General features: G+C 56.0%; 95 protein-coding genes, 1 pseudogene and 1 riboswitch (1 of these 97 cut by a window edge). Of the genes and pseudogenes, 62 read left to right on the top strand and 34 right to left on the bottom strand.

The window, feature by feature from the left end; all coding sequences use genetic code 11:
• Positions 1-1,161: the 3' portion of a phosphogluconate dehydratase gene (edd, locus tag INF61_RS07325; protein ID WP_017384346.1), read on the top strand. It extends 651 nt beyond the left edge of the window; the window shows 1,161 of its 1,812 coding nt (coding positions 652-1,812); its start codon lies beyond the left edge, outside the window; its stop codon occupies positions 1,159-1,161.
• A 39-nt stretch (positions 1,162-1,200) separates the two neighbouring features.
• Positions 1,201-1,842: a bifunctional 4-hydroxy-2-oxoglutarate aldolase/2-dehydro-3-deoxy-phosphogluconate aldolase gene (gene kdgA / locus INF61_RS07330; RefSeq protein WP_193547653.1), complete on the top strand. Its 642-nt coding sequence runs from the start codon at positions 1,201-1,203 to the stop codon at positions 1,840-1,842.
• A 74-nt stretch (positions 1,843-1,916) separates the two neighbouring features.
• Here kdgA and purT read toward each other — a convergent pair whose 3' ends face one another.
• Positions 1,917-3,095 (bottom strand): formate-dependent phosphoribosylglycinamide formyltransferase, encoded by a 1,179-nt coding sequence (purT, locus tag INF61_RS07335; protein WP_033486804.1) that lies wholly within the window; start codon positions 3,093-3,095, stop codon positions 1,917-1,919.
• Between the two features lie 171 nt (positions 3,096-3,266).
• Between purT and INF61_RS07340 the strand changes: the two genes are divergently transcribed.
• Together INF61_RS07340 and ptrB are read left to right on the top strand one after the other, a co-directional pair.
• Complete coding sequence (locus INF61_RS07340) at positions 3,267-3,917, top strand: tellurite resistance TerB family protein (protein WP_015570286.1); 651 nt, start codon at positions 3,267-3,269, stop codon at positions 3,915-3,917.
• 75 nt (positions 3,918-3,992) lie between these two features.
• Positions 3,993-6,068, top strand: a complete 2,076-nt coding sequence (gene ptrB, locus INF61_RS07345; protein ID WP_017693247.1) for an oligopeptidase B — start codon at positions 3,993-3,995, stop codon at positions 6,066-6,068.
• Here the strand turns inward: ptrB and exoX are convergent.
• The 3 genes from exoX to INF61_RS07360 form a co-directional block, all read right to left on the bottom strand.
• Positions 6,050-6,712: an exodeoxyribonuclease X gene (exoX, locus tag INF61_RS07350; RefSeq protein WP_015570288.1), complete on the bottom strand. Its 663-nt coding sequence runs from the start codon at positions 6,710-6,712 to the stop codon at positions 6,050-6,052. The two genes, ptrB and exoX, sit on opposite strands and share 19 nt — an antisense overlap.
• A 24-nt stretch (positions 6,713-6,736) precedes the next feature.
• Positions 6,737-7,387 carry a carbon-nitrogen hydrolase family protein gene (locus INF61_RS07355; RefSeq protein ID WP_003859783.1) on the bottom strand — a complete coding sequence of 217 codons (651 nt, stop codon included), beginning with the start codon at positions 7,385-7,387 and terminating at the stop codon, positions 6,737-6,739.
• 111 nt (positions 7,388-7,498) lie between these two features.
• Positions 7,499-7,729 (bottom strand): DNA polymerase III subunit theta, encoded by a 231-nt coding sequence (locus tag INF61_RS07360; protein ID WP_047727163.1) that lies wholly within the window; start codon positions 7,727-7,729, stop codon positions 7,499-7,501.
• A 137-nt stretch (positions 7,730-7,866) separates the two neighbouring features.
• Between INF61_RS07360 and yobA the strand changes: the two genes are divergently transcribed.
• From yobA to INF61_RS07375, 3 genes are read left to right on the top strand one after another with little or no spacing between them, the layout of a single operon-like run.
• A complete protein-coding gene (yobA, locus tag INF61_RS07365) occupies positions 7,867-8,238 on the top strand; it encodes a CopC domain-containing protein YobA (RefSeq protein ID WP_017384342.1) in 372 nt (123 codons plus the stop codon).
• Position 8,239: 1 nt separating this feature from the next.
• Positions 8,240-9,109, top strand: coding sequence for a copper homeostasis membrane protein CopD (copD, locus tag INF61_RS07370; protein WP_017693249.1), 870 nt, complete (start codon positions 8,240-8,242; stop codon positions 9,107-9,109).
• A 16-nt stretch (positions 9,110-9,125) separates the two neighbouring features.
• Positions 9,126-9,464, top strand: coding sequence for a YebY family protein (locus INF61_RS07375; RefSeq protein WP_003859787.1), 339 nt, complete (start codon positions 9,126-9,128; stop codon positions 9,462-9,464).
• A gap of 126 nt (positions 9,465-9,590) precedes the next feature.
• Here the strand turns inward: INF61_RS07375 and INF61_RS07380 are convergent, their stop codons facing one another.
• Both INF61_RS07380 and INF61_RS07385 read right to left on the bottom strand, forming a co-directional pair.
• The gene (locus INF61_RS07380) at positions 9,591-9,788 is read right to left on the bottom strand and encodes a hypothetical protein (RefSeq protein ID WP_126804890.1); all 198 of its coding nucleotides are present in this window, start codon (positions 9,786-9,788) and stop codon (positions 9,591-9,593) included.
• 45 nt (positions 9,789-9,833) lie between these two features.
• A complete protein-coding gene (locus INF61_RS07385; protein ID WP_193547654.1) occupies positions 9,834-10,814 on the bottom strand; it encodes a VirK/YbjX family protein in 981 nt (326 codons plus the stop codon).
• 167 nt (positions 10,815-10,981) lie between these two features.
• Between INF61_RS07385 and pphA the strand changes: the two genes are divergently transcribed.
• On the top strand, positions 10,982-11,626 hold the full coding sequence (gene pphA / locus INF61_RS07390) for a protein-serine/threonine phosphatase (RefSeq protein ID WP_193547655.1): 645 nt from the start codon (positions 10,982-10,984) through the stop codon (positions 11,624-11,626).
• Between the two features lie 34 nt (positions 11,627-11,660).
• Here the strand turns inward: pphA and INF61_RS07395 are convergent, their stop codons facing one another.
• From INF61_RS07395 to yebS, 4 genes are all read right to left on the bottom strand, one after another.
• A complete protein-coding gene (locus INF61_RS07395) occupies positions 11,661-11,900 on the bottom strand; it encodes a YebV family protein (RefSeq protein WP_003859885.1) in 240 nt (79 codons plus the stop codon).
• Between the two features lie 106 nt (positions 11,901-12,006).
• Positions 12,007-13,470, bottom strand: coding sequence for a 16S rRNA (cytosine(1407)-C(5))-methyltransferase RsmF (rsmF, locus tag INF61_RS07400; RefSeq protein ID WP_023314333.1), 1,464 nt, complete (start codon positions 13,468-13,470; stop codon positions 12,007-12,009).
• 56 nt (positions 13,471-13,526) lie between these two features.
• On the bottom strand, positions 13,527-16,160 hold the full coding sequence (locus tag INF61_RS07405) for a PqiB family protein (RefSeq protein WP_017693254.1): 2,634 nt from the start codon (positions 16,158-16,160) through the stop codon (positions 13,527-13,529).
• Complete coding sequence (gene yebS, locus INF61_RS07410; RefSeq protein WP_047740716.1) at positions 16,129-17,412, bottom strand: membrane integrity lipid transport subunit YebS; 1,284 nt, start codon at positions 17,410-17,412, stop codon at positions 16,129-16,131. Before yebS ends, INF61_RS07405 begins: the two co-directional genes overlap by 32 nt.
• 132 nt (positions 17,413-17,544) lie before the next feature.
• Here yebS and INF61_RS07415 point away from each other — a divergent pair, with 132 nt between their 5' ends.
• The 4 genes from INF61_RS07415 to htpX all read left to right on the top strand — a co-directional run bounded on the left by INF61_RS07415 (position 17,545) and on the right by htpX (position 21,968).
• Complete coding sequence (locus INF61_RS07415) at positions 17,545-18,042, top strand: GAF domain-containing protein (RefSeq protein WP_006811006.1); 498 nt, start codon at positions 17,545-17,547, stop codon at positions 18,040-18,042.
• 96 nt (positions 18,043-18,138) lie between these two features.
• Entirely contained in the window at positions 18,139-18,825 is a 687-nt protein-coding gene (gene proQ, locus INF61_RS07420) for an RNA chaperone ProQ (RefSeq protein WP_003859895.1), read from the top strand.
• Positions 18,826-18,844: 19 nt separating this feature from the next.
• A complete protein-coding gene (prc, locus tag INF61_RS07425; RefSeq protein ID WP_015570296.1) occupies positions 18,845-20,893 on the top strand; it encodes a carboxy terminal-processing peptidase in 2,049 nt (682 codons plus the stop codon).
• A 193-nt stretch (positions 20,894-21,086) separates the two neighbouring features.
• Positions 21,087-21,968, top strand: a complete 882-nt coding sequence (gene htpX / locus INF61_RS07430) for a protease HtpX (protein ID WP_045348666.1) — start codon at positions 21,087-21,089, stop codon at positions 21,966-21,968.
• A 51-nt stretch (positions 21,969-22,019) separates the two neighbouring features.
• Here the strand turns inward: htpX and INF61_RS07435 are convergent, their stop codons facing one another.
• Complete coding sequence (locus tag INF61_RS07435) at positions 22,020-23,393, bottom strand: MFS transporter (protein WP_032648592.1); 1,374 nt, start codon at positions 23,391-23,393, stop codon at positions 22,020-22,022.
• A gap of 178 nt (positions 23,394-23,571) precedes the next feature.
• Between INF61_RS07435 and kdgR the strand changes: the two genes are divergently transcribed.
• Positions 23,572-24,363 carry a DNA-binding transcriptional regulator KdgR gene (kdgR, locus tag INF61_RS07440; RefSeq protein ID WP_015570299.1) on the top strand — a complete coding sequence of 264 codons (792 nt, stop codon included), beginning with the start codon at positions 23,572-23,574 and terminating at the stop codon, positions 24,361-24,363.
• 63 nt (positions 24,364-24,426) lie between these two features.
• Here kdgR and INF61_RS07445 read toward each other — a convergent pair whose 3' ends face one another.
• Positions 24,427-24,666, bottom strand: coding sequence for a YobH family protein (locus tag INF61_RS07445; protein ID WP_077579974.1), 240 nt, complete (start codon positions 24,664-24,666; stop codon positions 24,427-24,429).
• Between the two features lie 160 nt (positions 24,667-24,826).
• On the opposite strand from INF61_RS07445, the gene mgrB reads away from it, so the two are divergent.
• The 6 genes and pseudogenes from mgrB (at position 24,827) to rlmA (ending at position 29,185) form a co-directional block, all read left to right on the top strand.
• The gene (gene mgrB / locus INF61_RS07450) at positions 24,827-24,970 is read left to right on the top strand and encodes a PhoP/PhoQ regulator MgrB (RefSeq protein WP_003859906.1); all 144 of its coding nucleotides are present in this window, start codon (positions 24,827-24,829) and stop codon (positions 24,968-24,970) included.
• Between the two features lie 74 nt (positions 24,971-25,044).
• A complete protein-coding gene (locus INF61_RS07455) occupies positions 25,045-25,332 on the top strand; it encodes a YebO family protein (RefSeq protein WP_058688644.1) in 288 nt (95 codons plus the stop codon).
• A gap of 669 nt (positions 25,333-26,001) precedes the next feature.
• A pseudogene (locus INF61_RS07460) lies at positions 26,002-26,146 on the top strand (DUF2627 domain-containing protein).
• A 12-nt stretch (positions 26,147-26,158) separates the two neighbouring features.
• Positions 26,159-26,368 (top strand): transcription antiterminator/RNA stability regulator CspE, encoded by a 210-nt coding sequence (gene cspE / locus INF61_RS07465; RefSeq protein ID WP_001062678.1) that lies wholly within the window; start codon positions 26,159-26,161, stop codon positions 26,366-26,368.
• Positions 26,369-26,584: 216 nt separating this feature from the next.
• Positions 26,585-28,330: a peptidoglycan glycosyltransferase FtsI gene (ftsI, locus tag INF61_RS07470; RefSeq protein ID WP_063138280.1), complete on the top strand. Its 1,746-nt coding sequence runs from the start codon at positions 26,585-26,587 to the stop codon at positions 28,328-28,330.
• 39 nt (positions 28,331-28,369) lie between these two features.
• Complete coding sequence (gene rlmA, locus INF61_RS07475; protein ID WP_032653960.1) at positions 28,370-29,185, top strand: 23S rRNA (guanine(745)-N(1))-methyltransferase; 816 nt, start codon at positions 28,370-28,372, stop codon at positions 29,183-29,185.
• On the opposite strand, the gene mntP is transcribed toward rlmA, so the two are convergent.
• The 5 genes from mntP to manX form a co-directional block, all read right to left on the bottom strand.
• The gene (gene mntP, locus INF61_RS07480) at positions 29,182-29,748 is read right to left on the bottom strand and encodes a manganese efflux pump MntP (RefSeq protein ID WP_003859911.1); all 567 of its coding nucleotides are present in this window, start codon (positions 29,746-29,748) and stop codon (positions 29,182-29,184) included. The two genes, rlmA and mntP, sit on opposite strands and share 4 nt — an antisense overlap.
• 1 nt (position 29,749) lies before the next feature.
• Positions 29,750-29,949, bottom strand: a riboswitch (yybP-ykoY riboswitch).
• A gap of 198 nt (positions 29,950-30,147) precedes the next feature.
• Positions 30,148-30,606: a DUF986 family protein gene (locus INF61_RS07485; protein WP_015570303.1), complete on the bottom strand. Its 459-nt coding sequence runs from the start codon at positions 30,604-30,606 to the stop codon at positions 30,148-30,150.
• A gap of 54 nt (positions 30,607-30,660) precedes the next feature.
• Positions 30,661-31,512 carry a PTS mannose transporter subunit IID gene (locus tag INF61_RS07490; protein WP_006810994.1) on the bottom strand — a complete coding sequence of 284 codons (852 nt, stop codon included), beginning with the start codon at positions 31,510-31,512 and terminating at the stop codon, positions 30,661-30,663.
• Positions 31,513-31,524: 12 nt separating this feature from the next.
• Positions 31,525-32,325, bottom strand: coding sequence for a PTS mannose transporter subunit IIC (gene manY, locus INF61_RS07495; protein WP_003859914.1), 801 nt, complete (start codon positions 32,323-32,325; stop codon positions 31,525-31,527).
• 47 nt (positions 32,326-32,372) lie between these two features.
• Positions 32,373-33,335 (bottom strand): PTS mannose transporter subunit IIAB, encoded by a 963-nt coding sequence (gene manX / locus INF61_RS07500; RefSeq protein ID WP_017384327.1) that lies wholly within the window; start codon positions 33,333-33,335, stop codon positions 32,373-32,375.
• 462 nt (positions 33,336-33,797) lie between these two features.
• On the opposite strand from manX, the gene yoaE reads away from it, so the two are divergent.
• Positions 33,798-35,357, top strand: a complete 1,560-nt coding sequence (yoaE, locus tag INF61_RS07505; RefSeq protein ID WP_006810992.1) for a CNNM family cation transport protein YoaE — start codon at positions 33,798-33,800, stop codon at positions 35,355-35,357.
• A gap of 6 nt (positions 35,358-35,363) precedes the next feature.
• On the opposite strand, the gene INF61_RS07510 is transcribed toward yoaE, so the two are convergent.
• From INF61_RS07510 to pabB, 4 genes are all read right to left on the bottom strand, one after another.
• Positions 35,364-36,962 carry a cyclic diguanylate phosphodiesterase gene (locus tag INF61_RS07510; protein ID WP_193547657.1) on the bottom strand — a complete coding sequence of 533 codons (1,599 nt, stop codon included), beginning with the start codon at positions 36,960-36,962 and terminating at the stop codon, positions 35,364-35,366.
• A gap of 129 nt (positions 36,963-37,091) precedes the next feature.
• Positions 37,092-38,456 carry an L-serine ammonia-lyase gene (sdaA, locus tag INF61_RS07515; protein WP_003859920.1) on the bottom strand — a complete coding sequence of 455 codons (1,365 nt, stop codon included), beginning with the start codon at positions 38,454-38,456 and terminating at the stop codon, positions 37,092-37,094.
• A gap of 184 nt (positions 38,457-38,640) precedes the next feature.
• The gene (locus INF61_RS07520) at positions 38,641-39,219 is read right to left on the bottom strand and encodes a CoA pyrophosphatase (protein WP_017384324.1); all 579 of its coding nucleotides are present in this window, start codon (positions 39,217-39,219) and stop codon (positions 38,641-38,643) included.
• Entirely contained in the window at positions 39,216-40,550 is a 1,335-nt protein-coding gene (gene pabB / locus INF61_RS07525) for an aminodeoxychorismate synthase component 1 (RefSeq protein ID WP_017384323.1), read from the bottom strand. Before pabB ends, INF61_RS07520 begins: the two co-directional genes overlap by 4 nt.
• Positions 40,551-40,611: 61 nt before the next feature.
• Between pabB and INF61_RS07530 the strand changes: the two genes are divergently transcribed.
• Positions 40,612-40,794: a YoaH family protein gene (locus INF61_RS07530; protein WP_003859925.1), complete on the top strand. Its 183-nt coding sequence runs from the start codon at positions 40,612-40,614 to the stop codon at positions 40,792-40,794.
• A gap of 5 nt (positions 40,795-40,799) precedes the next feature.
• Here the strand turns inward: INF61_RS07530 and INF61_RS07535 are convergent, their stop codons facing one another.
• Positions 40,800-41,144: a RidA family protein gene (locus INF61_RS07535; RefSeq protein ID WP_193547658.1), complete on the bottom strand. Its 345-nt coding sequence runs from the start codon at positions 41,142-41,144 to the stop codon at positions 40,800-40,802.
• Between the two features lie 132 nt (positions 41,145-41,276).
• Here INF61_RS07535 and INF61_RS07540 point away from each other — a divergent pair, with 132 nt between their 5' ends.
• From INF61_RS07540 to rnd, 5 genes are all read left to right on the top strand, one after another.
• Positions 41,277-43,187: an ATP-dependent DNA helicase gene (locus tag INF61_RS07540; RefSeq protein WP_193547659.1), complete on the top strand. Its 1,911-nt coding sequence runs from the start codon at positions 41,277-41,279 to the stop codon at positions 43,185-43,187.
• A 66-nt stretch (positions 43,188-43,253) separates the two neighbouring features.
• On the top strand, positions 43,254-43,949 hold the full coding sequence (tsaB, locus tag INF61_RS07545; protein WP_193547660.1) for a tRNA (adenosine(37)-N6)-threonylcarbamoyltransferase complex dimerization subunit type 1 TsaB: 696 nt from the start codon (positions 43,254-43,256) through the stop codon (positions 43,947-43,949).
• A gap of 37 nt (positions 43,950-43,986) precedes the next feature.
• On the top strand, positions 43,987-44,568 hold the full coding sequence (locus tag INF61_RS07550) for a Slp family lipoprotein (protein ID WP_023303883.1): 582 nt from the start codon (positions 43,987-43,989) through the stop codon (positions 44,566-44,568).
• A 203-nt stretch (positions 44,569-44,771) separates the two neighbouring features.
• Positions 44,772-46,457, top strand: coding sequence for a long-chain-fatty-acid--CoA ligase FadD (gene fadD, locus INF61_RS07555; RefSeq protein ID WP_017693264.1), 1,686 nt, complete (start codon positions 44,772-44,774; stop codon positions 46,455-46,457).
• Positions 46,458-46,540: 83 nt separating this feature from the next.
• Entirely contained in the window at positions 46,541-47,656 is a 1,116-nt protein-coding gene (gene rnd / locus INF61_RS07560) for a ribonuclease D (RefSeq protein WP_122959317.1), read from the top strand.
• 86 nt (positions 47,657-47,742) lie between these two features.
• Here the strand turns inward: rnd and minE are convergent, their stop codons facing one another.
• From minE to minC, 3 genes are read right to left on the bottom strand one after another with little or no spacing between them, the layout of a single operon-like run.
• Positions 47,743-48,009 (bottom strand): cell division topological specificity factor MinE, encoded by a 267-nt coding sequence (gene minE, locus INF61_RS07565; RefSeq protein ID WP_003859937.1) that lies wholly within the window; start codon positions 48,007-48,009, stop codon positions 47,743-47,745.
• Positions 48,010-48,012: 3 nt separating this feature from the next.
• Positions 48,013-48,825, bottom strand: coding sequence for a septum site-determining protein MinD (gene minD / locus INF61_RS07570; RefSeq protein ID WP_003859938.1), 813 nt, complete (start codon positions 48,823-48,825; stop codon positions 48,013-48,015).
• A gap of 22 nt (positions 48,826-48,847) precedes the next feature.
• A complete protein-coding gene (minC, locus tag INF61_RS07575; RefSeq protein ID WP_015570311.1) occupies positions 48,848-49,555 on the bottom strand; it encodes a septum site-determining protein MinC in 708 nt (235 codons plus the stop codon).
• A 123-nt stretch (positions 49,556-49,678) separates the two neighbouring features.
• Between minC and INF61_RS07580 the strand changes: the two genes are divergently transcribed.
• The 3 genes from INF61_RS07580 (at position 49,679) to INF61_RS07590 (ending at position 51,195) form a co-directional block, all read left to right on the top strand.
• Positions 49,679-49,954, top strand: a complete 276-nt coding sequence (locus tag INF61_RS07580; RefSeq protein ID WP_015570312.1) for a YcgL domain-containing protein — start codon at positions 49,679-49,681, stop codon at positions 49,952-49,954.
• A 47-nt stretch (positions 49,955-50,001) separates the two neighbouring features.
• Complete coding sequence (locus tag INF61_RS07585; protein WP_160176929.1) at positions 50,002-50,661, top strand: fumarylacetoacetate hydrolase family protein; 660 nt, start codon at positions 50,002-50,004, stop codon at positions 50,659-50,661.
• Between the two features lie 93 nt (positions 50,662-50,754).
• Positions 50,755-51,195: a YcgN family cysteine cluster protein gene (locus INF61_RS07590; protein ID WP_015570314.1), complete on the top strand. Its 441-nt coding sequence runs from the start codon at positions 50,755-50,757 to the stop codon at positions 51,193-51,195.
• A gap of 99 nt (positions 51,196-51,294) precedes the next feature.
• On the opposite strand, the gene dsbB is transcribed toward INF61_RS07590, so the two are convergent.
• Positions 51,295-51,825: a disulfide bond formation protein DsbB gene (gene dsbB / locus INF61_RS07595; RefSeq protein WP_017693268.1), complete on the bottom strand. Its 531-nt coding sequence runs from the start codon at positions 51,823-51,825 to the stop codon at positions 51,295-51,297.
• A 46-nt stretch (positions 51,826-51,871) separates the two neighbouring features.
• Positions 51,872-53,410, bottom strand: a complete 1,539-nt coding sequence (gene nhaB / locus INF61_RS07600) for a Na(+)/H(+) antiporter NhaB (RefSeq protein WP_017693269.1) — start codon at positions 53,408-53,410, stop codon at positions 51,872-51,874.
• Positions 53,411-53,611: 201 nt separating this feature from the next.
• On the opposite strand from nhaB, the gene fadR reads away from it, so the two are divergent.
• Entirely contained in the window at positions 53,612-54,331 is a 720-nt protein-coding gene (fadR, locus tag INF61_RS07605) for a fatty acid metabolism transcriptional regulator FadR (protein WP_015570315.1), read from the top strand.
• A 106-nt stretch (positions 54,332-54,437) separates the two neighbouring features.
• Here fadR and INF61_RS07610 read toward each other — a convergent pair whose 3' ends face one another.
• Complete coding sequence (locus INF61_RS07610) at positions 54,438-55,970, bottom strand: SpoVR family protein (protein WP_017384314.1); 1,533 nt, start codon at positions 55,968-55,970, stop codon at positions 54,438-54,440.
• 321 nt (positions 55,971-56,291) lie between these two features.
• Here INF61_RS07610 and INF61_RS07615 point away from each other — a divergent pair, with 321 nt between their 5' ends.
• On the top strand, positions 56,292-57,590 hold the full coding sequence (locus tag INF61_RS07615; protein WP_086524557.1) for a D-amino acid dehydrogenase: 1,299 nt from the start codon (positions 56,292-56,294) through the stop codon (positions 57,588-57,590).
• 9 nt (positions 57,591-57,599) lie between these two features.
• A complete protein-coding gene (gene dadX, locus INF61_RS07620; RefSeq protein ID WP_023296789.1) occupies positions 57,600-58,670 on the top strand; it encodes a catabolic alanine racemase DadX in 1,071 nt (356 codons plus the stop codon).
• A gap of 96 nt (positions 58,671-58,766) precedes the next feature.
• On the opposite strand, the gene INF61_RS07625 is transcribed toward dadX, so the two are convergent.
• Together INF61_RS07625 and ldcA are read right to left on the bottom strand one after the other, a co-directional pair.
• A complete protein-coding gene (locus INF61_RS07625) occupies positions 58,767-60,500 on the bottom strand; it encodes a potassium/proton antiporter (RefSeq protein WP_017384312.1) in 1,734 nt (577 codons plus the stop codon).
• Positions 60,501-60,597: 97 nt separating this feature from the next.
• Complete coding sequence (ldcA, locus tag INF61_RS07630) at positions 60,598-61,512, bottom strand: muramoyltetrapeptide carboxypeptidase (RefSeq protein WP_086524556.1); 915 nt, start codon at positions 61,510-61,512, stop codon at positions 60,598-60,600.
• A 107-nt stretch (positions 61,513-61,619) separates the two neighbouring features.
• Between ldcA and emtA the strand changes: the two genes are divergently transcribed.
• Positions 61,620-62,231, top strand: a complete 612-nt coding sequence (gene emtA / locus INF61_RS07635; RefSeq protein WP_017384310.1) for a membrane-bound lytic murein transglycosylase EmtA — start codon at positions 61,620-61,622, stop codon at positions 62,229-62,231.
• A gap of 37 nt (positions 62,232-62,268) precedes the next feature.
• Here emtA and INF61_RS07640 read toward each other — a convergent pair whose 3' ends face one another.
• On the bottom strand, positions 62,269-63,000 hold the full coding sequence (locus INF61_RS07640; protein ID WP_017384309.1) for a flagellar brake protein: 732 nt from the start codon (positions 62,998-63,000) through the stop codon (positions 62,269-62,271).
• Positions 63,001-63,160: 160 nt separating this feature from the next.
• On the opposite strand from INF61_RS07640, the gene INF61_RS07645 reads away from it, so the two are divergent.
• Positions 63,161-65,263, top strand: a complete 2,103-nt coding sequence (locus INF61_RS07645; RefSeq protein ID WP_193547661.1) for a TonB-dependent siderophore receptor — start codon at positions 63,161-63,163, stop codon at positions 65,261-65,263.
• Between the two features lie 90 nt (positions 65,264-65,353).
• Here INF61_RS07645 and INF61_RS07650 read toward each other — a convergent pair whose 3' ends face one another.
• Positions 65,354-67,036, bottom strand: coding sequence for an alpha,alpha-trehalase (locus tag INF61_RS07650; protein ID WP_032619545.1), 1,683 nt, complete (start codon positions 67,034-67,036; stop codon positions 65,354-65,356).
• A gap of 438 nt (positions 67,037-67,474) precedes the next feature.
• On the opposite strand from INF61_RS07650, the gene INF61_RS07655 reads away from it, so the two are divergent.
• Positions 67,475-68,812: a carbohydrate porin gene (locus tag INF61_RS07655; protein ID WP_017384306.1), complete on the top strand. Its 1,338-nt coding sequence runs from the start codon at positions 67,475-67,477 to the stop codon at positions 68,810-68,812.
• An 87-nt stretch (positions 68,813-68,899) separates the two neighbouring features.
• Here INF61_RS07655 and gap read toward each other — a convergent pair whose 3' ends face one another.
• Both gap and INF61_RS07665 read right to left on the bottom strand, forming a co-directional pair.
• Positions 68,900-69,910, bottom strand: a complete 1,011-nt coding sequence (gap, locus tag INF61_RS07660; protein ID WP_015570325.1) for a type I glyceraldehyde-3-phosphate dehydrogenase — start codon at positions 69,908-69,910, stop codon at positions 68,900-68,902.
• A gap of 78 nt (positions 69,911-69,988) precedes the next feature.
• Positions 69,989-70,969, bottom strand: coding sequence for a GlxA family transcriptional regulator (locus tag INF61_RS07665; RefSeq protein ID WP_023303874.1), 981 nt, complete (start codon positions 70,967-70,969; stop codon positions 69,989-69,991).
• An 848-nt stretch (positions 70,970-71,817) separates the two neighbouring features.
• Here INF61_RS07665 and INF61_RS07670 point away from each other — a divergent pair.
• The 27 genes from INF61_RS07670 to INF61_RS07800 form a co-directional block, all read left to right on the top strand.
• On the top strand, positions 71,818-72,312 hold the full coding sequence (locus INF61_RS07670; RefSeq protein WP_006810964.1) for a hypothetical protein: 495 nt from the start codon (positions 71,818-71,820) through the stop codon (positions 72,310-72,312).
• 23 nt (positions 72,313-72,335) lie between these two features.
• Positions 72,336-72,839, top strand: coding sequence for a type VI secretion system lipoprotein TssJ (gene tssJ, locus INF61_RS07675; RefSeq protein WP_022648418.1), 504 nt, complete (start codon positions 72,336-72,338; stop codon positions 72,837-72,839).
• Positions 72,840-72,867: 28 nt separating this feature from the next.
• Positions 72,868-74,211, top strand: a complete 1,344-nt coding sequence (gene tssK / locus INF61_RS07680) for a type VI secretion system baseplate subunit TssK (RefSeq protein ID WP_048219899.1) — start codon at positions 72,868-72,870, stop codon at positions 74,209-74,211.
• Positions 74,212-74,228: 17 nt separating this feature from the next.
• Positions 74,229-75,467, top strand: a complete 1,239-nt coding sequence (locus INF61_RS07685; RefSeq protein WP_003859963.1) for a DotU family type VI secretion system protein — start codon at positions 74,229-74,231, stop codon at positions 75,465-75,467.
• A 2-nt stretch (positions 75,468-75,469) separates the two neighbouring features.
• Entirely contained in the window at positions 75,470-79,090 is a 3,621-nt protein-coding gene (gene tssM / locus INF61_RS07690; RefSeq protein ID WP_193547662.1) for a type VI secretion system membrane subunit TssM, read from the top strand.
• Between the two features lie 16 nt (positions 79,091-79,106).
• Complete coding sequence (gene tagF, locus INF61_RS07695) at positions 79,107-79,823, top strand: type VI secretion system-associated protein TagF (RefSeq protein ID WP_015570330.1); 717 nt, start codon at positions 79,107-79,109, stop codon at positions 79,821-79,823.
• Positions 79,824-79,834: 11 nt separating this feature from the next.
• Complete coding sequence (tssA, locus tag INF61_RS07700; RefSeq protein ID WP_015570331.1) at positions 79,835-80,851, top strand: type VI secretion system protein TssA; 1,017 nt, start codon at positions 79,835-79,837, stop codon at positions 80,849-80,851.
• A gap of 75 nt (positions 80,852-80,926) precedes the next feature.
• The gene (gene tssB, locus INF61_RS07705; RefSeq protein WP_008502644.1) at positions 80,927-81,451 is read left to right on the top strand and encodes a type VI secretion system contractile sheath small subunit; all 525 of its coding nucleotides are present in this window, start codon (positions 80,927-80,929) and stop codon (positions 81,449-81,451) included.
• 3 nt (positions 81,452-81,454) lie between these two features.
• Positions 81,455-82,954, top strand: a complete 1,500-nt coding sequence (tssC, locus tag INF61_RS07710; protein ID WP_006810956.1) for a type VI secretion system contractile sheath large subunit — start codon at positions 81,455-81,457, stop codon at positions 82,952-82,954.
• A gap of 79 nt (positions 82,955-83,033) precedes the next feature.
• Positions 83,034-83,459 (top strand): Rap1a/Tai family immunity protein, encoded by a 426-nt coding sequence (locus INF61_RS07715; RefSeq protein ID WP_193547663.1) that lies wholly within the window; start codon positions 83,034-83,036, stop codon positions 83,457-83,459.
• A gap of 3 nt (positions 83,460-83,462) precedes the next feature.
• A complete protein-coding gene (locus INF61_RS07720) occupies positions 83,463-83,957 on the top strand; it encodes a T6SS effector amidase Tae4 family protein (RefSeq protein ID WP_022648411.1) in 495 nt (164 codons plus the stop codon).
• Entirely contained in the window at positions 83,942-84,391 is a 450-nt protein-coding gene (locus INF61_RS07725) for a T6SS amidase immunity protein Tai4 family protein (protein WP_022651413.1), read from the top strand. The genes INF61_RS07720 and INF61_RS07725 overlap by 16 nt, the downstream gene beginning before the upstream one ends.
• A gap of 180 nt (positions 84,392-84,571) precedes the next feature.
• On the top strand, positions 84,572-85,054 hold the full coding sequence (locus INF61_RS07730; RefSeq protein WP_014884229.1) for a type VI secretion system tube protein Hcp: 483 nt from the start codon (positions 84,572-84,574) through the stop codon (positions 85,052-85,054).
• A 76-nt stretch (positions 85,055-85,130) separates the two neighbouring features.
• Complete coding sequence (locus INF61_RS07735; protein ID WP_193547664.1) at positions 85,131-86,120, top strand: hypothetical protein; 990 nt, start codon at positions 85,131-85,133, stop codon at positions 86,118-86,120.
• The gene (locus INF61_RS07740; RefSeq protein ID WP_047051733.1) at positions 86,114-86,530 is read left to right on the top strand and encodes a hypothetical protein; all 417 of its coding nucleotides are present in this window, start codon (positions 86,114-86,116) and stop codon (positions 86,528-86,530) included. The genes INF61_RS07735 and INF61_RS07740 overlap by 7 nt, the downstream gene beginning before the upstream one ends.
• Positions 86,531-86,620: 90 nt before the next feature.
• Positions 86,621-88,396 (top strand): type VI secretion system-associated FHA domain protein TagH, encoded by a 1,776-nt coding sequence (gene tagH / locus INF61_RS07745; RefSeq protein WP_193547665.1) that lies wholly within the window; start codon positions 86,621-86,623, stop codon positions 88,394-88,396.
• Positions 88,393-89,190: a PP2C family serine/threonine-protein phosphatase gene (locus INF61_RS07750; RefSeq protein ID WP_003859969.1), complete on the top strand. Its 798-nt coding sequence runs from the start codon at positions 88,393-88,395 to the stop codon at positions 89,188-89,190. The genes tagH and INF61_RS07750 overlap by 4 nt, the downstream gene beginning before the upstream one ends.
• A 16-nt stretch (positions 89,191-89,206) precedes the next feature.
• Entirely contained in the window at positions 89,207-90,193 is a 987-nt protein-coding gene (locus tag INF61_RS07755; RefSeq protein WP_193547666.1) for a hypothetical protein, read from the top strand.
• 9 nt (positions 90,194-90,202) lie between these two features.
• Complete coding sequence (locus INF61_RS07760) at positions 90,203-91,021, top strand: type VI secretion system accessory protein TagJ (RefSeq protein WP_193547667.1); 819 nt, start codon at positions 90,203-90,205, stop codon at positions 91,019-91,021.
• The gene (gene tssE / locus INF61_RS07765; protein ID WP_015570336.1) at positions 91,014-91,577 is read left to right on the top strand and encodes a type VI secretion system baseplate subunit TssE; all 564 of its coding nucleotides are present in this window, start codon (positions 91,014-91,016) and stop codon (positions 91,575-91,577) included. The genes INF61_RS07760 and tssE overlap by 8 nt, the downstream gene beginning before the upstream one ends.
• Before the next feature lie 2 nt (positions 91,578-91,579).
• Positions 91,580-93,451: a type VI secretion system baseplate subunit TssF gene (gene tssF, locus INF61_RS07770; RefSeq protein WP_100134745.1), complete on the top strand. Its 1,872-nt coding sequence runs from the start codon at positions 91,580-91,582 to the stop codon at positions 93,449-93,451.
• Positions 93,448-94,491, top strand: coding sequence for a type VI secretion system baseplate subunit TssG (tssG, locus tag INF61_RS07775; RefSeq protein WP_193547668.1), 1,044 nt, complete (start codon positions 93,448-93,450; stop codon positions 94,489-94,491). Before tssF ends, tssG begins: the two co-directional genes overlap by 4 nt.
• Positions 94,492-94,529: 38 nt before the next feature.
• Positions 94,530-97,145 carry a type VI secretion system ATPase TssH gene (gene tssH / locus INF61_RS07780; protein ID WP_193547669.1) on the top strand — a complete coding sequence of 872 codons (2,616 nt, stop codon included), beginning with the start codon at positions 94,530-94,532 and terminating at the stop codon, positions 97,143-97,145.
• 24 nt (positions 97,146-97,169) lie between these two features.
• Entirely contained in the window at positions 97,170-98,603 is a 1,434-nt protein-coding gene (locus tag INF61_RS07785) for a serine/threonine-protein kinase (RefSeq protein WP_023296772.1), read from the top strand.
• A gap of 25 nt (positions 98,604-98,628) precedes the next feature.
• Positions 98,629-100,095, top strand: coding sequence for a hypothetical protein (locus INF61_RS07790; RefSeq protein ID WP_017384289.1), 1,467 nt, complete (start codon positions 98,629-98,631; stop codon positions 100,093-100,095).
• 11 nt (positions 100,096-100,106) lie between these two features.
• Positions 100,107-100,853: an ankyrin repeat domain-containing protein gene (locus INF61_RS07795; protein ID WP_032667010.1), complete on the top strand. Its 747-nt coding sequence runs from the start codon at positions 100,107-100,109 to the stop codon at positions 100,851-100,853.
• Between the two features lie 197 nt (positions 100,854-101,050).
• On the top strand, positions 101,051-101,328 hold a 278-nt coding region (locus INF61_RS07800), incomplete at its 3' end, for a contractile injection system protein, VgrG/Pvc8 family (protein WP_227413464.1).

A 101,328-nucleotide genomic window follows, 5' to 3' on the forward strand; every position in this document is an offset into this window, starting at 1 on the left:
CCGGGCACCTGTACGTTCTACGGTACGGCCAACACCAACCAGATGGTCGTGGAGTTTATGGGTATGCAGCTGCCGGGCTCGTCGTTCATCCAGCCGGATGCGCCACTGCGTAAAGCGCTGACCGAAGCCGCAGCCCGTCAGGTGACGCGCCTGACCGGTAACGGCAACGAGTGGATGCCAATGGGCAAAATGGTGGATGAAAAAGTCATCGTAAACGGGATTGTCGCCCTGTTGGCGACCGGCGGTTCAACCAACCATACCATGCACCTTGTCGCGATGGCGCGCGCGGCGGGCATTCTGATCAACTGGGATGACTTCTCCGATATCTCCTCCGTGGTACCGCTGATGGCGCGTCTGTACCCGAACGGTCCGGCGGACATCAACCACTTCCAGGCCGCGGGCGGCGTGCCGGTGCTGATGCGCGAGCTGCTGAAAGGCGGCCTGCTGCATGAGGATGTCAACACGGTGGCGGGCTTTGGCCTGCATCGCTATACCCTTGAACCCTGGCTGAACAACGGTGAGCTGGACTGGCGCGAAGGGGCGAGCGACTCGCTCGATCCTCAGGTTATCGCAACCTTCGAACAGCCGTTCTCTCCTCACGGCGGCACCAAAGTGCTGAGCGGTAACCTTGGACGTGCCGTGATGAAAACCTCTGCCGTGCCGGAAGAGAATCAGGTTATTGAAGCCCCGGCGGTGGTGTTTGAAAGCCAGCACGACGTTTTACCTGCCTTTGACGCGGGTCTGCTTGATAAAGACTGTGTGGTCGTGGTGCGTCATCAGGGACCAAAAGCGAACGGGATGCCAGAATTACATAAACTTATGCCGCCGCTTGGTGTATTATTGGACCGCCGTTTCAAAATCGCACTGGTAACCGATGGACGCCTTTCAGGGGCATCCGGTAAAGTGCCTTCAGCGATTCATGTCACCCCGGAAGCCTACGACGGCGGCCTGCTGGCGAAAGTGCGTGATGGTGACATGATCCGCGTTAACGGTCAGACAGGCGAGTTAACCCTGTTGGTGGATGAAGCAGAGCTGGCGGCGCGTCAGCCACATATTCCTGACCTGAGCGCGTCACGCGTGGGTACCGGACGCGAAATGTTTGGTGCGTTGCGTGAGAAACTCTCCGGTGCGGAGCAGGGCGCAACCTGTATTACGTTTTAAGACGACTTGATTTTAACGATCTGGCGAGAGAAAACTCTGATGAAAAACTGGAAAACAAGTGCAGAAGCAATCCTGACCACTGGCCCTGTCGTGCCGGTTATTGTGGTAAACAAACTGGAGCACGCTGTCCCAATGGCGAAGGCGCTGGTTGCGGGTGGCGTTCGCGTTCTGGAAGTGACCCTGCGTACCGCCTGTGCGATGGATGCGATCCGTGCTATCGCCAAAGAAGTGCCGGAAGCGATCATTGGTGCCGGTACGGTTCTGAATGCGCAGCAGCTGGCGGAAGTGACCGAAGCGGGCGCACAGTTTGCCATCAGCCCGGGGCTGACTGAGCCGCTACTGAAAGCCGCAACCGAAGGTTCTATTCCGCTGATCCCGGGTATCAGCACCGTTTCTGAACTGATGCTGGGCATGGACTACGGCTTGAAAGAGTTGAAATTCTTCCCGGCTGAAGCGAACGGCGGCACCAAAGCGTTGCAGGCCATTGCGGGCCCATTCTCCCAGGTGCGTTTCTGCCCAACGGGCGGCATCTCTCCGGCCAACTACCGTGACTATCTGGCGCTGAAAAGCGTGCTGTGCATCGGCGGCTCCTGGCTGGTTCCGGCGGATGCGCTGGAAGCAGGCGACTGGGATCGCATCACTAAACTGGCTCGCGAAGCGGTAGAAGGCGCGAAACAGTAAGTTTGTTTGCCGGGTGTCGGCTGCGCCTAACCCGGCCAGCCAGACAGTTAAAACGGGCCTTTCGGCCCGTTTTTTTATCCTGCTACGCTGACGTTCGCAGCCGCTCTTTTTGCTCTCGCGACGGCTTCGTCCACATTTTCCCCGGTCGCTAATGCCACGCCCAGACGACGGCTTCCGTCGATCTCCGGTTTGCCGAACAGCCGGACCTGCAAGCCTGCGCCAACCGCACCTTCGACGTTATCAAAGGTGACATTCTGGCTGGTCAGCTGCGGCAGGATCACCGCCGAGGCTGCCGGGCCGTACTGACGGATGCCGCCAACCGGCAGGCCGAGGAAAGCGCGTACGTGCAGCGCGAACTCGGAGAGATCCTGTGAAATCAGCGTAACCATCCCGGTATCGTGCGGACGAGGGGAGACTTCGCTGAAGATCACCTCGTCGCCGCAAACAAACAATTCCACGCCGAACAGGCCGTAGCCGTCCAGCGCCAGCACCGTCTTGCGGGCGATCTCCTGTGCGCGTGCCAGCGCCAGCGCGCTCATCTGCTGCGGCTGCCAGGATTCGCGATAATCGCCGTCTTCCTGGCGATGACCAATCGGGTCGCAGAAATAAACGCCATCCACGGCGCTGACGGTGAGCAGGGTAATTTCAAAATCAAACTTCACCACGCCTTCCACGATGACGCGCCCGGCCCCGGCTCGGCCGCCCTGCTGGGCATAGTCCCAGGCGTTGTCCAGCGTGCTGCTGTCGCGGATAAAGCTCTGCCCTTTGCCGGAGGAGCTCATTACCGGCTTAATGATGCACGGGTAGCCAATCTCCTCTACGGCCTGGAGAAACGCAGCTTTATCCCCGGCAAAACGGTAGCTGGAGGTCGGGAGCTGTAATTCTTCTGCCGCCAGGCGACGAATGCCTTCCCGGTTCATGGTCAGTTTTGCCGCAGTGGCGCAGGGCACCACGCGCTGGCCTTCCTGTTCAAGGGCAATCAACATCTCAGTGGCAATGGCCTCAATTTCAGGTACCACGAAATCCGGTTTTTCGTCGGCAATTAACCCCCGCAGCGCATTACCGTCAAGCATATCGATGACGTGCGAGCGATGCGCGACGTGCATGGCGGGCGCATTCGCGTAACGGTCCACCGCAATTACTTCCACACCTAAACGCTGGCATTCAATGGCCACTTCTTTACCCAGTTCACCCGATCCCAACAGCATGACGCGCGTCGCGGCGGGACGCAGCGCGGTTCCTAAACGAGTCATAAAAATCCCCCTGAAAAAGATGCGGGCAGTATAAACGAAAACGTTTGCGTCTGTCTTGTATGGGGATAACCGGACAGCAGGGAAATTTGCGCTTCTTTAGCACTGACAGACATTTCCTGACACCCGCTCGCTTAGGCTGTGAAGGTTACGCACTGTTACGTGAGGAAAAATATGTCAGGCTGGATGAATCAACTGCAATCCCTGTTGGGACAAAAAGGCTCGTCGTCCGGCGAGCAGGGTCTGAGCAAGCTGCTGGTGCCGGGTGCGCTCGGCGGGCTGGCCGGTTTGCTGGTTGCCAATAAATCATCGCGGAAACTGCTTACCAAATACGGTACCGGCGCGCTGCTGGCGGGCGGAGGGGCTATTGCAGGCTCCGTCTTATGGAACAAATACAAAGACAAGGTGCGCAGCGCGCATCAGGATGAACCGCAATACGGGAAGCAGGTATCGCCGTTAGATTTACGCACCGAGCGGTTGATCCTCGCCCTGGTCTTTGCGGCCAAGAGCGACGGGCATATTGATGCCAGTGAACGTGCCGCAATTGAACAGCAGATGCGGGAAGCGGGCGTTGAGGAACAGGGCAGGGCGCTGGTGGCGCAGGCCATCGAACAGCCGCTTGATCCGCAGCGTCTGGCGCAAAGCGTGAAAAACGAAGAAGAGGCGCTGGAACTCTATTTTCTGAGCTGTGCCGCCATCGATATCGATCACTTTATGGAGCGCAGCTACCTGAACGCCTTGGGCGATGCGCTGAAGATCCCACAGGACGTTCGTGAGGGAATTGAGCAGGATATTCAGCAGCAGAAGCAGACCCTCGTGGGCTAGAAGGCCATGTTTCGCTTGCATCATACGCGTGTTTTGCCAACCTTATAGGATGTAAAACGAAAAAGTAAGAATGCCATGCCTCCAAAAGCCCGACGTACTCCTTATGCGATCACCACGCATGGCGATACGCGTATCGATAACTACTACTGGCTGCGGGACGATTCTCGTTCCCGGCCAGAGGTGCTGGACTATCTGCACGAGGAAAACGACTATGGCCGCCAGGTCATGGCCAGCCAGCAGGCGCTTCAGGATCAACTTCTGAAGGAAATGGTGCAGCGTATCCCCCAGCGTGATGTCTCTGCCCCGTGGTGCAAAAACGGTTATCGCTATCGCCATATTTATGAGCCGGGAAACGAATATCCCATCTACCAGCGCCAGTCTGTGCTGAGCGCCGAGTGGGATGAATGGGAGATCCTGCTGGATGCCAACAAACGTGCTGCCCACAGTGAGTTTTATACGCTGGGCGGCATGTCCATTTCCCCCGATAACGCCATTATGGCGCTGGCTGAGGATTACCTCTCCCGCCGCCAGTACGGTTTGCGTTTCCGCAATCTTGAAACGGGAAACTGGTATCCCGAAATGCTGGATAATGTCTCCCCCGATTTCGTCTGGGGTAACGATTCAGAAACGGTTTACTACGTTAAAAAGCATGTCTCAACGCTGCTGCCTTATCAGGTCTGGCGTCATACGGTGGGGACCGATTCCGCCGACGATGAACTGGTGTATGAGGAAAAAGATGAGACGTTCTATGTCAGCCTGCACAAAACGTCGTCTCGCCACTACGTGATCATTTTCCTCTCCAGCGCCACCACCTCAGAAGTGCTGCTGCTGGATGCAGAGCTGCCGGATGCGCAGCCTCTGTGCTTCCTGCCGCGCCGTAAAGATCATGAGTACAGCCTGGATCACTTCCAGCACAGCTTTTACCTGCGTTCGAACCGCGAGGGCAAAAACTTTGGCCTTTATAAAACCAAAGTGCGCGATGAACGCAAATGGGAAGTGTTAATTCCCGCGCGCGATCAGGTGATGCTGGAGGGGTTCACCCTGTTTACCGACTGGCTGGTGGTGGAAGAGCGTCAGCGCGGACTGACCAGTATCCGCCAAATCAACCGCAAAACCCGCGAAGTGGTGGGCATTGCGTTCGATGACCCGGCTTACGTAACGTGGATCGGCTTTAACCCGGAACCGGAATCGTCCCGCCTGCGGTACGGCTATTCGTCGATGACCACCCCGGATACGTTGTTTGAACTGGATATGGACACCGGGCAGCGTCAGGTGATTAAACAGGCTGAGGTCCGGGGTTTTGAGTCGGAAAATTATCGCAGTGAGCACCTGTGGGTGACCGCACGCGACGGCGTTGAAGTCCCAGTGTCGCTCGTCTATCACAAGGCGCACTTCAACAAAGGTAAAAACCCCATCCTCGTCTATGGCTATGGCTCCTATGGATCCAGCATGGACGCCGATTTCAGCAGCAGCAGGCTGAGCCTGCTCGACCGCGGTTTTGTTTATGCGATTGCCCATATTCGCGGCGGCGGCGAGCTGGGTCAGCACTGGTATGAAGACGGAAAATTTCTCAAAAAGAAAAATACCTTTAATGACTACCTTGATGTTTGCGATGCGCTGATCGCGCAGGGTTATGGCGATCCGCAGCTCTGCTTTGGCATGGGAGGCAGCGCCGGGGGCATGCTAATGGGCGCCGTGATCAACCAGCGGCCTGAACTGTTTAAAGGGGTTATCGCCCAGGTGCCGTTTGTGGACGTGGTGACGACCATGCTGGATGAGTCCATTCCACTGACCACCGGGGAGTTTGAGGAGTGGGGGAACCCGCAGGATGAAACCTATTATCGCTACATGAAAGAGTACAGCCCGTACGATAACGTCGAGGCGAAAGCCTATCCGCATATGCTGGTGACCACCGGCCTGCACGATTCTCAGGTACAGTACTGGGAGCCCGCGAAATGGGTGGCGAAGTTGCGTGAGCTGAAAACTGACGATAATTTGCTGCTGCTGTGTACCGATATGGACTCGGGGCACGGAGGGAAATCAGGGCGATTTAAATCCTATGAGGGGGTGGCGCTGGAGTACGCCTTTTTGATTGGCCTGGCGCAGGATACGCTGCCAGGCCGGGCGGGGACTCAGGCTTCGCCTAAATAATGCTTCAGCGTCAGGCGCAGTTCCGGGCTCATTCTGTCGAGGTTGTTGTACAGCCAGCGCAGATAGCCCGGATCTTTGTCCGCCACTTCCGATACTGGCTTCCCGCGATATTTTCCGAACGTAAAGGTGGTCAGTAGCGCGGGGCGCCCGGTAATGGTCGCCATATCGTCTGGCGTCCAGCCGGAAGTATTCATGATATCAATCAGGAGCGCTGCGGTGATGTAGCAGTCGTAAAGAGCGCGGTGATGATGCAGCCCTTCCGGCGTCCGCACGCTGAGTTTACGCGACTTATACAGCGCCATATTGCTGTATTTGATCCCCGGCCACAGACGGCGCGCCAGCTTCATAGTGCAAATCCATTCGCCGGGCATCTCCGGCAGCACGCGGCGGTCAAAGCTGGCGTTATGGGCCACATACCACTGGCTACCGTGGTAAAGAGGGATGATCTCTTCAATCCACGGCTTATCCGCCACCATCGATTCCGTAATACGATGTATCGCCATCGCCTGCGCACTGATGGGACGATCCGGGCGCACCAGATGGCTCATGGGGTTGACTATCTTTCCGTCAATCACGTCGACAGAAGCGACTTCCACAATTCCACCCTGCAAATCACAGGTTTCGGTATCGATAACGCGCAGCATTGATCGCTCCTGATCCAAAAATGCCTAGCCTAATGGAATGATATCGCCTTGCCAACCCTGTTGGCCTAAAGAACCGGTTAGCAGCAGTTCTCCCTTATCGGCACGTACGATCAGCTGACCTTTTTCATCCCATAACGCGCTACCGCCGCGCGCGTTCGCCATTAATACCGCGATGGCGTACTTGTGCGCGAAGCGTTGTAACGAACCGATGGATTGCCGCCAGCGATGCTCGCCCACGGCCAGGCTGCTGGTGAACAGCGTTGCCTCCGGGTCCAGTTCCGGGGCGTCAGCCTGGTTATCCACGATGGTTAACCGTTTATCGCCAGGAATAACACCCGCACCGTTGCCCTGCGGATAACGCCGAATGGTCGACAGGTTAGGGGTGAAAAGCGCGAGTCCTTTCTGGCGCTGGCCGTGTTGCTGGAGCGTAATACCAGCAATCACCGTGATGAAACGTGACTGGGCGGCGTGAAGGAGGGGGGCAAGCTGCAAATCGTCAGGGGGTGGGGGTAAGGATGTTCCGCCTGGGCCGGTAAGCGAAAGCTCCGGAAAGACGATCAAATCGCACCCATGCCATGCAGCCTCGGCAATAAAGTGCAGGTGATGTTTTACGTGCTCATCAACACAGTTGTGCCGCGGGGCATACTGAGCCGCGGCAATATTCCATCGTGACATCGTGACTTCCTTATACACTAAGTCGCTGGGATTTTAAGATTACACCTAAATTTATCAGGGGTTTCTTATCCTGCCACATAACGCGTAAGGAAGTGTAACGAGACGTTAAGCTTATTTAACTTTAGGTTCGTACGGCAGGCGCGAGAGATTGACGGAGGCGAGGCGATGCGCAATGAGACGTTCGCGAAACCAGTCGCGCAGATGCGCGGGTTGTTCACGCTCTATCACTTCAGCCACGACGGGCATGTTGTAACGCTCTTTGAATGCGACCCCCGCGGCGGCGAGATCGACATTCACTTTGTCCATCTCGTCCTGAGGAAGGGCGGCCAGATTAACGTTCATTTCCTTCTCCTTTTTCTGCGGCGGCAACGTTACCGCGATTGTTCAACGATGACAAGGGAGCAAAGGATGTTCCTCGACTCGTTAATTATACAGAGTTATTCTTTAGCATTCAGGCATAACGAAAAGGAATGATTGTGATGCATTTTACCCCTTCCCGTGTCGCGTGCGCGCTGGCATTTCTGCTCTCTTCAGCCATCACGCCCTCAGTTCTGGCCCATGCGCATCTTAAGCAGCAATCCCCGCAGGAAAATACCGTTGCGGTGGCACCAGAGGTCATTACCCTGAACTTCTCGGAAGGCATTGAGCCTGCCTTCAGCGGCGTGGTGGTGACGGACGCACAGCAGCACAAGATCCAGACCGGCGCGGTGAAGCGTGACGAGAAGGATAACGCAAAGCTGATTGTTCCTCTTGAGAAACCGTTGACGTCCGGCACCTACACGGTGGACTGGCATGTGGTCTCCGTGGATGGCCACAAAACCAAAGGCAGCTATCACTTTAGCGTGAAATAGCATGCTGACCCTGAGCTACGTCGCGTTACGCTTTATCCATTTTGCTGCGCTGATGCTGCTTTTCGGCAACGCGCTTTACAGCGTCTGGTTTGCGCCGTCTTCGTTGCAGCGCCTCATGACCCGGCGTTTCCAGCGGCAGCAGAAACTCGCGGCCTTAATCAGCCTGATAGCGGCTCTGCTGATGTTTGGCCTGCAAAGTGGGTTGATGGGCAACGGCTGGGGCGATGTCATTCGTCCGGCGGTCTGGCGCAGCGTGCTGGGAACGCAATTTGGCGGCGTCTGGTTGTGGCAAATGGTGCTGGCCGCTGTGACGGCGGGCGCCGCATGGCTTACCCCGCAAAAAGGCTCACGGCTGTTACTGCTCGCGATGGGGCAGCTGGTGCTGCTGGCGGGCGTGGGACATGCCGCGATGAACGGTGGCGCACCGGGAGCGTTGCATCGTCTCAACCATGCGCTTCACCTGCTCTGCGCCGCGACCTGGGTGGGTGGTTTACTGCCGCTGCTGTTTTGTATGCGTCTGGCGAAAGGCCGCTGGCAGCCAGCCGCTATCTTTACCATGATGCGCTTCTCCCGCGTGGGGCATTACGCCGTGGCAGGCGTGCTGCTGACCGGGATAATCAATACGCTCTTTATTGTTGGCATAAACGTGCCGTGGCAGGCGCCTTATGTCCAGCTGTTGTTGTTCAAATGTGCGCTGGTCATGATGATGGTGGCAATTGCCCTGGCGAATCGGTATTTTCTTGTGCCACGCTTTCGCCCGGAGGCCGGGCGGGAACAACAGATTTTTATCAGGATGACACAGGCAGAGGTGGTGCTGGGCGCGCTGGTACTGGCCGCCGTCAGCCTGTTCGCGACCTGGGAACCCTTCTGACAAGGTTAAATAACATATGAAAAAGACACTGCTTTCTCTTTTACTTCTCACCTGTGCCAGCAGTGCGTTAGCCGCGCCGCAGGTCATCACTGTCAGCCGGTTTGAAGTGGGTAAGGACAACTGGGCATTTAATCGTGAAGAAGTCATGCTTACCTGCCGTCCCGGTAACGCGCTGTATGTCATCAATCCCAGTACGCTCGTGCAGTATCCGTTAAATGACGTGGCGGAGCAGCAGGTTGCCAGCGGGAAAAGTAACGGACAGCCTGTCAGCGTGATCCAGGTAGATGACCCGGCAAACCCCGGGCAGAAGAAGAGTCTGGCACCGTTTATTGAGCGCGCTGAAAAGCTCTGCTAGCCGTCAGGTTTCCAGTAAAAAAAAAACCGCAGGTGCTTGTAAAAGCTCTGCGGTTTTTCACATTTAGTGATGTTCTGACGCTTTTTTTCAGACCACTTTTACTGTGGACTGGAAAACCTGACGTCGTCATCTATTCTTAAAGGGCAAGGCGATTGAGCCTGCATTAATGCCAACTTTTAGCGCACGGCTCTCTCCCAAGAGCCATTTCCCTGGACCGAATACAGGAATCGTATTCGGTCTCTTTTTATCTGCTTGAAAATAAACGATAAAATCCGGTTTTCGTCTCGGCAGAAAGTTCACTTCCTGTGCACCTGCTTCAAACATACCACAACCCGGCAGGCGTAAGTCCAGTCCTTTTTGGCTGTTTTGTTAAATTTTTGTTTGTATTTTGCCTGAGACGACTGCGGGATCAATGCGCGCATGTACGAAAGCCGCAATATCATCAAGTAACGCAAAGCGGCGACGGTATTCGGCGCGTTTTTTGCTGGCAATCTCCTCCAGTGCTTTACGCTCCATCTGGAGCGGCAACTGCCAGCAGAAGGGGGAGAGTTTCTTTCCGTTCAGGCCTTCCCAGAACTCGTCGTAGCTGGCGTGAAAATGACGGCCTTTGCTCAGACGGTAGCGCAGCGCGCGGAAAACATGGCCTTCATCGCTGACGGCAAAAATCGCGCTAATGTTCGAGCGTGAGGCAAGCTGGAAGATCACCTCCATCAGCACGCGTTTCGGGAAAAGCCCATGGCAGGCACGGGTAGCCTGCTTAATCACCTCCCGTGAAACATGACGACGTGGACCCTGAAGGCCGCCGATCACCAGCACCGTACGGCCGTTACTGCGTGCGACACAGAACGTCAGGCTGGCAAGCAGCGTATTGTCATTGTCGTGCAGCCAAAGCGTGCTTTCGCCTTCGCGTTCGGCCTTACCTGCGGACGAGGCGTGGACGGTATAGATTTCGCCGTTTTTTGCCTCGAACCGGACAACTGGCGCCTCTTGCGGGCTGGTCAGCGCGTGGGCGAGGGCGATGTTTTTCAGACTATCAATCCACTGATAGTGGCTGATGATAGCATCGGCCCGATCGTTTGAGTTCAGGCCGCGCATCAGATACTGGCGGTGAGTTTTGCTCGGCAAGGTAATTTGAGAGGTGAGCAGCCTGTCGAAATCATCGCGCCCGGACAGGGCCTCCAGCATGCGATGGGTGGAGGACCAGAATAAAAGCGAGCGTAGAAGAAACTTTAACCGGTAATCACGTTTGTGCCAGATTGGGCCGGGAACGCGTTTTCCTCTCACCAGTTCAGAAATAATATTTGTGCGATGCGGATAAAAAACATCGTTTTGCAGGTGTATGTTTGACACGTGAAAATCCCTCTTTTTATTCCGCTCTATTTTAAAGGCCAGGGAATAAGGGATTAATAGCGCAGCGATCTTTATTTCCGGCTGGTTTATGGTTTGTTTGGATTGGCAAAATCCAACGCCAGCTCATGACATTTTCTGTGGCAGCTATACTTCTTACAGGAGGCGTTATGTATCAGAAAATAGAGGGAGAACACTGGCGTCATGTCTGGGTTGTCAGCGATATACATGGTTGCTATCAGTGGCTTATGGATGAGCTGAAACGACGGCATTTTAATCCTGATACGGATCTGCTGATCTCGGTGGGGGATATTATCGATCGCGGGCCTGACAGCGTAAAATGTTTACAGCTGATGCAGGAAAACTGGTTTTATGCGGTACGCGGTAATCACGAGCAAATGGCGTTAGATGCGCTTGAAAATAATGATTTTAGTCTCTGGTCGATAAATGGCGGTAACTGGTTTACCTGGCTTAAGGACGCTCAACAAAAACAGGCGAAGGGTTTACTCGATGCGTGTCGGGACTTACCGCACATTATTGAAATAACCTGCAAAAACGGTCTGAACGTGATTGCTCATGCGGATTATCCCTCCGCTGAATATGGCTGGCATAAGCCGGTGGATGTCCAGCGCGTGCTGTGGGATCGCGACCGGTTAATGGGCTTTATGGTGGGCAAAGGGCAGGGCATTAGCGGCGCGGATCACTTCTGGTTTGGACATACGCCTGTGGACAAACGCTACGATTTTAACAATCTGCACTACATTGATACGGGGGCAGTATTCGGGGGCTTTCTGACGCTGGCGCAGCTTCAGTAATAAATAACCCGCCTTCGGGCGGGTTCTCTTTGGGTCAGGCAAGACGCAAGACCCAGGCATCGGTTTTACTGTCGTAATGCTCACGGTACAGAACGGAATGTTCCCCATCTAGGATTGCCGGGACGCTGGTATCTGCATCCCAGGCGTCCAGCTGCATGCACAAATCCGGATCGGATTTGCAGGGAATACTTAACGTTCGTTCGCCTTGTGATTCGCCGCGCAATTCAGCGTCGTCGATTTCAAAAGCGCCAATGCGTACGCTGGTTTTCGTCATAATGCTCTCCGGTTTGTTGCCCAAAATCTGGTATGACCAGTGCAGTCACCCATTTTTGATCCTAGACAAGGAGAGCGAAATCGCCAGTAAAAAAATGCGCTTTTTTTCAGGCGCTGCGGTTGTTACCGGTAAACAGGCGGCCATCGCGTACCAGTTCGCGCGGATAGCTGTTTTTCAGCCGCGAGCCGACTTTTTTCGCCAGCCCCAGCGGATAGCCCTGATACGTCACGATGACTTCATCCTGTGACGGGCCGTCTTCCGGGTAAACGTCACGACCGCGATACCACTCTTCCGCTTCCTGATGCGTCAGGGCAAAGGTGTTCTCACTGCCGGCCAGCGCAATGACCGCTTCGTGCTGCCAGCGATAGCCTTTGTTGTGGATCTCCGCTAGGCGAATACCGAGGCGGGAGAAACGCACCTTACCAATCAGCGGTTCGATGTTGACCGGGAACAGCCACAGCTCTTTGTCACGCATCCAGAGGCGCAGGCTCTCATCCCAGTGCAGGCCGACTTTGCTCGCAGCCGCTTGCGCCTGTGCCGCCTCACGGCCTTTGACCGGCGCGAACGGGAAGTTGCCGACCTTAAACTTAGGGGCAGGCAAGGGATCGACGGCGCGGGTTTTACGCAGACGGGCAACAAAGAAGCCTTCGCAATCGTAAATCTGCGGGAAGACATGCAGGAAGCCTTCAGGCGTGGCCGCATGACTGGCCGAGTCGAAGAGGGTGTCCAGCGGCAGAAACTCGACGGCATCCACATAGCGTTGCTTGAGCCACAGGCAGACGTCCTCGTTTTCATCGCGATTCAGCGTGCAGGTAGAGTAAACCAGCGTCCCGCCTGGGCGCAGGGCATGAAACGCGCTGTCGATCAGTTCGCGCTGCGTGGCGGCGATCTCCAGGTTGCTTTCAACGGACCAGTTTTTTAACGCATCAGGATCTTTACGCACCACGCCTTCGCCGGAGCAGGGCGCGTCGAGCAGGATGGCATCAAAGGCTTCCGGCAGGGCAGCGCCAAACACGCGACCATCGAAGTGCGTTAACGCGACGTTGTGGATCCCGCAGCGGCTGATATTGGCATGCAGGACTTTAACGCGGCTGGCGGAAAATTCGTTGGCGAGGATCGCGCCGCGGTTGTTCATCCGGGCGGCAATCTGCGTGGTTTTAGAGCCCGGCGCCGCCGCGACATCCATAACCCGCTCAGGCTGGTTCCCGTCGGCAAACAGCGCAGCAACCGGCAGCATGGAGCTGGCTTCCTGAATATAAAACAGCCCGCTCAGGTGCTCGGCGGTGCTGCCGAGCGGCAGGCTCTCCTCGTCATCCCGTTCGATCCAGAAACCCTCTTCACACCACGGCACTGGCGTTAATTGCCAGCCGTAGGGGGAGACGAGATCCAGAAACGCCCCGACGCTGATTTTCAGCGTATTGACGCGAATACTCCGGCGCAAAGGGCGCTGGCATGCGGCGACGAAATCGTCGAAAGAGAGATGAGCTGGAAGCGCCTCGCGCATCTGTGCGAGGAATTGTTCGGGAAGAAATACGGAGTTTTGAGCCACGGGCACACCACAGGGAAACATTCAGGTGCGCAGTGTAACATAAAGGCTCCGGCGCGTTGACACCGGAGCCTGCGAGATTAACGCGGCAGCGCCGTTCCCCATTCGCGCCACTCTTTCGGTTCACTTTCCAGCAGCAGGAAGTGTTTACCTGCCTGCGCCTTAGGCGCCAGAGGCGTGCCAGGCGGCGTCGCGAAGGCAATGCCGCCGCGAATGAACTGATTAAAGGTCCCCGTTTTGACCACGCCACCGGTCAGGCCGAAGTCCAGCGAGTAGCCTGAAGCGAGCCAGAACACCGAGTTGTTGCGCACCAGATGCTGATAACGCTGGCTGATGCGCAGGCCGACCATCACGCGATCGGACAGATTACCCAGCGTCAGGCTTGTTACTGTCCCTACTTCAATGCCGCGGAACAGGACCGGCGTACCGATGCCCAGCGAACCGGCTTCCGGCACTTCAACCACAATGCTCAGACCGTCCAGATAACGGGAGTCGGTGATGGTGGCCTCCTGCAACTCAAATTCACGACGTGCGTTGCCGCGACCCGGTTCAACGTTAATGTACGGCTGAAGTATGGTATCGAGATGCTCAACCCCTGCGGCAGAAATTTGCGGCGTAACTACTGAGAAACGCGAGCCTGCCCGGGCGAACGTCTGCACATATTCCGGATAAAGCACGGCGGTCGCCTGCACTTCATTGCGTGCGGTGATCAGCGTCAGCTTCTGGACCTGCCCGATATCAATGCCGAGATAGCGGATGGGCATGCCTTCTGCCAGTTTACCGGCATCAAAGGTGTGCAGAGTAATCTGGCCCCCGACCGCGCGCGCCGCGGTTTCGGACGGGAAGAGGATCCGCTTGTCACCTTTACGCATGTTGCCGCCGGCGCCGCTCAGGTTATCGAAGCTGATCGCACCGCGCAGGGCACGGGAGAGAGGCGATGCCTGTACGGTCAGCCCGCTGCCGTTGAGCTGCACTTTCGCGCCACCCTCAGCCCAGAACACGCTGTTTGGCGTGAGCAGCTTGCGGTACTCCGGCTTGATATGCAGTTCGATATCAAACGCGTCCGCACGAGGACGAACGGTGATCACTTCCCCCACCTCAAACTTACGGTAAAGCACGACGGAGCCTGCCTGGACATCCGGCAGCGTTTCAGCGCTTAAGGTCAGCGTGGTGGTTGGCAGGTCGCCGAGGCTGTTTTCAATGGCTTTGTCCAGATTGGCGAACAGCGGATAGCTTTCGCGCAGCGCACCTTTGCTGCCCGGCAGAATGCGGATCCCGCCGTTAACCCACTCACTGGCGCTGGCGCCGAGGAACTCAACCCCGTCCAGACCCACCTTCACGTCGACCCGACTGTTAACCACAAATTTACTGTCGCCGTGGACCAGGTTGCCGTACTGCGGATCGATGGCGGCGGAGAAGGAGACCCCTTTTTCCGACAGCTTACGTTCGAGGACCTGGCCCACCTGCACACCGTGCAGGATCAGCGGTTGCCCGGCTTCAATACCGTAGCTTTCCGGTGCATTCAGCGTAACCGTCAACACGCCCGGTTTTTGCAGCAGGGCTTTATCCGCCGGTGCGATAACAAAGTTTTTGTTCGGCGCACCTTCGCCGGGGATCAGCTCAAAGGTGCTTCCCGTCAGTAGAGAACTGATGCTGGCGTCGCTGAGGGAGAGCTTCGGATTACGCAGTTCAATGCGCGTTTTTTCCCGCAGGAGATCCACCACGCTCGGATCCACCGTCATTTCGCCGGTAACGGAACCGCCCGCATTGAGGGTTAATTTTGTCAGTTGCCCGACCTCTAAACCCTGGTACATCAGCGGGGTCGAACCGGCTTTCAGGCCTTTGGCATCCGGCAGGGTCAGCTTGACGATGACACCGCGCTGGCTGTGCGCCAGGTCGGCGTACAGGCCAAAGGTATCTTCTGCGGCGGCAGGGCTGGAGTTAGCAGGTGAGTCGAAGGCGATAGCGCCATTCACCAGCGCCGCCAGGCTCTCAAGCTTCACTTTCGCACCGCTTAAGCTCAGGTCGGCATCGACGCCTGAGACGTTCCAGAAGCGGCTGCCTTTTTTTACCAGGTTGGTAAAACGGCGCTCGATGAGTACATCAATAGTCACGCCATCTTTGTTCGGGTTAATGGCGTAGTCGTAAACGCGGCCTACCGGAATTTTGCGGAAATAGACCAGAGAACCACTGTTCAGCGAGCCCAAATCCGGCGCGCGGAGATGGATCATCAAATCGCCGTTATTCAGCCGATATTTCGGCTGGGTATCCAGCGCAACAAAGTGATCCTGTGGCTCACCTTTGCCGGGCATCATGCCGATATAGTTACCGCCCACAAGCGCATCCAGCCCGGAAACGCCGGCCAGGGAGGCTTTAGGCGTGACCAGCCAGAACTGCGTTTCGGCGCGCAGGGCATCCTGCATATCAGACTTAATGCTCGCCCGGACCTGGATTTTGTTCAGCCCTTTGCCGAGAGAAATATCCTGCACGGTACCCACTTCCACCCCCTGGAAGCGAACGGGGGTACGTCCGGCGACAATGCCGTCCGCAGACTGGAAATCAATCGTGATGGTACTTCCGCGATCTTCATAGCTCGTCCAGATAAGCCAGCCTGCGATCATCAGCGCGATGACAGGCAGCAACCAGAATGGCGAAATGCGGCGTTTTGTTTTAATTCTCGCTTCAGTCGGCGAAGCGGGCGTTTCCTGACTCATGTGCGTCCCAAAGTAAGCGGCTGTCCAGCCATTCCACTGCAAGAATAGTCAATATCACCGCAGAGCCGAAATAAAAAGCTGCGGGTCCCATGGTAAAAGCAAGTAACTGATCGCGATTGATGAGCGACATCATCAGCGAAATCACGAACAGATCCAACATCGACCAGCGACCAATCCAGGTCACAAATCGCAGAAGCAGGATGCGGGTGCGTAGTCCTTGTTCGCATTTAAAGTGAATGCTGATAAGCAGCGTAAACATCACCACCACTTTGGTAAAGGGCACCAGAATACTGGCGATGAAAACAATGGCGGCGACCCCCACGTTACTGTGCGCCAGAGAGATAATCCCCGAAAGGATAGTATCTTCCTGACGGGCGCCGTTCACATAAATTACGGAGATCGGCAGCATGTTGGCCGGGAACAAAAATACCAGGGAGGCGATTAGCGCCGCCCAGCACTTTTGCAGGCTGTTGTTGCGTCGCAATCTTAACGGAATGTGGCAGCGTGGGCACCTCCCGCGTTTATCCGGAAAACCGGTGTAATGGCAGCCCAGGCAGACGCGCAGGTTTTCATCAGGCCGGGTCGCGGGGCGCTGCGGGTAAAATCGCTCCCAAAGCTGTTCAACATTGAGATGAATCAGGGTCAAAATACTCAGCAGGACCAGTGAAAAAAACGCGAAAAGTCCAATGCCGGGTTGTAAAAACGCATAATCCTGCACCTTGATGGAGGCCACGCCAATGCCTACCAGATAGATGTCCAGCATCACCCACTCCTTGAGCTTTTCCAGCATGAGCAGGACAGGGCGCAGGTTCATCCCCAGAATGTTGCCAAACCACAGGTAGGCAATTGCCGCGACCAGCACCAACGGCGCGCCGACGACGCAGAACAGCACCATGGCGGCCGTAAGCGGATCGCCCTGGCGCGTCATCTGCCAGATCCCCTGCAACACGTTAGCGTCAATACGCACGCCAAGCAGGTAGAGCTTTAACAGCGGCTCGGTCCAGGCGAAGGGCATCAGCAGTAGCATGGTGACCGCCATTGCCGCCAGACGCGTCAATGACCAGTCCCGGCCATCGCGGATTTTGGCATCGCAGCATGGACAAAAAGCACTTTGGTGCGATTTCATCTTCGGCAACATAAAAAGCGTATCGCACTGGGGACAACGCTGATAATGTGCACGGGGCAGAGCCTGGCTTACCGTACGGACAACGATCTTTCGTGTCGGCGTAATTTGGGGTGTTTTTAGGGCCATCAGTCGCACACAGATTAGTATTGTTGAAAGTTATAATAACTCATGAACGGATTCATCTTGAGCATGAGCGCATTTAATGCTTATTTTAATAGGCTATGCGGTAACTATGTAAGATAACTAAGTGATTGAATAATGAACAAAACAGAATTCTACGCGGATCTGAATCGCGATTTTAAGGCATTAATGGCAGGGGAAACCAGCTTCTTAGCCACTCTGGCAAATACCAGTGCGTTACTGTTCGAACGCCTTTCTGACGTGAACTGGGCGGGCTTTTATCTGCTGGAAGGTGACACGCTGGTGCTGGGGCCTTTCCAGGGTAAACTCGCCTGCGTACGCATCCCGGTAGGTCGTGGCGTGTGCGGTACCGCAGTGGCGACCCGTCAGGTTCAGCGTGTCGAAGATGTTCATGCGTTTGACGGCCACATTGCCTGCGATGCCAGCAGCAATTCTGAAATCGTACTGCCGCTGGTGGTTAAAAATCAGATTATTGGCGTTCTGGATATCGACAGCACGGTCTTCAGCCGCTTTACTGCCGAGGATGAGCAGGGGCTGCGCGCGCTGGCCGCAAACCTGGAAAATGTTCTGGCAGAGACCGATTATCATAAATTCTTTGCGAGCGTCGCAGGATAATCAACGGATAACGTAGCATTTACTGATAGCGTCATTATAATGTCGCCTGTTCATGCCTGCGCTTGTTGGCAACGTCCGTTGTAATCAGGAAATTTCATGGAAAATCAACCTAAGTTGAATAGCAGTAAAGAAGTTATCGCATTTCTGGCCGAGCGTTTCCCGCAGTGCTTCAGCGCTGAAGGTGAAGCGCGTCCTCTGAAAGTCGGTATCTTTCAGGATCTGGTCGCGCGCGTTGAGGGGGAGATGAACCTCAGCAAAACGCAGCTTCGTTCTGCCTTGCGCCTTTATACCTCGAGCTGGCGTTACCTGTACGGTATCAAGCCGGGTGCGACCCGTGTCGACCTTGACGGCAACCCGTGCGGTGAGCTGGACGAGCAGCACGTAGAGCATGCGCGTAAGCAGCTTGAAGAAGCCAAAGCTCGCGTGCAGGCACAGCGTGCGGAACAGCAGGCGAAAAAACGCGAAGCCGCAGCGGCAAACGGTCAGGAAGACGCCCCTCGTCGCGAGCGTAAACCGCGCCCGGCACCGCGTCGTACTGAAAATAACGATCGCAAACCGCGTGCTGACAAACCCGCAGCTAAAGCCCCACGTGCGCCGCGTGAAGAGCCGCGTCACACCCCTGTTTCTGACATCAATGCGCTGAGCGTAGGTCAGTCTCTGAAGGTGAAAGCGGGTAACAACGCGATGGACGCCACCGTACTGGAAATCACCAAAGATGGCGTTCGTGTACAGCTGACTTCTGGTATGTCAATGATTGTACGCGCAGAACACTTGTTGTTCTGAAACGGAGGCCGAGCCTGGCATGAACACTTTTTTTAAGCTCACCGCGCTGGCTGGCCTGTTTGCTATAACAGGCCACGCTTTCGCTGTGGACGATATTACGCGTGTTGATCAAATTCCGGTGCTCAAGGAAGAGACTCAGCACGCGACGGTGAGTGAGCGCGTGACGTCGCGCTTTACTCGTTCGCACTATCGTCAGTTCGATCTCGATCAGGCCTTTTCGGCCAAAATCTTTGACCGTTATCTGAACTTGCTGGATTACAGCCATAACGTACTGCTGGCCAGCGATGTCGAACAGTTCGCTAAACGCAAATCCGAAGTGGGTGATGAGCTGCGCTCCGGTAAGCTCGATCTGTTCTACGATCTGTACAACTTATCGCAAAAGCGCCGTTTTGAGCGTTATCAATACGCGCTGAAAGTGCTGGAACGTCCGATGGACTTCACCGGCAACGACACCTTTAATCTGGACCGCAGCAAAGCGCCATGGCCGAAAGACGAGGCTGAACTGAATGCGCTGTGGGACGGAAAAGTCAAATATGACGAACTGAGCCTCAAGCTTACAGGCAAAGACGAGAAAGAGATCCGTGAGACGTTAAATCGTCGATACAAATTCGCTATTCGTCGTCTGGCGCAGACCAACAGTGAAGATGTTTTCTCGCTGGCGATGACCGCGTTTGCGCATGAAATTGATCCGCACACTAATTATCTCTCTCCACGTAACACCGAACAGTTCAATACCGAAATGAGCCTGTCTCTGGAAGGTATCGGTGCTGTGCTTCAGATGGACGATGACTACACCGTAATCAACTCCATGGTGGCCGGTGGCCCTGCGTCGAAAAGCAAAGCGATCAGCGTAGGCGACCGTATTGTCGGTGTGGGTCAAACCGGAAAGAGCATGGTGGACGTGATTGGCTGGCGTCTTGATGATGTTGTTGCGCTGATCAAAGGGCCGAAGGGCAGCAAAGTCCGCCTGGAGATCCTGCCAGCCGGTAAGGGGACTAAAACCCGTATCGTTACTCTCACCCGTGAGCGTATCCGTCTGGAAGATCGCGCGGTGAAAATGTCGGTGAAAACCGTGGGTAAAGAGAAGGTTGGCGTTCTGGATATCCCAGGTTTCTACGTCGGCCTGACCGATGATGTGAAAGTGCAGCTCCAGAAGCTTGAAAAGCAGAATGTCAGCAGCGTGATCATTGACCTGCGCAGCAACGGCGGCGGGGCATTGACCGAGGCCGTCTCGCTTTCCGGGCTGTTTATCCCGTCTGGCCCGGTGGTACAGGTGCGCGATAACAACGGTAAAGTGCGTGAAGATGCCGATACCGATGGTGTGGTCTACTATAAGGGTCCGCTGGTGGTGCTTGTCGATCGCTTCAGCGCCTCTGCATCGGAAATCTTCGCTGCTGCCATGCAGGATTACGGCCGAGCATTAATCGTCGGCGAACCGACGTTTGGCAAGGGCACCGTTCAGCAGTACCGCTCTCTGAACCGTATTTACGACCAGATGCTGCGCCCTGAATGGCCAGCGCTGGGCTCAGTACAGTACACCATTCAGAAGTTTTACCGCGTAAACGGCGGCAGTACGCAGCGCAAAGGCGTGACGCCGGATATCATGATGCCGACAGGTACCGAAGAGACGGAAACGGGCGAGAAGTTTGAAGATAACGCGCTGCCGTGGGATAGCATTGATGCCGCGACATTCGTGAAATCGGGTGATATGAAACAGTTCGGACCGGAACTGCTGAAAAATCACAACGATCGCATCGGGAAGGATCCGGAATTCCAGTACATCATGAAGGACATCGCGCGTTTCAACGCTTTGAAAGCGAAACGGAACATTGTGTCTCTGAACTACGCCCAGCGTGAGAAAGAGAACAATGAAGATGACGCGACACGTCTGGCGCGTATCAACGATCGCTTCAAACGTGAAGGCAAGCCTCTGCTCAAAAAACTGGACGATCTGCCTAAGGATTACCAGGAGCCCGATCCGTATCTGGACGAGACGGTGCATATCGCGCTTGATCTCGCGAAGCTGGAAAAAGAGAAACCCGCTCTGCAACCTGCTCCGACAAAATAATCCCCCAACAGGCACAAGAAATTGTGCCTGTTTCTTTATGTACCTCCTCCTTCCGTCAGGCGGATTTCCAATTGTGTAAAGTTGTGTCTTTCTGGTGACTTACGCCGTCTGGATGCTTGAAAATAGCCGTAATACCCATACGATGTGGGTAATCGCATAGTGCGTTTTGTTAAACTGAGGTTAAAAGAATATTATGATGCGAATCGCGCTCTTCCTGCTCACCAACCTGGCGGTGATGGTGGTATTCGGGCTGGTGCTAAGCCTGACGGGAATTCAGTCGAGCAGCGTTCAGGGTCTGTTGATTATGGCGCTGCTGTTTGGTTTCGGTGGCTCTTTCATTTCACTGCTGATGTCGAAGTGGATGGCATTGAAATCTGTGGGCGGTGAAGTTATTGAGCAACCGCGTAACGATATGGAGCAGTGGCTGATGAGCACGGTTGCTCAGCAGTCAAGGCAGGCGGGCATTGCCATGCCGCAGGTAGCCATCTACCACGCGCCGGATATTAACGCGTTTGCTACCGGTGCGCGTCGTGACGCGTCCCTGGTGGCCGTCAGTACCGGCCTGCTGCAAAACATGAGCCGTGACGAAGCGGAAGCGGTTATTGCTCACGAGATCAGCCATATCGCCAATGGCGATATGGTCACCATGACCCTGATCCAGGGTGTGGTGAACACCTTCGTTATCTTTATTTCTCGTATTCTGGCACAGATTGCTGCCGGGTTTATGGGTGGCAACCGTGATGAGGGTGAAGAGAGCAACGGCAACCCGCTGATCTATTTTGCTGTTTCAATGGTGCTGGAGCTGGTGTTCGGTATCCTGGCAAGCATCATTACCATGTGGTTCTCCCGTCATCGTGAGTTCCACGCGGATGCCGGTTCCGCGAAACTGGTGGGTCGTGAAAAGATGATTGCTGCGCTGCAACGTCTTAAAACCAGCTACGAGCCGCAGGAAGCAAACAGCATGATGGCCTTCTGCATCAACGGCAAATCAAAGTCGCTGAGCGAGCTGTTTATGTCTCACCCGCCGCTGGATAAACGTATTGAAGCGCTGCGTAGCGGCGAATACCTGAAGTAACGTAATCGGGTTGAAAAGAACCGGGCTGGAGCCATTCTCCGCCCGGTTTTTTTATGCCTGCGCCTTTGGCTGGGTGACGCGAAGGCCGCTAATGACAGCCGCGAGGGTCGCCAGGGTCCCTGCGGTAATCAGCGCAACCTGTGTCGCATTCTGCCCGGCAAGGTTAAACATCAACGCCACCAGTGCGGCCCCGGTGCTTTGCCCTAACAGTCTTGCCGTGCCCAGCATCCCGCTGGCGCCACCGCTGCGATGACGTGGGGCAGAGGTGATAATCGTGTGGTTATTAGGGGACTGGAACAGACCAAAACCGGCCCCGCACAGGATCATGCGCCAGATAATATCCAGATCCCCCGGCGAGGCGGGCAGGAGCGCCAGCGAAAACAGTCCCACCGCCATGACAACCAGCCCAATCGCCCCCAGAAGCCCAGCATGGACGCGCTCAATAAGGTAACCGGCCAGCGGGGCCATCACCATGGTTGCCAGCGGCCAGGGCGTGAGCAGCAAGCCTGTCTCCACTTCTGAACGGCCAATCACGCTCTGCAAAAAGAACGGCAGCGCAACCAGCGCCAGCATCTGGGCGCAGAACGAGCAAATGGAGGTACAAATAGATAGCGAAAACAGCGGAATACGTAGCAAATCCACCGGAAGTAGCGGCACGGGCAGCGCCAGCTGACGTCGTACAAAGAAAAAGCCGATGATAAGCATGGCAACGATTTCTGCGGCAATGAGCGACAGAGACTGTCCCTGCGCAAATCCGCTCAGCGCGGTAATCAGCAGGCCAAAAGTCAGCGCGTTCATCACGGCGCTGGGCAGATCGAAACGTGGCATGGTACTTTTCGGACCATTTTCCGGAAGATAGCGCAGGGCGAAGAAGATCGCCACAATGCCCAGCGGCACGTTAATGGCAAACAGCCACTGCCACGAGGCAACGGACAGGATGGCGGCGGCAATCGTTGGGCCGGCGGCGGACGACACGGCCACAATAAAGGAGTTAATGCCCATGCCGCGCCCCAGGTGGCGTTGAGGATAAATAAGCCGTATCAGGGCCGTGTTCACGCTCATTAGCGCCGCGCCGCCAAAGCCCTGCGCGATACGCGCCAGCGTAAGGGTGTGCAGTGAATCTGAAAGGGCACAGAAGAGCGAGGTGAGGGTAAACACCACCAGCCCGCACTGGTAAACCCGGCGATAACCAAACATATCGCCCAGGAAAGAGAGTGACAGAAGGGAAATCACAATCGCTATCTGGTACGCGTTCACAATCCAGATGGAGCTTGCCGGCGAAGCATTAAGGTCTTTGGCAATCGTAGGAAGAGCCACGTTGGCAATCGCACCGTCAAGGACAGCCATCGAAATACCGATGACAATAGTGGCAATTGCCCCGTACCGCTGCGGTAAGGGCAGGCCATCAGAAACGTTTTTTTGCATGGGAAAAGAATGGCTCAACGTGAAATTATTTTCAGAGTAACTATTTTAGCATCGTTATTTCGGTTTTATGTCGCAGATTTGTAACGAAGTAAACCCAGATAGATTGCAGCACGCATCACACGAATTTATAATAAAAACCGGTTCTGATTTTTATAAAACACTCTCCATGAGGTGATAAATGGCAATCGCAGATTTGGATAAGCAGCCAGATTCTGTTTCTTCCGTGCTGAAGGTGTTTGGCATCTTGCAGGCGCTCGGAGAAGAGCGTGAAATTGGTATTACAGAGTTGTCGCAGCGTGTGATGATGTCGAAAAGCACCGTTTATCGCTTTTTGCAGACGATGAAATCATTGGGTTATGTCGCGCAGGAAGGAGAATCAGAAAAATATTCTCTGACCCTGAAACTGTTTGAACTGGGCGCCCGTGCCTTGCAGAACGTGGATCTGATCCGCAGCGCTGACATTCAGATGCGTGAACTTTCACGACTGACGAAAGAGACAATTCACCTCGGTGCGCTGGATGAAGACAGCATTGTTTACATCCACAAAATTGACTCCATGTACAACCTGCGCATGTATTCACGCATTGGTCGTCGTAACCCGCTGTACAGCACCGCAATTGGTAAAGTACTGCTGGCCTGGCGCGATCGCGAAGAGGTGAAGCAAATCCTTGACGGGGTGGAGTACAAACGCAGCACCGACCGCACGATTACCAGTACGGAAGAACTGCTGAGCGTGCTGGATAAAGTGCGTGAGCAGGGTTACGGGGAAGATAACGAAGAGCAGGAAGAGGGGCTGCGTTGCATCGGTGTGCCGGTGTTTGACCGCTTCGGCGTTGTCATTGCGGGCCTGAGCATTTCGTTCCCAACGCTGCGTTTCTCTGAAGAGCGTCTTCATGAATATGTGGCGATTCTGCATACCGCAGCGCGCAAAATTTCAGAGCAGATGGGCTATAACGATTATCCGTTCTGATCGACGCCACCAATAAAAACGCCGCACTTTTGCGGCGTTTCTGTAAGCGAAGTTCAGCGCTGATTAACCGTTATCAACCACAACAGATGATTTACGCAGCACAGGACAGTTGGTTAACCCGATGATCCCGCTGTCGGAATGGATGTACTGAGCCGTGCTTATCCCCTGGGCGGTAAGATATTTACACTGGATACCCAGACCCGCGGCATTTTCTTTGCTCCCCATTAATACGCCGTACCCACTTAATAACAGGCCGATCCAGACAATGGCCAGTACAATTACTGTACGAATAAATAAACGCATCGTTGCCTCTTTTTTCTTTGTTGTCATAGAGTAAGCGTAACGGCTTTACGCAGTGAAACAAGTGCACGATTCCGAAAAGCGTCTGTTGAAGGTACAGTTAGCCCCTGTTTAAGATAACCGTGATAACCTGGCTGTATCAGGTCATAAGACGGAGTGTGGAGTGAAAAAAATACGCTGGGTAATTCTGATTATAGTGTTGATAGCATGCGTGGTGCTGTGGACGCAGACTATCAATGTGATGTGCGATCAGGATGTACAGTTCTTTAGCGGCATTTGTTCAATCAATAAGTTTATCCCCTGGTAGAGACCATTTTTACGCTGAGTGATGTCCTTACGCGGCGGCAGTGGTAAAATGGCGGTTTTTACTGAGGTGGTGAAATGGGTGAGTTACTGAATTCGGGGCTGCTGAGCATTGCATCCCTGGTAATGTCTTTGTTGGTGCTGGTCGTTGGGCTGGTGCTGTGGTTTTTCGTTAACCGCGCCAGCTCCCGCACAAACGAGCAGATTGAGCTGCTGGAAGCATTGCTCGATCAGCAGAAACGGCAGACTGCGCTGCTGCGTCGTTTGTGCGAAGCCAACGAGCCGGAGGAGAAAGCGTTACCGAAGGACGCTGTTGCTCAACAACAAGACGAGGAAGACTTCATTCGCCTGGTAGCTGAACGATAGTCTGCCCGGAGCGGGGAGGTGGCCTGACGTACGGCGTAAATCCCCTCCCTTATCAAATGCATCCCACAACTTCCCGACATTTAATTAAGCAGCAGTTAACTCATGTTTTAGCACACTGAAAACTGGCGAATATTTATCCTTATTTAACAAATTCAGTTTCGTTGAATAAATAGTGTGCTTTATCTTTCCTGAAGTGTTTTATTTTTATCGAAACGTTTTGCTTGCCTTGTTTTGAGGCAGAGTCATAAAAATTTCATTATTTTGGTGCAGAATAACACTTATTAAATGGTGGTTTTTAATACAGTTAGCAAAATGTAATTAACATCGTATATTCCCTGACACATGTTGGTGCGTTGCAATGTTTTCAGCATAACTTTTCACAAAATGTTCTAACTCAGTCATTCCTTTAAAGAAATTCTGGGATTGGGATGGACGCTTTGAAATGATTGAGCTATGTTTAAAAAGTCTTTGATTACAGGGCGCGTCAACGCACCCTGCGGGCAGTGAGGTCAGGTGGCGCTTCATTTGACAATTCGCATAACTGTGCAGATTGTTATGGAGTAACGTCTGAATTTGTGCGGCGGATCGAGACACGTTTAAAAATGGCTTGCCATATTAAACGTTGTGTGTGATAACACGTTTTGGGTCAAACGAGGTACAGTTCTGTTTATGTGTGGCATTTTCAGTAAAGAAGTCCTGAGTAAACACGTTGTCGTTGAATACCGCTTCTCTGCCGAACCTTATATTAGTGCCTCAAGCAGAAATGTCTCAGTTTTATCTATGTCAAAGCCCGCGGGCTAAGAAAACACTCTAAGGAATTTTGCAAATGGCAAAGATTAAAGGTCAAGTTAAGTGGTTCAACGAGTCTAAAGGTTTTGGTTTCATTACTCCTGCTGACGGCAGCAAAGACGTGTTCGTACACTTCTCTGCAATCCAGGGTAACGGCTTCAAAACTCTGGCTGAAGGCCAGAACGTTGAGTTCGAAATTCAGGATGGCCAGAAAGGCCCAGCTGCGGTTAACGTAACTGCTATCTGATCGAATCACTGCTGACTGAAGCGCTCAGCGCTTCGATCTCAGACATAAGCCTCGTCGATGCGGGGCTTTTTTATTCGCTTATTTTTCAAAATATTACGTAATCCTCCTCTGTTATTATCTTGTTGCAAACCCGCGAGATTATTAGCATTGTTTTCCCGCCTTATTATCCGCTTTTCCCGTTAAATCAGGGCGTTGATTAACAGCCCTGGGGTTAAGGTGAAAAAAAAGACAATAACCACCACCGGAAATTTTACTCCGGCACGTTTTGCACTTCTGTGTCTCGCCATCTTTTGTAGCCTTGCGTTTCTGCTGGGCCGCGTAGCGTGGCTACAAATTATCAAACCGGATAATCTGGTGAAGCAGGAGGATATGCGCTCCCTGCGCGAAGTGGCGATAGACGCCCCGCGTGGGATGATTGTTGACCGTGAAGGGCGACCCCTTGCGGTGAGCGTACCCGTCCAGGCCGTCTGGGCCGATCCCAAAACAGTGCTGGAAAAAGGGGGGATCGGTTTTGACTTGCGCTGGCAGGCCCTGGCAAATGCCTTACACCTTTCTCTGAGTACGCTCGCATCGCGAATTAACAGTAACCCGCACGGGCGATTTATTTACCTGGCCCGTCAGGTTGATCCCGCCCAGGCAAAGTGGATCGATAAGCTACGTCTCCCCGGTATCAACCTTCGCGATGAGTCCCGCCGCTTTTATCCTGCCGGGCACGTGGCGGCGAACCTGATTGGCTTCACCAATATTGATGGTCAGGGCATTGAGGGCGTCGAGAAAAGCTTTAACACGCAGCTTACCGGGAAGGCAGGCGTGCGGCTGGTCAGGAAAGATCGCTACGGACATGTGGTGGAGAACCTTACGGAGGTGGCTCCCGTACCTGCACATAATATCCAGCTTAGTATCGATGAACGCCTGCAAACTATCACCGAAGACGCGCTGGATAATGCCGTGGCGTGGAACAAAGCCGAGTCAGGCGCGTCGGTGCTGATTAATATCCGGACGGGCGAAATTCTGGCGATGGCGAGCTTCCCCGACTTTAATCCCAACAACCGGGAAGGGGCAACGCTGGATGATTTTCGCAATCGCGCGATCAGCGACACCTTTGAACCTGGCTCGACCGTTAAGCCTCTGGTGCTGATGACGGCGCTACAGCAGGGGCTGGTACAGCCTGACAGCGTGATAGATACGCATCCCTACACCATTGATGGTCATCGTATTCGTGATGTGGGCTACTACCCCGAGCTGACGATGACCGGGATTTTGCAAAAATCCAGCGACACAGGCGTATCCCGTCTTTCGCTGGCGATGCCCGTGCAACGGTTACTGGATACCTATAAAAACTTTGGTTTTGGCGAGAGTACCGGGCTTGGTTTAACGGGAGAAAGCGCAGGTTTACTGCCGCAGCGAAAATTCTGGAGTCAGTTAGATCGGGCGACCTTTGCCTTTGGGTATGGCCTGATGGTAACCCCCCTCCAACTGGCGCATGTGTATGCCACCATCGGCAGCTACGGCATTGAACGGCCTCTGTCCATCACCCGTATTGACCCGCCGGTGATTGGCAAGCGGGTGATGCCCGAGGAAATTGTTCACGAGGTGGAACATATGATGGAGAGCGTTGCGTTACCCGGCGGTGGCGGGGTCAAAGCGGCGGTGCGTAACTATCGCGTGGCGATAAAAACCGGGACGGCCAAAAAAATCGATGAACATGGTAAGTATGTGGATAAATACGTCGCCTATACCGCAGGCGTTGCGCCTGCCAGCGATCCCCGTTTCGCGCTGGTGGTGGTGATCAACGATCCGCAAAACGGTGCCTACTATGGCGGGGCCGTTTCTGCGCCCGTGTTCAGCGAAATTATGGGTAACGTCCTGCGCCTGGAAAACGTGAAGCCAGACGGGCTGCCGGCAGATTCTGACCATCTGATCGTGATGCGTCACCCAGCCGTTTATAACCCTGGCGAATAGCGGTACACTTCGCCTTTTGGTTTACGCCCTGGAGCTGTCATGTCTTTCAGTTGTCCCCTTTGCCACGCGCCGCTGACGCGCGCGGAGAAAACGTTTATCTGTCCACAGGGACATCAGTTTGACCGGGCGAAAGAGGGCTATGTAAATCTTCTGCCGGTACAACACAAGCGCTCCCGGGACCCGGGTGACAGCGCGGAGATGATGCAGGCGCGCCGGGCGTTTCTCGATGCCGGGCACTATCAACCGCTCAGGGATGCCGTTGTCGCCTTACTCCGTCAATATCTGACAGAAGGCGCATCCGCCATGCTGGATATCGGCTGCGGCGAAGGTTACTACACCGCCACGTTTGCTGACGTGGCGGCTGAGAAGGGCGCCGAAACTTACGGGCTGGACGTGTCGAAAGTGGCAATCCGTTCGGCAGCCAAACGCTACTCAGCGGTAACGTTCTGCGTGGCCTCCAGCCACCGCCTGCCGTTTGAAGAAGCGAGTATGGACGCCGTGGTGCGTATCTATGCGCCGTGCAAGGCAGAGGAGCTGGCGCGCGTCGTTAAGCCTGGCGGCTGGGTTATCACCGTCACGCCAGGGCCGCGTCATCTGCTGGAGCTAAAAGGGCTGATCTATGATGAAGTTCACCTGCATGCGCCGCACTCTGAACAGCTGGCGGGCTTTGCGTTAAAGCAGGCGCAGTCGGTAGCGTATGAAATGACGTTGCAGGGAAGTGAAGCGGTGGCGTTACTGCAAATGACGCCGTTTGCATGGCGGGCAAAACCAGAGGTGTGGGAAACGCTGGCAGCGCAGACAGAATTTCGCTGCCAGACGGATTTCAGCATCCATTGCTGGCAGCGCGAAGGTTAACCCGCGAAGTGTGCCCAAAGGATTTGGGCACCAATCCCGATCAACACGATACCGCCCAGAATTTCGGCGCGTTTGCCTAACAGCGGGCCAATGAACCGACCCACCATCATCCCCAGCGTTGACATGATCAGCGTGGCGCAGCCAATCGCCAGCGCGGTGGCGATAATATTGACCTGCAAAAACGCCAGACCGACACCCACGGCCATTGCATCCAGGCTGGTTGCGATGGCGGTTGTCACCAGAAGCCAGAAGCCGTGGCGTTGCAGCGGCGCATCATCTTCATCGCCGTTACCACGAAAGCCTTCAATCACCATGCGTCCGCCGAGGAACACCAGCAGCACGAAAGCAATCCAGTGATTCCACTCCAGCACAAACTGGCTGGCGAGCATCCCCAGACCCCAGCCGATAAGCGGCGTCAGCGTTTCAATAGCGCCAAAGATGAGACCGGTACGCAGAGCTTCGGAAAATTTAGGTTTATGGAGGGTGGCGCCTTTACCAATAGAGGCGGCAAATGCGTCCATGGACATGCCAAAAGCCAGAAGGATCGTAGCGGAGATATTCATAAGAGCGTCCAGACCGGGGATATCCATATGACACATCACTGCCCCCAGTAAACAGCAGTTGATGTATCTATGGTCTCGCCTGATCGCTTTCGCACTGTAAGTGTGCTGAAAACGATCCGTACGCGCCACGTTTTTCAACGAGTATGTTGACACGTACATTTCCCGCAGGCAGGAAATCGGCTACTCCCCAACGACGGGCGCAACCTTAACATATTTTGAGAATATAAAACAACAACGAAGATGGCTTTATATAGCCACTATATTGATAACGATTTTCATTTAGATTTATGCGTGAAAATATCGTTAACAAATATAAGGCAATTAACAGAGGAGATATAGCACCGGCTATATTGCTGGTTTAAGAATAATGCAATATATAGCCGATGCTATAATATTAACTCATTGAGTTTTAACGAGTAATTTGTAGATCTTTTCCAGGTCATCAATATTTTTGACCCGGATGAGCAGGCGGCGTTGTTCTAATTGCATCACCAGAACCCCGTCTTCGGATAAATTCATCTCTTTAATACGGTTATATTCTATCCAGACATTAGCGAAGAAGAATCCGTGTTTTTTAAAAATGAGTTTTGGCGAGCGGATCCAGAACAGGTAAATCGCCATTAATGCCAGCGCACATAATAACCATGTGGTTAATATTGCGCCGTGGCTGGTCACATTATTGTAAATCAGGATGACTACCAGACCGGCGAAGATAAACGCATCAATGCGTCCACGGCGTAAGAGGGGAAGGGTCAGCAGCGTCTCGCCGTGGCGGCGAGGCATAATGAACTCGTCATAGATCGCGTAAGCCAGAAGGGCAACAATAAATAAAACCAGTACGGTGTCCGTGACAGTCATTCATCCTCCAGATAAAAAGACCGGGGGCAAGCCCCCGGTCGGTAACGCATTTTATTACAGACCCAGCAGGCCGACGGCGTAGCCCGCGATACCGATGACGAAGAAGCCAACGATGATCCACAGCGGGTTCACTTTCTTACGCAGCAGCCACATACAGGCGAAGGTTAGCAGCAGCGGTACCAGGCCCGGCATCAGCTGGTCCAGAATCGTCTGCACGGTGGTAACGCGCGTCTGACCATCCTGACCAGTGATCGTCGATACCACCAGCGGGATGTTCACGTGCGTCCACTTGTTAACCAGCGCCCCCATTACAAACAGGCCGAGGATTGACGCCCCCTCAGTCAGTTTTTGCAGGAAGCCGCCGCCCATATCCTTAACGATATCCACCCCTTTACGATAACCGTACGCCACGCCGTAGTAACGGGTCAGCAGACGCACCGCGTTGAACAGGATGAAGAACAGCAGAGGACCGAGCAGGCTGCCGCTCATGGCGATCCCGGCGCCCAGCGCCGCAAAGACCGGACGCACGGTACCCCAGAAGATCGGGTCGCCCACGCCTGCCAGCGGCCCCATCAGACCAACTTTGATACCGTTGATGGCACCATCGTCGATCTCAGCCCCGTTCGCACGCTGCTCTTCCATTGCCAGCGTCACGCCCAGAACAGGCGCCGCAACATAAGGATGGGTGTTGAAGAATTCCAGGTGACGCTTAATTGCCTGACGGCGTGCTTCGTTGTTTTCCGGATACAGGCGTTTGATGGCCGGCACCATGGAGAAGCAGAAGCCGAGCGCCTGCATACGTTCGAAGTTCCATGAACCCTGAAACAGGTTAGAACGGATGAACACGCCACGAATATCACCCGGAGTGAGTTTTTTCTCAGTGGTAGTTTTTGTCATATCAACCATTTCGCTCACCTGTTAGTCCAGTTCGTTATCGAGATCGTTGTTACCAGCAGCCTGCGCAGGGGCACCCGCGACACGGTTGTATTTCGGGCTGAGCTGGATATAAAGAATCGCCATCACCGCACCAATCACACCCAGCGCAACCAGGTTGAAGTTGGTGAACGCAGCGGTAACGAAGCCAAGGTAGAAGAATGGCATCAGGTAGCCTGCGCGCATCATGTTGATGACCATCGCATAACCGACCACCACGATCATACCCCCGGCGATATTCAGACCGCTGGTAACCACTTCAGGGATCGCATTCAGCATGCCCTGAACTTCGCTGGTACCGACAGAAATCGCCACGATAACCGCAGGGATTGCGATACGCATCGCTTGCAGGAACAGGGAAGAAACGTGGATCCAGGAGAGCGCGGTGAGGTTGCCGTTTTCGGCCGCCTTATCCGCCGCGTGCTGGAAGGCAACGGTAATAGTACGGACGATAATGGTCAGCACCTGACCCGCTGCGGCCAGCGGGATGGCCAGCGCGATACCGGCACCAATACTCTGATGACCAGCGATAACCAGAACGGTTGAAATAATGGACGCCAGCGCGGCATCTGGCGCAACTGCCGCACCGATGTTCATCCAGCCGAGGGCGATCATTTCCAAAGTACCACCGATGATGATACCGGTTTTCATGTCACCGAGAACGGCGCCAATCAACGTACAGGCCACCAGAGGGCGGTGGAACTGAAATTCATCAAGTACGGACTCCATACCCGCAATACATGCGACGATGAACACCAGCACAATCTGAAGAGTAGTAATCTCCATTGCACTTCTCCTATTACATAAGCTCTATATGAAAAACCGGCCCGGGCTTATTTCCCCACTTTGCCGATCAAATCCATCATTTTCAGTTTCTGGTCCGTGGAAACCTTACGGGCTTCCAGTTCGATACCGCGTGCATTCAGTTTGTTGAAGGCCTCGATATCTTTCGCATCCACTGAAATCGCGTTGTTGACCTGCGTTTTGCCCTGACGGAATGCCATACCGCCAATGTTAACGGAGGTGATTTTCACGCCGCCTTCAACAATGCGTTCGACGTCTGTCGGGTTGGTGAAGAGAAGCATCACGCGCTCACCCGCATATTTCGGGTTGTTGTAAACGCGGATCATTTTGGCGACATCCACGACGTGCGCGGTGACGCCCGGCGGTGCAACCTGGGTAAGAAGGGTTTTACGGACAGTGTCGGCGGCCACTTCGTCACTGACCACGATGATGCGTTGTACGTTGGTCTCTTTGGTCCAGCGTGTTGCCACCTGGCCGTGGATCAGACGGTCATCAATACGCGCAAGGCCGATAACCATGTAATCGTTCGGACCCATTGGCTTCGCCGGTGCTGCCGCCCTTGGTGCAGCAGGGGCAGGGGCCGGTTTTTCAACCGGCTGCGCTTTCAGCGCCTTCACGCCTTCGCGACCGGTTTCCACCGCCAGTGCCACCAGTTCATCAAAACCTGGGTTGTCGTCACGCGCCATGAAGGTTTCCACCAACATCGGGATATTCACCCCGGCGACGACTTCATAATGCTCTTTATCGACGACAATGCGGCTGGCAGCGTTGAACGGGCTGCCGCCCCATGTATCCACGAGAAACAGCACGCCTTTGCTGGTATCCAGCTTCTCAAGCTGAGCAGTGTATTTTTCAATCAGCGTCTCGGCATTTTCACCGGGAACGAAATCGATCCAGCCGACGTTTTCCTGCTCGCCCAACAGCATTTCTGCCGTTTTGAGTAACTGCTCCGCAGCCCAACCATGTGTGCCTATGACAATAGCAATGGTCACTTGCTACCTCCTTTTATTATCATGTATACGTCTGCCAGTCAGGCGTACTGAGAATCGTATTGGCCAACCGAATCGATTCAGATAAGGGTTAGAGTTCAAAAAACTAAGACTTCCGCGAATTATTTTAGATAGTGAAAAAATAATTTATGTGATGAAGATCCGTAATTTAGCTAAGCCTTACAGATTTTTCTTTAAGTTAATCCGCGTGTGTTACAGAAGTTTGCAAAGGAACGTAAATCTTTGCTAAAAACCAATTGTCTCTGATATGTTTAGCGTCCGTTTAATTATTCAGGAGTATAGGGCTACAGCCCACTATATGGACCGTCACCGACGTCAGTCATCTTCCAGGCCACTCCGCGCCTTATTCATCGGCGATCTTCGCCACGCATCGACTCTCATTCCTTTTGAAATGCCCGAAATTAGCGGGGCACCGTTTTGTCATTCCTTTAGCAGGAGCGTGTCATGGAATTCTTAATGGACCCGTCAATCTGGGTAGGCTTGCTTACGCTGGTCGTGCTGGAGATCGTTCTCGGTATTGATAACCTGGTGTTTATCGCCATCCTCGCGGATAAGCTCCCGCCGAAACAGCGTGATAAAGCCCGTCTGATCGGCCTCTCGCTGGCGCTGATCATGCGTCTGGGCTTGCTGTCTGTGATCTCGTGGATGGTTACCCTGACGAAGCCGCTGTTCACCGTCATGGATTTCACCTTCTCCGGCCGCGATTTAATCATGCTGGTGGGGGGCCTGTTCCTGCTGTTCAAAGCCACAACAGAGCTGCATGAACGGCTGGAGAACCGGCAGCACGATGATGGCCACGGTAAGGGTTACGCCAGCTTCTGGGTGGTTGTTCTCCAGATTGTGGTGCTTGATGCGGTCTTCTCTCTGGATGCGGTGATTACGGCAGTCGGCATGGTGAACCATCTGCCGGTGATGATGGCGGCGGTGGTGATTGCGATGGCGGTAATGCTGCTGGCGTCAAAACCGCTGACGCGTTTCGTCAACCAGCATCCGACGGTCGTTGTGCTGTGTCTGAGCTTCCTGCTGATGATTGGTCTGAGCCTGGTGGCAGAAGGGTTTGGCTTCCATATTCCGAAAGGCTACCTGTACGCCGCGATTGGCTTCTCGATTCTGATCGAGCTGTTTAACCAGATTGCGCGCCGTAACTTTATTAAGCAGCAGTCGAATCAGCCGCTGCGAGCCCGTACCGCAGATGCGATTCTGCGACTGATGGGTGGACGTCGTCAGGTCAACGTGCAGGCTGATAACGAGAACCGTAACCCGGTTCCGGTGCCGGAAGGCGCGTTTGTGGAAGAAGAACGCTACATGATCAACGGCGTGCTTTCGCTGGCTTCCCGCTCCCTGCGCGGTATTATGACGCCGCGCGGTGAGATCAGCTGGGTGGACGCCAACCTGAGCGTCGACGAAATTCGTCAGCAGCTGCTCTCCTCGCCACACAGTCTGTTCCCGGTCTGCCGGGGTGAGCTGGATGAGATCATCGGTGTCGTACGCGCGAAAGAGATGCTGGTGGCGCTGGAAGAGGGCGTTAACGTCGAGGCCGTAGCGGCCGCGTCGCCCGCCATCGTAGTACCGGAGACGCTGGATCCGATCAACCTGCTGGGCGTATTGCGTCGTGCCCGCGGGAGCTTTGTTATCGTCACCAATGAATTTGGTGTGGTACAGGGCCTGGTGACGCCGCTGGACGTGCTGGAAGCCATTGCCGGTGAATTCCCTGATGCGGATGAAACCCCGGAAATCGTTGCCGACGGTGACGGCTGGCTGGTGAAAGGCACCACCGACCTGCACGCGCTCTCGCACACGCTGGGCGTCGAAAACGTGGTCAATGATGATGAAGACATTGCCACCGTCGCGGGGCTGGTGATTGCCGTTAACGGGCAGATCCCGCGTATTGGTGATGTGCTGGAGCTGCCGCCGCTGCAAATTACTATCGTCGAAGCCAACGACTATCGCGTTGATATGGTGCGTATTGTTAAAGAGCACTCTGCACACGACGAAGAAGAGTAACGCTATCTAGCGTAACGGCAGTAAGGGCACGATGTGTCCGTTGTGGCGGGCTGGCGGAGAGTGACTTTCCGCCAGCCATTTCGGAAACTCGCGCAGCGGCATTGGCCGCGCATACAAGTACCCCTGCAAAATATGTACGCTGTGACGGCGCAGGTAGCGTGACTGCTCCTCGGTTTCCACCCCTTCCGCAACCAGTTCAATATTCAGCCGCTGACCCAGCGCAATAATAATATCCGTTACCGTTGAGTTCACGGCGTCGGTGCCGATCGCGGTGGTGAAGGATTTATCAATTTTCAGCACATCCGGATGCAGTTTTTCTAGCCATGAAAGTGAGCTGTTGCCGGTACCAAAGTCATCAATCGCAAGTTTCACCCCTTTGCGGTGCAGCTCCCGCACGATGCGGTAATCCACATCCAGCAACGCATCGCGTTCGGTTAACTCCACGATCAACTGTTGAACAGGGCTGGCGTTAAACCAGATGCGGTTGAGATCCTGGATCAGCGCAGCGCGGCGAAAATGGCTGGCGGCCACGTTAATGCCGATATGGAAATCGCGCGAGGCCGGGAAATAGCCTATCTGCCGCACCGTTTCGCTGATGACGTAGCGGGTAAGCGGAACAATCAGGTTATGTTCTTCGGCCAGAGGGATAAAGACATCGGGCGAAATCCATCCCTGACGCGGGTTGTTCCAGCGCAGGAGGATCTCGACGCCGACGCATTCCCGGGTGCGGGCATTCACCAGCGGCTGGCAGAAGAGCTCAAACTCCCTGGCCGCAATTCCCATATTGATTTCCCAGGTGAAACTGATGCGCCGCGCGGTGGCGAGCCAGGCGATATAGCCCATCAGTAAGCTGAGCATTAACGCCAGCGGCAGCTGGGTGGGCAGATTTTTTAACGCCATTTCGCCAGGCCCGGGGCCACTCACCGTGACGCTGAAAGGGTAATGCTGTGACGATTGTTCCAGCAGGGAGGCGTTTTCATCGAAGGTCGGCGTAGTCGTCACCTGTTGCCCGTCGCGGAGGAAGTTATCTCCTACTCTCAGGACAACGTCGGTGATCTGCGGCCGCTGCGGCTCGAGAATCATTTTAGTGATGAGATCGATATTCACCACCTCCATCACCCCGTCGTTGCCGTCGCTCGCGAGGGGAGACCACTGAATCAGTACCGGGCTGCCTTTTACCAGCCACCGATCGGTCAGCAGCAACAGCCTGGATTCACTGACCGGCAGCTCCGGCACAAACTCACTGACGGGCACATTACGGCTGCCAAAGACGCTTGAGCAATACAGTATTCCGTCTTGAATGAGGGCGATGGAGCGTACGGTCTGGAGGATCGCCGCCTGTTTTCGCAGGATCAGATTTGCTTCGGAACAGGGTATGCCAACCAGTGAAAGTAGCGTTTCCCGCTGGGCCTTTAACGAAAGAAGCACCTTATCAAGCGCACGCACGGTGTGGTGGGTAAAGTCGTGGATCCGATCCTGATTTATGTTGCGCTGTGAAATAAAGCGAATACCCAGCGTCAGGACGAGCGTAACGAGCGCAACCGTGACACAGACGATAACGCGTTTTCGGCGATAGTCTTTAATGATCGTTTGTGCAGTTTGCATGAACGGTCGCCTGCTAAGCACCGGCCGGAAAAGCCAGACGCAACAGTGACAGTGTAGTGGGGAATACGTGAAGCGACGAGACGAGAGGGGAAAATTCGCCCATCCGTTGCAGATGGGCGAAAGGAAGGCTTAGTCGCACTGCACCTTAATGGCCAGACCGCCGCGCGAGGTCTCACGGTACTTCGCGTTCATGTCCTTGCCGGTTTCGTACATAGTTTCAATAACCTTATCCAGCGACACGCGTGGCTCGCTGGTACGGCGCATCGCCATACGTGAGGCGTTGATCGCTTTGACGGAGGCGATGGCGTTACGCTCAATGCACGGCACCTGCACCTGGCCGGCAACCGGGTCACAGGTCAGACCGAGGTTGTGCTCCATACCGATTTCCGCCGCTACGCACACCTGCTCAGGGCTGGCGCCCAGCAGTTCCGCCAGACCCGCTGCTGCCATAGAGCAGGCCACGCCCACTTCACCCTGACAGCCTACTTCGGCACCAGAGATGGACGCATTCATTTTGTACAGCGCGCCGATAGCACCTGCCGCGAGGAAATAGCGGATATAGATGTCCGGCGTCACGGGCTCAATAAAGTGATCGTAATAGGCCAGCACCGCCGGAACGATACCGCACGCGCCGTTGGTTGGCGCCGTCACGACGCGACCACCCGCTGCGTTCTCTTCGTTAACCGCGAGGGCAAACATGTTCACCCAGTCGACCACGTTCATTGGGTCATTGGAGAACTTGTCGGTAGTGACCAGCATGCGGCGCAGAGCAGAGGCACGACGCGGCACGCGCAGTGGCCCAGGCAGAACACCCTCGGTGTTCATCCCGCGGTCAATACAGGCGCGCATGGTTTGCCACACGTTAGCAAAATAGTCTTCGATCTCTTTCTTGCTGTGCAGCGCCAGTTCGTTCTGCATCACCATGCCTGACAGGGACAGACCGGTCTCTTTGCAGTAGCCCAGCATCTCGGTGGCCGATTTAAACGGATAGGGCACATTGACGTCGCCCGCGCTCTCTTTACCAAAGTGTTCTTCGTCAACGATAAAGCCGCCGCCGATGGAGTAGTAAGTTTTGCTGTAGATCTCTTTTTCGCCACTCCAGGCGTGGATGGTCATGCCGTTTTCATGCAGCGGCAGGTTGTCGCTACGAAAACGCATCCCGTCATCCTGCGGGAAGTCCACTTCGTGCTGGCCGTTAGCCAGCAGCAAACGACCGCGCGTTTCCACGTCGCGGATAAATGCCGGAATGGCATCAATATCAACTGTGTCCGGCATATTGCCCGCCAGACCCATAATAATGGCGATATCGGTGTGGTGGCCTTTACCCGTTAATGACAGTGAACCGTAAACGTCTACGGCGACACGGGTAACGCTTTCCAGTAATCCTTTTTCGACCAGATCATCGACGAACTGTTTACCGGCCTTCATCGGCCCTACAGTGTGGGAAGAAGATGGACCAATCCCCACTTTGAACATGTCGAATATACTAATCACTTTCACACTCCTGACAGGGTTACTGGGGTTCCAGTAACGATGTTATAACTGCGCATAGTGTAAGAGGGAACACCAACCTCGGCTTAACTATTCACATGAATTAAACTAATGGTTAACGATGGTTTTGCTAATAGCGCGACGCCGATCGCAAACCTGCCAGAAAAGGGTGGAATGTAAAGTATAGTCAAGGCTTCAGGCCGATTTGCAGGGCCAGCTCACGAATGATGCCTGCCGTCATGCCCCAGACAAAATAATGCTGATACCACGACAGCCAGACCCGATGATCGTGTCCGCGGCGGTGAATATCCAGCGGGTGATAGCGACCCAGACGAAGGGCCTCTTCCAGCGGCATTTCGAATACCGCTGAAACTTCATCGACGCTGGCGTGATACTGAAGATCGGGCGGAATAATGCCAACGACCGGCGTGACCTGAAAACCGGTTACGCTGTCCACTGGCGGCAGCACGCCGATCACCTCGACCGCCTCCGGAGGGATCGCCACTTCCTCATGCGCTTCGCGCAGTGCGGCGGCAATCAGGGATGCATCGGTGCTGTCCACCGCGCCGCCCGGGAACGCAACCTGACCGGCGTGTTTTCGCATATGCGGTGAGCGCTGGGTAAGCAACAGACCCGGCTGCTCACGACGCACGACCGGGATCAGCACCGCCGCCTGACGTTGATTCAGCGTGGCGCGGTTAACCTGGGGCCGCAGAAGCTGAAAGCGCGACAGAAAATCATCCAGCGTCAGGTTGTCTTTCTTCACCGTGAGTTCTCCAGTTGTTTCAGGATACGATTCACTTTATCAAAGGTTTCCTGATATTCCGCCTCCGCCTGGCTGTCGGCCACAATGCCACCGCCTGCGGAACAGTACAGGTTACCGTCGCAGGCCGTCAGGGTGCGAATAGTGATGCTGGTATCCATGGTGCCGCACAGACTCACATAGCCGATGCTGCCGCACCAGGCGTTGCGGCGATGCGGTTCCAGTTCGTCGATGATCTCCATCGCCCGGACCTTCGGCGCGCCGGTAATGGAGCCGCCCGGAAACGCGGCGCGGAGCAGATCGCAGGCGGTTCGCGAGGCCGGCAGACGTGCGGTGATGGTGCTGACCAGATGATGCACCGCCGGGAATGGCTCCACGACGAACAGCTCCGGCACGCGCACGCTGCCCGGCTCGGCGACGCGGCCAATATCATTGCGCATCAGATCGACAATCATCAGGTTTTCAGCGCGATCTTTCGGCGAGGCCGCCAGCGTCTCCGCCTGCTGACGGTCGGCGTCGGCATCCGCAAGGCGCGGCAGGGTGCCCTTTATCGGGCGGGTCTGAATCATACCGTCAGCCAGGTGAATAAAACGCTCAGGCGAAAGGCTGAGGATGGCGCCGTGTTCAAGGCGTAAAAATGCGCTGAACGGGGCCTTATTGCTGGCATTAAGGCGGGTAAACGCCTGCCATTCGTCTCCCTCGTATGCCGCCTGGAAACGCTGGGCGAGGTTGACCTGATAACAGTCGCCGCTGTGAAGATACGCCTGCACGCGGGAGAATTTTTCCGCGTATTCCTCCGCGCTCATGTTCGAGCGCCAGCCGGAGGTTAGCATAAAGCGTTCCGGGGCGGCGGGCCGTTGCGCCTCAAGCCAGGCCAGACGCGCCTGCACGTCCCGGTGGCTTAGCAGAGAAACCGTCTGCTTACGGTGATCCACGATCAGCGCCCAGTCATACAGCCCCACCGCCATATCCGGCAGGGAAATATCCGCCTGCGCATGCTCGGGCAGCTTTTCGAAACGGCGACCCAGATCGTAACCAAACAGGCCCAGCGCGCCCCCCTGGAAAGGCAGATCCGGATCCGGTGTGGCAGATAAGCCCAGAGCATGGATCTCGTTCTGGAGCCGCATCAGCGGATCGTCCGTTGGCGACAGCGCATCGGTCGTCAGCGTTTTAACCGGGTCGGCCACCAGAATGTCAAAGCGGCTGTAGGGGTGATCCGCATGCCCGGAGTGCAGCAGCATCGCAAAAGGAAGGTGGCTCAGACGGGCAAACCAGAACTCGGCGGCGTCTGCACGCCAGGGCAAGGTCATAACAGTGGGGAAGCGCATGTTCATGTATGGCATACTACCGGGCAGCGTGAAATAATTAGCGCGAATAATTTAGCAGGAGTTAACGATGTTTGCAGGTTTACCTTCTCTCAGCCATGACCAACAGCAGAAAGCCGTTGAACGTATTCAGGAGCTGATGTCCCAGGGGATGAGCAGCGGACAGGCAATTTCCCAGGTCGCGGAAGAACTTCGCGCCACCCATACCGGCGAGCGGATCGTGGCGCGCTTTGAGGATGAAGATGAAGAATAACCGGCTTACACTGCCGCGATAATCTTGATCTCAACCTTATATTCCGGTTTCATCAGCGTGGCCTGTACGGTGCAGCGTACAGGCGCGTGACCCGCCACCACCCACGCATCCCAGGCTTTATTCATCGCCGCGAAATCGTCTTTATTCGCCAGAAAAATCGTCGCATCCAGAATGCGGGATTTATCGCTGCCCTGTTTTTCCAGTACGGCGTCGATCTGCGCCAGGGTGTTGGCGGTCTGCTCGAAGGCGTCAGCGTCCAGATTGGCAGGGACGCAGGTGTAGTACAGCGTCTGGTTGTGGATCACCACATCAGACCAGCGGGCTTCGGCATCAATGCGCGTAATTGTCATAAACGTATCCTCGTTATCTTTCGTCGTCAGGCGGCAAGACTGCCATAATGTTCCGCCGTCGTCACTATTGGGGTGGCACCGGAGAGAAGGGGCTGACATAATCCCTGTGCAAAAATACAGTGAGAGAACACCGTGGCAGACGATTTTTCCCCAGAAGGTCAGTTAGCACAGGCTATTCCCGGCTTTAAACCGCGCGAACCCCAACGTCAGATGGCGCATGCCGTCGCGCACGCCATCGACAAGGCTCAGCCGCTGGTCGTGGAGGCCGGCACCGGTACGGGGAAAACGTATGCTTACCTCGCTCCTGCGCTGCGGGCGAAAAAAAAGGTGATCATCTCTACGGGATCAAAAGCGCTCCAGGATCAGCTCTACAGCCGCGATTTACCCACGGTGGCGAAAGCGCTGAAATACAAAGGGCGTCTGGCCTTGCTGAAAGGGCGTTCTAACTACCTGTGTCTGGAGCGTCTTGAACAGCAGGCGCTGGCGGGCGGCGACCTGCCGGTACAAACCCTGAGCGATGTGATCGTCCTGCGCGCCTGGGCCAACCAGACGGAGGAGGGGGACATCAGCACCTGCGCGAGCGTGCCGGAAGACTCCCCGGCCTGGCCGCTGGTGACCAGCACCAATGACAACTGCCTCGGCAGCGACTGCCCGCTGTATAAGGACTGTTTTGTGGTGAAAGCGCGTAAAACCGCGATGGACGCCGACGTGGTGGTGGTGAACCATCACCTGTTTCTTGCGGATATGGTGGTCAAAGACAGTGGTTTCGGCGAGCTGATCCCGGAGGCGGAGGTGATGATCTTCGATGAAGCCCATCAGCTACCGGACATCGCCAGCCAGTATTTTGGTCAGTCGCTCTCCAGCCGTCAGCTTCAGGATCTGGCGAAAGATATTACCATTGCCTATCGCACCGAACTCAAAGATACCCAGCAGTTGCAGAAGTGCGCGGACCGCCTGGCGCAATGCGCACAGGATTTCCGCTTACAGCTTGGCGAGCCGGGCTATCGCGGCAACCTGCGCGAACTGCTCGCAGACAAAAATATCCAGCGCGCGCTGCTGCTGCTCGATGATGCCCTTGAACTCTGTTACGACGTGGCGAAGCTGTCCCTCGGACGTTCAGCGCTGCTGGACGCCGCTTTCGAGCGCGCCACGCTCTACCGTGGGCGGCTGAAGCGGCTGAAAGAGATCAACCAGCCGGGCTATAGCTACTGGTACGAATGTACCTCGCGCCACTTCACCCTGGCGCTCACGCCGCTGACCGTTGTTGATAAATTCAAAGAGGTGATGGCGCAAAAGCCCGGCACCTGGGTCTTTACCTCGGCCACGCTGTCGGTCAATGACGATCTGCACCACTTTACCGAGCGCCTCGGCATTGAGCAGGCGGAATCCCTGCTTCTGCCGAGCCCGTTCGACTATGAGAAACAGGCGCTGCTGTGCGTGCCGCGCAATCTGCCGCTGCCTAACCAGCCGGGCGCGGCGCGCCATCTGGCGGCCATGCTGAAGCCGATGATTGAGGCCAACAACGGGCGCTGCTTTATGCTCTGCACCTCACACGCCATGATGCGCGAACTGGCCGAGCAGTTCCGCGCCACCATGACGCTACCGGTGCTGTTGCAGGGGGAAACCAGCAAAGGCCAGCTGCTCCAGCAGTTTGTCAGCGCCGGTAATGCCCTGCTGGTGGCGACCAGCAGCTTCTGGGAAGGGGTGGACGTGCGCGGCGATACGCTCTCGCTGGTGATTATCGATAAGCTGCCGTTCACATCGCCGGACGATCCGCTCCTGAAAGCGCGCATGGAGGATTGCCGTCTGCGCGGGGGCGATCCGTTCGACGACGTCCAGCTGCCGGACGCGGTCATCACGCTTAAACAGGGGGTAGGGCGACTGATCCGCGACGTCACCGACCGCGGGGTGCTGGTGATCTGCGACAACCGCCTGGTGATGCGTCCCTACGGCGCCACCTTCCTCGCCAGCCTGCCGCCCGCGCCGCGCACGCGGGATATTAAACGCGCGGTCCGCTTCCTGGCGAACCCGACGGCGGAGTAATTCTTTCCGGAGTGTGTTAAGATGCGCGCCATTTTGTGACTGACCATTGCGAGAGCGCGACGACTGATGCGAATTCTGGCTATTGATACCGCGACAGAGGCCTGTTCCGTTGCCCTGTGGAACGACGGTACGACTTTTGCTCATTTCGAAGAGTGCCCACGGGAACACACCCAACGTATTCTGCCCCTGGTAAAAACCATTTTAACCGAGGGCAACACCTCCTTAACCGACCTCGACGCGCTGGCCTACGGCCGTGGTCCGGGCAGCTTTACGGGCGTACGTATCGGGATAGGCATTGCGCAGGGGCTGGCGCTGGGCGCTGACCTGCCGATGATCGGCGTCTCAACGCTTGCGACCATGGCTCAGGGTGCCTGGCGCATGACCGGCGCCACCCGCGTGCTGGCTGCGATTGATGCCCGCATGGGGGAAGTCTACTGGACGGAGTACACCCGTGACGAAAACGGCGTCTGGCACGGCGAAGAGACGGAAGCGGTGCTTAAACCTGAAGCCGTCACCGGGCGCCTGAAACAGCTCTCCGGTGAGTGGGCGACGGTCGGAACCGGCTGGCCGGCATGGCCTGAGATGGCGAAGGACACCGGCCTTACGCTGGTGGATGGTAACATCCTCCTGCCCGCCGCAGAAGATATGCTGCCGATTGCCTGTCAGCTACTTGCCGCAGGAAAAACCGTGGCGGTTGAACATGCTGAACCGGTTTATTTACGAAACACCGTCGCGTGGAAGAAACTTCCTGGCCGCGAGTGAATCTCAGTAACAGGAACTGAGAAAAAGGAGTCGCATCATGGCGGTTCAGACTAAAGTTGTACGCTTTCTTATGGCAGGCGCGGTTGCCATAGCACTGAGCGGGTGCGTCACCGTTCCTGATGCGATCAAGGGCACCAGCCCGACGCCACAGCAGGATCTGGTACGCGTGATGAATGCCCCGGAGCTGTATGTCGGGCAGGAAGCGCGGTTTGGCGGCAAGGTGGTTGAAGTGATAAACCAGCAGGGTAAAACCCGACTGGAGATTGCCACTGTCCCGCTGGACGACGGCGCGCGGCCTGTTCTGGGTGAAGCCTCGCGCGGGCGGATCTACGCTGACGTCAGCGGCTTCCTCGATCCGGTAGATTTCCGCGGGCAGCTGGTAACCGTCGTCGGGCCGATTACCGGTTCGGTGGCGGGGAAAATCGGCAATACGCCATACAAATTTATGACCATGCAGGTGAACGGCTACAAACGCTGGCGTATCGCCCAGCAGGTGGTGATGCCGCCACAGCCAATCGATCCGTGGATGTGGGGACCGCATCCGTATCGTTACGGCTACGGTGGCTGGGGTTGGTACAATCCAGGCCCTGCACAGGTTCAAACAATCGTAACTGAGTAACTTACTGTTATTGTTAGGAAAGAGACAGCGGCTCAGCCGCTGTCTCTGTTTTTTTACGGATAAAACGAAAAAAAAGAGTGACGCGCTTCGCAACCTGCAATCTGAACAATTAATAAACTGGTACGCTGAGTTAATATAATGTTAACAAACTGTTTATTATCGGGGCTGTGATGACGACGAACACTCATTTCAGAGGTGATGCATTGAAAAAGGTTTGGCTTAACCGTTATCCCGCGGATGTCCCTGCGGAGATCAATCCTGACCGTTATCAATCCCTGATTGAATTATTTGAACACTCGGTACGGCGTTACGCTGACCAGCCTGCATTTGTGAATATGGGCGAAGTGATGACCTTCCGTAAGCTGGAAGAGCGCAGCCGGGCGTTTGCAGCCTATTTACAGGAAGGGTTGGGCTTGCAGAAAGGGGATCGCGTCGCGCTGATGATGCCAAACCTGCTGCAATACCCGGTGGCGCTGTTCGGGATCCTCAGGGCAGGGATGATCGTGGTTAACGTTAACCCGCTCTATACCCCGCGCGAGCTGGAACATCAGTTGAATGACAGCGGCGCGGCGGCGATTGTGATTGTCTCCAACTTTGCCCACACGCTGGAAAAAGTCGTTGAAAGAACCCAGGTTAAACACGTCATCCTGACGCGCATGGGCGACCAGCTCTCTACCGCGAAAGGTACGCTGGTCAACTTTGTCGTTAAATACGTTAAGCGGCTGGTGCCGAAATACCACCTGCCGGATGCCATCTCTTTCCGCCGCGCCCTGCATGCGGGCTACCGGATGCAGTACGTGAAGCCGGAGATCGTGTCCGAGGATCTGGCCTTCCTGCAATACACCGGCGGTACCACCGGCGTGGCCAAAGGGGCGATGCTGACCCACCGTAACATGCTGGCGAACCTTGAGCAGGTTAATGCCACCTACGGGCCGCTGCTGCACCCGGGCAAGGAGCTGGTGATCACCGCGCTTCCGCTGTATCACATTTTTGCGCTGACCATGAACTGCCTGCTGTTTATTGAGCTTGGCGGTCAAAACGTATTGATCACCAACCCGCGCGACATTCCGGGGCTGGTCAAAGAGCTGGCGAAATACCCGTTCACCGCCATGACCGGCGTGAACACCCTGTTTAACGCGCTGCTTAACAATAAAGAGTTCCAGCAGCTCGATTTCTCCACGCTGCACCTCTCTGCGGGTGGCGGGATGCCGGTTCAGCAGGCGGTTGCCGAGCGCTGGGTGAAACTCACCGGGCAATATCTGCTGGAAGGCTATGGCCTGACGGAGTGCGCCCCGCTGGTCAGCGTTAACCCGCATGATATCGACTATCACAGCGGCAGTATCGGTCTGCCGGTCCCGTCGACGGAAGCAAAACTGGTGGATGATGAGGATAACGAAGTGCCTCACGGTGAGCCAGGGGAGCTGTGCGTCAGAGGGCCGCAGGTGATGCTGGGCTACTGGCAACGTCCGGATGCCACGGATGAGATCATCAAAGACGGCTGGCTGCACACGGGCGACATCGCGGTGATGGATGACGAAGGCTTCCTGCGCATCGTCGATCGCAAGAAAGATATGATCCTGGTGTCAGGGTTCAACGTCTATCCGAACGAAATCGAAGACGTGGTGATGCAGCACAGCGGCGTGCTGGAAGTGGCGGCGGTGGGCGTTCCCTCCGGCAGCAGCGGTGAAGCGGTGAAGATATTTGTGGTCAAGAAAGATCCTTCTCTGACCGAGGATGCGCTGATAACGTTTTGTCGCCGTCAGCTGACCGGCTATAAAGTGCCGAAGCTGGTGGAATTCCGGGATGAGCTGCCGAAATCCAACGTCGGGAAGATATTACGACGAGAATTACGTGACGAAGCCCGTGCCAAAGTGGACAATAAGGCCTGAGCTTCACGTTAATCGCCCAGACGCCGGTTAATCCGGCGTTTTTTATGGGCGCAAACAAAAGAGAGTCCGATTTGAATTACCAGATGATCACTACCAACGACGAGCTGGCTTCGCTGTGCGAGGTGACGCGTGAATTTCCCGCTATCGCCCTGGATACGGAATTTGTCCGCACCCGAACGTACTATCCGCAGCTGGGTCTGATTCAGATGTATGACGGCAAACACGTGTCGTTGATTGACCCCCTCGGCATTACCGACTGGGCACCAATGCGCGAGCTGTTGCTGGATACCGCCGTGACCAAATATCTGCACGCGGGCAGTGAAGATCTGGAAGTATTTCTCAACACCTTTGGCATCATGCCGCAGCCGCTGATTGATACCCAGATCCTCGCGGCGTTCAGCGGTCGTCCGCTCTCCTGGGGTTTTGCGGCGATGGTGGAAGAGTACACCGGTCTGACGCTGGATAAGAGCGAATCGCGTACCGACTGGCTCGCGCGTCCGCTGACGGCGCGTCAGCTTGAATACGCCGCGGCAGACGTCTTTTATCTTCTTCCAATTGCCGGCCAGCTCATGAAAGAGGCTGAGGCGTCCGGTTGGCTGTCTGCCGCACTGGACGAGTGCCGCATGACGCAGCAGCGTCGCCAGGAAGTAGTTGATCCGAAAGAAGCCTGGCGTGACATCACCAACGCCTGGCAGCTGCGCACCCGCCAGCTGGCCTGTCTGCAATTGCTGGCTGACTGGCGTCTGCGTAAAGCGCGTGAGCGCGATCTGGCGGTTAACTTCGTGGTGCGTGAAGAACACCTGTGGGCGGTGGCGCGCTATATGCCGGGTAGCCTTGGTGAGCTGGACAGCATTGGCCTTTCCGGAAGTGAGATCCGTTTCCACGGTAAAACGCTGCTCGCGCTGGTAGAGAAAGCTCAGCAACTGCCAGAGGACGCACTGCCAGAACCGCTGCTTAACCTGATGGATATGCCGGGCTACCGCAAGGCGTTCAAAGACATCAAAGCGCTGGTGCAGACGGTGGCGGGGGAAAGCAAACTGAGTGCCGAACTGCTGGCTTCACGTCGTCAGATTAACCAGCTGCTGAACTGGCACTGGAAGTTGAAACCGCAAAATGGTTTACCGGAACTGGTCGCCGGATGGCGGGGGGAACTGATGGCCGAACGCCTGAATACCCTGCTGGAAGGGTATCCGCGCTAAAGAATTGTAGCCCCGGTAAGCGCAGCGCCACCGGGGAAATTGCCGGGAGGCGCGATGCTTACCCGGCCTACAAAATCACAAACGGATTAACGCGACTCTTCCGCTTCCGGAAGCGTCACGTTCAGCTCCAGAATCGAAATATCCCCGTCTTTCTGCTCCAGCTGAACGGTGACCATTTCCGGGTCAATCTGCACGTATTTGCAGATCACTTCCAGAATGTCTTTGCGCAACTGCGGCAGGTAGTGCGGTTCGGCGTCGCTACGACGACGTTCCGCCACAATGATTTGCAGACGTTCTTTTGCGATGTTGGCGGTGCTTTTTTTCCGCGAGAGAAAAAAGTCCAGTAATGCCATAACTTATCCTCCGAACAGGCGTTTGAGGAAACCTTTCTTCTCTTCTTCAATGAAGCGGAAAGGACGTTCTTCTCCCAGCAGACGGTCAACGGTATCCGCATACGCTTTACCTGCGTCTGCCTGTGTATCCAGGATCACGGGCTCGCCCTGGTTAGAGGCGCGCAACACGGACTGATCTTCCGGGATCACGCCAACCAGTTTGATGCGCAGGATCTCCAGCACGTCTTCCATGCTCAGCATGTCACCTTTGTTCACCCGGCCCGGGTTGTAGCGGGTCAGCAGCAGGTGCTCTTTGATTGGCTCCTGGCCATTTTCCGCGCGACGGGATTTCGAGGCCAGAATGCCGAGAATACGGTCGGAGTCACGTACTGACGAGACTTCCGGGTTGGTGGTGATGATGGCTTCATCCGCGAAGTAGAGCGCCATCAAAGCCCCGGTTTCGATACCGGCCGGGGAGTCGCAGACCACGAAGTCGAACTCCATCTTTTTCAGATCGTCGAGCACCTTTTCCACGCCTTCGCGGGTCAGGGCGTCTTTATCACGGGTCTGGGACGCCGGAAGAATGTAGAGGTTCTCGGTACGCTTATCTTTAATCAGCGCCTGGTTAAGGGTGGCATCGCCCTGAATGACGTTCACGAAGTCATACACCACGCGACGCTCGCAACCCATGATCAGGTCCAGGTTACGCAGACCGATATCGAAGTCGATTACGACGGTTTTCTTTCCCTTCTGGGCCAAACCAGTAGCGATGGCCGCGCTGGAGGTGGTCTTGCCAACGCCTCCTTTACCCGAAGTCACAACAATAATGCGTGCCATAGAAATTCCTTGTTAAAAGGGATCAATTTAACGGTTGAACGGTCAAAGCGTTATCTGCCAGTTGCAGACGGGCCGCTTTGCCATAAAATTCGGCTGGGATTTTATCGCTCAGCCAATATTCACCTGCGATAGACACCAGTTCTGCCGTCAGGTGAGTACAAAAAATTTGTGCTTCTCGATCGCCGCTGGCGCCCGCAAGCGCACGCCCACGCATCATACCGTAAACGTGAATATTGCCATCTGCAATCAGTTCTGCGCCCGCACTGACGTGGCTTGTAACAATCAGATCACAGTTTGGCGCATAAATGCGCTGACCGGAACGAACCGGCAGATCAATCAATCGCGTTTTTGTGACTGGGGCTACATTTTGCGCCGGAGGCGGGGGAGCGGGAACGGTTGCAGGCGTTGCACGCGGGGCTTTTTCTTTGCCCTCGTTTAACAAGGGCAAACCCGCGCGTTCAATTTCGGCTTTTAACTCTGCGTCTTTGCAGCCGCTAATACCCACGATGCGCAACCCCGTGGAGACGACGGCCTGCTGGAGTCGCTTCCAGTTAACCGGCCCCTCAAGGTCGCTTACATTGACGACGACAGGAGCATGCTTAAGAAAAGCGGGAGCCTGCGCGATTTTGTCTTCTAACGCCTGACGAATAACCTCGGGTTTTGCATCATGCAAATGAACCACTGATAAGGTGAAGCTACTGCCTTTAAGCTCGATGGGCGTATTTGACATCCTGGCCTTACTCAATTTGCTATTAACCGCAACACATCGCCGCGATATTCCGAAGAGTATCAGGCATGTTATAGTCAGGAGTATATTGAGGCAAGCAACCACCCGTTAATTCAGAGTAAAAACATGTTTTGTGTGATCTACAGAAGTACCAGCCGCGACCAGACCTACCTTTATGTCGAAAAGAAAGACGATTTTTCCCGCGTGCCTGAAGAATTAATGAAAAGCTTTGGTCGACCGCAGTTGGCGATGCTGCTGCCGCTGGACGGCCGTAAGAAGCTGGTGAACGCCGATCTTGAGAAAGTCAAAAAGGCGTTAATCGAGCAGGGCTATTATTTACAGCTTCCGCCGCCACCGGAGAATTTATTAAAACAGCACCTTGAGCTGAGCGGAAAGAAATAAGCCCGGGTCCTTCCGGGAACAACTCATCAACCGATTAGGGGTCGACCATGTATCAACATCATAACTGGCAAGGTGCATTACTGGATTATCCCGTCAGCAAAGTGGTCTGCGTGGGCAGCAACTATGCAAAACATATTCAGGAGATGGGCAGCGCCGTGCCGGAAGAGCCGGTTCTGTTTATTAAGCCAGAAACCGCACTGTGCGATATTCGCCAGCCGCTGGTTCTGCCGCAGGGACTGGGTTCGGTGCATCATGAAGTGGAACTGGCGGTGCTGATCGGCGCGACGCTGCGCCAGGCAACTGAAGAGCATGTAGAGAAGGCGATTGCGGGTTACGGTGTCGCGCTCGACCTGACGCTGCGTGACGTCCAGGGCAAAATGAAGAAAGCGGGGCAGCCGTGGGAAAAAGCCAAGGGTTTTGATAATTCATGCCCGATTTCCGGTTTCGTTCCGGTGAGTGAATTTACCGACGATCCGCAGAACACGCAGCTCAGCCTGAAGGTCAACGGCGAGATCCGCCAGCAGGGAACAACCGCTGACATGATCCATAAGATCGTTCCGCTGATTGCCTACATGAGCCGCTTCTTCACCCTGAAACCTGGTGACGTGATCCTCACCGGCACTCCGGAAGGTGTGGGGCCGCTGCTTGGCGGCGACGAACTGGACGTCAGTTTTAACGGCCTGTCGCTGAAAACCCGCGTGCTGTAAAAGCACCTTGCCGCCTGAAAAGGGCGGCAAAACTTGCATCAACGTGCCAGACTCGTTATAAGGTGCGCTCTATTTTGACGTGTGGACATCCCGATGAACGACATTCCTTTCTGGCAAAGCAAAACTCTCGACGACATGACCGACGCGGAGTGGGAATCGTTGTGTGACGGCTGCGGGCAGTGCTGCCTGCATAAGCTGATGGATGAAGATTCGGACGAGATCTATTTCACCAACGTAGCCTGCAAGCAGTTAAACATCAAAACCTGCCAGTGCCGCAACTATGAGCGCCGTTTCGAATATGAGCCGGACTGCATCAAGTTAACCCGTGAAAATCTGCCGACCTTTGAGTGGCTGCCGCATACCTGCGCGTATCGCCTGCTGGCGGAAGGAAAAGATCTGCCCACATGGCATCCGCTGTTGACGGGGTCGAAAGCGGCGATGCACGGTGAACGTATTTCCGTGCGCCACATTGCGGTGAAAGAGTCCGAGGTGCGCGACTGGGAAGACCACATTATGAATCACCCTAATCGGTGACAATAAAAAACCCGCCGAGGCGGGTTTTTTATTGTGCGCAATTTTGTCGGGTGGCGCTGCGCTTACCCGACCAACAAAACTGACGTTGCCGTTTTGCTTTTACCTTCCAAAAAGATCGCGTTTCTTTGGTTTGAACGGCTGGGCAATCAGCACCAGCAGCGCCACCACAAAGTAGGCGACAAAAATGCCCACCAGCCACTGCGGCATCTCCAGCGTCAGGAACTCCCACTGGCGTACAGAGCAGTCACCGGAGGCCACAAACACCTGCGGCAGCCATTTATCCAGCGGCAGCCAGCTCGGGAAGCGGGCGGCAAAATCACAGGTCATAAACGGCGACGGGTGAAGCTGCATCTGGGTGTGCTCCCAGGCAAGCGCAATCCCTTTCCCGGCGCTGTATAGCCAGATGGCAATTGCCGCATAGCGTAACGGTGATTTGGGTGCAATCGCACCTACCAGACCCGCGCCCATAATGCCGAACAGCGCACAACGCTCATAAATACACAGTACGCAAGGTTTCAGCCCCATCACATGCTGAAACCACAGCGCGACCATTTCCAGCGCAAAGGCGGTCAGGGCCATCAACAACCACGCTCCGCGACCGCGTGAGCACTGGTTCAAAAATCGCAACATAATCATTTCCCTGGAACATGCTTAGACAGCGCAGTGTAAACGAATTTTAATGCGCCGCAAGTATACCTGCTTGCAATAACCATTGCGTACAGGGAACGAGAGTAATTTTGATGCACAGCAAACCAACCAGGGTAAGCACCAGCGTATACGGCAGCGCCATCCAGACCATTCTTCCATAAGAAAGTCGTATGAGTGGTGCCAGCGCCGAGGTCAGCAGGAAGAGGAATGCCGCCTGACCGTTCGGGGTTGCCACGGAGGGGAGGTTGGTTCCGGTGTTGATCGCCACCGCCAGCAGCTCGAACTGTTCACTGCTGACAATCCCTTGCTCCATCGCGGCTTTGGCCTCATTGATGTATACCGTCCCGACAAAGACGTTATCGGATATAGAGGACAACAGACCGTTAAACAAATAGAACAGCGTTAGCTGCGAATCTGGCGTAGCCTGAAGCACAAACGCGATGATCGGCGCGAACAGATGTTGGTCAATAATCACCGCCACGACCGCGAAAAACACTGCCAGCAGGGCGGTAAACGGCAGCGCTTCGGTAAAGGCTTTTCCGATAGCATGTTCGTCCGTAACGCCGCCCAGGCTGGTTGCAAGGATAATTACCGACAGGCCAATCAGCCCCACCTCGGCAAGGTGGAAGGCCAGCGCAGCGATAAGCCACACGCCGATGAAACCCTGTGCAATCAGGCGCAGCGTCTCCTGGCGCGTGCGTTGTTTGCGGCTCTGCTCGTCAAACTTATGCAGCTCCTGGCGGACCTGATCGGGCAACTTCGCGCCATACCCAAAGAGGTTGAATTTTTCGACCAGCACACAGGTGGCTAACCCGCAGACCAGCACGGGCACGCTGACGGGTGCCATGCGCAGGAAAAATTCGCCAAAATGCCATTCAGCCGCTTTGGCGATAATCAGGTTTTGCGGCTCCCCGACCATGGTCATCACGCCGCCCAGCGCCGTCCCCACGCCCGCATGCATCATCAGGCTGCGCAGAAACGCGCGGAACTGTTCCAGCACATCGCGGTTGTGCGCCTCAACGTGGCTGTCGTCCTGCAAGTTATCGCCAGGACGAGACGAGGCCACCCGGTGGTAAATCCCGTAAAAGCCGACGGCGACGCTGATCACCACCGCAACGACCGTCAGCGCATCCAGGAAGGCAGAGAGGAAGGCCGCGGCGAGGCAAAACGCCAGCGAGAGCAGCGTTTTCGACGGAATGCTCAGCAGCAAACGGGTGAAGATAAACAGCAGAAGCTGCTTCATAAAGTAGATCCCCGCCACCATGAAGATCAGCAGCAGCAGGACTTCAAGATTCGACGCTATCTCGTTTTTAACATGCTCCGCGCTGGTCATTCCGATGACCACGGCTTCCAGCGCCAGCAGCCCGCCGGGCAACAGCGGATAGCACTTCAGCGCCATCGCCAGGGTAAAGATAAACTCGGCGACCAACATCCACCCGGCAACGAAGGGATCCAGCAAAAAGATAACGGGATTAACGACCAGGAATACCAGTAAAGTAAGTTTGTACCAGTCAGGTGACTGACCTAAAAAGTTGCGCCACAGCGCGCGCCCAAATGAAATTTCCACGACAGACGTCCTTTACCCGTCAAATAAGACAAGACATCAGTATACGCAAAAATGGCGGCAGAGCGGGGGATTAAGCCATTTGTAAATTTCATAAAAATGAAACGGCGATCCCTCTTTTCTGTCTCTGCTGCGCTATCTGCCTCTGCGCGCCTCTGGTATGATGAGTGCAATTTGCTAAAGCTGTGTAATGGAAATCTCACTATGGTCATTAAGGCGCAGAGCCCGGCGGGTTTCGCGGAAGAGTACATCATTGAAAGCATCTGGAATAATCGTTTCCCTGCGGGATCAATTCTACCTGCTGAACGCGAACTCTCTGAACTGATTGGCGTCACCCGTACCACGCTGCGAGAAGTGCTCCAGCGTCTGGCGCGCGATGGCTGGTTGACGATACAGCATGGCAAACCCACTAAGGTGAATAACTTCTGGGAAACGTCCGGGCTGAACATTCTGGAAACGCTGGCGCGTCTCGACCACGAAAGCGTACCGCAGCTGATTGATAATCTGCTTTCCGTGCGCACCAACATCGCCACCATTTTCATCCGCACCGCGTTTCGTCAGCATCCTGAAGATGCGCTGAAGGTGCTTGCCACCGCTAATGAGGTGGAAGACCACGCGGATGCCTTTGCGACCCTGGATTACAATGTGTTCCGCGGTCTGGCGTTTGCTTCCGGCAATCCGGTTTACGGTCTGATCCTGAATGGAATGAAAGGGTTATATACGCGCATTGGTCGTCACTACTTTGCTAACCCTGAAGCCCGCAGCCTGGCGCTCGGCTTCTACCATAAACTGAGCAAACTCTGCACCGAAGGGCTGCACGATCAGGTCTATGAAACGGTGCGTCGTTACGGCCACGACTCCGGTGAAATCTGGCACCGGATGCAGAAAACGCTGCCGGGTGATTTAGCGATTCAGAGTCGCTGAAATAAAAAACCTCTCGATTGAGAGGTTTTTTTTCGCCGGGTGGCGCTTTGCTTACCGGGCCTAAAAACCCGTAGGCCGGGTAAGCAAAGCGCCACCCGGCAACAAACTACAGCGTATTCAACCGCGCCGGACACCGGTCCAGCAGCTCCACGCTGCCATCTTCGTTCTGCTGCTCCAGCAACACGTCAAATCCCCACAGGCGATGCACATGCTTCAGCACTTCCTTACGCCCCTTATCCAGCGGCGCGCGGTTGTGCGGAATATAGCGCAACGTCAGGGAGCGGTCGCCGCGCAGATCCACGTTCCAGACCTGAATGTTCGGTTCAAGATTACTCAGGTTGTACTGGGATGACAGGCGCGAGCGGATCTCGCGATAGCCCTCTTCGTTGTGGATCGCGGAGATCTCCAGGTAGTTGTTGCGGTCATCATCCAGTACGGTGAAGAAGCGGAAATCACGCATGATCTTCGGCGACATGAACTGGCTGATAAAGCTCTCATCCTTAAAATCACGCATCGCGAAGTGCAGCGTTTCCAGCCAGTCGGAACCGGCAATATCCGGGAACCAGTATTTGTCCTCTTCGGTGGGCGACTGACAAATACGCTTGATATCCTGGAACATGGCAAAGCCGAGCGCGTACGGGTTAATGCCGCTGTACCACGGGCTGTTATATGCCGGCTGGAATACCACGTTGGTGTGGCTGTGCAGAAACTCCATCATAAACCGCTCGGTGACTTTTCCTTCGTCGTACAGATGGTTAAGAATGGTGTAGTGCCAGAAGGTCGCCCAGCCTTCGTTCATCACCTGGGTCTGCTTCTGCGGATAGAAATACTGGCTCACCTTGCGCACGATGCGCAGGATCTCACGCTGCCACGGCTCCAGCAGCGGGGCGTTTTTCTCCATAAAGTAGAGCAGGTTTTCCTGCGGCTCGGAAGGGTAGCGACGCGCCTCGGCGACGGTTTTCTCCTCTTCACGTTTCGGCAGGGTGCGCCACAGCATATTCACCTGGCTTTGCAGATACTCCTCGCGGCTCTTCTGCCGGGCTTTCTCTTCCTGCAATGAGATCTTCTGCGGACGCTTATAGCGGTCAACGCCGTAGTTCATCAGCGCGTGGCAGGAGTCCAGCAGCTTCTCCACCTCGTCCACGCCGTAGCGCTCTTCGCAGTCGGTAATGTATTTGCGGGCGAAGATCAGGTAATCGACGATGGAGCTGGCGTCCGTCCAGCTGCGGAACAGATAGTTATTTTTGAAGAACGAGTTATGTCCATAGCAGGCGTGCGCCATCACCAGCGCCTGCATGGTAATGGTGTTCTCTTCCATCAGGTAGGCAATACACGGGTTAGAGTTAATGACGATTTCATACGCCAGTCCCTGCTGCCCGTGCTTATACAGCCGCTCTGTCTCAATGAATTTTTTGCCAAACGACCAGTGCGGATAGTTAATTGGCATCCCGACGCTGGAGTAAGCGTCCATCATCTGTTCCGAGGTGATGACTTCAATCTGATGGGGATAGGTATCCAGACGATAGAGTTTGGCCACCCGGTCGATCTCCGCCAGGTAGACATCCAGCAACTCGAAGGTCCAGTCGGGTCCATCGCTCAGACGGGTGCTGTCCCTGGACATGGAATCTAGTGTAGCCATTAGCGCGCCCTCGTTGTTGGTCGCTCTCTCTGACTGGAGAGCCTCCTTTCAAGCATAGATCACCCCATTCAAATACGCGGGGCGCAGAAATTTTTTCTTTGCGATTTCGCGTTTTCGATACGGCAAATAATGCGGTGCTCACAGAATTTTCTACTGGTTAAAAATAACGCGCAGCAGGAGATCCCAAATAAGCGCCATCCCCTGATACAGCGGGATATGTGAGTTGAGTCACCATAAAAAAGTCATATGTTGAATAATATTTTCAACTAGGTTATCAATCTGTAATTAGATGATTGTTCTTTTGCTCATAATGGAGTGGCTATGCGTGTTGTCATACTGGGAAGTGGTGTCGTTGGCGTAACCAGCGCCTGGTATTTGAGTCAGGCGGGACATGAGGTTACCGTTATCGATCGCGAATCCGGTCCGGCGCTGGAAACCAGTGCGGCGAATGCGGGGCAAATCTCTCCGGGCTACGCTGCGCCGTGGGCGGCCCCGGGCGTTCCGCTGAAGGCGATCAAATGGATGTTTCAGCGACATGCGCCGTTGGCGATAAGTCTTGACGGCACGCAGTTCCAGCTTAAATGGATGTGGCAGATGCTGCGCAACTGCGACACCCGCCACTATATGGAAAACAAGGGGCGTATGGTGCGGCTGGCGGAATACAGCCGCGACTGCCTGAAGGCGCTGCGTGCCTCAACGGGCATTGAATATGAAGGGCGTCAGGGCGGCACACTTCAGCTGTTCCGTACCGCGCAACAGTACGAAAACGCGACCCGCGATATCGCCGTGCTTGAAGATGCGGGCGTACCGTATCAGCTGCTGGAAGCCAGCCAGCTGGCGCAGGTGGAGCCAGCGCTTGCCGAGGTCGCGCACAAGCTGACGGGCGGTCTGCGTTTACCGAACGATGAAACCGGCGACTGCCAGCTATTCACCCAGCGTCTGGCGCGCATGTGTGAGCAGGCCGGGGTGAAATTCCGCTTCAATACTACTGTCGACAAACTGCTGTCGGAAGGTGAGAAGATTTACGGCGTGAAGTGTGGGGAAGAGGTAATTAAAGCCGATGCCTACGTGATGGCGTTTGGCTCCTACTCAACCGCGATGCTGAAAGGGATCCTGGATATCCCGGTCTATCCGCTGAAAGGCTACTCCCTGACCATCCCGGTGAAAGAGGACAGCGGCGCGCCGGTCTCGACCATTCTTGATGAAACCTACAAAATCGCCATCACCCGCTTCGATAACCGGATCCGCGTCGGCGGCATGGCGGAAATCGTGGGCTTCAATACCGAGCTGCTCAAACCGCGTCGTGAAACGCTGGAGATGGTCGTGGGCGATCTCTTCCCGCGCGGCGGCTTCATTGAGCAGGCAACGTTCTGGACCGGCCTGCGCCCAATGACCCCGGACGGCACGCCGATTGTGGGCCGTACACCATACAAAAATCTGTGGACTAACACCGGCCACGGCACGCTTGGCTGGACCATGGCCTGCGGTTCGGGCCAGCTGCTGAGCGACCTGATCTCCGGAAGGACGCCGGCAATTCCGTTTGACGATTTGAGCGCCGCACGCTATCAATCAGGGTTTACCCCATCGCGTCCACAACACCTGCACGGCGCGCATAATTAAGGAGTCGTCATGTCCCGTCCCATTCTGGCCCAGCTGGATTTGCAGGCGCTGAAGGATAACCTGCAAATTGTTCGCCGTGCTGCGCCGGGTTCTCGTGTCTGGTCGGTGGTGAAAGCCAACGCCTACGGTCATGGTATCGACCGTATCTGGAGTGCGCTCGGCGGCACCGATGGTTTTGCCTTGCTGAATCTGGAAGAGGCCATCCTGCTGCGCGAGCGCGGCTGGAAAGGACCGATCCTGCTGCTGGAAGGATTCTTTCATGCGCAGGATCTGCCTCTGCTGGATAAGTACCGCCTGACGACCAGCGTTCACAGTAACTGGCAGATCAAGGCCATCCAGGACGCGAAGCTGCATGCCCCGCTGGATATCTATCTCAAAGTGAACAGCGGGATGAACCGTCTGGGCTTCCAGCCTGAACGGGTGCATACGGTCTGGCAGCAGCTTCGTGCGTTGAAAAACGTCGGTGAGATGACGCTGATGGCGCACTTCGCCGATGCGGAAAAGCCGGACGGCATTGCCGATGCCATGGTCCGCATTGAGCAGGCGGCAGAAGGTCTGGACTGTCCGCGCTCGCTGTCGAACTCAGCGGCAACGCTCTGGCATCCCGAGGCGCACTACAACTGGGTACGTCCGGGGATCGTACTGTACGGCGCGTCACCCTCAGGTCAGTGGCAGGATATCGCCAACAGCGGCCTGAAGCCGGTGATGACGTTACGAAGCGAGATTATCGGCGTGCAAACCCTGAAAGCGGGCGATACGGTGGGCTATGGCAGCCGCTATCGGGCAGCAGGTGAACAGCGCATCGGTATCGTGGCGGGAGGCTATGCAGATGGTTATCCGCGCATCGCCCCGAGCGGCACGCCGGTGTGGGTCGATGGCGTGCGCACGGGCACGGTAGGCACCGTCTCAATGGACATGCTGGCCATCGATTTGACGCCGTGTCCCCAGGCGGGGATCGGGTCACCGGTTGAGCTGTGGGGCAACGAGGTTAAAATTGATGATGTGGCCGCTGCGGCGGGCACCGTCGGGTATGAGCTGATGTGCGCGCTGGCGTCAAGAGTGCCTGTTGTGACGGTGTAACATGTGTGTGTGCCGGGTGGCGGCTTCGCCTTACCCGGCCTACAAAAGCCCGAACGTAGGCCGGGTAAGCGTTAGCGCCACCCGGCAAAAAAGCAGCTACTCCGCCTCCTCCTCCATCGGCCTTACGCCGACTTTGCGCACCGCGTTATCTTCTTTCTCCGCTACCGTCCAGATCATCCCGGCAAACTCCACCTGGTCACCGACGACCGGCGCAGCCCCTAATAATTGCTGAATAATTTCACCCAGTGTTTGCTGGTTATCGCGATTCTCCAGTCCACCTTCCAGGCCATAAATCAGCGCCACATCCGCAAAGCGGGCGCTGGCTTCGAGGATAAAATCGCCGAAGAAACGCTGATCCAGCGCCACCGGGGGCGACTGGCTGAACAGCTTGCCGAGGGCAGGCAGGTCGCGCTCGCGGCCAATCACGCAGAGGATATCGTTCTCACGCAGCCGCGTGCTGCCGGTCGGGTGAAGCAGGGCGTTATCCCGGAACAGGGCGGCAATGCGCGTTTCAGCGGGCATATGCAGATCGCGCAGGGACGCGCCCACGCACCACTTATCGGCGCTTAGCTGGTAGACAAACTGTTCCCAGGGATTCTCAGGGTGAATATCCAGCCCCACGCGGGAGACCGGCCAGCCAATGGGCGGTACCACCACTTTGGCTTTTTTCGCCGCCCAGCCCAGAGACGTTCCCTGGAACAGCAGCGACACCAGCACTACGAAGAAGGCGACGTTGAAGAACAGACGGGCGTTGTCCAGCCCGGCCATCATCGGGAACACTGCCAGAATAATCGGCACCGCGCCGCGCAGCCCCACCCAACTGATAAATATCCGCTCACGCAGGTTAAACCCGCGGAACGGCAGCAGCCCGGCAAACACCGACAGCGGACGGGCGAAGAAGATCATCCAGGCCGACAAAAGCAGCGCCGGTACGGCGATAGGCAGCAGGTCTGACGGCGTCACCAGCAGGCCCAGCACCAGGAACATGGCGATCTGCGCCAGCCAGGCCAGACCGTCGAAGTTCTGCAAGATGGCGTGACGGTTGCGAATCGGTCGGTTGCCCAACAGGAAACCGCAAAGGTAAACCGCCAGAATACCGCTGCCGTCCAGCGCGGTGGTGACGGCAAAGATCAGGATCCCACCGCTCAGGGCCAGCAGCGGGTAAAGGCCGGAAGGCAGCGTAATACGGTTAATCGTATGCTGTAACAGGTAACCGCCGCCGAGACCAATGATAATCCCGAGGCCAAACTGCTGGAGGATGTGCCAGGCGAACATCCAGCTCAGGCCGGTTTCGTGCTGCTGGATCATCTCAATCAGGGTAATGGTCAGGAACACCGCCATCGGATCGTTACTGCCGGATTCAATCTCAAGCGTGGAGCCCACGCGTTCGTTCAGCCCCTTGCCGCCGAGCAGCGAGAAAACCGCCGCCGCATCGGTAGAGCCGACAATCGCGCCAATCAGCAGGCCTTCCATTATATCGAGGTTAAACAGCCAGGCCGCCATCATGCCGGTCAGGCCGGAGGTGATCAGCACGCCGACGGTCGCCAGAGACAGCGCCGGGCCTAAGGCAACGCGAAACGAACTTGCCTGGGTGCGCATTCCGCCGTCCAGCAGAATCACCGCCAGCGCGAGGTTACTCACCATATAGGCGAAAGGGTAATTATCGAAGGGGATACCGCCGATACCGTCGATCCCGGCAAGCATGCCGATAGCCAGGAAAATGACAAGAATAGGTATGCCAAGACGCGATGAAAATGAACTTAATAAAATGCTAAAGGTTACCAGGATGGAACCCAGAATGAAAAGACTGATTATCGCTGTGGCACCCAATGTCGTCTTACTCCCACCTCAATGTGAACGCTGTTATTAAAACCCTAACATAATAACAACGTTAACTGCGTTTTATTGAGGGGGAATAACGGCTTTTTTATGCCTTTAAGACCGGATGACCGCTGATTGTTAACCGACTTCCTGAATTATCGTGTACAAGGTGCGCCTGGGCACCCAGCGGCAGGGTAACGGTTTGCTGCTCATGGCCGAAATCCAGACCGGCGATCACCGGGATATCCAGCCGGGAACGAATGAAATCAATCATCGTCTCCAGGGAATAGCCTGCATCGTAATCGTTGGGGGCTGAACCACTAAAACTGCCCAGCACAATGGCCGACTGCCGATCCAGAATCCCGGCGTGATACAGCTGCAACAGCATACGTTCGACGCGGAACGGGTGTTCGTTGATATCTTCCAGCACCAGTATGCCGTCCGTGATCTGCGGTAGCCACGGCGTTCCAATCAGCGACACCAGCATCGCGAGGTTGCCTCCCCACAGCTGTCCTTCACATTCCCAGTGCGGTCCATTGCCTTGCCACTCGACGGTGAACGTCGGGTTTTGCAGGGCGCGCCAGAAATGGTCCTGCGTAAACGCATCCAGTTCCGGCGCACCAAAGTTGCCGGCCAGCATCGGGCCGCTAAAGGTAATGACGTTATGCAAAGCCAGCAGGCCGAGCTGGATCGCCGTGAAATCGCTGTGTCCGCAGATTAACAGCGGATCCTGCTGCTGGCGCGCGGCCAGCCCGGCCCAGTCGATGCTCTCCAGCAGCCGGCTTGCGCCATAGCCGCCGCGCACGGCCAGCACAATGGTGTTTTCACCTTCCAGCGTCGTCAGGCTGTTGATATCGCTCAGTCTCTGCGCCTCCGTACCGGCAAAACGCTGCATGCGGCGGGTGATAATTGTCTGATTTTCTACCTGATGGCCCATTTCCAGCAGGCGCTGAACGCCCCGCTGTGCCGCCTCCTGGTTGATGCAGTAGCCTGACGGTGCGATGAGATGAAACTGAGGCATGGCAATTCCTTGCTGAATGAGAATCTAATTGTCTATATCATGCCGCTTATACGCCGCCTGCTTCAAGGGGCGACGTACCGCGATGACCGGCTATAAGGATAGATGACGTGAAATTGAGATGGTTTGCTTTTTTGATTGTGCTGCTCGCTGGCTGTAGTTCAAAACATGATTATCAAAATCCCCCCTGGAACCCTGAAGTGCCGGTAAAGCGGGCCATGCAGTGGATGCCGATCAGCGAACAAGCCGGGAAGGCCTGGGGCGTGAGCCCGCGTCTGATCACGGCGATCATTGCCGTGGAATCCGGTGGCAACCCGACGCTGGTGAGTAAATCGAATGCGGTGGGGCTGATGCAGTTAAAAGCCTCGACGGCGGGAAGAGAGGTCTATCGCTACATGGGCTGGAAGGGACAGCCATCCACCAGCGAGCTGAAAAACCCGGAACGTAATATCTCTATGGGAACCGCTTACCTGAGTATTCTCGAGCATGGCATTCTGAAGGGGATTGACGATCCGGAAGTGATGCAATATGCGCTGGTGGTGTCGTACGTTAACGGAGCCGGCGCGCTGCTCCGAACCTTCTCATCCGATCGCAAAGAGGCGATAGAAGAGATTAACGATATGGATAAAGATGAATTCTTCGAGCACGTGGTGAAGAATCATCCGTCAGCACAGGCTCCACGTTATATCTGGAAAGTACAGAAAGCGATGGACGCCATGTAACGCCTTTGTCGGGCGGCAGCATGCTGCCCGACGCCTTTCAGCGCACTTTGTTCGCGCGTTCCCGCGCTTCACGCTCCAGTGAGAAGATGATGCGCTGTAGTTCGCGTTCGGCGCCTGGCCCGACATTCAGAAAGCGAAAGCTCAGTCGCGGCGTGGTAATGGTTTCGTTTTTGCTGTCCACCACCTTACGCTCGCTGATGGCAATCAGCTGGGCGTCAAACCAGAAGCGTCCCCATCCGCCCATATCCAGCTCAATCTGACTAAAACGCATGCCTTCCACCAGTCCTTCCGGCTTCGGCGTATCCATTAACGCGCCCATCCCGCCCAGTGACAGGTCGAAGAGACGAAAGCGGATCTCTTTTTTGTCCGGCATTTTTGCCTTACAGAAATAGGCCGGGTGAAGCGGGGCGCTGATGCGAAAAAACTCGCGGCGTTGCACGAACCAGAGGTTAGCGGGCAGGGGAGCGATAAACGCAGGCAAACCCTGGTACGCGATCGTGGTCAGGCGGGGCAGTATAAACTCGACTTTAGCCCCCTGCGTTTCGGCCATCACCGAGAGGTTTTCTGCCTGGAGCGCGGCACGGTTTTCTTCGCTCTGGCTACCCAGATCCACGATCAGGTGTTCTGCCGTCACGTCCAGGATCTTACTGATAAACTGGCTGGTTGACCAGTTGATGCGCAGCGGCACCTCGCCCTTTTTCAGGTCGCGTAATACCCCTAATACAGCCAGCGGATTTTGTTTCAGGAACTGCTCACTGTAGCTACTCACGCCAGATGGCTCCTCGATAGATGACAGACTGTCTCTGGGTTATCGGCACGCTGACATGAAACTTAATACAAACGATCTGTTTTTCTCCGCCGATATTGATTTGCTAATGGAAATGATAATAATTGGCGTTCCCAATACCATCTAATAACAAGACGACACTATGAGCACCTCACGTTTTGCGTTATGCGCGTTGGCAGGCGCCGTCACGCTGGCATTGCAAACACAGGCTTTTGCAGAAGAACCCACCATCGTGGTGACCGGTACAGAGCAGGGCAGCGCGCTCCCTGCCTGGACCAACAGCGCCACGAAATCAGCCGTCGCGGAAAGTAAAACGCCCCAGGTGATCAACACCATCGCCGCTAAAGAGATTGAGCAGCGGCACGCCAGTTCGGTAAACGAGATCCTGCGCTATGCGCCGGGCGTTTCCACGGAGGTGCGCGGGAGCACCTCTTACATGAGCGAGTACAAAATCCGCGGGTTCAACGTCGAGCAGGAGTTCTACAACGGCCTGCAACTTCCCTATAACGTCACCGGTAACACTAAAGCGCGAATCGATCCGCTGCTGATTGAGAGCGTCGATATCCTGAAGGGGCCGTCATCCGTGCTGTATGGCGGTGGCTCCCCGGGCGGGCTGGTCAATATTCAGAGTAAAAAGCCGCAGAAAGAGGCGAAAACAGAACTGGGCTTTAACACCGGAAACCGCAATCTGAAAGAGGGGTACCTGGACTCCACGGGGCAGATTGCGACCAGCGACTGGAACTATCGCCTGCTGGGTAAAGCGACAGAGAGTGACGAACAGGCGCACACCACGCGCTATGAAAACTATCTGGTGGCCCCCTCCGTGACCTGGCAGCCGGATGACAAAACGCGCCTGACCATTGACGCGCTGGCGCAAAATACGCCGAGCCTGACGCCGTCTGATCCGATGCCGCTAAGCTATCTACGGTCTAAATACGCCGATCGTCGTGACTATGCCGGGGATGAGTGGAGCGGCTTTAAGCAGCGTCAGTGGATGCTGGGCTACAGCTTTGAACATGAGTTTGACAGTGGCTGGGGCTTTAGCCAGAAAGCGCGCTACTTTGACGTGGACACCCACCAGCGCAGCGCCTATTCAACCGGGACGGGCAGCGAGGTCTACCAGCTTAACCGCTTCGCCTATACCACGGATGAAGATTTACAGAGCTTCAACATTGATAACCAGGTCACCCGAACCGTCGCGCTGGGGGACTGGAAACATCATCTGCTGGCGGGCTTTGACTACCAGAAGCTGAACTCTCACTTCCATTATCGTTACGCCTCGTCCACACCGGGTATCGATATGCGTAATCCGGATCACTCGCAGATCGATAACGATGCGCTGGGGCTTGAAACCGCGCAGAAAAACCGTCTCAGCTATCAGCAGAATGGCTATTACCTCCAGGATCAGATTGCGTTTGGCGGGCTGAACGTGCTGGCCAGCCTGCGCTATGACGACTACCGTTCTGTCACCACCAACTATCTGCAAAACGGTGACAAAGCCTGGGTATCGCAGGATCGCCTCACTAAGCGACTGGGCGCGCTTTATGCCTTTGACAATGGTCTCTCGCCGTTTATCAGCTATTCGGAAGGGTTCGCCCCGGTATCGCCGCAGGGCACGTTGACCGCGAAAGACGTTAAGCCCACCACCAGCAAGCAGGTGGAGGGTGGGGTGAAATACCTGCTGGCGGATTACGCAACCACCTTCACCGCCTCGGTGTTTAACATTCGTCAGAAAAATGTGGTGACCAGCGATCCGGGCTTCCTCAACTATCGCCAGACCGGGGAAGTGGAATCGAAAGGTGCGGAGCTTTCCGCTATGAGTCGTCCAACGGATAACCTGACGCTGATTGCCAACTATGCCTACACCCACGCCATCAATACCGAAGATGACAAGTACCAGGGCAAACGACCGACGCAGGTCCCTGAGAACGCCTTTAATCTGTGGGGAGATTACACCTTTGACAGCACACCGCTGAAAGGGTTAACGCTGGGGGCAGGGGCACGCTACACCGGGCCGATGGAGATCTCGCCAGCCAACGACGCAGGCAAGCTGGGCGGTACGACGCAATACGATCTGGCGGCATCTTACCGCATGGGCGAGCTGGCGCCATCGCTGGAGGGGCTGACGCTGAAAGCGAGCGCGCAGAACGTCACCAACAAAGAGACGCTCACCTGCTATGACGCGACCAACTGCTGGATAGGCCGCGACCGCACGTTCCAGGTCGGGGCGAGTTACAGCTTCTGAAAAAAGCCCGGTGGCGCTTCGCTACCGGGCCAATCTATTGCACGGAACCGTCCCCTCGCCCCACCGGGGAGAGGGTCAGGGTGAGGGGCGCTACTGCGCCGCCTGTTTCGCAGGTGCAACATCATCGTTTGCCGCAGGCTGATTCTCCGGTACGCTGTCGCACGGCTTCTCTTTCGGGCAGACCATGTCCAGCATCCTGAGCGTCACGCCGTTACTCCAGCCGAAACCGTCCTGCAACGGATACTCACCGCCGCCACCGCCAGTACCGGTCGAAGAGACATCGTACTTCTCAACCAGTTTCTTCTCGCGATCGTAGGTATGCTGAACGTTTTTCAGGAAACGCCAGGTTACGTCCATCGCCACTTTCTGCTGACCATAGTTCTGCAACCCTTCCACCGCTACCCACTGCAACGGCGCCCAGCCGTTCGGCGCATCCCACTGCTGCCCGCTGTTGATGGTGGTGGTAGAAATACCGCCCGGTTTCAGCAGGCGTGACGACGCGGCTGCGGCCACTTTATCCGCGCGATCCTGTGATGCGGCCTTCACATACAGCGGGAAGAGGGCTGCGGCCGTCAGCTGATTACGCACCTTCCCGGTTTTCAGATCGTAATCCGCATACCAGCCCTCTTTATCGTTCCACAGGTGGCTTTCCATGGCTTTCTGACGTGCGGAGGCCAGCGCGTCATATTTACTTGCACTGGCGTTATCGCCGTCTTCCTGACTGGCGCGGGCCAGCAGTTTTTCCATCTTAAACATCAGCGCATTCAGATCCACCGGTACGATGCTGGTGGTGCGGATGGTACCCAGCTTCTGTGGATCGTCCATCCAGCGGGAGCTGAAATCCCAGCCCGAGGCCGCGGCAGAGCGCAGATCGCGGTAAATCTCGGTGGCCGGACGGTTAGGGTTATTTTTGGCGGTGGTCACGTCATCCAGCCACGACTCAGGGCGCGGCGTGTCCCGATCGTCCCAGTAGCGGTTGAGGATCGAGCCGTCATCCAGCTTCACCACGCGTTTGTTCGCCTGACCAGGCTGGAGCCCATCAGCCCCCTCCATCCAGTAAGCGTACTCTTTCTCCATCTGCGGACGGTATTTCTTCAACGCGTCGCTGTCATGCGTGGCCAGCAATTCCACCATCAGCGAGAAGAAAGGCGGCTGAGAGCGGCTCAGGTAGTAGCTGCGGTTACCGTTAGGGATATGGCCCCAGGTATCAAGCTCGTAAGCGAAGTTGTCCACCATGTCGCCGATCTTATCCCAGTGGCCGCTCTCGGCCAGCCCCAGCATGGTGAAATAGCTGTCCCAGTAATAGACTTCGCGGAAGCGTCCTCCCGGCACGACATAGGGCTTTGGCAGGGGCAGGAGGGAGTCCCATTTGTTCGCTTTGTCAGTGGTGCGGGTCAGTACAGGCCACAGATCGTCTATGTGTTCGCGCAGGCTCTGGCCTTCAGGGGGAACGTATTTCTCACCTTCCTTCGGCAGGATAAAGTTCATCTCTACGAAGTGGCGCAGGTCAAAACCGGACTGGGTATGCTGCATCCGGTAATCCGCCAGGATGGTTAGCGGGTCGCTTTTGGGAACGGCATCCGCGAAGGTTTTCTGATCCGGGAACAGTTTGGCGCTCTGTACTTCATTAAAGAGGGGGCCAAGGAGAATATCAGGTGAGCTTTGCTGGCTCGTTGGCTGGTCTTCAGCATAACCAAATGCGGTAACACCGAGTAGGGCGCCTGCCAACGTAAGGTGTAACAAGCCAGGGCGTAGCATTCGAGTTTTTATCATCGGTTCATCTCCATTCGTCGCTGGGCAGCGTCACCGCTGTCGTCAATCACCTGAAAACCTTAGACGAATATTGCCCGCTTCGCGTGTTAGATATCCCATTTTGCGCATTACCAGACAATTTACCGCCGCGCCCGGACGCGAGAAGCGCGCCGAAAACTATTTACTCGGGGAATGTTTTTTGGGGAATGATTTTAATTAAATATCCTGTCAGGGCACACTATGAATATTGACCAGGCTTATGGGTTGCAACCTTTTTTAATTCTGTGAACGGGGTTGTGTTTCTTTATTACATTCCGCGAATAACTTTCCGTGAAGGTCACACAAAGTAAAAAAACATAACCGACATAACAAAAAACATAATAGCCTGCCGAAAAACATTTAGACGAAATAGAGTGGCCCATCACTTCGGGTATTCACTTTTATTTCAGGATGGATTCTATGCAATTAAAAAAAATGGTTGTCCTCGTGGGGGCACTCTGTTCTGGCTCTCTTTTTGCGGCACAAAGCGCGACGAGCGTAGATGAAAAACTGGCGCAACTGGAGGCGCAAATCGAGGCGTTGAAACAACAGCAGGCGGCCAGTCAGCAGGCTGCTCCCGTGGTCGTCCAGTCAGAAGAGCCCGTCAATAAAGACGCACCACCGAAGCTGACGCTTTCGGGCTTTGGAGATATAAAATTTTATGGCGATGTGGAATTTAATATGGATGCTGCCAGCAAAACCGGCAGTCTGACTTCTGTTAAGCAAAGTGCTAATAGCGACTGGGCACCGGGAGATAAAGAACGGTGGGATATTAATGGTCGTATTTTGCTGGGGTTTGATGGTTATCGAAAAATGGATAACGGCCATTTTTCCGGATTTTCTGTACAACCACTGGGCGATTTGGCAGGGCAAATGTACCTTGATGATGCGGTATTTTTCTTTGGCGCAGAAAACGACTGGGAAATTAAAGTTGGACGTTTTGAAGCCTACGATATGTTCCCGCTCAACCAGGATACCTTTGTTGAATACTCAGGCAATACAGCGGACGATCTTTATAGCGACGGCTATGGTTACATTTATATGCTGAAAGAGGGGCGTGGCCGTACCGACAGCGGCGGTAACTTCCTGATGAGTAAAACGCTGGATAACTGGTATTTCGAGCTGAATACGCTGTTCAAAGACGGCAGCGATCTGTACGTCGACCAGCGCTACCATGGCGCGGAACTGGAAAATGATAAGAACGTCGCCTATGTCCGGCCAGTTATTTCGTGGCAGGACGGCCCGTTCTCAACGGCCGTCGCCATGGAAACCAATCTGGTCAACAATGCTTATGGCTATCGGGATGACGCGGGTCGTTGGGTCGATCAGTCTGACCGCACCGGTTACGGATTCACGATGACCTGGGATGGTCTGAAAGCCGATCCTGAGGATGGCATAGTCGTGAATCTCAACACAGCGTATCTTGACGCCGCAGACGAAACGGACTTCACCTCCGGCGTCAATGCCCTGTGGCGTAACGCTGAGCTGGGCTATATTTATGCGCATAACGAAATCGACGAATTTAACACTTCAACCTTTGACGCAGAGTGTGAGAATGATTGCTGGATCACCGATCCGGGTGAGTATGATATTCACACTGTCCATGCGTCGTACCTTATTCCCAACGTAATGAAGATGAAGAACTTTAACATTTACCTGGGCGCCTACGCTTCGTGGGTGAACGCGTCGCCGAAAAAGGGAAGCGATAAGAACGACGATCGTTATGGCGGTCGTGTGCGGTTTAAATATTATTTCTGAAGAGTGTCATGATGCCCCTCTGTTAGCAGGCAGAGGGGCCATTTTGCAGGCCGGGTATGCGCAAGCGTCACCCGGCAATACGATCGGCTACAACCCTTTCTTATCCATCAGCACCGCCAGATCCACCAGACGGTTCGAGAAGCCCCATTCGTTGTCATACCACGACAGGATCTTCACCATATTCCCGCCAATCACCAGCGTTGAAAGCCCGTCGATGATGGATGAGCGCGGGTCGCCCTGATAATCACGGGAGACCAGCGGTTCATCGCTGTAGCCCAGGATGCCTTTCAGCGGCCCGCTGGCGGCAGCCTGACGGAACGCGTCATTCACCTCTTCGGCGGTCACGTTGCGGCTCAGCGTCACCGTCAGATCGACAATCGACACCACCGGAACCGGCACGCGCAGAGAATACCCGGTGAGTTTACCGTCAAGCTCGGGGATCACTTTCCCGAGCGCTTTTGCCGCGCCGCTGGAGTAAGGCACAATGGATAATGCTGCCGCGCGCGCGCCGCGCAGATCTTTTTCCGGCTGGTCATGCAGCGCCTGGCTGTTGGTGTAGGCATGCGTGGTGTTCATCAGCCCGTGCTCAATGCCAAACTGCTGGTGCAGCACCTGCGCCGCTGGCGCCAGACCATTAGTGGTGCAACTCCCGTTGCTGACCACAAAATGCTGGGCCGGATCGTACAGCGTGTGGTTCACACCCATCACCACCGTCAGATCATCATTTTTAGCCGGGGCGGAAATAATGACTCGTTTTGCGCCGCCGCTCGTGATATGCACCGCCGCTTTTTCACGTTCGGTGAAGAAGCCGGTTGCTTCAATTACCACCTCAACGCCTGCGTCTTTCCACGCAATGTTTGCCGGGTCGCGTTCACTGAATACGGTGATGCGTTGCCCGTCAACCTGTAGCGCGCCGTCCGCCGCTTCCACAGGCACCGGCAGCGTGCCGAGCAGAGAGTCATATTTCAGCAGATGGGCGAGGGTTTTACTGTCCGTCAGATCGTTAATGGCCACAATCTGGAGATCCGGGTTGCCCAGCGCCGCGCGCAGGACATTACGTCCGATACGGCCGAAACCGTTAATACCGACCTTAACCATGATGCACTCCTTATCTGTGTTGTCTGGAGTTACTGTAGGCGTCAGGTCGTATGGCGTAAATGACAAAAACGGATCATATTACGCCATTCTACGGCAGTGGAAGCGCTGGCGGTATTCGCCCGGCGTAAGATGAAGCTGCTTTTCAAAAACGCGGCGCAGGTTGATGCTGGTACCAAACCCGCTTTTTTCGGCAATGACCTCAAGCGGATCCTGGGTCTGCTCCAGAAGCTGTCGGGCGGCGGCCAGACGCGCTTCGGTGACATAACGGGCCGGAGGCACGCCCACGTCACGCGTGAACACGCGGGTGAAATTGCGCGGGCTCATGGCGACCCGTTCGGCCAGCCTTTCGACGCACAAATCTGCGGTGAGGTTTTGCAGGATCCAGCTTTGCAGTTCGCTGACTGGTCCGGTCGCGCCGGACTGCTCCAGATTATAGCGGCTGAACTGTAGCTGGCCGCCAGGCCGACGCAGGTACATCACCATATCCTGCGCCACATTGCGGGCGAGGGTGAAGCCGTAATCATCCTCCACCAGCGCCAGCGTCAGGTCAAACCCGGAGCTGACGCCGCCGGACGTCCAGACGGGGCCATCCTGAACATAGAGCGGGCCGCCCTCAACGTTGACCGCAGGATAGCGGGTTTTCAGGGTTTCCAGAAGCCGCCAGTGGGTCGTTGCCCGGCGCCCATCGAGCAGTCCGGCCTGTGCCAGCAGCAGGGCCCCGCCGCAGACAGAGGCGACGCGTCGCGCATGCGGCGCGGCCAGGTGCAGCCAGTCCACCACGGCGGTGCTCTCCAGCTCATTCATGCCGCGGCCGGTAATGATGATCGTGTCCAGCGGCTCGCGCGGATCAAGCTCCGGCAGGCGATAGTCCGCCAGCAGGTTCAAGCCGGACTGGCCGTGGATCACCAGATGAGGCTGGGTGGTGGCGATAATGGTGCGGTAGCGGGGCTGCGCAAGGCCGTCCGGGTGCAGCCGGTTGGCCTGCATCAGAATGTCGGCGATACCGGCGGCCTCAAACAACATGCCACCATCGGGAACGATAATCAGGATCTTCTTCATGTCCTGAAAAGTACCTTTATCACAAAATAAGTCAAGCGGCAGGCGAACATTGTAGAAGAGACAAATGAGGCGTGCCGGGTGAAAGAGTAGAACGGCAGATGTTGGGAAGAAGTAAAATAAATATGTAGTAACGGTAAAACTTCTTGCGTGAGGTTCACTGTCAGCGCCGCTGAACCCCCCCAGTTTATGGGCTGCAAGGGAGCGCGCTGAACGATGAGAGAGCAAAAAGATGTAGCCGGGCTTAATTGTTTAGGTGCAAAAAATAACCCCAAAGGGGAATTTTGCTCAGTTTATTTCGGATCGCGAAATTAAATTTCTGCCATTTTTTTAGCCGCCATTTGTTTATGCGGGACGCTCGTGCACAATAAAAGTTATCTTCTGAATGCAACAATGAAAATATCCCAGATATATCCCGCAGCGCACAGAAAAAATGAAATTCTACTAATTATGGTAGTGGAGATAATAAGGGGTTACGTTAATGATAGTGGTTCTCTTTTTCCTGTTTAGCCATTAATTTTCATAGAGTTATGCTCGAAATCTGTCTAAGAAAAAGACGATTTTAGCTAAGTGCGCATTTTTTATGAGATTAATCCTATAATGCATTGGGCGTATCATTAAACGCCATTAAGCAGGTGGGAAATATTGAATTGATGACAAGCTCATGTAAACTTGTCTACCGTTTGTCAAAATATGTCAGGAGCATGCTGGGCCCATTTCTGTCGGGCTCGTGCGGTAGCTATGCCTTAAAATAGTTACCTGCTGAAAATATTCCGACTATTTTAACAATAGCACCTAAGTCAAATTTTATCCCCTCTCTTCATCCTCTAAATATCGCTACGGAAAAGCATATGAAACTGCGCGTATTGTTATCACTTCTGTTTGTTATGGCGGTGGCGGGCTGTAAGGCGCCGCAGAAACCAGCGATCACCGATGATACGATTGTGACCAGCCAGGTGAATGGCATCACGCTGACGCACCGTCACGCTGTTACCCCTCCGGCGGAGTTCACTCAGGTGAATGAACCGTACCGTGCCATGTACCCGGCATCCCTGATGAGCCGTCCTGACTACGGCGGAAAAGTGATCCGTACGCTTGAGACCGGCAAAACTTACGTTGTGCTGGGGCAGGTTGAACATTTCTGGATGGCGCTGGCCGATGAAGGGAGTGAACAGCTGATTGGTTACGTGCCGATGCGTGCCGTGATCAAGGCTGACCAGTACGAAGCCACCGTGCGTAAACAGGCACTGCGCCCGAAAGCGCGTAAGAAAACCACCTGTGTTGATGTCGATGGCAACAGCAAAGCCTGCAAAGACAGCGCGAACGGTACCTGGATCCTGAACTAAACGGGTTTCACGAGCATATTTTTATGAATAATAAAAATTTTCATCGGATGTGGTTCCCTTTTTTTGCGTTGATTCTCGCGCTGATCGGTGGTTGTACGTCGTCTTCACACAGCGACCCCTCCCGCTACAATCTTCAGTTTCAGGCTCATCCTCAAATCAATGATTCTGCACCGCTTAAGGTCAGAGTGTTGCTGCTGAAATCCGATGCGGATTTCATGTCCAGTGACTTCTACTCCTTACAGAACAACGCGTCAGCCACGCTTGGCGCGAATCTGCTGAACAGCGATGTGTTCTTCCTGATGCCGGGCCAGCTTTCGAAAACCCTGAGCGGACAAAGCTCACCGGAAGCGCGCTATATCGGCGTGATGGCGGAATACCAGGCGCTGGACGGCAAAAAATGGCGCGTCTCACTTCCTTTGCCTGTTCCCGGCGAAAACGCGATTTACCAGTTCTGGAAATGGTCCGCAGATGAACTCCAGGCCAGCGTCTTTCTTGACGTAAATGGTATCCGGGTCATCAGCCAGTAACGCCCTTCATAACAGGAAAGAGATCATCATGACGAAAGCAGAAAAGGTCGTCTGGACCGAGGGCATGTTCCTGCGTCCCCACCATTTTCAGCGGACAGAAAGCTACCTCCTCAACCACGTTCGTGAGTGGGGGGCCTTGCAGCGATCGTATCTCTGGGGCTTTCTCGACCTTGAGCTGGATGAAGCGATGCTACGCCAGGGCTGTATTGCCCTGAGCTACTGTAGCGGTTTGCTGCCTGACGGCACCTTTTTCCAGGTTCGCAGCGACCGCAACGGTCCGGCTCCGCTAAAAATCCCCGATAATCTGACCAATGAAAAGGTGGTGCTTGCGCTGCCGGTTCGTCGCGGTGGCCGTGAAGAGGTGATTTTCAGCGAGGAGCCGTCTTCTCTGGCGCGTTTTATTACCTTTGAACAAGAGGTGGAAGACGACAACGCCATGTCGGTCGGGGAGGCGACGGTCCAGTTTGGCCGCCTGCGTCTGACCCTGATGCTGGAGAAAGATCTGACGGCAGAATGGACCGCCATTGGCGTCGCGTACGTCACCGAAAAGCGCAACGACAACCACGTGCGGCTGGATAACAGCTACATCCCGCCAATGCTGAACGCCAATAACAGCCCGCAGCTGTACGGTATGATCAATGACCTGCACGGCTTGCTGGTGCAGCGTAGCCAGCAGATCGGCGGTCGACTGCGCCAGCCGGGGCGTTTCAATACGTCCGAGATGGTTGAGTTCACGCTTCTCTCGCTGATCAACCGCCACCTTGGCGACGTCTCACATTTAAAAACGCTGCCGCTGCTTCACCCTGAAGCGCTCTGGCGCAGCTGGCTGCCGTTTGCCACGGAGCTCGCCACCTGGACGCCGCAGCGTACCGCAGAGAGCATACTGCCGGTCTACGACCATGACGATCTCGCCGTTTGCTTCAGCAAACTGATGCTGATGCTGCGTCAGGGGCTGTCGCTGGTCATGGAAGATCATGCCATCCAGCTGCCGCTGCACGAACGCTCCCACGGGCTGAACATCGCCACCGTGCCGGAGACCAGCATGGTCCGCGAATTTGGCTTCGTGCTGGCGGTAAAAGCCAATGTCCCCGGCGAACACCTGCAAACCCATTTCCCTGCCCAGATGAAGGTTGCGCCAGTGTCGAAAATTCGCGATCTGGTTCAGCTCCAGCTGCCGGGCATCATGCTTCGGGCAATGCCCGTCGCGCCGCCGCAGATCCCGTGGCATGCAGGCTACAGCTATTTCGAGCTCGAGAGGGGCAGCGAACTGTGGCACGAGATGGACAAGTCCGGGGCATTCGCGCTGCATCTCGCAGGGGAATTCCCGGGTCTCGATATGGAGTTCTGGGCCATCCGTAGCCCGACAGAATAATAAAGCGAGCGCTTAATATGCAGGAACGACAGGATACCGGCAGTGATGCCGTGTTTACCGGAGCCAGTGGGAACAATCAGCTGGTGGCGGCCGCCAATCCGCTGCTCAATGCGATTCCGCAAATCCGTCATTCGGTTTCCCACGACGATCAGGTCGGGCTGCGCCAGCGCCTGATTGACGAAATTCGCCGTTTCGAAGTGCGATGCCAGCAGGCGGGCTTACCGTATGAAGTGATTGTCGGCGCGCGCTACTGCCTCTGCACGGCGCTGGACGAAGCCGCCGCGCTGACCCCGTGGGGAAGCAGCGGCGTCTGGTCAAGCAATGGTCTGTTGGTGACGTTTCATAACGAAACCTGGGGCGGTGAGAAGTTTTTCCAGCTGCTGGCGCGTCTGTCGCAGAATCCGCGCGAACACATTCTGCTGCTGGAGATGATCAACTACTGTCTGCTGCTCGGCTTTGAAGGCCGCTACCGCGTGCTGGACAATGGCCGGACCCAGCTTGAAACCATCAAACAGCGCCTGTGGCAGATGATCCGTGGCGTGCGCGGCAGCTATCCGCCGCCGCTCTCGCCGCACCCGGAAGATCGCCCCGTTCTGCGCAAGCTCTGGCGGCCGATGATCCCACTCTGGGCGTGCGTGGCGCTGGTCGGCTTTATCGCCTGCCTGTTCTATATCGTGCTGAACTGGCGTCTGGGTGATAACACCAGCCCGGTGCTGGCGAAAATTTACCAGTCCCAACTGCCGGAAACCACCATCCAGCAGCCTGCGCGTCAGCTGCCAGCGGTGCTGAACCTGCGCGGCTTCCTGAAACCAGAAATTGATGCCGGTCTGGTGGCCGTTAAGGATGAGGCGGATCGCAGCGTGGTGATCCTGAAAGGGGACGGACTCTTTGCCTCGGCCTCAACGGTGGTGCGCGATCGCTATGAGCCGGTCATCGACCGCATCGCCCAGGCGATGAATAACGTCAGCGGCAAAATTCTGGTGGTGGGGTACAGCGACAACGTGCCGATCCGCAGCGCACGCTTCGCTTCTAACTATGAACTCTCGCTTGAGCGCGCCCGTTCGGTGCAAAAACAGCTCCAGGGTAGCCTCTCACAGCCTGAGCGCGTCAAAGCCGAAGGGCGGGGTGAGATCAACCCGGTAGCGCCTAACACCACGCCTGAAAATCGCGCCCGTAACCGCCGCGTAGAGATTACGCTGCTGGTATCGCCTGACAATACCCAGGCCGAGCTGAACGGATTGCCGCAAGGAAACTAAGGATGCTGACAACTCTACTTTCTATACTGACCAATCGCATTCTGTGGAGCTTCCTGGGCGTAACGGCGCTCGCGGCGGTCATCTGGATGATTGGCCCGCTGTTGTCCATCGTGGATACCCGGCCCCTTGAATCAGAGCAGAACCGCGTCATCAGCATTGCGGTGGTCTACCTGATTTGGGCCCAGAGCCACATTCTGCCGCGGCTGTATAACGCCTGGCTGAACCGTAAGCTGATGGACAAGCTCAACGAAAATACCACCAGCCCGGAGGCGGCCGATCCGCAGAAACGTCTGAACAGCGAGGAGCAGATCCTTGCCGGGCGTTTCGATGAAGCCGCCCAGATGCTGAAAAAAGCCCACTTCAGCAAAGCGGGACATGGCGCGCAGTGGACGCAGCGCTTTAGCACGCAGTACCTCTATCAGCTGCCGTGGTACGTCATTATTGGCGCGCCGGGTTCCGGTAAAACCACCGCGCTGGCCAACTCCGGGCTGCAATTCCCGCTGGCGGATCGCTTCGGTAAAACCGCGCTGCGCGGCATTGGCGGCACGCGCAACTGTGACTGGTGGTTTACCAACGAGGCGGTTCTGCTGGATACCGCGGGGCGCTACACCACTCAGGAGAGCGAGCAGGTTCAGGACGCCGGGGAGTGGCTGGAATTTATCAACCTGCTGCGTAAATACCGCCGTCGCCAGCCCATTAACGGCGTGATTATCACCATCAGCATTTCCGACCTGCTTTCGCAGTCCGCTGAGGCCTCGCGCCAGCAGGCGGTCAACCTGCGCCAGCGTCTCTCCGAGCTGCATGAACAGCTGGGTATTCGCTTCCCGGTGTATGTGATGGTGACCAAAGCGGACCTGCTTAAAGGCTTCCGCGCCTGGTTTGCGGATTACGACAAAGCCCAGCGCGACCAGATCTGGGGCTTTACGCTGCCGTGGGAGCAGACCAAACACGCAGATTACGACCTGATGGGCAACTTCCAGCAGGAATTTTCCCTGCTGCAACAGCGTCTGGATGCTGGCCTTCCGGAAACCATGCTCAAAGAGCATGACGCCAAAACCCGTGCGGAAGCCTATCTCTTCCCGCAGGAGTTCGCCGCGCTGCGTCCGCTGCTGGCTGACTACCTGAGCACGGTCTTTGCCCGCTCAAACTTCGAAACTGAATTTTCGCCGCGCGGCATCTACTTTGCCAGCGGCACTCAGGAAGGGATGCCGTTTGACCGCGTGATGGGCGAGCTGAACCGCGCGCTCTCCTTACCTGAAGGGGGGGAAAGCACGCGCTGGGATTCGGTGAGCAAAGAGGCGCCGATCCCAGGCGCGAAGGGCCAAAGCTTCTTCATTAAAAACCTGCTGCAAAACGTCATTTTCCAGGAAGCGGGCATCGCCGGGGAAAACCGCTGGTGGGAGCTGCGCAACCGCGCCGTGATGTGGTCCGGCTACGCGGCGCTGCTGGCCCTGCTGGTGATCCTGGGTGGCCTGTGGCTGACCAGCTACGCCAAAAATAAAGCCTATCTGGAAGAAGTGGACGAAAAAGTGCCGATGCTGGAGCAGCAGAGCAAGGCGCTGCAAAACCAGCCCCAGCGCGATCTGTTTGTGCTTCTGCCGCTGCTTAACAGCCTGGTGGATCTGCCGAAAAGCGATGCCTTCGACGTTAACGACCCGCCGGTTTCTCGCCGTATGGGGCTTTATCGCGGGGATGACGTCAGCGATGCCTCGCAGTCTTTGTATCAGAAGGCGCTGGATCAGATGCTGCTGCCCGCCGTGGCAATGCACATTACCGCCTGGCTGCGCAACGACAACGGCAGCGACGTGGAGTACAGCTACGAGGCGCTGAAAGCCTATCAGATGCTTTATCAGCCCAAGCACTATGACGGCAAATTCCTGCACTCGTGGGTGATGCTTAACCTGCAACGCAACCTGCCGCAGAATGTGACGCAGGCGCAGCTTCAGGAGCTGGAATGGCACCTGACCCAGCTGCTGGAGCCAAAAATTCAGGCTTCACCGTATGCGCAGGATGAGGATCTGGTGGCACGTGAAAGGGCGCTTATCAACCAGCAGCCGCTCTCAACACGCGTATATGGCCGCCTGAAACGTCTGCTGGAGCATGATGAAAACCTGAAGCCGGTTTCGCTTTCAGATCTCGGCGGCCCGCAGAGCGAGCTGGTGTTTTCCCGTAAAAGCGGCAAGCCGGTGAGTGAGGGCGTAGCGGGTCTGTATACGCCGGACGGCTACTGGAAGAGCTTCAACGACCAGATCGACAGTGTGACCACCGCCCTGCACGAGGACGATGCCTGGGTACTGGGAGCGACCACCGCTCAGGAAGATAAACAGCAGATCGACAACGCCGTGCGCCAGCTCTACATGCGCGACTTTATCGTCAACTGGGATCGCTTTCTCGCTGACATTCAGCTCAACAACAGCGCCGATCTTTCCCAGCGCATCAACACCGCGCGCCTGCTTTCAGGCACCAACTCGCCGCTGCGCCGTCTGGTGCTTAACCTGAGCAAGGTGCTGACCCTGTCGCGCACTGCGCCTGCGCCGGAAGATGCGCAGAAAGCGGAAGACCAAAGCAACCGCGCCACCCGCACGCTGGAAGCGCTGTTCAGCAACGGTGACAACGCCCCGACGCAGGGCGCGGTTGTGACGCAGGCGCCTGAACAACTGGTGACTGACCACTATGCGCCGATGATTGAGCTGGCGCAGCCGCTGGAGAAGGGTGGCAAGACCATCGTCTTTGACGATTTTCTTAAGCAGGTTGACGAGCTTTATCGCTACCTGACCGCCGTTCAGGATGCGGCAAACAGCGGTATGCCCGCGCCGGGCGGCGATGCAATCAGCCGCCTGCAAGCCAGCGCGGGACGTCTGCCGGGCGGGCTGCAAACCATGTTCAGCAATATGGCCGTCGGCGCCAGCAGCGATACCCAGCGTCGCGATCTGGAGAACGTGCGTAAGCGCATTAACGTGGAAGTGGGTGGGTTCTGCCGTCAGGCGATTGCCGGGCGTTATCCACTGGTGCGCAGCGCCAGCACCGAGGTGACGCCGGACGATCTCGCCCGCATGTTCGCGCCGGGCACCGGACTGATGGACACCTTTTTCCGCGACAACCTGACCAACAAGGTGGACACCACCCAGGCGAACTGGCGCTTTATGCCGGGCATCGACGGTAAAACGCTGCCGGGCAGCGAAGGGCTGTTGCGTCCGTTCCAGCAGGCGCAGTCTGTCCGCGATGCCTTCTTCGCCAACGGCGCGACCACGCCATCCTTCAGGGTGACGGTGCGCACCGTGCGGATGGACAACACCATTCTGAACCTGACGCTGGACGTGGACGGCCAGCTGCTGCGCTACAGCCACGGTCCGCAGGCGGTGCAGATCATGAACTGGCCGGGGCCGGGCGGGACGAACCAGGTGCGTATGCAGCTCGGTCTGACCAATGGCAGCACCGCAACGCTGGTAACTAACGGTTCCTGGGCGCTCAACCGCTTTTTCGACAAGGCGCGCACCAGCCCTGGCGCGGGTAGCCTGAGCCGTCAGGCGACCTTCAACGTCGACGGACATCAGGTCACGCTGGAGTTTGCCCCGAACAGCATCCGCAACCCGTTCCAGCTTCCCCGTTTCTCATGCCCATAACCGCAAGGACAGCCGTATGACGAATACCCCTGCGATGAACCGTTATAGCTGGTATGGCAAATTACCCAGCGCCGGAGATTTTTTGCAGCGTCGCTTTCCGGATACCCTGCAACGCCAGTGGTCGCACTGGTTCCAGGTCGGCCTGCTGGCCTGGCAACAGGAAGAGCAGCGCAGCGGCGAGCGCCCGTTTTCAAAAGCCCCGGTGTGGAACTTTGTCGTCCCGCCGATGCTCGGTAGCCAGATGATTCAGATGGGCTGCCTGCTGCCGGGCCGTGACAGCGTAGGCCGCCACTATCCGGTATGCCTGCAACTGAGCTTCACCCCCGCCGAGTGGTCATCCCGCCTGCTCGGGCAGGCTGAAAGCTGGTACCAGCAGCTTGGCCGTCTGGGGCTGCACGCGGTGCGTAACAGCTATTCTGCCTCCCAGCTGGATGAAATGCTGATGACCATCCCGGCGCCCCAGCCGGTTGAGCCGCAAAAGCGTTCCGACATTCTCGACGTGATTGGCTATGACGACGATGGTCAGAGCACGCTGGGCTGGCCGCAGGCGGCAGAGTGTTTTGATCCGCTGCGCCAGACCAGCTACTGGTGGACAAACCGCTGCGACGGCTATCCGCTGTACACCCACGTCCACAGCGGAAACTTCACCGGGCAGCTCTTTACGCTGCTGTTCGATCCGGCAGGCGGCGCCCGTCCGGGCCGCCACGGTCTTTACCCGCCTATGTTTGAATAAGCAGGGATCTTATGAATATCGATGAATTTCTCGCGCCGATAAGCCCCGATAACCCCTGCGGTGAAAACCTGGAGTACGACGCTGATTTCCAGGCCATGGGTCAGGCCAGTCAGGGTAAAGCCGAGCAGCAGTTTGGCGACACCATCATTCCGGCAGAGCCTGCCGACTGGAACACGGTGGAAAAACTCGCCACCAGCCTGCTGGGTCGCACCAAAGATCTTCGCGTCATGCTGGCGTTAACCCATGCCTGGACGCGTCGTCGCGGGCTGGCAGGTTACGCCGACGGGCTACTGCTGGTGCAGGAAGCCCTGTCCCGTTACTGGGAGCAACTTTACCCGCTGCTGGAAGAGTATGGCGAAACCGATCCGTTCTACCGCATCAATGCCCTCGCCGGGCTGAGTGATAAATCTGACCTGACGGTCGCGGTGCGTAACGCCTCACTGCTCCGCTCAAACGGCGATGAGATTTCGCTCCGTGACGCCCAGGCGCTGCTTGACGGCAGTAAAACCGAGTGTCCGGATTATCCGGGCGGTCGTCCACGACTGATCGATGAGCTGGCCCGGGGCGATCAGCCCGGCACCGAAGCGGTAATCGTGATCAACGAACGCCTGCTGGCCATCCGCGAACTGCTTACCGGCTATCTCGGGGAAAGTGGCGTACCGGAGATGGAACAGCTGTTGAAAACCGTCGGACTGGTTTCCAGCGCCTGTCAGGTGACCGATATCAGCAAGCTGCTGCCGAACCGTGACGCGCAGGCTGAACAGCACGCCGAGCCGCAGCCGGTGGCCGCGTCGCCCGTTCAGCAGGTGACGGACTGGCGCAGCGTGCAGGTGACCAGCCGCGCCGACGCCCAGCTGATGCTGGAAAAAGCGAAACAGTATTTTGCGCAGTACGAACCCAGCCATCCCGCACCGCTGATGATTGAACGGGTGCAGCGGCTGTCTGAACTCAACTTTATGGACATTATTCGCGACCTGGCGCCAGACGGCGTTAACCAACTGGAAAACATCTTTGGACGCCGCGAATGACGCGTCCTGGCATTATGACGACAGGCATGGAGTCTGCCGTTTCACCTTCACCGCGCATCTTTGATGGAGAACATCATGGCAATGAGTAACAGTGGACAGAAATTCATCGCACGCAACCGTGCTCCCCGCGTGCAGATCGAGTACGACGTAGAGATCTACGGCGCAGAACGCAAAATTCAGCTGCCGTTTGTGATGGGCGTTATGGCCGATCTGGTTGGCAAGCCGGTGGAAAATCTGCCAGCCGTCGACGAGCGTAAGTTCCTGGAAATCGACATCGACAACTTCGACGAACGCATGAAGGCGCTGAAGCCGCGCGTGGCGTTCCAGGTGGATAACACCCTGACCGGCGAAGGTAAGCTCAACGTCGATCTGACCTTCGACAGCATGGACGACTTCCTGCCGGACGCGGTGGCCCGCAAAGTAGAGCCGCTGAACAAGCTGCTGGAAGCCCGTACCCAGCTCTCCAACCTGCTGACCTACATGGACGGTAAAAACGGTGCGGAAGAGCTGATCGCGAAAATTCTCCAGGATCCGACGCTGCTCAAATCCCTGAGCCAGTTGCCAAAAAATGACGAAAGTGCGAAAGGTAGCGAGGAATAATCAATGAGCAACCAGACTCAACAACACGATCAGCAGGCGGGCCAGGCGTTCAGCCAGGACGAGTTCAGCGCGCTGCTGAATAAAGAGTTCCGCCCGAAAACCGATCAGGCGCGCTCTGCCGTAGAAAGCGCGGTTAAAACCCTGGCGCAGCAGGCGCTGGAAAACACCGTGACCTTCTCAAACGATACCTACCGCACCATTCAGAACCTGATTGCCGGTATTGACGAGCAGCTTTCACAACAGGTGAACCAGATTATTCACCACGAGGAGTTCCAGAAGCTGGAGAGCGCCTGGCGCGGGCTGAGCTACCTGGTGAACAATACCGAAACCGACGAGATGCTGAAGATCCGTTTTATGAGCATCTCCAAGCAGGAGCTGGGCCGCACCCTGAAGCGCTACAAGGGCGTGGGCTGGGACCAGAGCCCGATCTTCAAAAAAATCTACGAGCAGGAGTACGGCCAGTTCGGCGGCGAGCCGTTTGGCTGCATCGTGGGCGACTACTACTTCGACCACAGCCCGCAGGACGTTGAGCTGCTGGGCGAGATGGCGCGCATCGGCTCTGCGGCCCACTGTCCGTTCATCACCGGCACCGCGCCGGGCGTGATGCAGATGGAGTCCTGGCAGGAGCTGGCTAATCCGCGCGATCTGACCAAAATCTTCCAGAACACCGAATACGCTGCCTGGCGTTCACTGCGTGAATCGGAAGATGCCCGCTATCTGGGCCTGGTGATGCCGCGCTTCCTGTCGCGTCTGCCGTACGGTATTCGCACCAACCCGGTGGACAGCTTCGATTTTGAAGAGCAGACCGACGGCGCGAACCACAACAGCTACTCCTGGGCGAACGCGGCCTATGCGATGGCGGCCAACATCAACCGCTCCTTTAAAGAGTACGGCTGGTGCACCTCCATTCGCGGCGTGGAATCCGGCGGGGCGGTGGAAAACCTACCGTGCCACACTTTCCCGAGCGATGACGGCGGCGTGGACATGAAGTGCCCGACCGAGATCGCCATCAGCGATCGCCGTGAGGCGGAACTGGCGAAAAACGGCTTTATGCCGCTGGTTCACCGCAAAAACTCCGACTTCGCCGCCTTCATCGGCGCGCAGTCTCTGCAAAAACCGGCCGAGTACCACGACCCGGACGCCACCGCTAACGCGCGCCTGGCCTCCCGTCTGCCGTACCTGTTCGCCTGCTGCCGTTTTGCTCACTACCTGAAGTGCATCGTGCGCGACAAAATCGGCTCCTTCCGCGAGCGCGAAGAGATGGAGCGCTGGCTGAACGACTGGGTAATGAACTACGTCGACGGCGACCCGGCGAACTCCTCCCAGGAAACCAAGTCCCGAAAACCGCTGGCGGCGGCGGAAGTGCAGGTGCAGGAAATCGAAGACAACCCGGGCTACTACGCCGCGAAGTTCTTCCTGCGTCCGCACTACCAGCTGGAAGGTCTGACCGTTTCCCTGCGTCTGGTATCTAAACTGCCATCGCTGAAGACGAAGGACGCGTAATGACGATGGCCGGCCCGAAGGGGCCGGCCATCTGAGCGGAAGAGCTTAGCTTATTTCTGTCAGTGAATAAGGATAGACTGTGAAACATATACTTTTGCTCGCGACCAGTTTGCTGGCAGTTTCTACTCTCGCAAGCGCGGACGCTGGAAATTACAAATACCCTCAAGCGGAAGCATTGCCTCAGGATGACACATCAAACTTCCAACGCGATCCGACGCTGTTAACAGGGTACGATTTAAATCTGAGTGCAGAGCGTTTTGCTAAAGCCTGGCTGTCGAAAACGAATGAACGTGAACGCATTAAGGCAAATATGTATCTTCTCGGGGTAGTCGACGCGTCTGAGGGCACTGCATGGTGCAAGGGCAGGCCTTTTTTGCCAAATACAATACATGAGTTTCTCTATTCTCGTTTTGCGAACTTATCGAAACAGCAAGGCGAGGAGCGCGCTTCAAAAATCATCATTGACGGCATGAAAGAATTACGCCCGTGCAAAAAAGGAGAGTGACAAATGAGACCGTTATACGAACAACTTAAACGTCAGCATTACTCTTCAAATCACACACGCGCGGGTTTTGCCTCGGGTGAACAGGTTTTTTCAGAAATTGGCTACGATTATTCGACGATTATCAAGCAACAACCGGCATACGAAAATACCTGTGCGGTAAGAATGAGCCTGGCATTGTTAAAATGCAATGTTGAATTTACAGGGCGTTTACCCATAAAGACCGGTCCCTATAAGGGAAAAACAATCGAGCCTGGCGCAAAATTACTTGCCGATCAGCTTTATAAATCCCATGTGTTTGGCAAGGCAGAAATCTTTAAAGACCGCGAGGCTGGTGCACGCTCAATGTTGGGCCGAAAAGGTGTTGTTTTCTTCAATAAAATTGATGGGTATGGCGGTGGTCATATCGACCTTATCGAGCCTCTGAGTAATAATTCGTTTATATGTAACTCCGATTGCTTTCCGTACTGTCAGGAAATCTGGTTTTGGGAATTAAAATAATTATATTCAGGTGTCTAAAGACCGTATTTCTTTTGCTCACTTGCTTATCTTTTTCTGCTCGCGGTGACAACCCTTACGTTGATTTTTATCAGCAGCAAACATACCGGCAGGTGGTAAAAGATTTTGTCCTGGCGCGCTGCCTTGCGCAGGTGGCAGATAAAGGCAGTCAATTTTCTGCTGATGCGGCCCGCAGTGCGAGTGCATTTATTGAATGGATACCGTTTGATGCTGAAAACGGTACTGACAAAGTTAACGCCATTATTGGGAAGTATAAAAACCAAATTAATGGTTTCCACTCGGAGCGCAAACCTGATGTAAAAGGCGTAACCTTAAATTGTCTACGTCTTTATCATAGCGACGAACTGAATAAACTGGTTCCGCAGCTCATCATTGGCGATCCTGATCGTACCTGGATTCAGGATAATCCGCAGTAGTAAAAGACTTCACATTCTTTCCGTTCATTCAGGGGGAATGTAAGACTGTCAAATGACACGGGTCGTTTGATATGAGGCAGAGGTAAAATATGGACGGTTTTATTCAGCCCCATGCTTTCCTGTTTGCCATATAAGGGCTTTTTCGAAAGCAATATTGTTCATCCACGAAGAGTAGATATTATGGCTATTGATATGTTTCTGAAGGTCGAGGGTGTTACGGGCGAATCTAAAGATTCTAACCACACCGGCTGGACTGATATTACCTCCTTCTCCTGGGGCGCGTCCCAGCCAGGTAATATGAGCGTTGGCGGTGGCGGCGGTGCCGGTAAAGTTAACTTTAACGACCTGCACGTTAACGCTCTGATCGACAAATCCACTACAGCAATCCTGAAACACTGCGCAAGCGGTAAACACCTGACCAAAGTTGAACTGTCCGTCTGCAAAGCGGGTGGTCAGCAGGTTGAATACACCCGCATCACCCTGGAAGACGTTCTCGTGACTTCCGTTCAGTACACGGGTGCAGACAACGGCGATACCGTTGGCGTGACCTATGCATTCCAGGCTGCGAAAGTGAAACAGCAGTACTGGGAGCAGACCACTGCCGGTGGTAAAGGTGCTGAAAGCAGCGCTGGCTGGAACATCAAAGAAAACAAAGAAGCGTAATTGCGCGCGTGACCGGGGGAGTTTTCCCCGGTCATTATTTACAGAGACTTAATTTCGGTTACAAAGGGATGTCAATATGAGCGTAAAATCAACGGTTGCTCCTGGTTATTGTGTTGTTCAGCAGGCTGGTACGTTAGATTTCCAGGCAAGGCTGCTGTTCAATAAACCAGACAGTGAAGCGGCACGTTATTTTATGCAAGTGAACAGGGACACACGGTGGTTAAAACCCGGGCAAATATTGATCCTTAATGCTCCGGGTGCTGAAAATGCGGTTCAGCTAAAACAATTACAAAATGCAAAACAAAAGGTTAATGGAGCATTGGCAGAACTGAATACAGATGAAGCTAATTTCTTTAACAAGCATTTTAGTACCATCGCAGCATTAACTAATTTTATGGATAAATCTCTCGGGGTGGTTGCTGATGCAGGTGAAAGGTACTTTAGCGAAATAGAAAAGAAATTAAAAGCTATCGAGCTGGCTTATCAAAATCAATACAGAACGCAAGGCACATTGATCGGGCAGCAGTTTTTTGTTGAGAGACAGAAACTTTTTTCTGAGCTGGACGTTTTATTAAATAAGCTGTCCAGACTAACGCTGAAACTGAAACCTTATGAAGAAATCAAGCACGCTTTAGGTTTATCAAGCAGGTCAATTGTCCACGAATGGAGTACTGCGGGTGTTGCCTCGATACGAGGGTATTCAACATATGTAGACAATGCATCAAAAGCTGCCCGTTTTCTGAAAATGGGAGGATGGCTTGCTATCGGCTTCGCTGGTGCAAACACAACCAATGAAGTTTACGATGCCTGTACAGTAGGTAGAGAGCAGAGTTGTTCCAAAGTCGCCGTTAAGAAGTACAGTCAATTTGGCGCCAGTCTTGCGGGCGGGATTTATGGCGGAAAGTATGGCGCCATGGCTGGGGCTGGCGTATGTGTTGCATTGGGCGTGGCAACAGGTGGTGTAGGGTTGCTCGCGTGTTCTGTGGTAGGCGCCGCTGCGGGTGGATACCTTGGTGGCGAAGTTGCCGGTGGAGCAACTGAATATGTCATGGATAAACTATGGTGAATGTAGAAAATATTCTTTTATTTCTGATTGTTGTTTTATTTTTACTTGTCGTAATTATGGACCTCATCAGTTCCCGTTATTTTAAAAAACACGAGGCCGAATATAATCAGCTTCTTTCAGAATATCGGCAAAAAGGCTACGATCTCGATCTGGTGACAAATTACGCATCTTTTTTTGGTTCGCTGGCGAACTATCAAAAAATAATCTGGTTTGTTCGTCTTCGCAAAGGCGTGAAGATGAAATTTACCAAAGACAGAAATGTTCAGGATGATGCCTATAAATTCGTTCAGGCTTTACCGGAAGAGAGAATCGGCTGGATATTAAAACTGCATCGACGCTATAAAGCTCAGGCCATACTTTTTACGCTATGGCTGCTTATCGGCATTATTTTCCTGAATGTAGTCAAATAGCTTTAATCAGCCCTTAACCCCCAAACCCCGCCGTTCTCACCCCCGAGAGCGGCAGCGTTTGAGCGCTAATCATACCAGCAGGAATACGCCATGCGATTCACGATTATTTCTACGAAACCCGGTCATCAGCCGCCGCAAAGCAGCTGTGATTTTTATGCCCCGGGCGGCACCATTGGGCGCGGTACGGATAACAATCTGGTGCTGCCGGACAATGACCGCACCATCTCGCGTTTGCAGGCCATCGTTCACGTCGACGCCAGTGGCGAATGCCGCGTCACGAACCGCGGCAGCGTTACCCGCGTGGTACTGAATGATATCCCGCTGGAGCGTGGGCGTCAGGTTGAGCTTCAGGATGGGGATATTCTCGGTATTGATGATTATCGCATTGAAGTCAGCGAACTCATTCATGACACCCAGCCCGTAAGCCGCATGGCGGCCAGCATGCAGCAGGCGCGTCCAGCGGCGACACCGGCGCCAGCGCCGCAACCGAAACCGGCCAGCGCCGCGCCACGCGGAAAAGCTGAACCTACGGCCGTGCCGTCTGAAATCTGGGACAGCCTGATGCAGGAGTTTTCCATCTCCGACAGCATCTCCAGCAACCGGGCAAAACCACAGCCCGTCGCATCCCACGATCCGTTCTCTCAGCCTGCGGCCCCGGAGCGGAATGCCGAAGATCCGCTGGCAATGTTTAACGACGCCGAACCGTCGCTTGAACGTAAAAACGTTGACCCGGACACGCTGTTTAGCGATGAAGCGTTGTTTAAAAAAGAGAGCATCTTTGACGATGTCACCCCTTCAACGCTGGTACAGCCGGACGAAAGCAAACCTGCCCAGCCAAAGGAAGAGGCGTCGGACGAACTCGATCCGTTAGCCCTGTTTGGCGGGTCGGCGAGCGCACCTGCCGCGCGTCACGATGACCCTCTCGGCCTGATGGGCGGCGCGCCGTTAACCCATCCGGATGAAATCGTGGCCGATAAGCCGGAGCCAAAGCCTGAACCGCAAGCCGCACAGGAAGAGGATGCGCTGGCCAGCTCACCGCTGTTCGATCCGGAACCGACTGAACCACAGGATGCGCCGCGCGCGGAAGAAGAGCCCGCGCGTCCCGATTACGCTGGCTTCACCATGCCAACGCCGCAGGCCGTCGCACGCAGTAGCGCACAGACGCCGAAGGGACGTCTGCGTATCGACCCGGTTAAAAACGCTGCATCGCCTGCTGCCTCCGCGCAGACCGGCGAGCGGGGCGAGGTGCTTCAGGGCGAACTGCTGGAGGCGCTGCTGGAAGGTATGGGACTGAGTGAAATGCAGCCGGTGCCGCAGTTTGACCGGGAAAATATGCGTCAGCTGGGTCAGATCCTGGGCATGTTCTCGCAGGGGACCGTGGCGCTGCTCTCCTCGCGCTCCATCCTCAAGCGTGGGGTGAAAGCCGATATGACCATGGTGCTCGACGATGCGAACAACCCGTTCAAACTGTTGCCGACCGGAAAAACGGTGCTGATCCAGATGTTCGGCACGCCGATGCCGGGCTTTATGCCGCCGACTAAATCGGTGCGTGATGCGCTGATCGATCTCCAGGCGCACCAGCTGGGGATGATCTCCGGTATCCGCGCCATTATCGCCGCTATGCTGCAATCCTTTAACCCGGAACAGCTGGAAGAGCAGGCGAAGCAGAACGGGATGACGTCACGCCTGGCGCTGCCGGGCAGCCGTAAAGCCGCGCTGTGGGATTATTTCGTTCGCAGCTATGGCGAGACGGCGGGCGAGATCGAGGACGACTTCCATACCCTGTTTGGCGAAGCCTTCCTCCATGCCTATGACATGGAGGTCAATCAGTACAAAGACTCACAAAGCGGATCGGAAGAAAAATGAATATCGCAACGGCTTCTCTCTCCCGCCAGGGGACGCGCGCCAGCAACCAGGATCAGACGGGAGAAACCATCGGGGAACGTTCAGCCTGCTTTGTCGTCTGTGACGGCATCGCGGGCCTGCCGGGCGGCGAGGTGGCCGCAGAGCTGGCCCGCAACAGCATTATTTCCCGCTTTGATGGCGACAAGCACCTGAATGCGCAGCATATTCGTGACTACGTCCAAACGGCGAACCGCACCATCCTCAGTGAACAACAGGCCGTGCAGGACTATCGCCGGATGGGCACCACGCTGGTCAGCCTGTTTATCGACAGGGATTACCGTCTGGCTTACTGGGCGCACGCCGGAGACAGCCGCCTGTACCTGTTTCGCCGCGGCTGGCTGTGGCATGTGACCACCGATCACAGCCTCGTCCAGCAGATGAAAGATGCCGGGCATCAGACCGACGATCTCAACAGCAACCTGCTGTATCTGGCGCTGGGTATTGAGAATGGCGGACCGGAAGCGAGCTACAGCGATGTCGTGCAGGTGGAGGACGGTGATGCCTTTTTACTCTGCACCGACGGTTTCTGGCACGGCGTCAGCGAAGAGCAGATGAAGCAGTCGCTGCACATGGTCAATACGCCACAGGAGTGGCTGACCTTAATGAACCAAATCATTCAAAAGAATGCCGAACAGGAGGGCAATGCTCAGGATAACTATACCGCCGTGGCGGTGTGGATGGGCAACCCTCAGGACACCACTTTGCTGCATACGCTCTCTGACGCAGCACAATTTCTTCCCTGCGGAACTGATTAGACACACAAGGATTGATATGAAACTTTGGCTATCGGGTTTGGCTCTTCTTACGGTGGCGACCACCGCACAGGCTGAAAACTTCCGCATCGTGCAGTCTCCTGCGCAGAAGCTGGATATCTGGATCGACAACATTAAAGACAATACGCCGCAAAGCTGGTGTAAGGCGGACGTGGCGCTGCGTATCGTGGCGAACGGCAAGAAAGAGGTTTCGGTGCTGGAAAACTTCGTGCCGCGCCTTGGCTCGCTGCTGGAGCACCAGTGCAGCAAGCTAAATACCCTGAACTGGACGCTTAACGATCCGGAAGGCACGACGCTTGCCCGGGGCACAGCGGCTAAAGCGCAGGACTGGGCGCTGGTGGTGAAACAGCAGGAAACGGCGGCGGCAACGACCACCACCTCAGGCGCGCTGCTGCCGCCTGACCAGAATCCGGAGACGCACACCGTGGCGGCAGATCGTACGCCATGGCAGGAGTTCACCCTTCAGGACGGTTGCCACCTGCGCACCTTCTGGGAGGGCGGTTCCTCCGCGCCAGCGCTGTTTATTCCGGATTCCGACACCACCCGCTGCGGCAACGGCAGCTGGCTCAGCGGCCATACCGTGGTGACGCAGAACCGTAACGGGACGCAGAAAGCGATTCCGGTCACCTACATTCACGGCTTCCCGGTGATGGGGCTGAACAACGCGGTCGATCCTGAAAAGGCGCTGATCACCTCCGTCAACAAAGAGCGCATGGTCTTCAGCACCCCGAACAGCGACCAGAGCTGGATGATCCTGCCGTACGACAGCGCCCTGAACGGCTGGAAGAGCAACGGCACGGTGGCGGTGGAAATCACCCGTGAGATCGCCAGCGACGACGCCAGACTCCAGGCGCGTATCGCAGAGGTGAAGAAGATCTGGAGCGCATGGGTTGCACCTGGCGCGGAGCTGAACGTTGTTCTGATTGACACGCTGCGTCCGCAGCTGCGCGATCCGGCAGTGGGCGCCTGGCGCGCGGCGAATTAAGGAGGGGCTATGAATACGCTTTATCAACGTCTGGCGGGTGAGTCGATTAGCGACGCGCTGCTTCGCCTGGAAGCCGATATCAAAGCCCATCCGGCGGATGCCGATCTGCGCGCCGCGTTTGTGCAGTTCCTGATCCTCAGCGGCAACTGGGCGCGCGCCCTGACCCAGCTGAAAAGCTGGCTGGCGCTGAAGCCGCAGGCAAAACCGACCGTAACGCTGCTGGAGCAAGCCATTCAGGGTGAACAGCAGCGGGCGCGCGTGTTCGCGGGAGAGGCGCGACCGGCAATGCCCGAGGCGCAGTGGCCGTGGCTGACGACGTTAGCCCAGGCGCTGACCGAAAGCGCCGGGCAAGCGCAAGCGCAAGCGCTGCGTCTGGCGGCACTCGAACAGGCCCCGGCAAGCCGCGGGCAGGTCACGCTGGAGAATGAAGAGAGCCACATCTTTGAATGGCTGATGGACGGCGATGCCCGTCTGGGGCCGGTGTGTGAAACCCTGGTCAATGGCCGTTATTTCTGGGTGCCGTTCTGCGCCATCGACGCGATCCGTTTTCAGGCTCCGGCCAGCGTGACCGATCTGGTGTGGCGTCATGCGCTGGTCCGCCTCACGGACGGCACCGAGCAGGTGTGTCAGATCCCGGCGCGTTATCCGTTTGCTGACGGGGCGCCAGACAGCGTTAAGCTGGGGCGCACCACCGAATGGCTCCCGCTGGACGATGACGGCGCCCTGTATGAAGGCATGGGACAGAAAGCCTGGCTGAGCGAGCAAAGCGAAAGCCCGCTGCTTACCCTGAGCCTGGTGACATTTACCTCGGATGGTGCGGATGAGTAATCCCGCTGGCGAAGGCGATCTGCTGCGCAGCGGCTGGCAGGCCCGCAGCAGGCAGGAGAAAGTGGGGGCGCGCGACAAAATGCAGCCCTCACTGCTGGATCGCCTGACGGATAACGATCCGGAAAAAAAACGCGAGTCCGCCAACAGCAATCTGATTACCCACGCCGCGCTGCGTCGTAACGTCCTGCGGGATTTACAGTGGTTGTTTAACACCATTAACCACGATGCCTCCAGCGATCTGAGCGGGCTGACGCAGGTGAGCCGTTCCGTCGTGAATTTTGGCGTGGCGCCGCTGGCGGGGAAAAGAATGTCCGATATTGAATGGCACGACATTCAGCGCAAGCTCACCGAAGCGATTATTAACTTTGAACCGCGGATCCTGCCGCAGGGGCTTCAGGTTCGCTGCGTGTCCGATACCTCCTCGTTAGATCTGCACAACGTTCTGTCTATCGAAATCAAAGGTCGCCTGTGGTGCGTGCCGTATCCGCTGGAATTTCTCTTTCGCACTGACGTCGATCTTGAGAACGGCCATTTTGAACTGAAGGATGCGGGGTAATTATGGAAAGCAAACTGCTCGAATATTATAACCGTGAACTGGCCTATCTGCGCGAGATGGGCGCAGAGTTCGCCGAGCGCTACCCGAAAGTGGCGGGGCGGCTCGGCATGCGCGGCATCGAAGTGGCGGACCCGTACATTGAGCGCCTGATGGAAGGTTTCGCCTTCCTGACCTCCCGCGTGCAGATGAAAATGGACGCCGAATTTCCGCGCTTTTCACAGCGTATGCTGGAGATGATTGCGCCAAATTATCTGGCGCCTACGCCGTCGATGGCGATCGCTGAAATTCAGCCCGACAGCAGCCGCGGCGACCTGAGCAAAGGCTTTATTGTGCCGCGCGGCACCATGATGGACAGCCTGGCGCTGAAAAAAACCGGCGTTACGTGCAGCTATACCACGGCGCACGAGGTGAACCTGCTGCCGTTAAAAATTGAGCGGATCGAGCTGGGCGGCGTTCCCGCCGATCTGCCGCTGGCCCAGCTCGGCCTGAGCCAGCGGGGGATCAGCAGCGCCTTACGGATCCGCATTGCCTGCGATGGCCCGCAGCATCTCGGGCACCTGGACTTTGACCGCCTGGAGTTCTTCTTAAGCGGCCCGGACATCGAGGCGCTGAAGCTGCTGGAGCTGGTGATGGAGCACCACGCGGGTATTGTCTGCCAGACGGTCAGCAAGCAGCCCCAGCGCCAGCTGCTGTCGTCTGACGCCCTGCGTCAGGAAGGCTTTAATGCGGACCAGGCGCTGCTCCCGGACGATCTGCGCAACTTCGACGGCTATCGCCTGTTGCAGGAGTACTTTGCGTTCCCGGCGCGTTTTCGTTTCATCAGCCTGAGCGGGCTGGGCAAGCTGATCCAGCGCTGCGAAGACGAAAAAGCGTTTGATATCTTCATTCTGCTCGACAAGAGCGACGATCAGCTGGAGCGCGTGGTGGATGCCAGCCACCTGGCGCTGCACTGCACGCCGGTGATCAACCTGTTCCCGAAAGTGGCGGCCCGGCAGAAGCTGAGCGAAAGCCAGCATGAATACCACCTGGTGGTGGATAACATCCGCCCGCTGGATTATGAAATTTATGCCGTGAAAAAAATTTATGCCAGCGCGGATGGTCAGCGGGACGACCAGACGTTTCGTCCTTTCTGGAGTACCTGGAGCGGAGACGCGGGCAACTACGGCGCCTATTTTTCCCTGCGCCGTGAGCAGCGCGTTCTCTCCGAACACGCGCTGCGCTATGGCACCCGCACGGGCTATATCGGCTCGGAGGTCTTCGTCTCGCTGGTGGATGCGCAGCACGCGCCGTGGCAGGAGAATTTGCGCTACATTTCCGCCGAGGTGCTGTGCACCAGCCGTGACCTGCCGCTGATGCTCCAGCAGGAGCTTGGGCAGTTTATTATGGCCGACTCCATGCCGGTGAAGGCGTTAACCCTGCGTAAAGGCCCGACGCCGCCGCGTCCGGCGCTGGCCGAAGGGTTCAGCACCTGGCGGCTCATTAGCCAGCTGCAAATGAACTACCTCAGCCTGATGGACAGCGAAAACGAAGAGGGCGCAGCCGCGCTGCGTCAGCTGTTAGGGCTATACGCCAACCTGGCCGAGACGCCGGTTGCTCGTCAGGTGGATGGCGTTCGTCACTGCGTGCTGGAGCCGGTGCACCGCCGCGTGCCTGAACCCGGCCCGGTGGTGTTCGCCCGCGGGATCGGCATCACCCTGACGGTGGACGAACGCGCCTTTTCCGGCGCCAGCCCATGGCTTTTCGGCAGCGTGCTGGAACGCCTTTTTGGCCGCCTGGTCTCCATCAACAGCTTTACGGAGTTCACGCTCAAGAGCCAGCAGCGTGGTGAAATCGGCTACTGGGCGCCGCGCATGGGTAAAAGGGCGCTGGTATGAGTGAAGTTGCCCCTGTAACGCTGCGCGTGCATCGCCTGACGCCGCTGCCCGATGCGTTCTGGCGCGGAGTGCGCGAGACGCCGTGGCGCTACGATCTGTTCCAGCTGTTAAGACGCATTGATGCCCAGGGCGGTGTGCGTTACCCGCTGGGGCGCGCGCCGCTGCCTAAATTTGAGCCGCTGCGTATTGGTCAGCAGCCTTCAATGGGCTTTGCGCCGTCAACGGTTGCTGAGGTCCGGCAGCGGGAAGAGAACGGACTGCATGACGTTTCCATACTGAGCTTCGGCCTGTTTGGTCCTAACGGCCCGCTGCCGGTGCACATGACTGAGTATGCCCGCGAGCGTATTCATCATCATCAGGATCACAGCCTCAGCGCGTTTGCCGACCTCTTTCACCACCGCCTGACGCTGCTGTTCTACCGCGCCTGGGCGGACGCGCAGCCTGCCGTTTCACTGGATCGCAACGACAACAGGCGCTTCGAAGGGTATCTGGCATCGCTGATTGGCATGGGGCAGCCTGCCCAGATGTCGAAAGGCAGCCTGAGCGCGCACGCCCGCTTTACTCACGCCGGGCACCTGACCCGCCACGGGCGGGATCCGGAAGGGCTGGAGAAGATCCTGCGCAACTATTTCAACGTGCCGGTCAGGCTGGTGGCCAACGTCCCGCAGTGGATGCCGCTCTCAACGCGGGAGCAGGCACAGCTGGGCGAGGGGCGGCGTATGCCGCGCATGGGAGAGTCCGCTTTTCTCGGCATTGCGGTACGCGACGTGCAGCATAAATTTCGGCTTGAGATTGGCCCGTTGAGCGCAGACGACTACAACCGTTTTCTGCCGGGCGAAGGGTGGGTGACCGAGCTGCGCGACTGGGTGCGACAGTACGCCGGGGTGGAATTTGAATGGGAAACACGTGTGATCCTGCGCGCCGATGCGGTGCAGGGCGCCACGCTCGGTAGCGCCGGGCGATTAGGGTACAACACCTGGCTCGGCCTTCAGTCTCAGCCTGTTCCGCGTGGCGATCTGGTGTATCGCGCAGAGCGATAATCCTTCCGTATACCGAATCATTGTTAATGGAAACTAACATGTCAGAAATTAGCCGTGCCGTGCTTTTCGGCAAACTGGATACGCTGTTATTTACCTCTCTGGAAAGCGCGACTGCCTTCTGTAAGCTGCGCGGCAACCCGTACGTTGAGCTGGTGCACTGGCTGCATCAGCTGATGCAGCAGCAGGATGGCGATCTGCAACAGGTCATTCGTCACTTCGCCCTTGATGAACAGCAGCTGACGCGCGATATCGTGGCGGCGCTGGATGCCCTGCCGCGTGGCGCGAGTTCCGTGTCTGATCTTTCCGAGCATATCGACAGCGCCGTCGAGCGCGCCTGGGTCTACGGCTCGCTGAAGTTTGGCGTCAGCCGCATCCGCGGCGGCCATTTGCTGATCGGCATACTGAAAACGTGGAATCTGGCTAACGTGCTGAAAAGCATTTCGGCGCAGTTCACCCGTCTTAACGTCGAGGTGCTGATCGAGCAGTTCGACGCCATTTGCGCCAGCAGCAAAGAGAGCCAGCAGGCCGCCGCCGCTGCGGACGCGCCTGCCGGGGCAGTACCGGCTGCGCAGGGCACGCTGTCGCAGTATGGTCAGGATCTGACGGCGCGCGCCCGGGAAGGGAAAATCGACCCGGTGGTGGGGCGCGATGAAGAGATCCGCCAGATGGTTGATATTCTGATGCGTCGTCGCCAGAACAACCCCCTGCTGACCGGGGAAGCCGGTGTCGGGAAAACGGCGGTGGTGGAAGGGCTGGCGCTGCGTATCGCTGACGGCGACGTGCCGGAGCCGCTGCAAAACGTTCAGCTGTGGCTGCTGGATATCGGCATGCTTCAGGCCGGCGCGGGCATGAAAGGGGAATTTGAGGCGCGCCTCCAGGCGCTGATTAACGAGGTGCAGTCCAGCGCCACGCCAATTATTCTGTTTATCGATGAGATCCACACCCTGATTGGCGCTGGCGGTCAGCAGGGCACCGGCGATGCCGCTAACCTGCTCAAACCTGCCCTGGCGCGCGGGCAACTGCGCACCATCGGCGCGACCACCTGGGCGGAATACAAAAAATACATTGAGAAAGATCCGGCGCTGACCCGCCGTTTCCAGACCGTACAGGTTCACGAGCCGGACGAAGCCAAAGCCGTGCTGATGCTGCGCAGCACCGTGTCGCCGCTGGAAACTCATCATCAGGTTTTACTTCTCGACGAAGCGGTCAGCGCGGCGGTGAAACTGTCGCATCGCTATATTCCTGCGCGTCAGCTGCCGGATAAAGCGGTGGCGCTGCTGGACACCGCCTGCGCGCGCGTGGCCGTCAGCCAGAGTGCGCCGCCTGCCCAGCTGGAAGACTGTCTGCGTCACCTGGCGGCCCTGGACGTGGAGCTGGAGATTGCTGAACGCGAAGCGCGCGTGGGGGCGGGCGATCCGGCGCGTGTGGCGGCCTTAACCGCCGAACGTGACGCGTTCGAAACCCAGCGCAAAGCTCTGGCCCGTCGCTGGGAAGAAGAGCGCACGCGGGTGCAGGAGATTATCCGTCTGCGTGCCGCGCTGTTTGCGGCGGGTGATGAGGATACGACTGAACTGCGCGGCCAGCTGGCAGAACAGCAGCAGGCGCTGAAGACCTTACAGGGTGACGAACCGCTGCTGTTTGCCGCGGTGGATGAGAACGTGGTGGCTGCGGTGGTCTCAGACTGGACCGGGATCCCGCTGGGCCGGATGGTGAAAAATGAGATCGACGCGGTGCTGAATCTGGCCGACACGCTGAACCAGCGGGTTATTGGTCAGCGTCACGGTCTGGATCTGATTGCCCGTCGGGTAAAAACCTCGCGGGCGAAGCTTGACGATCCGAACAAACCGGTCGGCGTATTCATGCTCTGCGGGCCATCCGGCGTGGGTAAAACCGAAACCGCGCTGGCGCTGGCGGAGTCCCTTTACGGCGGCGAGCAGAACGTCATTACCATCAACATGAGTGAATTCCAGGAAGCGCACACCGTTTCGACGTTAAAAGGTGCGCCTCCGGGCTATGTGGGCTATGGTGAAGGCGGCGTCTTAACCGAGGCCGTGCGCCGCCGTCCCTACAGCGTGGTGCTGCTGGATGAAATTGAAAAAGCGCACCCGGACGTGCACGAGATCTTCTTCCAGGTCTTCGACAAGGGCTGGATGGAGGACGGTGAAGGGCGTCACATTGATTTCCGTAACACCATTATTATTCTGACCTCTAACGTCGGCACCGACCTGATCGCAGCCATGTGCGCCGACCCGGAACTGATGCCGGAGCCTGACGCGTTAAGCGGCGCCCTGCGCCAGCCGCTGCTGGAGGTGTTCCCGCCAGCGCTGCTGGGCCGCCTGCTGGTGGTGCCGTATTACCCGCTGAGCGACGAGATGCTGGGGCAGATTGTGCGTCTTCAGCTCAGGCGCATTCAGCGTCGTCTGGAAGAGAATCACAACATTATTTCTGAATTTGACGACAGCGTGGTCGAACAGATTGTTCAGCGCTGTACCGAGGTTGAGTCGGGCGGGCGTATGGTGGATGCGATTTTGACCAATACGTTGCTGCCTCAGATGAGCCAGATTTTACTTACCGCCAGCCGCAGCGACGAGCAGTACCGACGTCTGCATGTCACCTGCGAGCAGGGCGAGTTCCACTGTCAGTTTGCCGCGTAATAATCATCAAGAGAACTGTAAAAGATGACGGATAATGATAACAATCGGACTGTCCCAAACGCGCTCCCGGTCGGGTACCGTTTCAATGAGTTTGAGATAAAAGAGGTGATTGGCGGCGGCGGATTCGGCATCGTCTATCGCGCCTGGGATCACCAGCTCGAACGCACTATCGCTATCAAAGAATTTATGCCTTCCTCCCTCGCCGTGCGCGGCGAGGATATGACGCTGGTGCTGCGCAGCGAGCGCTTCGGCAAAGCGTTTTCTGCCGGTCTGAACAGCTTCATCCAGGAAGCCCGCCTGCTGGCGCGCTTTAACCACCCGAACCTGCTGCACGTACTGCGTTTCTGGGTGCAAAACGACACGGCCTATATGGGGACGCTGTTTTACAGCGGTACCACGCTGTCGCGTCTGCGCGAAGAGAAACCGGAACTGATTAACGAGGCGTGGATCCGCCGCATGCTGCCAATGCTCTTCGGCGCCATCAAAACGATCCACGACGAGGGTTATCTGCACCGCGACATCTCGCTGGATAACATTCAGATTCAGGATAACGGCCTGCCGGTGCTGCTCGATTTCGGATCGGCGCGCCGCACCATCGGTAATCTCTCGGATGAGACGGAAACCATGCTGCGTCCGGGCTTCGCGCCTATCGAGCAGTATACCGACGACAATGAAAGCGAGCAGGGGCCGTGGACGGATATCTACGCGCTCGGCGCCGTATTGCGCACCCTCATCGTCGGCTCTCCGCCGCCGGTCAGCGTGGTGCGTTCGATTCAGGATACCTGCAAACCGCTGGTGGAGCTGATGCCGCAGGGCTATTCCATCCCGTTGCTACAGGCCATCGACAAGGCGCTGGCGCTGCATATGGAAGACCGTCCGCAATCCATTGAGGAGTTCGCGGCGCTGATCGAGATGCCCGTCGCCGGTATCGACGAGGTGCTTACCGCGAAGAAGACCGGCACGATGCTGGTGCCGGTGGAAGAGGAGACATCTGCTTCCGCGCTGGACTGGCGACGTTACAAGCTTCCGGGGCTGGTGGCCGCGGGCGTGCTGGTTGGGGTGGTTGCCGGTGCGATGCTGTTCGGCGGCGGCAGCCAGGAAACGCCAGAGCAGACGGCGCAAACCCCTGCCGTGAGCCCTCCGGCTGAGACCTCCGCCCAGGCGGAGACCAGACCGGCAACGGCAGACGTGAGCGAGCCGGTAGCGTCACCTTCTACGGCGCAGCAGAGTGCGCCGCCTGTCGACGCCAGCCCGGTCGCGCTGGTCTACATCCGCATGCTTGATGGCGAGACGCTGAAGGTGAACGGCGAGTCTAAAGCGCTGCGTCCGGGCAATAACGGTTACGCATCGCTGAAATTGCCTGCGGGCGAGACCCGCATTGAACTGGAAGGCAATGGAAGAACGCGTACCCAGACGCTGGATATTGCGAAGCCAGGCACCTGGCTGGTGAATCCGTAAGCCTGCGGGTAACAGGACGGAGCGAATGTATAACATCAAGTTTGTCTATCTGTTCCACGAGAACGTCTCGCCAGCGTTGTTTGCGAAAATAATCCGTCCGTCCGTTGCCGGACAGTGGATTATGTCGGTTCCCGACCATTCGCTGCGCTCGCTCTTCACGCGCTACGATCTGCTGCGCACGATCACCGGTGCGAATCCTTATCAGTCCGGGCGCGATACCCGCACGCTGATCGCGCAGGATTTAGAGATGGGCAGAGTGGTTGCCATTGACGAAAGTTTTCGTGACTGGTCATCAGTAACGGAAATTTTTTATATCAATGCCAAAGGGCAACTCCAGGCTGCCTCGCTGGTCGGCCTGGGCTGGTATCCGGTGAGTACGATTGTCGACCGCTACGAAACCATGGTGAGAACGTACGGATCTCGCCCTGCGCCAACGGTACTGCCAAAACAGGTGGTGAAATCTAAAACGGCACAGGTGCCGGATGAACCTACTCCGGGCAAGGACGGTAAAACCTATGCCGGGCAGCTTCAGAAGATGACCAAAGCAGAGCGCTGGCAGGCGCGTAAAGATCTGATTGCGAAGGGGAGCAATAGCCTTTATCCGGATGCCCAGATCGCCGCGAAGCGTCTGGCTGCGAATAATATCGCGGTGGAAAAAGCGAAGCTTGCGGAAAATATTTATAAGACCGTGAACCCGCTGGAAACCACACCAGGCGTGCCGGAGGGGTGGACGGATATCAGTAATGACGATGCGCTGTTAGGAAAGTTCGGGCTGAACAAATCAATGCTCTTTGACGATGATACGTCCCCCAATTTTCTGGCGCGCGTCTATCAACCGAAGCCGGAAGTGTTTGGTACAGATATGAACCCCACGCTGGTATTCAGGGGATCGCGCGAGCCTGGTTTCGCCTCTCTGTCTGAGAATGTCTCCTCTTTACTGACCAAAGGGGAGCTGGCGCCGGTGGTAAACGGGGCTGACTGGTCGAATAACTTCTCACAGGGCATGGGTATGGCTTCAGATTATTATAAAAAGGCCGTGAGTATCGGTAAGGAGCTGGCAAGGTCAGGCCAGAATATTGATATTGCCGGTCATTCCCTTGGCGGTGGCCTCGCCTCTGCAACCTCTATGGGCAGCGGAAAAGCGGGGTGGACGTTCAACGCCGCCGGCCTGAATGCCGGAACCGTAGAAAAATACGGCGGCAAGATATTAGGCAGTACGGATAATATCCAGGCTTATCGGGTTGAAGGTGAGCTGCTGACGAAGATTCAGGAAGTTAACCCCTGGGAGGATCTGAAAACGATGAAAGGGCATGTCCCTTCGTGGATCCTCAAAGAGGAAATCTCTGCGCTGAGCCCTAATGCTGCCGGAATACCCCACGATCTTCCCGGTGGAACCGGAAGCGCGCTGGACCGCCACGGGATTAATCAGGCGATTGATTGCATAGAGCAACAGAAGGACGAGGATATTTCGATAATCGGGAGTCGATTGTGAAAAAACGGTTGATGGCTTTTGTCGCGTTATGTTTTTTATTCATGATTCAGGGGTGTAAGCAGGATATGGACCTTAATCCACAGGACTACTTCAGCGGTCAGCAGCTTGAACTGGCGAAAGCGATTGAAGAAGGTGATGTCGACGCGGTGAAGACGCTTGCACCAGACAGCGATCTTAATAAACCGGGAAAGCAGGATATGACCCTGCTTTTTTGGGCCATCGGCAACGCGATTAATGATAAAAAAACATCGCCCCATTTAAAGGTGATTACGTTGCTTGTTAAGGCCGGCGCAGATCCGCTCCAGCCTCGACCGCAGGGAAAAAGCAGCCCTGCCGAATTTGCCCTGAAGGGGGACAGCGCAGACTGGATCAACGCTATGCTGGACGGTGGCCTTTCGCCCAATGTGAAAGATAAGGTCTTCCACGAACCCATCATCTTCCAGTCGCTAAAAGCGAAAAATACAGAGACGCTGGAAGCCATGCTCGATAGCGGAGCAGACGTCAATGCAACCAATTCACTGGGTAAAACGTTGGTGTTTGATGCGCTGGATAACCAGGCTTACGATCATGTCTTGTTACTGCTCGATCGTGGAGCGGACCCGTCAGTTAAGGCTAAAAATGGCTGGTCAATGAGCAATGCGCTTGCGGACGCGCTGAGTGGACTTGATAGAGGCAGCGAGCAATACGAGAAGTTAAATGAAATAAAAGAGAAACTTATTCAGAAAGGGGGCGTGTGGCCACCTGCGCCGGTTAAGTGATTGCACAACTGTCATAAAAGCCAGAGATAAGGTTTTTTCCGGAGTTTCCATAAGCCTGCACTCTTTGGATTTATAAATACGAAAGTTCGTACCTCCAGACAAATCAACCCAGCATTGCATCAATCCAAATCCATCTCGTCGAAATTAGCTTTACGTTCATAAACGTTCCCAGCATAAACCATTACGGAATAAAGATTATGCTCAACCGAATTACCGTCCAGCTCCCGGTCGAGGGGCTGCTCTTCTGGAAACTCTCCGGCCGCGAAGCGATGTCCGAGTCGTTCGCGCTGACGCTCACCCTGCTTGGTACGGACGCGCGCATTGACCGCAGCAAGCTGCTGGGCCAGCCGGTCACAGTGACCATCCCGACGCAGAACCTGCTTACCCCCCGCTATATCAACGGCAAGGTGACGCGCGTGGCGGTGAGCGCCGTGGAGCTGACGGGCACCCGCTACGCGGTGTACCAGCTGACGGT

Origin of the sequence: Enterobacter cloacae complex sp. P18RS (assembly GCF_014982105.1) — a bacterium.
Classification (GTDB): domain Bacteria; phylum Pseudomonadota; class Gammaproteobacteria; order Enterobacterales; family Enterobacteriaceae; genus Enterobacter; species Enterobacter hormaechei_C.

Coding starts and splice junctions, on each gene's coding strand:
- kdgA (WP_193547653.1), top strand. CDS start 1,201: ATGAAAAACTGGAAAACAAGTGCAGAAGCAATCCTGACCACTGGCCCT.
- purT (WP_033486804.1), bottom strand. CDS start 3,095: ATGACTCGTTTAGGAACCGCGCTGCGTCCCGCCGCGACGCGCGTCATG.
- INF61_RS07340 (WP_015570286.1), top strand. CDS start 3,267: ATGTCAGGCTGGATGAATCAACTGCAATCCCTGTTGGGACAAAAAGGC.
- ptrB (WP_017693247.1), top strand. CDS start 3,993: ATGCCTCCAAAAGCCCGACGTACTCCTTATGCGATCACCACGCATGGC.
- exoX (WP_015570288.1), bottom strand. CDS start 6,712: ATGCTGCGCGTTATCGATACCGAAACCTGTGATTTGCAGGGTGGAATT.
- INF61_RS07355 (WP_003859783.1), bottom strand. CDS start 7,387: ATGTCACGATGGAATATTGCCGCGGCTCAGTATGCCCCGCGGCACAAC.
- INF61_RS07360 (WP_047727163.1), bottom strand. CDS start 7,729: ATGAACGTTAATCTGGCCGCCCTTCCTCAGGACGAGATGGACAAAGTG.
- yobA (WP_017384342.1), top strand. CDS start 7,867: ATGCATTTTACCCCTTCCCGTGTCGCGTGCGCGCTGGCATTTCTGCTC.
- copD (WP_017693249.1), top strand. CDS start 8,240: ATGCTGACCCTGAGCTACGTCGCGTTACGCTTTATCCATTTTGCTGCG.
- INF61_RS07375 (WP_003859787.1), top strand. CDS start 9,126: ATGAAAAAGACACTGCTTTCTCTTTTACTTCTCACCTGTGCCAGCAGT.
- INF61_RS07380 (WP_126804890.1), bottom strand. CDS start 9,788: ATGTTTGAAGCAGGTGCACAGGAAGTGAACTTTCTGCCGAGACGAAAA.
- pphA (WP_193547655.1), top strand. CDS start 10,982: ATGTATCAGAAAATAGAGGGAGAACACTGGCGTCATGTCTGGGTTGTC.
- INF61_RS07395 (WP_003859885.1), bottom strand. CDS start 11,900: ATGACGAAAACCAGCGTACGCATTGGCGCTTTTGAAATCGACGACGCT.
- rsmF (WP_023314333.1), bottom strand. CDS start 13,470: ATGTTTCCCTGTGGTGTGCCCGTGGCTCAAAACTCCGTATTTCTTCCC.
- INF61_RS07405 (WP_017693254.1), bottom strand. CDS start 16,160: ATGAGTCAGGAAACGCCCGCTTCGCCGACTGAAGCGAGAATTAAAACA.
- yebS (WP_047740716.1), bottom strand. CDS start 17,412: ATGGCCCTAAAAACACCCCAAATTACGCCGACACGAAAGATCGTTGTC.
- INF61_RS07415 (WP_006811006.1), top strand. CDS start 17,545: ATGAACAAAACAGAATTCTACGCGGATCTGAATCGCGATTTTAAGGCA.
- proQ (WP_003859895.1), top strand. CDS start 18,139: ATGGAAAATCAACCTAAGTTGAATAGCAGTAAAGAAGTTATCGCATTT.
- prc (WP_015570296.1), top strand. CDS start 18,845: ATGAACACTTTTTTTAAGCTCACCGCGCTGGCTGGCCTGTTTGCTATA.
- htpX (WP_045348666.1), top strand. CDS start 21,087: ATGATGCGAATCGCGCTCTTCCTGCTCACCAACCTGGCGGTGATGGTG.
- INF61_RS07435 (WP_032648592.1), bottom strand. CDS start 23,393: ATGCAAAAAAACGTTTCTGATGGCCTGCCCTTACCGCAGCGGTACGGG.
- kdgR (WP_015570299.1), top strand. CDS start 23,572: ATGGCAATCGCAGATTTGGATAAGCAGCCAGATTCTGTTTCTTCCGTG.
- INF61_RS07445 (WP_077579974.1), bottom strand. CDS start 24,666: ATGCGTTTATTTATTCGTACAGTAATTGTACTGGCCATTGTCTGGATC.
- INF61_RS07455 (WP_058688644.1), top strand. CDS start 25,045: ATGGGTGAGTTACTGAATTCGGGGCTGCTGAGCATTGCATCCCTGGTA.
- cspE (WP_001062678.1), top strand. CDS start 26,159: ATGGCAAAGATTAAAGGTCAAGTTAAGTGGTTCAACGAGTCTAAAGGT.
- rlmA (WP_032653960.1), top strand. CDS start 28,370: ATGTCTTTCAGTTGTCCCCTTTGCCACGCGCCGCTGACGCGCGCGGAG.
- mntP (WP_003859911.1), bottom strand. CDS start 29,748: ATGAATATCTCCGCTACGATCCTTCTGGCTTTTGGCATGTCCATGGAC.
- INF61_RS07485 (WP_015570303.1), bottom strand. CDS start 30,606: ATGACTGTCACGGACACCGTACTGGTTTTATTTATTGTTGCCCTTCTG.
- INF61_RS07490 (WP_006810994.1), bottom strand. CDS start 31,512: ATGGTTGATATGACAAAAACTACCACTGAGAAAAAACTCACTCCGGGT.
- manY (WP_003859914.1), bottom strand. CDS start 32,325: ATGGAGATTACTACTCTTCAGATTGTGCTGGTGTTCATCGTCGCATGT.
- yoaE (WP_006810992.1), top strand. CDS start 33,798: ATGGAATTCTTAATGGACCCGTCAATCTGGGTAGGCTTGCTTACGCTG.
- INF61_RS07510 (WP_193547657.1), bottom strand. CDS start 36,962: ATGCAAACTGCACAAACGATCATTAAAGACTATCGCCGAAAACGCGTT.
- pabB (WP_017384323.1), bottom strand. CDS start 40,550: ATGAACATGCGCTTCCCCACTGTTATGACCTTGCCCTGGCGTGCAGAC.
- INF61_RS07530 (WP_003859925.1), top strand. CDS start 40,612: ATGTTTGCAGGTTTACCTTCTCTCAGCCATGACCAACAGCAGAAAGCC.
- INF61_RS07535 (WP_193547658.1), bottom strand. CDS start 41,144: ATGACAATTACGCGCATTGATGCCGAAGCCCGCTGGTCTGATGTGGTG.
- tsaB (WP_193547660.1), top strand. CDS start 43,254: ATGCGAATTCTGGCTATTGATACCGCGACAGAGGCCTGTTCCGTTGCC.
- INF61_RS07550 (WP_023303883.1), top strand. CDS start 43,987: ATGGCGGTTCAGACTAAAGTTGTACGCTTTCTTATGGCAGGCGCGGTT.
- rnd (WP_122959317.1), top strand. CDS start 46,541: ATGATCACTACCAACGACGAGCTGGCTTCGCTGTGCGAGGTGACGCGT.
- minE (WP_003859937.1), bottom strand. CDS start 48,009: ATGGCATTACTGGACTTTTTTCTCTCGCGGAAAAAAAGCACCGCCAAC.
- minD (WP_003859938.1), bottom strand. CDS start 48,825: ATGGCACGCATTATTGTTGTGACTTCGGGTAAAGGAGGCGTTGGCAAG.
- minC (WP_015570311.1), bottom strand. CDS start 49,555: ATGTCAAATACGCCCATCGAGCTTAAAGGCAGTAGCTTCACCTTATCA.
- INF61_RS07580 (WP_015570312.1), top strand. CDS start 49,679: ATGTTTTGTGTGATCTACAGAAGTACCAGCCGCGACCAGACCTACCTT.
- INF61_RS07585 (WP_160176929.1), top strand. CDS start 50,002: ATGTATCAACATCATAACTGGCAAGGTGCATTACTGGATTATCCCGTC.
- INF61_RS07590 (WP_015570314.1), top strand. CDS start 50,755: ATGAACGACATTCCTTTCTGGCAAAGCAAAACTCTCGACGACATGACC.
- dsbB (WP_017693268.1), bottom strand. CDS start 51,825: ATGTTGCGATTTTTGAACCAGTGCTCACGCGGTCGCGGAGCGTGGTTG.
- fadR (WP_015570315.1), top strand. CDS start 53,612: ATGGTCATTAAGGCGCAGAGCCCGGCGGGTTTCGCGGAAGAGTACATC.
- INF61_RS07610 (WP_017384314.1), bottom strand. CDS start 55,970: ATGGCTACACTAGATTCCATGTCCAGGGACAGCACCCGTCTGAGCGAT.
- INF61_RS07615 (WP_086524557.1), top strand. CDS start 56,292: ATGCGTGTTGTCATACTGGGAAGTGGTGTCGTTGGCGTAACCAGCGCC.
- dadX (WP_023296789.1), top strand. CDS start 57,600: ATGTCCCGTCCCATTCTGGCCCAGCTGGATTTGCAGGCGCTGAAGGAT.
- ldcA (WP_086524556.1), bottom strand. CDS start 61,512: ATGCCTCAGTTTCATCTCATCGCACCGTCAGGCTACTGCATCAACCAG.
- INF61_RS07645 (WP_193547661.1), top strand. CDS start 63,161: ATGAGCACCTCACGTTTTGCGTTATGCGCGTTGGCAGGCGCCGTCACG.
- INF61_RS07650 (WP_032619545.1), bottom strand. CDS start 67,036: ATGATAAAAACTCGAATGCTACGCCCTGGCTTGTTACACCTTACGTTG.
- INF61_RS07655 (WP_017384306.1), top strand. CDS start 67,475: ATGCAATTAAAAAAAATGGTTGTCCTCGTGGGGGCACTCTGTTCTGGC.
- gap (WP_015570325.1), bottom strand. CDS start 69,910: ATGGTTAAGGTCGGTATTAACGGTTTCGGCCGTATCGGACGTAATGTC.
- INF61_RS07665 (WP_023303874.1), bottom strand. CDS start 70,969: ATGAAGAAGATCCTGATTATCGTTCCCGATGGTGGCATGTTGTTTGAG.
- INF61_RS07670 (WP_006810964.1), top strand. CDS start 71,818: ATGAAACTGCGCGTATTGTTATCACTTCTGTTTGTTATGGCGGTGGCG.
- tssJ (WP_022648418.1), top strand. CDS start 72,336: ATGAATAATAAAAATTTTCATCGGATGTGGTTCCCTTTTTTTGCGTTG.
- tssK (WP_048219899.1), top strand. CDS start 72,868: ATGACGAAAGCAGAAAAGGTCGTCTGGACCGAGGGCATGTTCCTGCGT.
- INF61_RS07685 (WP_003859963.1), top strand. CDS start 74,229: ATGCAGGAACGACAGGATACCGGCAGTGATGCCGTGTTTACCGGAGCC.
- tssM (WP_193547662.1), top strand. CDS start 75,470: ATGCTGACAACTCTACTTTCTATACTGACCAATCGCATTCTGTGGAGC.
- tagF (WP_015570330.1), top strand. CDS start 79,107: ATGACGAATACCCCTGCGATGAACCGTTATAGCTGGTATGGCAAATTA.
- tssA (WP_015570331.1), top strand. CDS start 79,835: ATGAATATCGATGAATTTCTCGCGCCGATAAGCCCCGATAACCCCTGC.
- tssB (WP_008502644.1), top strand. CDS start 80,927: ATGGCAATGAGTAACAGTGGACAGAAATTCATCGCACGCAACCGTGCT.
- tssC (WP_006810956.1), top strand. CDS start 81,455: ATGAGCAACCAGACTCAACAACACGATCAGCAGGCGGGCCAGGCGTTC.
- INF61_RS07720 (WP_022648411.1), top strand. CDS start 83,463: ATGAGACCGTTATACGAACAACTTAAACGTCAGCATTACTCTTCAAAT.
- INF61_RS07730 (WP_014884229.1), top strand. CDS start 84,572: ATGGCTATTGATATGTTTCTGAAGGTCGAGGGTGTTACGGGCGAATCT.
- INF61_RS07735 (WP_193547664.1), top strand. CDS start 85,131: ATGAGCGTAAAATCAACGGTTGCTCCTGGTTATTGTGTTGTTCAGCAG.
- INF61_RS07740 (WP_047051733.1), top strand. CDS start 86,114: ATGGTGAATGTAGAAAATATTCTTTTATTTCTGATTGTTGTTTTATTT.
- tagH (WP_193547665.1), top strand. CDS start 86,621: ATGCGATTCACGATTATTTCTACGAAACCCGGTCATCAGCCGCCGCAA.
- INF61_RS07750 (WP_003859969.1), top strand. CDS start 88,393: ATGAATATCGCAACGGCTTCTCTCTCCCGCCAGGGGACGCGCGCCAGC.
- INF61_RS07755 (WP_193547666.1), top strand. CDS start 89,207: ATGAAACTTTGGCTATCGGGTTTGGCTCTTCTTACGGTGGCGACCACC.
- INF61_RS07760 (WP_193547667.1), top strand. CDS start 90,203: ATGAATACGCTTTATCAACGTCTGGCGGGTGAGTCGATTAGCGACGCG.
- tssE (WP_015570336.1), top strand. CDS start 91,014: ATGAGTAATCCCGCTGGCGAAGGCGATCTGCTGCGCAGCGGCTGGCAG.
- tssF (WP_100134745.1), top strand. CDS start 91,580: ATGGAAAGCAAACTGCTCGAATATTATAACCGTGAACTGGCCTATCTG.
- tssG (WP_193547668.1), top strand. CDS start 93,448: ATGAGTGAAGTTGCCCCTGTAACGCTGCGCGTGCATCGCCTGACGCCG.
- tssH (WP_193547669.1), top strand. CDS start 94,530: ATGTCAGAAATTAGCCGTGCCGTGCTTTTCGGCAAACTGGATACGCTG.
- INF61_RS07785 (WP_023296772.1), top strand. CDS start 97,170: ATGACGGATAATGATAACAATCGGACTGTCCCAAACGCGCTCCCGGTC.
- INF61_RS07790 (WP_017384289.1), top strand. CDS start 98,629: ATGTATAACATCAAGTTTGTCTATCTGTTCCACGAGAACGTCTCGCCA.
- INF61_RS07795 (WP_032667010.1), top strand. CDS start 100,107: ATGGCTTTTGTCGCGTTATGTTTTTTATTCATGATTCAGGGGTGTAAG.